We start from the raw sequence: 111,558 nt of genomic DNA, 5'->3' as shown, positions 1-111,558 counted from the left end.
CGACAGGCTCAGGGACCTCAGTTGCGCGGGCTCACGCGGGTCCCGGTCCCTTCGACAAGCTCAGGGACCTGTGCTGCGCGGCCTCGCGCGGGTCCCGGTCCCTTCGACAGGCTCAGGGACCTGCGCTGCGCGGGCTCACGCGGGTCCCGGTCCCTTCGACAAGCTCAGGGACCTGTGCTGCGCGGCCTCGCACGGGTCCCGGTCCCTTCGACAGGCTCAGGGACCTCAGTTGCGCGGGCTCACGCGGGTCCCGGTCCCTTCGACAAGCTCAGGGACCTGTGCTGCACGGGTCCCGGTCCCTTCGACAGGCTCAGGGACCTGCGCTGCGCGGCCTCGCCCGGGTCCCGGTCCCTTCGACAGGCTCAGGGACCTGTGCTGCGCGGGTCCCGGTTCCTTCGACAAGCTCAGGGACCTGTGCTGCACGGGTCTCGGTCCCTTCGACCAGCTCAGGGACCTGTGCACCCCGTGGGGTCAGAGCTGGGCGAGCACGTTCAGCCGCAGCTGCGCGATCACCGCGACGACGACGAACGCCACGATCGTCATGAGCGGCACCCACGCCATGAGGCGGTCGGCGACCTCGCGCACGCGCTCTCGCGGGATCACACCCTCGCGCAGCACGTGCAGCGTCACCACGAAGAACGACGGGATCACCACCGACCACGTCACCATGCACCACGGGCAGAGGGTCGCCAGCACGAACAGGCTCTGCGAGATCAGCCAGATGACGAAGCTGATCGCGAAGACGAAGCCCAGCCAGAACAGCACCCAGAACCACCGGGCGAAGCGGGCGCCGGCCAGCAGCGCCATGCCGACCACGATCGGAGCGATCCACGCGCCGAGGCCGATGATCGGGTTGGGGAAGCCGAACACGCTGCCCTGGGCCGACTGCAGGTTGGCCGAGCACTGCACGAGCACGCTGAAGTCGCAGGATGCCGCGGTGCCGGGGTTCTGCAGTTGGGCGAAGCGTTCCATCGTGAGCGAGAAGGCCGCCCACCACCCGACGACGCCCGCGAAGATCAGCCAGATCGCGACGACGACCGGACGACGGGGAGTGACGGTTTCGCTCATGGGGGCGATTCTTGCACCGCCCCGCTATGCAGTCGCTTTGAACGCGCCTGGCCGTCGCGACGCGCCCGCGAGACCGGCAGAAGGCTTCTCGTGGGCGAACGCGGCGGTTCGTGCGATAATGAAGGCTGATGTGACCGCGGCCGCGCCGCAGGAACATCACCCAGAAGACTTCGGGCGATGACCGCCCTTCGCAGCACGAGCCGCAGGCCGGCTGCAGACCGAGTGAGTTCGCGGCCCCGCCGGGTGCGGCGCCGCATGAGATTTCGTCGGGCGACGCGCGGTGTCGCCCGCCAGGGAGTACCTCCGCATGGCTGATGTGACCGACGATCAGAACCCCACCGACGACACGCCCCCCACGTCCGCGTCCGACGTGACTGCCCCCGATCTCGCGGCCCCTGCGGTCGACGAAGAAGAGGCCGCGGTTCAGGATGCCGAAGACGCGGCGTCGACCGACACCGAGGCCCCCGCGGTGCTCGACGAGGCCGCCGCGGCGTCCGAGGACGACGCGAGCGCGCCCGCCGAGGCTCCCTCCGACGAGGTGCCCGCCGAGGCCCCTGTCGACGAGGCCCCCGCCGAGGCCCCGGCTGACGAGGCTTCCGCTGCCGACACTCCGGTCGAGGCCCCCGCCGAGGCAGCGGCCGACGAGGCGACTCCGGCTGCCACAACCGAGCACACGGCACCCGAGGCCGACGCGACGGCCGAGGCGCCGGCATCCGCCCCCGAGCCCGAGGCAACCTCCGAGCCCCAGGCGGCCCCCGAGCCCACGGCCCCCGCCGAGCCCGAGAAGCCCGCGCGCCCGACCGCCGTCTCGCTCGGACTGCTCCCCGAGAACTTCGTCTCCGCCGTCTCGACGGCCCTGCACTTCTACGCCCCCGAGCTGCCGCCGCTTCCCGTGCGCGACGACTCGTGGGACCGCGACGACCGCGACGACGACGCCCCCGCTGAGCGCGGCTCCGCCAACGCGCGTCGCCGCAACCGCCGCCGCGGGGGAGTGGGCACCGGTTCCGACGAGGTCGTCGAGGCCCCGGCTCCGCCCGTGCGCCAGCGCGCGGTCGAGGTCATCACCGAGCCGCAGCGCATCAAGGGCTCCACGCGCCTCGAAGCCAAGAAGCAGCGTCGCCGCGACGGTCGCGAGGCCGGTCGCCGTCGCCCCGTCGTGACCGAGGCCGAGTTCCTCGCCCGCCGCGAGGCCGTCGACCGCGTCATGGTCGTGCGCTCCAAGGCCGGTCGCATCCAGATCGCCGTCCTCGAAGACAACGTGCTCGTCGAGCACTACGTCGCGCGCAACCAGGACGCCTCGCTCATCGGCAACGTGTACCTGGGCCGCGTGCAGAACGTGCTGCCGAGCATGGAGGCCGCGTTCGTCGACATCGGTCGCGGCCGCAACGCCGTGCTGTACTCCGGCGAGGTCGACTGGGACGGCGTCGAGACCAACAACCAGCCGCGTCGCATCGAGCTCGCCCTCAAGTCGGGCGACCGCGTGCTCGTGCAGGTCACCAAGGACCCCGTGGGTCACAAGGGTGCTCGCCTGACGAGCCAGATCTCGCTGCCCGGCCGCTACCTGGTCTACGTGCCCAACGGCACGATGAACGGCATCTCGCGCAAGCTCCCCGACACCGAGCGCGCGCGCCTGAAGAAGATCCTCAAGGAGGTGCTCCCCGAGTCGTCGGGCGTGATCGTGCGCACCGCCGCCGAGGGCGCCACCGAAGAGCAGCTGACCCTCGACGTCCAGCGCCTCACCGCGCAGTGGGAGCACGTCTCGAGCCAGATCAAGACCATCCAGGCTCCGGCCCTGCTGCACTCCGAGCCCGACCTCCTGGTCAAGATCGTCCGCGACGTCTTCAACGAGGACTTCACGCGCATGCTCATCCAGGGCGACGAGGCGCTGCAGACGATCTCGTCGTACCTCCAGGGCGTCGCCCCCGACCTGCTCGAGCGGGTCGAGAAGTACGAAGGCGAGCAGGACCCGTTCGACGCGTTCCGCGTGACCGAGCAGATCGAGAAGGCCCTCGACCGCAAGGTCTGGCTGCCCTCGGGCGGCTCGCTCGTGATCGACCGCACCGAGGCCATGACGGTCGTCGACGTCAACACCGGCAAGTTCGTCGGCTCGGGCGGAAACCTCGAAGAGACCGTCACCAAGAACAACCTCGAAGCGGCCGAAGAGATCGTGCGCCAGCTGCGCCTGCGCGACATCGGCGGCATCATCGTCGTCGACTTCATCGACATGGTGCTCGAGTCCAACCGCGACCTCGTGCTGCGCCGCCTCATCGAGTGCCTGAGCCGTGACCGCACGAAGCACCAGGTCGCCGAGGTCACCTCGCTCGGTCTGGTGCAGATGACCCGCAAGAAGCTCGGCCTCGGCCTTCTCGAGACCTTCAGCGAGGCGTGCGAGGTCTGCGCCGGCCGTGGCGTCGTCGTGCACCACGATCCCGTGGTCAAGCACCGTCCCGCGGGCTCGTCGTCCAACGGCGGCGGCAACGCCAACGGCGGTTCGTCGAACCGTCGCGGCCGCGGCGGCAACGGCCCCTCGAACGGCAACAACGGAAACGGCGGTGGCAACGCTCCGGCGCAGAACACCGGCGCAGCGGCGGCCCCGGCCGGCGGCACGCACACCATCACCGAGGGCGTGAAGTCGGCGCTGGCGCAGATCGCGGCATCCACGGTCAAGCCCACCCTCGACGATCCCGCCGTGGTCGAGGCGGCGGTCGTCGCGTCCGTCGAAGCCGTGCTCGAGGCGAAGAGCGATTCCGCCGCCGAGGCCCCGGCCCCGGCGCGCGAGAAGCGTCCGCGCAAGAAGCGCGAGCCCAAGGCTCCCCGCACCGAGAAGGACGCCCTGCTGGAGTCCGTGCTCGAGGCGCTTCCCGAGCCCAAGGCCCCCGGTCAGGGACGCTCGCGTCGTCGCGTGACCACCGCGGCCCTCACGGGTACGCCGGTCAACGCGCAGCCGACCACCGAGGCCTGAGCCCGCTTCTCCCGTGAGGGGTCGCTCTCCGTCGCCGAGCATCGCTCGGGCGAGGGCGAGCGGCCCCTCACGCGCAGGAGGAGGGGGACGGATGCCGAGGGGCCCGGCGGGCCGTCAGAACGCCGACAGTCGGCCGTCAGGCGCCGGGGCGGCGCTCTCGTGCCGTGATCCGCAGACCCGAGGCGCGCAGACGGCGCACGAGCTCCTTGCCGCCCACGTGCTCCGCGCCCGCGGCGACGAGGTCGGCGTGCCGCTCGTCGGGCACGTCGTAGTGGTCGAGGTCGAAGGCGCGGCGGGGAATGCCGGCGGCGGAGGCGAAGGCGTGCAGCTCGGCGAGATCGCTGTCGCTGACCAGGTGCGCCCACAGTCGACCGTGTGCGGGCCACTGCGGGTCGTCGATGAGGATCGCCATCCCGCGATCCTACGGTCGACACGCGGGCGGATGCTTTTGCCGGATGCCCTCCGGTGAGCTAAACTCGACCCTTGGTGCGTCGCGTCCGCTCTGTACGAGCGAGACCCCGCTGACTTTCGTCGGCCGGATCGCACCGAGACTTGGGTCATCAGACCCTCCCGACGTCATCAGACAACCGGAGCCCCGCGGCTCCCGAACGAAACAGGTGTGAAGTGGTTTACGCAGTTGTGCGCGCCGGCGGCCGCCAGGAGAAGGTCCAGGTCGGCACCATCGTCGTGCTCGACCGCCAGAAGGCGAAGATCGGCGAGAGCATCCAGCTGCCCGCCGTCCTGTTCGTCGACGGCGACGCGGTCACGACCGACGCCGACAAGCTCGCGAAGGTCTCGGTCACGGCCGAGGTGCTCGGCGAGGAGCGCGGTCCGAAGATCGTGATCCAGAAGTTCAAGAACAAGACCGGCTACAAGAAGCGCCAGGGCCACCGTCAGGACCTCACGCGCGTCAAGATCACCGGCATCAAGTAAGAGCCAGGAGACGCAGAGATGGCACACAAAAAGGGCGCAAGCTCCACCCGTAACGGTCGTGATTCCAACGCACAGCGCCTCGGCGTGAAGCGTTTCGGCGGCCAGGTCGTCCTCGCCGGCGAGATCATCGTCCGCCAGCGCGGCACGCACTTCCACCCCGGCGCCAACGTCGGCCGTGGTGGCGACGACACGCTGTTCGCTCTGGCCCCCGGTGCGGTCCAGTTCGGCGCGAAGGGCGGCCGCAAGGTCGTCAACATCGTCACCGCTGCAGCGGAGTAATCCACAGCGCTTCGGCGCTCCAGAGGGGGTGGGCTCAGCCCGCCCCCTCTTCTCGTTTTTCACGTCGGCATCGCCCGACCCTTCCCGGAAGGACCCGCCATGGTCACCTTCGTCGACCGCGTGACCCTGCACCTGCGTGCAGGAAAGGGCGGCAACGGCTGCGTCTCGGTGCGCCGTGAGAAGTTCAAGCCGCTGGCCGGTCCCGACGGAGGCAACGGCGGCAGCGGCGGCGACGTCGTTCTCGTCGCCGACCCGCAGACGACCACGCTGCTGTCGTACCACCACTCGCCGCACCGCTCCGCAGGCAACGGCGGATTCGGCATGGGCGATCACCGCTCGGGCGCCCTCGGTGAAGACCAGGAGCTGCCCGTTCCGCTGGGCACCGTCGTGAAAGACGTCGACGGCAACGTGCTCGTCGACATGATCGCCCCGGGTATGCGTTTCGTCGCCGCCCCGGGCGGCCTCGGCGGGCTCGGCAACGCGGCCCTGTCCTCTCCCAAGCGCAAGGCTCCCGGCTTCGCGCTGCTGGGCACCCCCGGCTACGAGGGCGACGTCGTCCTCGAGCTCAAGACCGTCGCCGACGTGGCCCTGGTCGGGTTCCCCTCGGCCGGCAAGTCGAGCCTCATCGCCGCCGTGTCGGCGGCGCGGCCCAAGATCGCCGACTACCCGTTCACCACGCTGCATCCCAACCTCGGTGTCGTGCAGGCCGGCGACGCGCGCTTCACGATCGCCGACGTGCCCGGCCTCATCGAGGGCGCGAGCGAGGGCAAGGGCCTCGGGCTGGAGTTCCTCCGCCACGTCGAGCGCTGCACGGCCCTCGTGCACGTGCTCGACTGCGCCACCCTCGACCCCGGCCGCGACCCGCTGAGCGATCTCGACATCATCCTCGCCGAGCTCGCCGCGTACCCCGTGCCCGAGGGCCAGGTACCCCTGCTCGAGCGCCCGCAGATCATCGCCCTCAACAAGGTCGACGTTCCCGAGGCGCACGAGCTCGCCGACTTCGTGCGCCCCGATCTCGAGGCCCGCGGCTTCCGCGTGTTCGAGATCTCGACTGTCAGTCGCTCGGGCCTGCGCGAACTGACCTTCGCCCTGGGCGAGCTCGTCGAGCAGCACCGCCTGGCCACGATCGCCGAGGCTCCCGCCGAGCGCGTCGTCATCCGCCCGCGCGGCGCCCAGAAGGACTTCGAGATCAAGGTCGAGGGCGGCACGTACGGCCCGGTGTACCGGATCCTCGGCGACAAGCCGGTCAAGTGGGTGCAGCAGACCGACTTCCAGAACGAAGAGGCCGTCGGCTACCTCGCCGATCGTCTCGCGCGCCTCGGCGTCGAAGACGGACTGTTCCGCGCCGGCGCGGTCGCGGGTGCGACCGTCGTCATCGGCCCCGGAGACGGCATCGTCTTCGACTGGGAGCCCACGCTCACCTCGGCCGCCGAGCTGATGACCGCTCCCCGCGGCACCGACCCGCGTCTGGTGCAGAACCCGCGTCGCACCTCGTCGGAGCGTCGCGAGCAGTACCACGAGCGCATGGATGCCAAGGCCGACGCCCGCGCCGAGCTCGAGGCCGAGCGCCGCGCGGCGCGTGCCGTGGGCATCACGCCCGACGGCGACTCGGCGGAGCTGCAGGAAGCGGCATCCGGTACCGAGGACGACCAGCGGTGACCGCGTCGACGCGCGCCGACATCCCCGGCGCCGCCCGCGTCGTGGTGAAGGTCGGTTCGTCGTCGATCAGCGGCGACGGTGCGCACCGCATCGACACGATCGTCGAGGCCCTCTCGCGCGCGCATGCGGCGGGGACCGAGGTCGTGCTCGTGTCGTCGGGTGCCATCGCCACCGCTCTGCCGCTGCTCGATCTGGGCGGGCGTCCGAACGACCTCGCCACGCAGCAGGCCGCCGCGGCGGTGGGGCAGAACGTGCTCATGTGGCGCTATCAGACCTCGCTCGATCGCTTCGGGCTCCTCGCCGGTCAGGTGCTGCTGACCGCGGGCGACCTCGAGAACGCCACCCACCGCTCCAACGCCCGTCGGGCCATGGAGCGTCTGCTGGGCCTCGGCATCCTCCCGATCGTCAACGAGAACGACACCGTCGCGACTCACGAGATCCGCTTCGGCGACAACGACCGCCTCGCGGCCCTCGTCGCCCAGCTGATCGGCGCCGACGCCCTGGTTCTGCTCAGCGACATCGAGACGCTCTTCACGCGTCCGCCGAGCGAAGCGGGCGCGCGTCCGATCGTCGACGTGGCCTGGGGCGACGACCTGTCGGACTTCGAGTTCGGCGCGGGCGTCGTCAACGGCGTGGGCACCGGGGGAGCGGCCACCAAGGCCTCCGCGGCCAAGCTCGCCTCCACCGCCGGCGTGGGAGTGCTGGTCACCAGCGCCGACCTCGTCGCCTCGGCCCTCGCGGGCGAGCAGGTGGGCACCTGGTTCGCCCCCAACCCCGACCCGGTGACCCTGGCAACGGGCCCCGTGGGCGCTGTGGGCGCGCCGGTACACTGAGCGCATGTCCGTGATCGCCGCTTCCGTCGACGAGCGCCTGCGTCTGGCGAAAGACGCCGCGCGCGAGATCGGGCTGCTCGACTCCGCACGCAAGAGCGCGGTGCTGCGCGCCGTCGCCGACGCCGTCGAGGCCGCGACCGACGAGATCGTCGCCGCGAACGCCGAAGACCTCGAGCGAGGGCGGGCGGATGCCATCGGCGAGGCCCTCCTCGACCGCCTGCGCCTCGACGCGGGGCGCGTAGCGGCCCTCGCCGCGGCGGTGCGCGACGTCGCCGACCTGCCCGACCCCGTCGGACGCGTGCTCGACACCCGCACCCTGCCCAACGGCCTCGCGCTGCAGAAGGTTGCGGTGCCGTTCGGCGTCGTCGGTTCGATCTACGAGGCGCGTCCCAACGTCACGGTCGACATCGCCTCCCTCGCCCTGCGCTCCGGCAACGCCGTCGTCTTGCGCGGCGGCTCGGCGGCCCAGGCCAGCAACGCCACCCTCGTGCGCGTCATGCGCGATGCGCTGAGCGCCCAGGGGGTCGATCCAGAGGCGATCCAGAGCGTCGACGATTTCGGCCGCGACGGCGCCCGCGCGCTGATGAACGCCCGCGGGCTCGTCGACGTGCTGGTGCCCCGCGGCAGCGCGGGTCTCATCGAGACCGTCGTGACCGAGTCGACCGTGCCGGTGATCGAGACCGGAGCCGGTGTCGTGCACATCGTCGTCGACGCCTCCGCGCGCGCCGACTGGGCGCGCGACATCGTGCTGAACGCCAAGACGCAGCGCCCGAGCGTGTGCAACGCCGTCGAGACGGTGCTCGTGCACCGCGACGCGGCCGACCGTCTGCTGCCCGAGCTCTTGGCATCCGTGATCGACGCCGGCGTCACCGTGCACGGCGACGAGACCACTCGCGCGACCGACTCGCGCGTCGTGCCGGCCAGCGACGACGACTGGGCGCGCGAATACGGAACCCTCGACCTCGCCGTGCGCGTCGTCGACGACCTCGACGAGGCCCTCGCCCACATCCGCCGCTACTCGACCCAGCACACCGAGTCGATCATCACCGACGACCAGAGCGCCGCCGATCGCTTCCTCGCCGAGGTCGACTCGGCCGTCGTGCTGGTGAACGCCTCGACGCGTTTCACCGACGGCGGGGAGTTCGGCTTCGGCGCCGAGGTCGGCATCTCGACCCAGAAACTCCATGCCCGCGGCCCCATGGGGCTCGCCGAACTGACGAGCACCAAGTGGCTCGGGCGCGGCGGCGGCCAGGTCCGCGCCTGACCGCCTAAAATGACAATGCGCTCTGCGCAGACACTTCGAACGGAGCACTGATGACTTTCGTGTCACTTCTCGCCCAGGTCGCCGAACAGGCCGGACACCACGAGGGCGGCAACGTGCAGGCCACGACCTTCTGGTACGGCGCCCTGGCCTTCGTGGTCTTCGTCTGCCTGAGCCTGGTCACCCTGTCGTACCGCAACGTGTCGAACCGTCACGCCCACAAGGCCGAGGCGTACACGAAGAAGCACGGCACGCCCACCCCCGAGGCGCACGGCCACTGAGGCCCGCTGTATGTCGGTGACGCGCGCCCCTCGGATCGGGGTCATGGGTGGGACGTTCGATCCCATCCATCACGGTCACCTGGTCGCCGCCAGCGAGGTCGCCCAGTCATTCGATCTCGATGAGGTCGTCTTCGTTCCCACGGGTCGCCCGTGGCAGAAAGACGACGTCACCGAGAGCGAGCACCGCTACCTCATGACGGTGATCGCGACGGCATCCAACCCGCAGTTCACCGTGAGCCGCGTCGACATCGACCGCGCCGGCCCGACGTACACGATCGACACGCTGCGCGACCTGCAAGACCAGCGGCCCGGTGCCGAGTTGTTCTTCATCACCGGCGCCGACGCGGTGGCCCAGATCCTGAGCTGGCGCAACCACCAGGAGCTGTGGGACCTCGCGCACTTCGTCGCCGTCTCGCGCCCCGGTCACGTGCTGACCACCGAGGGCCTCCCGTCGCAGAATGTGAGCCAGCTGGAGATTCCGGCGCTGTCGATCTCGTCCACCGACTGCCGCGCCCGTGTGCGCCGAGGACACCCCGTGTGGTACCTCGTGCCCGACGGCGTCGTGCAGTACATCGCGAAGCACCACCTCTACCGGAGCAAGCCATGAGCACGTCCGAGAACCCCGAGACCCCGCCCCTGACCCGTCGTCAGCTGCGTGAGCTCCGCCAGACCGGCGCGACGCCCATCATCGTCCCGCAGCCCGAGGGCGAGACCCCGGATGCCGCGGCCGTCGAGCCCGCGACCCCGACGACCCCCATCGACGAGGCGTCGACGCCGCACGAGGTCATCGATGCCGTGCCCGAGGGTGAGCAGTCGGCCGACGCCGCCCTCGCGGAGGAGGGTAACGTCGAAGAGGCGCCCGTCGAGGACGCGCCGGTCGAGGAAGCCCCGTCCGACGAGGCTCCGGCCGAGGAAGCACCCTCCGACGAGGCTCCGGCCGACCAGGCTCCGGCCGAGGAGGCCCCGGCCGACACCGCCGACGAGCCCGCGCCCGCCGTGGCCGCCCTCGACGAGCGTCCGGCCGCTGCGGCCTTCCCCCCGGCCTTCGGCTCGCCCTTCTCCGACGACGGCGCCGAGTTCGGCGTCTCGGGTCTCACCCGCCGCCAGGTGCGCGAGCAGGAGAAGATCCGTACGGCCGCCGTACCGATCATCAGCTCCGATCTCGAGCGGTCGCAGCCCGCGGCTCCGGCCCCGGCTCCCCGCGCCGACGATGCGCCGGTGCTCCCCGCGATCTTCCGCCCCTCCGCCCCCGAGACCGACGAGACGGCCGTCTCCGAGCCGCAGGGCGCCGCCTCCGTCGTCAATCCGGCGCTGGGCTCCGACCTGCTCGAGGGTGTGACGCCCGACGTCACCCTGCCCGCCTCGTTCGATCAGCTGATCACGCGCGGACCGGGCGGCACGGGCGCCGTCTCGACGCCCAATGCGCTGATCCTCTCGCAGACCCCGACCGGCGTGCCGCTGGTCGGCCCGATGACCGGCACCGGCGAGATCATGATCACCGGTTCGTTCGACCTTCCGGCGGGCCTCGGCTCGGTCGGGCACGCCCCCGGCACGACCGACGGCCATGACGCCGACGCCGTGCTTCTCGACGGCGAGCTTCCGCCCGCCTCGTCGCCCACGCCGATCGCCGCGAGTGCGGCCATCAGCACCGTCAAGCAACCCGGCGAGATCATTCGCCCCCCGGCGCCCGAGAAGGGGAGCAAGCTCCTCCTCGTGCTCGTCATCACGACGGGCATCCTCGCGCTGGGAGTGGTCGTGGCCCTCGGCCTCGCCATCACGACAGGAGTCTTCCGATGACAGCCACCGACAACGGCCGCGAGATGGCGCAGATCGCCGCCATCGCCGCCGACGCGAAGGGCGGCGACGACATCGTCGCGCTCGACGTGTCGGAGCCTCTTCCCCTCGTCGACATCTTCCTTCTCATCACCGGTCGCAACGAGCGCAACGTCGCCGCGATCGCCGACGAGATCGAAGAGAAGCTCCTCGAGTCGGGCCACAAGCGCCTGCGCCGCGAGGGCCGACAGGAGTCCCGCTGGGTGCTTCTCGACTTCGGCGACCTCGTCGTGCACGTCTTCCACGAGGAGGAGCGCGTGTACTACGGCCTCGAGCGCCTCTGGAAGGACTGCCCGGTCGTTCCGATCGAGCTGCCCACGCCGGCCAACGCCGCCGACTGAGCTGCGCGCCTTCGACGCCCTCTGCCCGCTCGGGCAGGGGGCGTTCTGGCGTGTGCCCGGGTCAGCCGTACCGTTCACGATAGCGCCGCTCCGCCGCCGGGTGCAGCGCGAGGGGCGCGGTGTCGATCAGGCTCGCCGGCGTCAGGTATTGGATGCCGAGGGCATCGGCGGGCACGAGCGCCGGGGCGTCGTCGATGAGCGCGTCAACGAGCGCGCGCACGAGGTCGTCGGCGAGGTCGCTGCGCGCGAGCAGCAGGTTGGCGACGCCGATCGTGGGGACAGCGCGCTTGGCGTCGTAGACACCCGCCGGAATCGTCGTCGCCGCGTACACCTCGGGGTACGCGCGGGCGAGACCGTCGAGGGCGGGGGTGGTGTCGATCACGGTGATCGGCACCCGGGTCGCGAGGTCGGCGATCTGCGGGGTGGGAACACCGCCCGACCAGAACAGCGCGTCAATCGTGCCGGCCGCGAGGTCGTCCACCGCTTCGCGGAACGTGCGCTCGACGACGCGGGGCGGCGTGGCCGAACCGGCCAGCCCCGACACCTCGAGCACACGACGCGCGGTGGCCGCCGCCCCCGATCCCGGTGCCCCGAGAGACACCGTCCGCCCCGCGAGGTCGTCGAGGTTCCGGATGCCGCCGTCGGCACGCACCACGCACTGCAGGTAGTTCTGGTAGACGCGCCCGATGGCCACGACGTCGGCGGCGGGATCCGCGGCCGCCGCGGAATCCACCAGCGACAGCGCGAGGTCGACGTGTCGCGCGGCGAGCAGAGCGAGGTTGTCGACGCTGCCCTCGGTGGGCAACGGTGAGATGCGCAGGCGGGTCGACGAGCTCGTGGCATCCGCCAGCAACTCTCCGAACTGCAGGTAGCTTCCGCCCGCTTCGCCGCAGCCCAGCACCAGGGGAGGGGCGGCGGTGGGGACGCACCCGGAGAGCACGGCCGTCGATCCGGCGAGCAGAGCCCACGCGAGCGCCTCACGGCGCGTCAGGGCCGTCATCGGTGCTCCCAGACGAGACGCGCCGCGAGACCGCCCGCAGCCGCCCGTGAGAGGTCGAGCCGGCCGCCCGCGGCGCGCATGAGCTGCGCCACGATCGCCAGACCCAGGCCGGTGCCCGGGCGCGAGGGCTGCGCGGTGCTCCTCCAGAAGCGCGTGCCCATGCGCTCGAGGTCGGCATCGGTCAGGCGCGTGCCCGAATCCTCCACGACGAGCTCGACCCCCGCGGCATCCGGAACGAAGTGCACCCACACCTCGGCACCGGCCCCGGCGTACTTCGCGGCGTTGTCGAGCAGCACGTCGACCATCTCCTCGAGATCCGCCTGCGCGCACGGGGCGGTCACGAGCGCGTCGTCGTCCGCGTGAAGGGTCAGCCCCGCGTCGGTGAGGCGCCGGCGGTGCCGGTCGGCGAGGCTCGCGGCCGACACCGTGCACTCGCGCACGACGCCGTCGTCGCGTGCGGCGTCGAATCCGTGGCTGCGCGCTGAGGCGCGGTGCTCGGCGTTCGCGAGGGTCAGCATACGCTCGACCGTGTGCTCGAGGCGGTCGAGGTCGTCGTCGACCGCGGAGAGGTCATCGGCGGCGTCGCCCTCGCGCGGAAGACCGTCGACGCGCAAACGGATCGCGGCGAGCGGCGTGCGCAGCTGGTGCGAGGCGTCGGCGACGAATCCGCGCTGTTGTTCAAGGCTGCTCTCGACCTCGGCCGTCATGGCGTCGAACGCCCGGCTCAGCCGGCGCAGCTCGGGCGGACCCATCGGGGGCAGGGGAGTGGGGTCGCGGTGGGCGGTGAGCGCGGCGACGGCGGAATCCAGCGCGCGCACGGGACGCAGGACCCATCGGGTCCACAGCAGCGAGGCGCCCATGAGCGCGGCCAGCAGCAGCAGGCCGATCACCCCGACGACCACCCACGCCCATGTCACCTCGGCCTTGGCCGCGGTCAGGTCGACCTCGAGCACGACCACGCCCGTCGACAGGTCGCCCGCCGCGATCACCGGCACGGCAACGAGCGCCGTAGAGGGCGCCCACGGGGTGACCCGCGGCAGGTCGAGCTGGGGGATCGCGCGCGCGGCGGCGCCGACGATGCCCGAGACGCGGTCGTCGGGCACGAGGGTCCCTGCCGCCGCGACCGGCACGCCGCGGTCGTCGAGCACCATCACCGACTCGCCGTACACCGCGTGGAAGCGATCCAGGTAGGTCTGCAGCGACGCGGCCTGGTTCTGCACGAGCGCCGTGCGCGCCCGCTGCACGACCTGGTCGAGCGCGGCGCTGCGTTGCAGCGACACCTGCTGCGTACGCGAGTCGGCGATGGACTGCGCCACCGGGATGAGCACCGCGATCACGGCGATGAGGCCGAACACCAGCAGCGGCAGGAGCACGCGAAGTCTCACGCGGCGTCCTCGAGGCGGTAGCCGAAGCCGCGGATGGTCGTGATCGTGACCTCGGGCACCTTCTGCCGCACCTGACCCAGATGCACGTCGAACGAGCGCGACGACGCCGCGTAGGCATCGCCCCAGACCTCGTCGAGGATGAGGCGGCGGCTCACCGCCTGTCCTGCCCGACGGGCGAGGGCGAGCAGGATGCCGAACTCGTTGGGCGTCAGCGCCACCTCGCGCCCACCGACCTGCACGCGGTGCGCATCCACGTCGATGTCGACGGGACCTGCCTGCACGCGCGTGGGCTCGTCGGGAGGGCTGTAGCGCCGCGTGACGGCGATGAGACGGGCGAGGAGCTCGTGCAGGCGAACGGGTTTGACGAGGTAGTCGTCGGCGCCGAGCGACAGCGCCCGCACCGTCGAGCGCTCATCTCCGCGGGCCGTCACCACGATCACGGGGATGGCGGTCACCTCGCGCAGCTGGCGCAGGGCGTCGAGGCCGTCCATGTCCTCGAGCCCGAGGTCGAGCAGCACGACGTGGGCGTCGCGGTGGCGCAGCAGCACGTCGCTGCCACGGGAGACGCGGGTGCACGTGTGACCCGCGCGCGTGAGCGCCGAGACCAGCGCTGCGGCGACGGAGCCGTCGTCCTCGGCTACGAGTACGTGCATCGCACCATCGTAGGCAGACGCACCCTCGGGCTGCGGTCGGGCGGGCCGGGTGGAATGTAAGGCGGATGTAAGGATTCCGGATGCCGCGTCGCCGGTCGACCACGATGGCGGAGACACCCCGCGACGCCGCCGGGATCGCGAGTCGGCGACGCAGGGTTCCAGAACCCTTCGACAGATCGGAACCACGATGTCAACGACGACAACGATCCCCACGAGCATGCGGCGGTCGATCTCGAACACGCTCAAAGGCTCCGCGGGCAACCTCGTGGAGTGGTACGACGTCTACGTCTACTCCGTGTTCGCGGTCTACTTCGAGTCGCAGTTCTTCAGCGCCGACGACAAGAACTCGACCATCTACGTGTGGGCGATCTTCGCCGTCACCTTCCTCATGCGACCGATCGGGTCGTGGTTCTTCGGACGCTTCGCCGACCGGCACGGACGCCGCCTGTCGCTGACGGTGTCGGTGTCGCTGATGGCCTTCTGCTCGCTCGTGATCGCCCTCGCACCGACGGCCCAGGCGATCGGCGCCGGCGCCGTCGTCATCCTCGTGTTCGCGCGTCTCGTTCAGGGCTTCGCCACCGGCGGTGAGTACGGCACGAGCGCGACCTACATGTCGGAGGCCGCGATGCCCGGTCGCCGCGGCTTCCTCTCGTCGTTCCACTACGTCACCCTCGTGGGCGGTCACGTGCTCGCCCAGACGACGCTGCTCGTGATGGTGCTGACCCTCGACGATCAGGCCATCACCGAGTGGGGCTGGCGCGTCGCCTTCGCGATCGGCGGCGTCGCGGCCGTGGCCGTCTTCTGGATGCGACGCACCATGGACGAGTCGCTCGAGAAGAGCGTCATCGCCGACACCAAGGCGGGCAAGACGCAGCAGTCGGGCTCGATGCGCGACCTGTTCGTCAACAACTGGCGTCCGCTGCTGCTGTGCTTCGCCGTGACCGCCGGTGGCACCGTCGCGTTCTACACGTACTCGGTGACCGGGCCCAACATCGTCAAGACGGCCTTCTCGGGCGGCGACGTCGTGACCGGAACCGTGATCAACCTGATCGCGCTGACGGCCCTCATGCTCATGCAGCCCCTCGGCGGGTGGCTGTCCGACAAGGTCGGACGCAAGCGCCTGCTGGTGTTCTTCGGCGTCGGCGGCGTGATCTACACGTGGTTCCTCATCACGATGCTGCCGCAGCAGACGAACGAGTTCGCGGCGTTCGCGATCCTGCTCGGCGGGTTCGTCATCCTCACCGGGTACACCTCGATCAACGCGCTCGTGAAGGCGCAGCTGTTCCCGACCCACGTGCGGGCGCTGGGCGTGGGCCTCGGCTACGCGCTGGCCAACTCGCTCTTCGGCGGCACCGCCCCGCTGCTGTACGCCGGAGCGCAGAGCACCTCTCAGGTGCCGCTGTTCATCGTCTACGTCACGGCGATCATCGCCGCCTCGCTGCTGGTGTACATCTTCGCCCTGCGCAACAAGGCGCCGAACTGGCTCGACGACGAATTGCTCATGCGCGAGACGCACGCAGCGAAGTCCCGCGAGACGGTGTCGTCCCGCTGACACGTCCCCGAGGGGCGCCTTCTCCGTCGAGGGGAGGCGCCCCTCGCCGTGCGCGTGCCCGGCGAGGCGGTTGTCGAGGGATGCCGCGGTGCCCCGCGCGCGGCGCAATCTCAGCGATCCGCACGATGTCGGTGGCATCCGGCGCCCTCGGGCTGAGGTTGTGCGGATCGCCGAGGTCGTGAGGAAAGGGGAGAGGGGCCCCGCGCGCGGCGCAAACTCAGCGATTCGCGCTTGGTCGGTGGCATCCGGTGCCCTCGGGCTGAGGTCGTGCGAATCACCGAAGTTGTGCGGCCTCGGACGGATGCCGCGGTGCCCCGTGCACGGCGTAACCTCAGCGATCCGCGCAATGTCGGTGGCATCCGGCGCCCTCAGGCTGAGGATGTGCGAATCGCCGAGGTCGTGCGGAAGGGGAGGGATGCCGTGACCTCGGCCGACCGGGAACGCACCGTGCGGGAACGAAGAAAGCCCCCGCCGAAGCGGGGGCTTTCTCTCTGGGTGGACCTGAGGGGACTCGAACCCCTGACCCCCTGCATGCCATGCAGGTGCGCTACCAGCTGCGCCACAGGCCCGTATTTTTTGTTTTCCGCCCCGTTTGAGGCAACTCCATGAGCTTACAACAGAGTTCGCGACGGCAGGAAATCCGCGCCGCCGGGCGTGTCGTCGACCCCCGTGACGGCCGTCAGGATGCGGCCGCGTAGGCGCTGTCCGCGCTCGCTCAGAGCACGCTGTCGCGAGACATACTGCGCCTTGCCCTCGGGCGTCTCGATCGCGACGGGCTCGTAGCCCCAGGCGGTCAGGTCGTAGGGCGAGGCCTCCATGTCGAGGGTGCGGATATCGCGGGCCAGCTCGAACGCATCGAGCAGCGCATCGCCGGGAACCAGCGGTCCGAGCTTGACCGCCCACTTGTAGAGGTCCATGCCGGCGTGCAGGCACCCGGGCTGCTCGCGCTGCGGTTGATCGTCGCGCGTGAGGGGCGATCGGTTCAACGGCACGGCCTCGGGCGTGAAGAACCGGAAGGCATCGAAGTGCGTGCAGCGCAGATCGTGCGCCTCCACCACGGCGTCGGTGCCCGCGCGGCCCAGGCGCAGGGGCACCGCGTGCCGCACCTCGTCGGCGCGATAGGCCATGGCCCATTCGTGCAGGCCGAAGCAGCCGAACTGGCCCGGGCGCTCGCGCGTGGCGCGTAGCAGGTTGACGATGCCGCGGTACATCGCCCCCTTCTCGTCGCGGAAGCGAGCGGCATCCACCCGCACGTCCGCGCCCTCGGCGCGGTACCAGCGCCACTCGGCGCGCTCGGGCGCCTGCTCGAGCGCGACGTCGGCGCCCGGATGCCAGCGCCGCAGGATTGCGGGCTTGTACGAGTAGTACGTGAAGAGGAAGTCCTCGACGGGGTGCTTCTCGGCACGGCTCGCGCGGGCGCGGTGCTCGGCGGTGAGAAGGTCGGCGCGCTCGGCGTGCGCGGTCGCGGCGGCGGTCCACTCCACCCGCGAGAGCGCCGGAGCCTCGAGCAGCAGCGTCACTCCACCGGTTCGATCAGCTCGGGGGAGTCGTTGCGCACGTTGCCGACCGCGGCCGACACGACGTGGTCGTCGAGTGTCTCGGCGACGTCGGGAGCGGCGTCGATCGCGGCGTCGAGGATGTCGCCCACGTTCTCGGTCGTCGGATCGAGCCAGAAGTCGGCGAAGTCGGGGTCCATGAACAGCGGCATGCGGTCGTGGATCGACCCGAGGCGCCCGATCGCGTCGCGCGTGAGGATCGTGCAGCTGAGCACCCAGCGGGCGGGGTCGTCGTCGGCGCGCGCGGGGTCTTTCCACCACTCGTACAGGCCGGCGAAGAACATCGGCGACCCGTCGGCGGGGTGGATGTAGTGCGGCGTCTTGCCGGCCTCGGTCGTCTTCCACTCGTAGTACCCGGATGCCGGGATGATCGCCCGTCGCTTGATCAGCGCGTTGCGGAACATGGGCTTGTCTTCGACCTCTTCGCTGCGCGCGTTGAACGCGCGAGCGCCGATCTTGACGTCTTTGGCCCACCCGGGGACGAGGCCCCAGCGCGCGACCTCGAGGCGCCGCACCGGGGGCTCGCTCTTGATCGAGTCGAGCACGATGCCGACCTGCGAGGTCGGGGCGATGTTGTAGGAGGGCTGGGGCAGCTCATCGGCCTCGACGTCGACGCGGAGCACCCCCACGAGCTCGCTGGCCACATTGGCTACGACGAATCGACCGCACATGCCTCCACCGTACGCGCCACCTCCGACATCGGGCCGCCCGCGCACGTCGGGCGGCCGCGCAGCCTCAGCGATCCGCACATCCTCAGCCGGAGGGCACCGAATGCCGCCGACATCGTGCGAATCGCTGAAGATACGCGGCGCGCCGGGGCCGCGGCATCCGGGGTCACGCGTCGCGCAGCCTCAGCGATCCGCACACCCTCAGCCAGAAGACACCGGATACCACCGACATCGCGCGAATCGCTGAAGATACGCGGCGCGGGGCCGCGGCATCCGGGATCACGCGTCGCGCAGCCTCAGCGATCCGCGCACCCTCAGCCGGAAGGCACCGGATGCCACCGACATTGCGCGAATCGCTGAACATACGCGAAGCGCCGGGCCGCGGCATCCGACATCAGGCGTCGCGCGAGATGACGCCCGTGTTCTGCAGGCGGTCCAGCAGGCCCGCGCCGTCGGACTCGCTCACCCACGGCACCTCGGCCGCGGAGTGATCGTCGACGACGGTGCGGCCACCGGCCAGCACGGCCTCGGCAGGCAGCAGCTTGCGGATCGCGACGGCCGCGACGTTGTCGGGGTGCTCGATCGCGAAGCCGGTGTAGATGGCGTCGTCGTGCTGACCGTCGTCGCCCACCAGCAGCCACTTCACCTGCGGGAACTCCGCGGCGAGGCGGCGCAGGTTCTGCTCCTTGTGGGCGCGTCCGCTGCGGAACCACCGGTCGTGCGTGGGGCCCCAGTCGGTCAGCAGGAACGATCCGGCCGGGAACAGGTGACGGCGCATGAAGCGCGTGAGGGTCGGGGCGACGTTCCACGCACCGGTGGAGAGGTAGATGATCGGGGTCCCGGGATGCTCCCGGGTCAGTCGCTCGAGCATCACGGCCATGCCGGGAACGGGCTGGCGCGCGTGCTCGTCGACCACGAAGGAGTTCCACGCCGCGAGCAGCGGGCGGGGGAGCAGGGTGACCATGACGGTGTCGTCGATGTCGCTGACCACGCCGAAGCGCACGTCGGAGCCGACGATGAACACGCGGGTCTCGGTGGGCTCGCTGCCCTCGACCGACATCGTGATGCTCTGCCACCCGGGCTTCAGCGTCGCGGGGAGCTTGGCGTCGATGACCCCGCCGCGATCGGCGGGGACGTTGTGCTCGACGCCGTCGATCGTCACGGTGACGTGCGCGAAGCCGACCGGAACGGCGGCGAAGCTGCGCCATCCGCGCAGGCTCTCGACGTCGCCGGTCGAGGTGCGGCGGGCCGGCGGGGCGATCAGCACGCGGCCGAGCACGCGCACCCATTCCTCGGTGCCGTACCCGGGGAAGCCCGTCACGCCGGGGCGCAGGCCCCGCGCGCGGGCGCGGCGTTCGCGCCACCGGTGGAACCGGCGCTCGAGTCGGGCGAACCAGAGCACTTTGGCGCGAGGAGAGCGAGGCATCGGCCTCAGTCTTTCACGTCACCGTCCGCAGGTTCGAGGGTGGCGCTCTCGTCGGCGAGGTGTCGGCGCTCGACGCGCTCCAGGATCTTCTTGCCCACGAACACCAGCACGAGGAACGCCGCGAGGATCCCCACGAAGATGTAGCCGGCGTAGTGGATCTGATCGCTCAGCTCGCGGTAGGTGCCGGCGGCGGTCGCCGCGATCGTGACGTAGAGCCCGGCCCAGACGATGCAGGCGGGGGTGGTCCAGGCGAGGAAGCGGCGGTAGCGGTAGCCGCTCATGCCGACCGTCAGCGGCACCAGCGAGTGCAGCACGGGCAGGAAGCGCGAGAGGAAGATGGCCGGACCGCCGCGACGGCGGAGGTAGCGGTCGGCGCGCTCCCAGTTGCGTTCGCCGAGCTTCTGACCGAGCTTCGACGCCCGAATGCGCGGGCCGAAGTAGCGGCCGAGCCAGAACCCGAGGCTCTCACCGGCCAGGGCGCCGATGACGATCGCGGCGGCGAGCACCACGCCTTCGACGGGCGAGGCGACCGCGGTGCCGGCGACGATCACCATCGTGTCGCCGGGGACGATCAGCCCGACGAGCACGCTCGTCTCGAGCATGACCGCGACACCGGCGAGGATCGTGCGCAGCACGGGATCGACGTTCTGGACGACGTCGAGGAGCCACGTGAGGATCTCGTTCACCTCCGTCAGCCTAGGGCCGCGGGCTCGCCCTAGCCTGGGAGCGTGCCAGAATCCGCCTTCCCGTTCGCCCTGCGCGACTGGGTCGATCCCGAAGCGGTGTTCCTGCACCTGTTCTCCACGGCTCCGCACGCGTTCTGGCTCGACGCCGGGGTCGACGCGAGCGCGGGCTGGAGCTGGATGGGCACGGGCGTTCCCGACGCGGCGGAGCAGCCCTTGAGGGCGGATGCCGCGGCATCCGGAACCGTCTCGCACGAAGCGGGGGCCTTCCGCGGCGGATGGGTCGGGTGGCGCTCGTACGAGGGCGACGACGCGTGGATGCGCGTGGATCGCCTGCTCGCGTTCGACCACGAGAACCGGCGCGTGTTCGCGATCGGCGACGAGACCCTGGCTGCGCGGGCCGCCGAGGCCCCACCGGCGGGTGCGGTGCCGACGGCGTCGGCTCGGGGCGCGGCATCCGCCCGCGTGACACCCGAGGGCTACGCCGAACGGATCGAGGCGTGCCGCGAGCGGATCCGCCTCGGCGACGCGTACCAGCTCTGCCTCACCACACGCTTCACCGTTCCCGGGCGCTTCGCAGCGCTCGAGGTGTTCCGCCGGCTGCGCCGCGCCTCGACCTCGCACCACGCGGGCTTCGTGCGCCGCGGCGCCACGGCGCTCGTGAGCGCCTCGCCCGAGCGGTTCGTCGAGGTGCGCGAGGGGCGCGTGCACACGCATCCGATCAAGGGCACGCGTCCGCGCTCAGCCGACGCCGCCGTCGACGCGGCCCTCGCGGAGGAATTGCGGGCGGATGCCAAGGAGCAGGCCGAGAACGTCATGATCGTCGACCTGATGCGCAACGACCTGTCGCGGGTGTGCGCCCCCTCGAGCGTGGGGGTCGACCGCCTGCTCGAAGTGGAGACGTACCCGCACGTGCACCAGCTCGTGAGCGAGGTGTCGGGTGAACTGCTGCCGGGCACGACCGTGGGTGGCCTGCTCGACGCGGTCTTCCCGGCCGGCAGCATGACCGGCGCCCCCAAACAGTCGGCGATGCAGATCCTCGCCGGCCTCGAAGCGGCCCCGCGCGAGGTGTACTCCGGTGCGTTCGGCTGGATCGGCGACGACGGGGCCGCGGATCTCGCGATGGTCATCCGCAGCGTCGTGGTCGAACCGGATGCCGCCTGGGTCGGCGCCGGAGGCGGCATCACGTGGCGCTCGGTCGCGGCATCCGAAGTCGCCGAGGTGGGCATCAAGGCCCGAGCCCCGCTGGCGGCCCTGGGAGCCGAGGTTCCGCCCGGGTGGTGACCCGCGGGTCCGATAGCCTGGAGGTTGGCCCCCGCGGCCTCCCGACCTTCACGATTGGCTTCACCCGTGTCTCAGAACACCGCACCAGACCCCCGCGAGGGGGGCTTCGACACCCACGCCATCCAGGCGAAGTGGCAGCAGGCTTGGGCCGAGAAAGACCCGTTCCGCGCCGGCGGCGACGACGACAAGCGCCCCCGCAAGTACGTGCTCGCGATGTTCCCCTACCCCTCGGGCGACCTGCACATGGGGCACGCCGAGAACTACCTCTACTCCGACATCGTGGCCCGCTTCTGGCGTCACCGCGGCTACAACGTGCTCAACCCCATCGGGTGGGACTCGTTCGGCCTGCCCGCCGAGAACGCCGCCATCAAGCGCGGCGCCGACCCGGTCGAGTGGACCTACGCGAACATCGCCCAGCAGAAGGAGAGCCTGAAGGACTACGGCGTCTCGTTCGACTGGAGCCGCGTGCTGCACACGAGCGACCCCGAGTACTACCGCTGGAACCAGTGGCTGTTCCAGAAGCTGTACGAGAAGGGCCTGGCCTACCGCAAGGACGCCCTCGTCAACTGGGACCCGGTCGATCAGACCGTGCTCGCGAACGAGCAGGTGCTGCCCGACGGCACGAGCGAGCGCAGCGGCGCGGTCGTGGTCAAGAAGAAGCTGACGCAGTGGTTCCTGCGCATCACCGACTACGCCGACCGCCTGCTCGACGACCTCAACCAGCTCGAGGGTTTCTGGCCGAGCAAGGTCATCCAGATGCAGCGCAACTGGATCGGCCGCTCCGTCGGCGCCGACATCGAGTTCGAGATCGAGGGCCGCGACGAGAAGATCACGGTCTTCTCCACGCGCCCCGACACCCTGCACGGCGCCACGTTCTTCGTCGTGGCCCCGGAGTCCGACCTGGCCGCCGAGCTCGCGGCATCCGCCGATCAGGGCGTGCGCGAGAGCTTCGAGGCCTACCTCGCCCAGGTGCAGCGCGCGACCGACATCGAGCGTCAGGCGACTGACCGCCCGAAGACCGGCGTGTTCCTCGGTCACTACGCGATCAACCCGGTCAACGGCGAGAAGCTGCCCATCTGGGCCGCCGACTACGTGCTGGCCGACTACGGTCACGGCGCGGTCATGGCCGTGCCCGCGCACGACCAGCGCGACCTCGACTTCGCCCGCGCGTTCGACCTGCCCGTCAAGGTCGTCGTCGACACCAACGCGCCCGTCACCGGCGCGATCCCGGTGATCGAGCTCGACGCCGACGGCGTGCCGATCGATCCGCTCGGCGACCTCGACGAGCTCGACCCGGTCAAGACCGGCATCGCGCTGACCGGTGAGGGACGCCTGATCAACTCCGGCACGCTGAACGGCCTGAGCAAGCGCCACGCGATCACCCGCATGATCGAAGAGCTCGAGGCGAAGGGCGTCGGCCGCGCGGCCAAGACCTACCGCCTGCGCGACTGGCTCATCTCGCGCCAGCGCTACTGGGGCACGCCCATCCCCATGCTGCACGGGGAGGACGGCTCGATCACGCCGGTCCCCGCCGACCAGCTGCCGGTCACGCTGCCCTCGGTCGAGGGTCTCGACCTGAAGCCCAAGGGCACCTCGCCCCTGGGCGCCGCCACCGAATGGGTGCAGGTCACCGACCCCGAGACGGGCCAGACGCTGCTGCGCGACCCCGACACGATGGACACCTTCGTCGACAGCTCGTGGTACTACCTGCGCTTCCTCTCGCCGAACAGCGAGACCGAGGCGTTCTCGGGCCGCGAGGCCTCGAAGTGGGGCCCGGTCGACTTCTACATCGGCGGCGTCGAGCACGCGATCCTGCACCTGCTGTACGCGCGCTTCATCACGAAGGCGCTGTTCGACATGGGCCTGGTGGAGTTCACCGAGCCCTTCTCGAGCCTGATCAACCAGGGCATGGTCATCCTCGACGGCACCAAGATGTCGAAGAGCAAGGGCAACCTCGTGCTGTTCCAGGAGGAGCTCGACGCCCACGGCGCCGACGCCCTGCGCGTGGCCCTGGCCTTCGCGGGTCCCGTGGAAGACGACAAGGACTGGAACGACGTCTCGACCACGGGTGCGGCGAAGTTCCTGGCCCGTGCGCTGCGCATCGCGCACGACGTCGACAGCGAGACCGACGTGGTCTGGGCCGAGGGCGACAAGACCCTCCGCCGCGTCACGCACCGCCTGCTGGCCGACGCCGCGAACCTCATCGAGCAGACGAAGTTCAACGTCGTCGTCGCGCGCCTGATGGAGCTGGTCAACGCCACCCGCAAGGCGATCGACGGCAAGCCCGGAGCGAGCGACCCCGCCGTGCGCGAGGCGGCCGAGGTCATCGCGATGACCCTCGACCTGTTCGCCCCGCACACCGCAGAGGAGATGTGGCAGACGCTCGGCTACACCGGCTTCGTGGGGCTCGCGACCTGGCGTCAGGCCGACCCGACGCTGCTGGTCGAAGACACCGTCACCGCCGTGGTGCAGATCGACGGAAAGGTGCGCGGCACGCTCGAGGTCTCGGCCAAGATCGGCGCCGACGAGCTCGAAGCGATGGCCCGCGCCGATGAGAAGGTGCTCCGCGCCCTCGGCGACCGCGAGATCGTGCGCGCTGTCGTGCGCCCGCCCAAGGTGGTCAGCTTCTCGACGAAGTAGGTTCTGATTCCGGATGCCACGTCCCCGACGCTCTGCGGAGTGCGGGGGACGTGGCATCCGGGGTTTTCGGGGGCGGGGCTCCTCCCCAGCGGCCGATCGCTCCGGGTTCTCCCCATCTGACCGAACTCGCCCCACGACGCCCTCCGGCCCCTCCCTACCGTGGCAGCGTGACGGACGAGACCGAGCCCGACGAGCGGTTGCGCGCGCGCACGCGCCTCGGGATCGGCGGGGTCATCGTGCTGGTGTTGCTCGCATTCGCCGTGACCATCGCGATCGGCATGTTCCGTGGAGCGACCGGAGCCGAGGTGGTCGCTCCCCAGCCGTCGTCGTCGGCGGCGTCGCTGCTGCCCGCGGAGGCCGGACTGTACGTCCACGTCGCCGGCGCGGTGCGCAAGCCGGGGCTCTACCGCCTCGACGCGGGAGACCGCGTGGCCGACGCGATCGCCCGCGCGGGCGGCTTCTCCGACGAGGCCGCACGTGACGGGGTGAACCTCGCCCGCCCGGTCGCCGACGGCGAGCAGATCGTGGTGCCCGTGATCGGGGCCGAGACCGCCGCGCCGACGGCGGGTGGCTCGGGCGGGGGTGCGGCCGGAGGCGTACTCGACCTCAACACTGCCACCCGCGATCAACTCGACACCCTCCCGCGCGTGGGGCCGGCGATCGCGGATCGCATCATCGCGTGGCGCGAGCAGAACGGACGCTTCACCAGCGTCGACGACCTGCTGTCGGTGCCGGGAATCGGGCAGAAGATGCTCGACGGCATCCGCGATCTGGTGCGCGTATGAGCGCGCGGAGAGCGGTGCGGGGGCGGGCGCTCCGCTCGGTCTCGGTGGCCGCCCTGACCTGGGTCGCCGCCGGGGTGGTGGTGGGCGTTCCGGATGCCGAGGTGCTCGCCCTCGTGCTCGCCTCAGGCGCGCTCGTCGCCACAGGCGTCTTCGTGTGGCGGCGGCGGGCCGTCGTCGGCGTGGTGGCCGTGGCCCTCGCCTGCGCCGGGGCGGCGGCGGGAGCCGTGGCATCCGTCGCGCCCGTGCGCGATCACGTCGCGGCCCTGCAGACCGAGGGCGGGCGGCAGCTCGAGCTCGACGTCACCGTCGCGGGACGCATCGACGGCACTCCCGACGGGGGAGCGTGGTTCGATGCGATCGCGGCAGAGGTGCGCGCGGGGCCGGTCTCGCTGAGCGGAGGCGTGCCCGTGCGCGTGATGGTCGACGCCGAGGGACGCGCAGCGCTCGCGGGCACGGGCATGGGGGGAGAGGTCGGCGTCGTCGGGCGCGGCATCGCGGCCGACCCCGCGGAACGGGCGGTGCTCGTGGTGCGCGCGAACGAGGTGCACGATGTGCGGCCTCCGGAAGGGCTATGGGCGTCCTTCGAGGGGCTGCGAGACGGGCTGGTCGCCTCGACGCGCGGACTCCCGCAGCCCGGCGCAGGACTGGTACCGGGTCTGGCCGTCGGTGACACCTCCAGCCTCGATCCGTCGACGGAGGCGGCCATGAACGCGGCATCGCTGTCGCACCTGACGGCCGTCTCGGGCGCGAACTGCGCGATCGTGGTGGGCGCGGCGTTCGCGTTGCTCGCACTCTGCGGTGCCTCGCGTGGAGTGCGCGTGGTCGGTGCAACCGTCGTGCTGGTCGCCTTCGTGGCCCTGGTCACCCCCGAACCGAGCGTCGTGCGGGCCGCGGCGATGGCCGTCGTCGCGATGCTCGCTCTGGCCCTCGGGCGGCCCGCGGTCGGCATCGCGGTGCTCTCGGCGGCCGTGACGGCGTTGCTCGTCATCGATCCGTGGCTCGCGCGTTCGCTCGGCTTCGCCTTGTCGGCGGGCGCCACCGCTGCCCTCCTGGTGCTCGCGCGGCCCCTCGCGGGCGGGTTGGAGCGGTGGATGCCGCGTGCCTTGGCTCTCGGACTCGCCGTGCCCACGTCGGCCCAACTCGTCTGCGGCCCGCTGATCGTGCTGATCGATCCGCACGTGCCACTGCTGGGGATCGCCGCGAACCTCGTGGCCGATCCGGCGGCCGCTCCGGCCACCATCGCGGGAGCACTGGCGTGCATCGCGCCCTTCACCTGGCTGCGCGATGGACTCACCGCTCTCGCGTGGATCCCCGCCGCATGGATCGCCGCGGTCGCCCACACAACGACCGCCGTCTCAGCGCAGAACCTGCCGTGGCCCGACGGTCTGCTCGGTGCCGCCCTGCTCGCCGCCGTGGGTGCGGCGGTGAGCATCGCGATCCTGCGACCGCGACGACTCCCGCGCCTCACGGCGCTGTCGTCGGCGGCGATGGCCGTGGTGGTCGGCCTGGTGCTCGGGCAGACCACCGTGCGCACCGTCGGCGGCCCGCTCACGGTGCCCAGCGCATGGCAGGTCGCGATGTGCGACGTCGGCCAAGGCGACGCGACGCTCTGGAGATCCGGCGAGGCGGTCGCCCTCGTCGACACCGGTCCGGAGCCCGCCGCGATGGATCGCTGCCTCACCACCTTCGGCATCGACCGGGTCGATCTGCTCGTGCTCACGCACTTCGACCTCGACCACGTCGGCGGCTCCGGGGCGCTGATCGGTCGAGCTGCGGTCGTCCTGCACGGCCCTCCGGGCGAAGCGGCGGATCAGCGGCTGCTCGAACGCTTCGCCGCGGCGGGCTCCCGCCTGCAATCCGCGTCGATCGGTCTGACGGGCACCATCGGCTCGACCCGGTGGCAGGCGCTCGGCCCTCCGCCCCGCGCCGAACCCGGTAACGACGCCAGCGTCACCCTCGACGTCGTCGGGCCGGGCTTCCCCCGCACCGCGCTGCTCGGCGACCTCGGCGAGCAGTCGCAGGCCGACCTCCGCCGGCGGCTCGCCGTGCCCCGCGTCGACGTGGTCAAGGTCTCGCACCACGGCAGCGCCGATCAGGATGCGGAGCTCTACCGCGAACTCCACCCGCGGGTCGGGCTCATCGGCGTGGGAGCGGACAACAGCTACGGACACCCGACCGCGAAGCTCCTCGGCATCCTGACCTCGATCGGAGCGACGGCGGGTCGGACGGATCAGGATGGCGCGCTGGCGGTGTGGCTCGACGCTGACGGGCGCCTGACGATGTGGCGGGAGAAGGCCCCGGCCGTCGTCCCTGCTGCGGCCATGCCGGTGCCCCGAGCGCGGGGTGGAGGCGCCCGGCGTCGGTCATCGTCGCCTCCGCCCGACGGCCGATGTCGGAGGCGGTCGGTAGGCTGGGGGAGTGACTCCGGCTCCCCGACGCTCCGCCCCCGCCAAGGCGAAGTCGGCCATTCCGCAGGTATCGTGGCGCAGTCCGCAGCCCGCACCGATCGTGCTCGTCTCGGGTCCCGAAGAGGTGTGCGCCGAGCGCGCGACGGCCGGCATCCGCGCAATGCTCAAGAGCGAAGACCCCAGCCTCGAGGTCACCGACATCCGCGCCGACGACTACACCGCGGGCACCCTGCTCTCCGTCACCTCCCCGTCGCTGTTCGGCGAGCCGCGGCTCGTGCGCGTCACCGGCGTCGAGAAGTGCAGCGACACCTTCCTCAGCGAAGCCGTCTCGTATCTCTCGCAGACGCAAGAGGGCGCGACCGTCGTGCTGCGCCACACCGGGGCGAGCGTGCGCGGGAAGAAGCTGCTCGACGGCATCCGCGCGGGCCAGGGCGGCGGCATCGAGATCGCGTGCCCCGCCGTCAAGCGCGACTCCGACCGGTTCGACTTCGCCGTCGGCGAGTTCAAGACCGCGGGCAAGCGCATCGCGCCGGTCGCCCTGCGCTCGCTCGTCTCGGCCTTCGCCGACGACCTCACCGAACTCGCCGCGGCGTGCCAGCAGCTCATCGCCGACGTCCCGGGCGACATCGACGAACGCATCGTCGAGCGGTACTACGGCGGTCGCGTCGAGACCTCGGCGTTCACCGTCGCCGACACCGCCATCGCCGGCCACTACGGGCCCGCACTGCTCGCGCTGCGTCACGCCCTGGCATCCGGAGCCGACCCCGTGCCGCTCGTCGCCGCCGTCGCGATGAAGCTGCGCACGATGGCCCGTGTCGCCGGCAGCCGCGAGTCGTCGTCGATGCTCGCTCAGCGACTCGGCATGAAGGACTGGCAGGTCGACCGCGCGCGGCGCGACCTCGTCGGCTGGACCGGCAACACCCTCGGCATGGCGATCCACGCCACCGCCCGCGCCGACGCCGAGGTCAAGGGCGCCTCGCGCGACGCCGTGTTCGCGCTCGAACGCATGATCACGATCATCGCCACCCGCGCGCCCTTCGGCGACTGATCGCGACGGCGGCCCGGCCCCGCCTCAGACGGTCCACGCCGGTCGACTGCCGGCCAGCGTCGGCGTGTCGATGAAAAGTCCCGCCGTCGGGCACAGCCGCGACCACCCCGGAAACGACGAAGCCCGCCCCGCGCAGTGCGGGACGGGCTGTCGAAAAGAGCTGCGGCTCAGAGAGCGGCGACCTGCTTCGCGATGGCCGACTTGCGGTTCGCGGCCTGGTTCTGGTGGATGACACCCTTGCTCACGGCCTTGTCGAGCTTCTTGCCGGCGGTGACGAGCGCCTTCTCGGCGGCCGCCTTGTCTCCGGCCAGCACGGCCTCGCGGGTGCGACGCACGTGCGTGCGCAGCTCGCTCTTGACGGCCTTGTTGCGCTCGCGCGCCTTCTCGTTGGTCTTGTTGCGCTTGATCTGCGACTTGATATTCGCCACGTCGACGGTCTTTCGTTTGAGTGAGTGTTGGAAGTGCCGGGCGAGCGGTAGAGGGGCGCTGCACCGGCGATCGTGGAGGTCGGGAAAAACCCCACACGCAAGCCAAGAAGCGAGTCTAACAGGTCGAGGCTTCGACCGTTGTGAGCGCCACGTTCAGCACGGCGTTGAAGACGCGCGGCCGCATCGCCGTCACGAGGTGGGTCGTGCGCGGGACGACGATGAGCTCGGCATCCGGAGCGATCGTGGTGAACAGCTTCTCGTTCATGCGCAGCTGGTCCCACTGCCCGTTGACGAACCAGAGCGGCACGTCGATCCGGCGCAGCGCCGTCAGAAGATCGAGCACCGACAGCGACGCGAGAGCGGTGTCTTGCGCGTCGAACGCGTAGCCGCCGGCTCCGAAATCCGGGCGCGTCTCGGCAGGGAGCGTGCGGTCGAGCACCCGATTGGTGAGGCCGAGGCCGCGGTCGGGCAGGCTGTCGAACCGTCGGGCGAGGAAACGGTAGGCGGCGAGTCCGATCCCGCGGGGGAGAGAGGTGCAGGATGCCGCCACGAAACCCGCGACCGGGGGAGCGTCCTGGCTCCCGGTGTAGGCGATCGACAGCAGACCGCCCATCGAGTGCCCGACGAGCAGCACGGGGCCGCGGGAGGCGGCATCCCGAACCGCCCGATCGATCGTCGCGAACGCCTCGTCGAGCGTGAACTCCTCGCCGCGGCGGGTTCCGTGCCCCGGCAGGTCGACGGCGGTGACGGGGGTGCCGCGTTCTTCCAGGTACGCGACCTGCGCGCGCCACATGGTCGCCGACGTGCGGATGCCGTGCACGAGCACGACCTGGACCGTCATGGCATCCACTGTAAAAGGCTCCGGATGCCGAGAGCCTGAGCGCTCGCGGACGGCGATGTCGGCGCACCACCGTAGAATCGACGGAACATGTCACCGCGCGCCCTGAAGCCCCTCGAGCCGTCTGCCACTCCGCCGGAGCAGATCCGCAACTTCTGCATCATCGCTCACATCGACCACGGCAAGTCGACGTTGGCCGACCGCATGCTGCAGATCACCGGCGTCGTCAGCGACCGCGATATGCGCGCGCAGTATCTCGACCGCATGGACATCGAGCGCGAACGCGGTATCACGATCAAGTCGCAGGCGGTGCGGATGCCGTGGTCCACCAGTGACGGCACGTTCGCCCTGAACATGATCGACACGCCCGGTCACGTCGACTTCACCTACGAGGTCAGCCGGTCGCTGGCGGCGTGCGAGGGAGCGATCCTGCTCGTCGACGCGGCTCAGGGCATCGAGGCGCAGACCCTCGCCAATCTCTACCTCGCGCTCGAGAACGATCTGACGATCATCCCGGTGCTGAACAAGATCGATCTTCCCGCCGCCGACCCCGACAAGTACGCCGCCGAGCTCGCCGGCCTCATCGGCGGCGACCCCGCCGACGTGCTGCGCGTCAGCGGCAAGACCGGCATGGGCGTCGAGGAGCTGCTCGACCTCATCGTCGAGAAGATCCCCGCCCCCGTCGGCACGGCCGACGCCCCGGCCCGCGCGATGATCTTCGACTCCGTGTACGACGCTTACCGCGGCGTCGTCACCTACGTCCGCATGATCGACGGGTCGTTGCAGCCGCGCGAGCGCCTGCAGATGATGTCGACGGGGGCGACGCACGAGGCCCTCGAGATCGGCGTCTCGAGCCCCGAGCCGGTTCCGACCAAGGGTCTCGGCGTGGGCGAGGTCGGCTACCTCATCACGGGCGTGAAAGACGTGCGCCAGTCGAAGGTCGGCGACACGATCACCACGCACCGCAAGCCCGCGACCGAAGCGCTGCCCGGGTACACCGACCCCAAGCCCATGGTCTTCTCGGGCATCTATCCGATCGACGGCAGCGACTACGCCGAGCTGCGCGAAGCGCTCGACAAGCTCAAGCTCTCCGACGCGTCGCTGCAGTACGAGCCCGAGACCTCGGTCGCCCTGGGCTTCGGTTTCCGCTGCGGCTTCCTCGGTCTGCTGCACCTCGAGATCATCACCGAGCGCCTGTCGCGCGAGTTCGACCTCGACCTCATCACCACCGCTCCCTCGGTGACCTACGAGGTCACCACCGACACCGGCGAGACGGTCTCGGTCACCAACCCCAGCGAATACCCCGACGGTCGCGTCGCCTCGGTGTCGGAGCCGATCGTCAAGGTCGGCATCCTGCTGCCCAAGGACTACGTCGGTACCGTGATGGAGCTCTGCCAGACGCGTCGCGGCACCCTGCTGGGCATGGAGTACCTCAGCGAAGACCGCGTGGAGCTCCGCTACCACATGCCCCTCGGCGAGATCGTGTTCGACTTCTTCGACCACCTCAAGAGCCGCACGCAGGGCTACGCGAGCCTCGATTACGAACCCGCCGGCCAGCAGACCGCCGACCTGGTCAAGGTCGACATCCTGCTGCAGGGCGACAAGGTCGACGCGTTCAGCTCGATCGTGCACCGCGAGAAGGCTTACGCCTACGGCACGCTCATGGCCGAGCGTCTGCGCAAGCTCATCCCGCGCCAGCAGTTCGAAGTGCCCATCCAGGCCGCGATCGGCGCGCGCATCATCGCGCGCGAGACGATCCGCGCGATCCGCAAGGACGTCCTCGCCAAGTGCTACGGCGGTGACATCACCCGAAAGCGCAAGCTCCTCGAAAAGCAGAAAGAGGGCAAGAAGCGCATGAAGATGGTGGGCCGTGTCGAGGTGCCGCAGGAGGCGTTCATCGCCGCCCTGTCGGGCGACGTCGAGACCAAGAAGTAACGCACCACACCGAGAGGGGTGAGCCATGCGCAGGCAGAGTTTCACCGATGACACGGTCGACTACGCAGCCGTCGGCGCCACCCAGGCGCACGACCTCATGCAGTACCCGCCCGAGCACTCCGTGCCGGCCGAGGACTCGTGGCGCATCGGCAGCGGCGAAGAGCGCTTCGCCGCCGCCGGCGAGCTGCTGCTGTCGTGGGCGCCGCTGCGCACCGGAGAACTGAGCATCACCGACGTGCGCCCCGCGGCCAACGCGGGGTACTCGGGGGTGGGTTTCGACGCTGACGGTGCCCCCGTGGCCCCCTCGAGCCTCGAGGCCGAGCAGCGCTTCGCCGCCGACGGCACCCCGTTCGTCAGCCCCGGCGCCGGAGTCCGTCTGCACGGCAAGGTCGACGGCCACCGCGCCGATGCCGAGCTGCGCGTGATCTCGGTCTTCGAAGAGCCCCGTCGTGTCGGCTTCATCCTCGGCACCGTCGGACACTCGATCGTCAGCGGCGAGGAGCTGTTCGCGGTCGAGTGGCGCGACAACGACGAGGTGTGGTTCGTCGTGCGCGCCTTCGACCGGCCCACGGCCCCGTCGTACCGCCTGTTCACGAGCCGCGTGCGCCGTCGGCGCAAGGCGCTGTTCGCTCGCTACCTGCGCGCGATCTCGCCGCTGTACTCGTCCTGATGGGCGGTCCGCTCCCGCTCGGAGACCCGGCCCCCGCCGACGGACGCCTGCCCGCCGACCTCGAGATCGACCCCACCGCCGACTTCGGTGTCTATCTGCACGTGCCGTTCTGCCGCGTGCGGTGCGGGTACTGCGACTTCAACACCTACAGCGCCAGTGAGTTGCGCGGCGCCCGGCAAGACGACTTCGCCGACACGCTGAACGCCGAGGTACGTCTGGCGGGGGCAGTGATGGATGCCGCGGGCGGTCGCCGCTCGGCATCCACCGTCTTCTTCGGGGGAGGCACGCCCACCCTGCTGCCGCCGGGGGATCTGGCGCGCATGCTCGACGCGGTGCGCGGGGAGTTCGGCATCCGCGACGACGCCGAGGTCACGGTCGAGGCCAACCCCGACACGGTCGACGACGCCATGGCGCGCACCCTCGCCGACGCCGGCGTGAACCGCCTGTCGATCGGCATGCAGTCGGCCCGGCCGCACGTGCTCGCCGCCCTCGACCGCACGCACGATCCCGCCAACGTGGCCACGGCCGTCGCCGCGGCCCGACGCGCGGGTCTCGACGTCTCGCTCGACCTCATCTACGGCGCGCCGGGGGAGTCGCTCGACGACTGGCGCGCCTCTCTCGAGGCGGCCACGGCCCTTGAACCCGACCACATCTCGGCCTACGCGCTGATCGTCGAGGACGGCACCAAGCTCGCTCGCCAGATCCGCTCCGGCGTGGTCGCTGAGCCCTCCGACGACCTGCAGGCCGACATGTACGAGCTCGCCGACGACCTGCTCGCCGCCGCCGGCTACGACTGGTACGAGGTGTCGAACTGGTCGCGCGGCGTCGAGCACCGCTCGCGCCACAACCTCGCGTACTGGCGGGGGACCGACTGGTGGGGCTTCGGGCCGGGCGCGCACAGCCACGTCGCGGGGCTGCGCTGGTGGAACGTCAAGCACCCCGCCGCCTACGCCCAACGCCTCGCCGCCGTCGAGTCGCCCGCGGCCGCGCGGGAGCGCCCCGACGAGACCGCGCGTCGGCTGGAGTCGGTGCTGCTGCGCAGCCGCATCCGCGAGGGTCTGGCGGTGTCGGAGATCCTCGGCGAGGGCCGCAAGAATGTCGCCGCGCTCATCGCCGACGGGTTGATCGAGGGGGCGGATGCCGTGCGCGGGCGCATCGTGCTGACCCGGCGCGGACGCCTGCTCGCCGACGCCGTGGTGCGGGCGCTCACGGTCTGAGCGTCGCGCGGGCGCTCCCGCGGCGGCCTCCGCGAGCCGCCCGGCGCAGTGTCGGGGCTATCCCGTAGAATTGGCACTCAAGAGACGCGAGTGCCAGACGGGAGGAGCATCGCATGGTGTCGGAACGTGGCCTTCAGGTGCTCCGCGCGATCGTGCAGGACTACGTCGACACGCGTGAGCCGGTCGGCAGCAAAGCCATCGTCGAGCGCCACGCCTTCGGGGTGTCGGCCGCGACGATCCGCAACGACATGGCCCTGCTCGAAGACGAAGACCTCATCGTCGCCCCGCACACCTCGTCGGGGCGCGTGCCCACCGACAAGGGCTACCGCGTGTTCGTCGACCACCTCGCCGAGCTCCGTCCGCTCTCGGGTGCACAGCGCAGCGCCATCACGTCGTTCCTCGACGAGGCCGGCGACCTCGACGACCTCCTCGCCCGCACGGTGCGCGCACTCACCCAACTGACCGGTCAGGTCGCGATCGTGCAGTACCCCTCGTTCGCGCGGGCCAACGTCTCGCACGTCGAGCTCGTCGCCCTCGGCGGCCCCCGCGTGCTGGTGATCCTCGTGACCGACACCGGCCGTGTCTCGCAGCGCATCTCGTTCGTGCCCGTCGAGCCGAGCGAGGCCGACGTCACCCAGCTGCGGGCCCGCGTGAGCGGTCTGCTGGTTGGCCGCAGCGTCGCCGACAGCTCCCAGCAGGTGGCCGCGGCCCTGGCCGACGGCCCCCGCCCCGGGGTCGTCGTCGACGCCCTCGCCGACGCCGTGCTGCGCGTGGTCGGCGAAGAACTCGAGGAGTTCCGGCAGGATCGCCTCGTCATGGCCGGTGCCGCGACGCTCGCCAAGCGCGAGCAGGACTTCCGCGGCAGCATCTACCCGCTGCTCGAGGCCATCGAAGAGCAGGTGACGCTGCTGCGCCTCATGAGCGAGATGGTCGCCGACGAGCAGGGCCTGTCGGCCAGCATCGGGCGGGAGAACGAGCCGTTCGGCCTCGTCGAGGCCTCGGTGCTCGCCAGCCGCTACGACGGCTCCAGCGGAGGCGCGCGCGTCGGACTCCTGGGTCCCATGCGCATGGACTACTCCTCGAACCTCGCGGCGGTCCGTGCCGTCGCGCACTATCTGACCCGGATGCTCGAAGACGACGACAGCTCTCGTTGACTTTCGAGAGATCGAGCACCCCAAAGAGAACAACCCCGCGTGAGCGGGCAGGAAGGCGATTGTGGCTGACCACTACGAGGTCCTGGGTGTCGAACGCGACGCCAGCCCCGAAGACATCAAGAAGGCGTACCGCCGTCTGGCGCGCCAGTTGCACCCCGACGTCAACCCGGGAGAAGACGCCTCCGAGCGCTTCAAGCTCGTCACGCACGCCTACGACGTGCTGAGCGACCCCGAGCAGCGCCGCCGCTACGACATGGGCGGCGACCAGAGCCCGTTCGGTGGCGGGGGAGCAGCCGGCTTCGGCGGCTTCAGCGACATCTTCGAGACGTTCTTCGGCGGCGCGCAAGCGGGCGGCGGCGGTCGCGGTCCCCGTCCGCGCTCGCGCCGGGAGCGCGGACAGGACGCCCTCGTGCGCGTCACGCTCCAGCTCGGCGACGTCGTCTTCGGCGCCCACCGCGACCTCGAGGTCGACACGGCGGTGCTGTGCGAGACCTGCAAGGGCGCGTGCACGCAGCCCGGCACGAGCGAGGTCACCTGCGACATCTGCCACGGCTCAGGTCACGTGCAGCGCACCGTGCGCAGCCTGCTCGGCAACGTCGTCACCAGCGCCCCCTGCACCGTGTGCCAGGGCCACGGCACGACGATCCCGTACCCCTGCGGAACGTGCCAGGGCCAGGGCCGCGTGCGCGCGCGCCGCACGGTCTCGGTCGACATCCCCGCCGGCGTCGAGTCGGGCCTGCGCCTGCAGCTGCCCGGTTCGGGTGAGGTCGGCCCCGCGGGCGGACCCAACGGCGACCTCTACCTCGAGATCACCGTCGAGGCTCACGAGGCGTTCAGCCGCGAGGGCGACGACCTCGTCGCAACCCTCGAGGTGTCGATGCCGGATGCCATCCTCGGAGCAAACGCGACGATCGAGTCCCTCGACGGAAGCGTCGACCTCGAAGTGCGCCCCGGCGTGCAGTCGGGCGACGTGCTGACTATCAAGGGCCGCGGAATCACCCCGCTGCGCGGCACCCAGCGCGGCGACCTCAAGGTCGGCGTGCACGTGGTGACGCCCACGCGCCTCGACAACCGCGACCGCGCCCTCATCGAGGAGTTCGCCAAGCGCACCAAGGCTCCCAAGCCGCGCCTGGCCGAGCACCAGCAGGGCATGTTCAGCAAGTTCCGCGACCGCTTCCGGCACTGACCGTGGCGCTGCACTTCGTCACCGACGAGGCGGGTGGCGCCCAGCCTGGCGACACCGTCGAGCTCACCGGATCCGAGGCGCACCACGCCGCCGCCGTGCGTCGCGTGCGCGTCGATGAGGCGGTGACGCTCGGCGACGGCCGCGGAGCCTGGCTGTCGGGCGTCGTCACCGCGGCGTCGCCGAAGCAGGTCGAGGTGCGGGTGACCGGCCGCGAGGTCGTACCCGCGCCGTCGCCGCGCTTCGTTCTCGTGCAGGCGCTGGCCAAGGGCGACCGCGACGAGCTCGCCGTGCAGGCGGCGACCGAGCTCGGCGTCGACGCGATCGTGCCGTGGCAGGCGTCGCGCAGCGTCTCGCGGTGGGATGCGAAGGCCGACAAGGGCCTCGCCCGCTGGCGCACGATCGTTCGCGAGGCGGCCAAGCAGGCGCACCGGGCGTGGATCCCCGAGGTCGAGACGGTGGCCCGCACGGCCGACCTCGTGCGTCTCGCCGAGACCTCGCTCGTGCTGGTGCTGGAGCCCTCGGCATCCGACCGTCTCACGTCCGTCGCGGCGGAAGCCTCCGACGGGCGCGACGTCGTGCTCGTGGTCGGCCCCGAGGGGGGCATCGCACCCGAGGAGCTTTCGGCATTGGCCGACGCCGGCGCTCGACTCGTGCGACTGGGCGACACGGTGCTGCGCACCTCGACCGCGGGTGCCGCGGCGATCTCGGTGCTCTCGGCGGCGCACGGGCGCTGGTGACCCGACCCTCCGCTCGCGATCTCGGCGGTTCGCGGTCCTCTCTCCGGTTCAGGGCGGATTCCGCATGTCGGGGCGTGAATTGTGCGCCCCGCAAAACAGATCCCGCCCCGAACCAGCGGTGTCGGCGCCCGGCTCTCTCATCTCCCGGTTTGGGGCGGATTCCGCATATCGGGGCGTGAATTCTGCGCCCCGAACGACGGAATCCGCCCCGAACCGCGCGAGGAAGCCACGCGCCGCGCATCGGCGCAACGGCCCCGCCTCGATGTCGGAGGCCCTCACTAGACTGGATGCCATGAGCGAACCGTCGATCTTCACGCGCATCCTGCAGGGCGAGATCCCCGCCGAGATCGTCGCCGAGACCGAGAACGCCTTCGCGATCCGCGACATCGCGCCGCAGGCGCCGGTGCACCTGCTGGTGATCCCCAAGACGCAGCAGTACCGCAACGTCGTCGAACTCGCCGCGGGAGACCCCGACCTGCTCACCGAGGTCATCGGCCTCGCGAACTCCGTCGCCGCGGAGCACTCCGACGGCGACTTCCGTCTGATCTTCAACACCGGCGAGGGCGCCGGTCAGACCGTCTTCCATGTGCACGCCCACGTCCTCGCGGGTGGCCTGAACGAAAAGAGCCTGGGTGGCTGATTCCCCCGAAGAAACCGTCTCCGACCGCATCGAGGTCGACGGCGTGGCCATGGTGCAACTGCTCGGCCCGCAGGACCGCCTGCTGCGCGTGGTCGAGAAGGAGCACCCCGACGTCGACGTGCACGTGCGCGGCAACGAGATCACGCTCTCGGGCACGCCCGACGCGGTACGCGCCGCCCGCGGCCTCGTCGACGAGCTGCTCAGCATGACCCGCTCGGGTCACGGCCTCGACCCGGCCGACGTGACCAGCTCGAACCGGATGCTGCGCTCCGACGGCGGACCCCGTCCGTCCGAGGTCATGGGCGAGGCGATCCTGTCGTCGCGCGGAAAGACCATCCGGCCCAAGACCGCGGGCCAGAAGGAGTACGTCGACGCGATCGACGAGAACACGATCGTGTTCGGCATCGGCCCCGCTGGTACCGGCAAGACCTATCTCGCGATGGCCAAGGCCGTGCAGGCGCTGCAGCGCAAAGAGGTCACGCGCATCATCCTCACGCGTCCCGCCGTCGAGGCGGGGGAGCGGCTCGGGTTCCTCCCCGGCACGCTCACCGACAAGATCGACCCCTACCTGCGGCCGCTCTACGACGCGCTGAACGAGATGATGGACCCCGAGATCGTCCCCAAGCTCATGGCGACGGGCACGATCGAGGTCGCACCGCTGGCCTACATGCGCGGGCGCACGCTGAACGACTCGTTCGTCGTGCTCGACGAGGCGCAGAACACCACGCCCGAGCAGATGAAGATGTTCCTCACGCGCCTCGGCTCCGGCACCCGCATGGTCGTCACCGGCGACATCACCCAGGTCGACCTGCCGCAGGGCGCGTCCGGTCTTCGTCTGGTGACGCGTGTGCTCGACGACATCGACGACATCCACTTCTCGCGCCTCACCAGCGACGACGTCGTGCGCCACAACCTCGTCGGGCGCATCGTCGACGCGTACAGCGAATACGACGAGAAGCGTCTGGCCGCTCGACGCGAGCGCGACGAGGCCTCCGAATTCGCCACCCGTGCGGAGCGACGCGGCCCCGGTGCCGCCGGTCCCCGCGATCACCTCCCGAGACGAAACCGCTCATGACGATCGAGATCAACAACGAATCCGACCACCAGGTCGACGAACAGGTGCTGCTGCGCCTCATGGAGTACAACCTTCAGGAGCTGCACGTCAGCCCCGACGCCGACGTGGCCATCGTGCTCGTCGACGAGGGCGCCATGGAGTCCCTCCACGTGCAGTGGATGGACGAGCCCGGCCCCACCGACGTGCTGAGCTTCCCGATGGACGAGCTGCGTCCGGGATCCGAAGACGCTCCGACCCCCGCGGGTCTGCTCGGCGACATCGTGCTGTGCCCGGCGGTGGCCGAGACGCAGGCCGTCGCCGCCAAGCACTCCACGCTCGACGAGCTGATCCTGCTCACCACGCACGGGCTGCTCCACCTGCTCGGATTCGACCACGCCGAGCCCGACGAAGAACGCGAGATGTTCGGCCTGCAGCGCGAACTGATCACCGGCTTCCAGGCCGTCGAGCGTCAACGCCGCGCATGACCGAAGCACTGCTGCTCGTCGCGGCACTGCTGCTGGTGGCCTTCGGCGGTCTCATGGCGGCCTCCGAGGCGGCGCTGGGCGTGACCTCGCGCACCGACCTGCTCGAGCTCGGCTCTTCGGGGCGCAACGCGCGCTCGCTGCGCCGCATCGCCGATGACCCCAGCGCGCACGTGACGGCGGTGGTCTTCATCCGCGTTCTCGCCGAGACGACGGCCGCGGTGCTCGTCACGGCCGCCTTCATGCTCATCTTCGACAACATCTGGCTCGCGGTGATCACCGCGGCCGTTCTCATGACGGGCATGTCGTTCGTCGCGGTCGGAGCGAGCCCCCGGTCGGTGGGTCGCCAGCACGCGCGCGGCCTGCTGCGCGGGGCGTCTCCGGTGATCCGCGGCATGCGCATTCTGCTCGGCCCGCTCGCCCACGGCCTCGTGGCGGTGGGCAACCGGGTGACCCCGGGCGTTCCGCACTCGACCTCGTTCGCGTCGGAGGAGCAGCTGCTCAGCATCATCGACGAGGCCACCGAGAACGAGCTCATCGAAGAAGACGATCGCGAGCTCATCCACTCGGTGTTCGACTTCACCGACACGTACGTGCGTGAGGTGATGGTGCCGCGCATCGACATGGTGAGCGTGGATGCCGCGGCCTCGTCCCGCGAGGCACTCGCACTGTTCCTCGAGAAGGGCGTGTCGCGCGTGCCCCTCACCGACGACGAGGCCGACGACGTCGTGGGCGTGCTGTACCTGAAAGACCTGGTGCAGTTCGGTTTCCGCGACGAGGCGGGGTGGCGCGACGCGCCGATCCGCCGCATCGCACGCCCCGCCGTGTTCGTGCCCGAGTCGATGAAGGCAGAGACCCTGCTGCAGCAGATGAAGAAAGACGCGGTGCACGTGTGCCTCGTCGTCGACGAATACGGCGGCGTCGCGGGCCTCGTGACCCTCGAAGACCTCATCGAAGAGCTCGTGGGCGAGATCGCCGACGAATACGACGCCCCCTCGACCGAGGTCGTGGAACTGCCCGACGGCCGCTATCGCGTGAATGCGCGTCTGGGCCTCGACGAGGTCGGCGACCTGTTCGGCCTCGAGCTCGACGACGAGGAGGTCGACTCGATCGGCGGTCTGCTGGGCAAGGCCCTCGGCCGCATCCCGCAGCCCGGAGCCACCGCCGAGCACGACGGCCTCATCATGACCGGTGGAGCCTCGCGCGGCCGCAACCGCGGAATCGCGACGGTGATCGTGGAGCGGGCTGAGACGATGGACGATGAAGACGCCGAGGCCGACGCCTCGTCGCGTGAGAGGAACGACAGATGACCGACACCCGATCCGGTTTCGTGACCTTCGTGGGCCGGCCGAACGTCGGCAAGTCCACGCTGACCAACGCCCTCGTGGGCGAGAAGGTCGCCATCACCAGCGAGAAGCCGCAGACGACCCGCCGCGCCATCCGCGGCATCGTCAACCGTCCGGGCGGCCAGCTCGTGGTGGTCGACACCCCTGGCATCCACCGTCCCCGCACCCTGCTGGGGCAGCGACTCAACGACCTCGTCGAGCAGGTGCTCGGCGACGTCGACGTGATCGCGTTCTGCGCCCCGGCGACCGAAAAGGTCGGCCCCGGCGATCGCCGCATCGCCGAGTCGCTCTCGGGCTACCCGCGTGCGAAGAAGGTCGCCCTGGTGACGAAGACCGATGCCGCGACGCGTGATCAGATCACCGAGCGCCTCGTCGAGGTCGACGCGTTGCGCGAGGACTGGGCGGCGGTCATCCCGCTCTCGGCCGTGACGAACGATCAGCTCGACGTGTTGAGCGACGAGCTCCTCGCGCTCATGCCCGTGGGCCCCGCCCTCTACGCCGACGACGTCACGACCGACGAGACGCTCGAAGACCGCATCGCCGAGATGATCCGCGAAGCCGCCCTGCACGGCGTGCGCGACGAGCTGCCGCACTCGATCGCGGTGACCGTCGACGACGTGGCCAAGCGCGAAGACAGCGACCTCACCGACGTGTGGGCCAACATCGTCGTCGAGCGCGACAGCCAGAAGGCGATCATCATCGGCAAGAAGGGCTCGCGCCTCGCCGATGTCGGAGCCCGCGCACGCGCCGGCATCGAGCCGCTCGTCGGCGGCCGCGTCTACCTCTCGCTCCACGTCCGCGTGGCCAAGGAGTGGCAGCGCGATCCGAAGCAGCTGGGGCGCCTCGGCTTCTGAGCGCTTCCGCAGGACATCCGACGCCGGGGGCTACGCTCAGCGGCGACGACCCGAAACGAAAGGCGTGACCATGGCGAAGAGGTGGACGGCTCCGGCTCCCGGGCCCATCGATCAGTGGAGCTTCGACGAGGTCGAGGTCGCGGCCCCCGGCTCGGGCGAGGTCACGATCCGCGTCCACGCGGCGGGCGTCAACCCGGCCGACGCGAAGCACGTCGCCTCGGCGCGTCCCGGCGCCGAGTTCCCCGTGCCGATCGGCTACGAGCTCTCGGGCGAGGTCACGGCCGTCGGCCCCGATGCCCTCGGCGGCTCCGGTGAGCTGACGGTCGGCGATGAGGTCGTCGCTTTCCGCGTGCAGGGCGCCTACGCGACCGACATCACGGTTCCGGCCCGCGACGTGTTCGCCAAGCCCGCGGCCCTCTCTCACCCCGAGGCGGCGAACCTCCTGCTCGCGGGCACCACCGCGGCCGAGATGATCCAGGTCACCCGCGTCACCGAGGGCGAGACGGTGCTGTTGCACGCCGCCTCCGGCGCGGTGGGTGTGAGCCTCCTGCAGCAGGCGCGCGAGCTCGGCGTCCGCGTGATCGGCACGGTGGGTCCGGATGCCGAGGACTCGGCCGAACGCGTCCGTCGCTACGGCGGCATCCCGGTGGCCTACGGTGACGGCCTGCGCGAGCGCGTCGAAGAGGCGGGCGAGGGCGCTCCGATCGCCGCCGCGTGGGACGCCGTGGGCACCGACGAGGCCATCGACGTCTCGCTCGCCCTCGTGGCGGAGCGCGACCGCATCGTGACGATCGTCGATCCCGAGCGCGCGAAGGCCGACGGGTTCCTCTGGATCGCCGGGGCACGGCCCGAGAGCGCCCGCTTTCGCGACATCGCGCGTGCGCGGGTGCTGGAGCTCGCGGCATCCGGAGCCCTCGAGGTGCCCGTCGCGCGCACCTACCCGCTCGACGAGGCCGTCGAGGCCGTGCGGTTCGTCATGGACGGCCACCCGGGCGGCAAGGTCGCCCTGCTGCCGTGAGCGCGTCGCCGTTCGTCCTCCCGCCGGCGCCCGAGACCCTCGAGGTGACCCGCGAGCGGGTGCGCCTGCGCCCGTTCGAAGAGCGCGACCTCGACGCCATGGCGACGTACCGCGGTGACGCCGAGGTGTGCCGCTACCTCCCGTTCCAGCCGCAGACCCCCGACGACATCCGGCACCGCAACGGCCATCTGATGGGCGGGACGAGTCTCGAGGGCGAGCGTGGCGGCGTGATGCTCGTGATCGAGCGCGTCGACGATGGCGCGGTGATCGGCGACCTCGTGCTCTTCCACCTCGACGCCGAGGCCGGGTCGGCCGAGGTGGGCTGGGTCGTCAGCCCCGCGGCATCCGGTCAGGGCCTGGCGACCGAAGCGGTGCGCGCGCTCATCGACACGGCCTTCGAGGTGTACGGCCTGCGCCGGCTCGTCGCACAGATCGACGCCGACAACCTCCGTTCCACGGCCCTCGCCGAGCGCCTCGGCATGCGACGCGAAGCGCACTTCGTCGAGAAGGAGTGGTTCAAGGGCCGCTGGAGCGACCTGCTCGTGTACGCCGTGCTCGACCACGAGTGGGCGGCCGCCCGACGGAGCGCCTCGTGAGGGACTGCTACGATCGCTGCATGCGCTTCGGTGGCCAGCTTCTTCTTAGTTGCCGCGACGAGTCCTCGATCTAAGGGCCTTCCTCGTCGCGGAGATCGTCGTCGGCCCCACCGAACGAATCTAAAGAAGCGACACATCATGAAGAACACCCAGAAGCCCACGTCCGCTCCGGTGCACAAGTACCGTCCCTTCCACGAGCAGATCCGGGTCGGCCTGCCCGATCGCACGTGGCCGTCCAAGCGCATCGAGGTCGCACCCCGCTGGTGCGCCGTCGACCTGCGCGACGGCAACCAGGCGCTGATCGACCCGATGAGCCCCGAGCGTAAGCGGGTCATGTTCGACCTGCTGGTCAAGATGGGCTACAAGGAGATCGAGGTCGGGTTCCCGAGCGCGAGCCAGACCGACTTCGACTTCGTCCGTCAGCTCATCGACGAGAACCTGATCCCCGACGACGTCACCATCCAGGTGCTGACGCAGGCGCGCGAGCACCTGATCGCCCGCACCTATGAGGCGATCGCCGGCGCCAAGCAGGCCATCGTGCACCTGTACAACTCCACGAGCGTGCTGCAGCGCGAGGTCGTGTTCCGCACCGACGAGCAGGGCATCGTCGACATCGCGCTCGAGGGCGCGCGCCTGTGCAAGAAGTACGAGGCGACGATTCCCCAGACCGAGGTCTACTACGAGTACTCGCCCGAGAGTTACACGGGAACCGAGCTCGAGTTCGCCCTGCGCATCTGCAACGAGGTGCTCGAGGTCTTCGAGCCGACCCCCGAGCGCAAGGTCATCCTGAACCTGCCCGCCACGGTCGAGATGGCCACTCCCAACGTCTACGCCGACTCGATCGAGTGGATGTCGCGTCACCTGAACCACCGCGAGAACGTCATCCTGTCGCTGCACCCGCACAACGATCGCGGCACCGCCGTGGCCGCCGCGGAGCTGGGCTACATGGCCGGGGCCGACCGCATCGAGGGCTGCCTGTTCGGCAACGGTGAGCGCACGGGCAACGTCGACCTGGTCGCCCTGGGCGTCAACCTGCTGACGCAGGGCATCGACCCGCAGATCGACTTCAGCGACATCGATCAGGTCAAGCGCACCGTCGAGTACTGCAACCAGCTGCCGGTTCCCGAGCGCAGCCCCTGGGCCGGCGACCTCGTCTTCACCGCTTTCAGCGGGTCGCACCAGGACGCCATCAAGAAGGGCTTCGAGGCGATGGAAGCCCGCGCGGCCGCCGAGGGCAAGACCGTCGACGAGATCGAGTGGGCGGTTCCGTACCTGCCGATCGACCCGAAAGACCTGGGCCGGTCGTACGAGGCCGTCATCCGCGTCAACTCGCAGTCGGGCAAGGGCGGCGTCGCCTACCTGCTGAAGGCCGACCACGCGATCGACCTGCCTCGCAAACTCCAGATCGAGTTCTCGGGTGTCGTGCAGGCCCGCACCGACGCCGAGGGCGGCGAGGTCTCGAGCGCGCAGATCTGGGACATCTTCAACGACGAGTACCTGCCCTCGACGGTCGACGACCAGCGCTGGGGCCGCTTCGAGCTGCTGTCGACGCGCTCGTCGAGCGACATGTCGGGCGACGTGCACCTCGACGTGTCGCTGCGCGACGGCGACACCACGCACCCGGCTTCGGCCGTTGGCAACGGTCCCGTCGCAGCCTTCCTCGAGATCGTGCGCGCGCAGGGGTTCGATGTGACTCTGTACGACTACGTCGAGCACGCTCTCAGCTCGGGCGGCGACGCGCAGGCGGCCGCCTATGTCGAGCTGCAGGTCGACGACCAGCGCCTGTGGGGCGTCGGCATCGACGGTGACATCTCGACCGCGTCGCTCAAGGCGATCGTGTCGGGCGTCAACCGCGCGATCCGCACCCGTCAGGACTCGGGCGCCCTGGCCGGCGTCTGACCCGCACCGAAAAGAAGACGACCGTGGCCTACGCCCACGGACACCACGAGAGCGTGCTGCGTTCCCACGCGGTACGCACCGTCGCCGACTCGGCGGCCTACCTGGTGTCTTCGTTGTCCGCCGGCACCCGCATCCTCGATGTGGGTGCCGGCCCCGGCTCCATCACCGTCGACCTCGCCGACCGGGTCTTCCCGGGAGAGGTCGTCGGGGTGGATGCCGCGTCCGACGTCGTCGAGGTGGCCCGCGCCGCCGCGGGGGAGCGCACGAACGTGACCTTCCGCACGGGTGACGCCTACGCCCTCGACGTGCCCGACGCCTCGTTCGACGTCGTGCACGCCCACCAGGTGCTGCAGCACCTCGAGCGGCCGGTCGACGCGCTGCGGGAGTTCCGCCGCGTCGCCGGGCCGGACGGCCTCGTCGCGGTGCGCGACGTCGACTACGGCGGGGTGATCTGGCATCCGCTCATCCCCGCCCTCGACGACTGGCTCGAGATTTATCACGGCGTGCACCGCGGGTCGTCGGGCGAGCCCGATGCGGGTCGGCGTCTCAAGGCGTGGGCGCGCGAGGCGGGCTTCACCCGCATCGAGGCGAGCGCGAGCGTGTGGGTGTTCGACACGCCCGAAAAGCGCGCGTGGTGGGGCGGCATGTGGGCCGACCGCGTGCTCGCCTCGGCGTTCGCCGGGCATGCGAAGCGGCTCGGTCTCGCCGACGACGCGCAGTTGCAGCGCATCTCGGACGCGTGGCGCGAGTGGGCCGCGCACCCCGACGGATGGATCCTGCTGCCGCACGGCGAGGTTCTCGCCCGCTGGTGACGCGAGGGGGCGTCGATGCGAGGATGAAACCGTGATCCGCGTCGACGCCCTCTACCGCTATCCCGTGAAGGGCTTCACGCCCGAGAAGCGCGACAGCCTCGTCATCCAGGACGACGGCCGCGTGCAGGGCGACCGCTCGCTCGTCTTCCGCTTCGCCGATGCCCTCGAGCCGGCGGATGCCACGTTCCCCAAGAGCCGCGGACTCGCGCTCATGACCTTCCCGACGCTGGCGCGCGTCGACCTCACCCTCGACGACGAGGCGCTGACGCTGCGGCTGCAGGTCGACGACATCGACGTCACCGCCGATCTCAGCGACGAGGGCCGTGCCCGACTCAGCGCGGCGATCACCGCCTACCTGCGCACGACGAGCGATGCGAAGCTGCTCGAGGCCGACGGCATCCTGCCCCTCGGTCTTCTCGGCGACGGCCGCATCGCACGCTTCCAGGACCGACCGCGCGGATTCATCTCGCTGCACGGCGCGGCCTCGGTCGAGGAGGTGGATGCCGCGGTGCCGGCGCCCGTCGACGACCGCCGCTTCCGCTCGAACATCGTCGTCGGCGGCACCGCGCCGTGGGCCGAGCTCGAGTGGCACGGCCGCGTGCGGATCGGCGAGGTGGAGTTCGAGGTGCAGAAGCCGATCGAGCGCTGCGCCGCGATCACCGCGAACCCCGACACGGGTGTGCGCGACGCCCGGCTGCTGCGGGTGCTGACGACGGAGTTCGGTCAGTCCGAGCCGACGCTGGGAATCCTGTTGCTGCCGGTCGCCGATGGGGGCACGATCCGGGTCGGCGACGAGGTCACGCCGCTCGGCTGACGCGCGCGGGGGTCAGAGCCCGGCTCACTCCGGCTCATCCATGCGGATGATCGGGATGCCGGTGGTCTCGACCGCGACCTTGCGGCGGTAGAGCTTGCGTTGCTCGGGCAGCGACAGGTCGAACAGCACGGCGAGCACGCGGATGACCGTCGTGACCGCCACGCCGATCACGGCGGCGACCGGCAGCGGCACGCCAAATGCGGCGACGGTCGCCAGCACCGCGCATCCGCCGCCGGCCGCCACGGCGTAGAGCGAGCCGACGTGCATGATGGCGACCGGCAGGCCCATGAGCACGTCGCGCAGCACGCTGCCCCCGGCCGCGGCGAGCACGCCGACGAACACCGCGGGCACGGCCGGCATGCCGAGGGCGAGCGCCTTCGAGGTGCCGAACGCGCCGAACAGCCCGATCACCACCGCGTCGAGCATGACGATCGCGCGGTTCAGGCGTTGGAAGATCCCCGACAGCAGCATGCCGACGATCGAGGCGAGCGTCGCGGTGATGAGGTACCAGTTGCTCTGCAGGGTCGCGGGGGTGAGCCCCAGCAGCAGGTCGCGGATGAGACCACCGCCCATTCCGAGCAGGATGCCGATGATCGCCACCCCGAGCAGGTCGAGGCGCCGCTGGCCCTGGAAGCCGGAGGCGAACAGCGCACCCTGCACACCGCCCAGGGCGACGGCGGTGAGATCCGCCCACAGCGGGATGACGAAGACGGACTCGTTCACGGTATCCATTCTCCGGGACGCGCGCGATCGGCGTGCGGAGGCGCGTGCGCGGCGATGGAGATACGCGGGTCACCGTGGTGCCCGCGGTGTGTAGCACCCGGGCCGCGTCGCCGTCCAGCGAGAGCGCGAGCAGCTGGGATGCGTTTTCATCGAGGGCAGGGGGCCGATTCAGTGCGCCCGGAACGTCGATGCGACCACGAGTCGCCGGGGGAGACTGCAGATGCACTGGGGGGGCGAATTCGAGCGTGGCGGTGGCCATGCTCATCGCGGGGGCCATCACCGCGATCGTGACGGCGATCATCCGACGTTCACCGTCGGCGGCGACGGCGCGGGCGACACGAGAGGGCGTGCTGTTCGTCGTGTCGACCCGGAGGTGGCAGCGCGTCCTGATCCGCACGGTCGGCATCGCGGTCATCGTGCTCGGCAGCATCCTGCTCCTGGCCGCGGCGGGGGTGAAGGATCCCGAGACGAGCATGGTCATCGCCGGGGCGGCGATGTTCGTCGGCGGCATCCTCTTCGTGTTCCTGGCGCGGGGGATGAAACGCATGCGACTGGAGGTCGCCCCCGACCTGGTGTGGTCGTTCGGTCTGGTGCGCGGACCGAACGCGGTGCCGGTGGCCGAGATCACGCGGTTGGAGCCCAACCCCGGCGACCGGTTCGGCGGCATCCTCGCGAAGACGGAGGGCACGACCCGATTCGGCGCGACCCGACTCATGCTGGGCTACCCTCAGCTGATCGACTTCCTGCAGCACACCCGCCCCGACCTGCCGATTCCCGACGGGTCGTGGCCCCTGCAGCAGAGAGCGGCGACCCCCCGCTGATCCAAGCGGCGCGCCACGGCGCTGCGCAGGCCGCTCACGGGTGGGCGGGCCGATAATGGACTGTGCCCACCTACCGCGACGAGGTCGTGGTCCTGCGTACCCACAAGCTCGGGGAGGCGGACCGCATCCTCACCCTGCTCAGTCGCCGCAACGGCAAGATCCGTGCGGTCGCGAAGGGCGTGCGCCGCACCTCGTCGAAGTTCGGGTCGCGTCTCGAGCCGTTCATGGTCGCCGACGTGCAGCTGTTCAAGGGACGCAACCTCGACATCGTGCAGCAGGCCGAGTCGCTGGGTTCGTACGGGGCCGAGATCGTGGCCGACTACGACGTGTACACGACCGCCAGCGCCATGGTCGAGACCGCCGATCGCCTGAACGAGGCCGAGGCGACGCCCCAGCAGTACCTGCTGCTGGTCGGTGGGCTGCGGTCACTGGCCCGCGGCGAGCACTCGGAGCGCAGCGTGCTCGACTCGTACCTGTTGCGCGCCATGGCCCTGTCGGGCTGGGCTCCCGGGCTCACCGAGTGCGCGCGCTGCGGCACCGTCGGCGACCACGACTACTTCCTCCCGCAGCTCGGCGGCGTCGTCTGCTCGACCTGCGCCCCGGCGGGCTCGCCGCGCGTCGCGCGCGACACGGTCGACATGCTCCGCGCCCTCATGGCGGGGGAATGGGACACCATCGACGCCGCCCCCGGACGCACGACGGCGGCGGCCTCGGGCCTCGTGGCCGCCTACGCGCAGTTCCACCTGGAGCGCGGCATCCGTTCCCTCTCGCACCTGGAGTCGCATCGATGACACCCAAGCCGTTCACGCACCGCGACGCCGTGCCGTACCGCCCCCTCGACTGGACGGGCGAGTACCCGCCGGCCTTTCCGAAGGGCGCGGTTCCCGAGCACGTCGCGATCGTGATGGACGGCAACGGTCGCTGGGCCAACCGCCAGGGACTCACCCGCGTCGAGGGCCACCGTGCGGGCGAGGCGGCTCTGCTCGACGTCGTCGCCGGCGCGATCCAGGCGGGCGTGAAGCACCTGTCGGTCTACGCCTTCTCCACCGAGAACTGGTCGCGCTCACCCGACGAGGTGCGCTTCCTGATGGGGTTCAACCGCGAGGTGCTGCACCGCCGCCGCGATCAGCTCAACGAGTGGGGTGTGCGCATCCGCTGGTCGGGCCGCAAGCCGCGCCTGTGGGGCTCGGTCATCAAGGAGCTGCAGCACGCCGAGCGCCTCACCGAGGGCAACTCGACACTCACGCTGACGATGTGCGTCAACTACGGCGGTCGGGTCGAGATCGTGGATGCCGTGCGCCGCATCGGCGACGACATCGCGTCGGGCAAGCTCAAGCCGTCGGCCGTGACCGAGAAGCTCATCCGCAAGAACCTGTACCAGCCCGACATGCCCGACGTCGACCTGTTCGTGCGCTCGAGCGGCGAGCAGCGCACCTCGAACTTCCTGCTGTGGGAGTCGGCGTACGCCGAGATGGTGTTCCTCGACACCCTCTGGCCCGATTTCCGCCGCACGCATCTGTGGGAAGCCATCGGGCACTACCAGTCGCGCGACCGCCGCTTCGGCGGGGCGGTCGACAAGCCGACGGCGTGACGCACTAGGGGGCGAGTTCCGCGCGCAGCGAGACTGCCGCCTCCATCGCGACCCGACGCATGGCCTCTCGCGTCTGCCCCCCGATGTGCGGGGTCACGACGACGTCGGCGCGACTGCGGAGCGGATGATCGGCGGGCATCGGCTCGACCTCCGAGACGTCGAGACCCGCACCGGCGACCTCGCCCGTCTCGAGCGCCGCCAACAGCGCACACTCGTCGACGACTCCACCGCGCGAGGTGTTGAGCACGACGGCGTGCGACCGCATCCGCCGGAACTGCGCGGTGGAGAGCAGGCCGCGCGTCGCCGGGACGAGCGGCACGTGCACGCTCACCGCATCGGACTGCTCCAGCAGCTCGTCGAGCGACCGCGGCTCGGCGCCTGCCGTCCGCACCTCTTCGTCGCTGAGACCCGGGTCGTACGCGAGAACGCGCATTGCGAACCCGCCCTGTCCGATCCGCGCCACGTGCCGCGCGATGCGTCCGAAGCCGATGAGACCCAGCGTCGACCCGCTGAGCTCACCCCCGATCAAATCGGCGCGATCTCCCCGACCGCTCACGGCGGCGCCGATGCCCCGCCGCACAGCCAGGAGCAAGGCGATGGCGTGCTCGGCGACCGAGAGCACGTTCGCCTCGGGGGTCGTCGTGATCCGGATGCCGTGTTCTCGAGCGAACGCCGTGTCCACGGTGTCGGTGCCGACGCCGTGGCGCGCCACGATGCGCAATCGCGGCATGCGGCTCAGCTGCGGCGCATCGAGGCGGGCCGTGCGCAGCAGAACCCCCTGCACGAGGGGAGCGACCGCGTCTTCGTCCGCGGGCTCAGCGCCCCAGCCGCGGCGCACGTCGGCCCACGTCTCGAGGTCGGCTACCGCGTCGGCGTGCACCTCGCGGGGGATCCACACGACCGGCCGGCCGGCACTGGTCTCAGCCACGGGGCGTCAGAGCGCGATTCGCGGCTCGGCGTTCGGCTTCGCCGCGCACGAGCTCGTCGGCGGCGGCGGTGACCTCGGCGATGCGCTCGCGCGGGACGACCGCGACTCCGTCGGCGTCGCCGACGACCCAGTCGCCCGGCGCCACGGGCACGCCGCCGAGCGCGACCGTCTCGCCCAGCCGGTAGGGACCGGTCTTCCAGGGCCCGGCGGGGGTCACGGACCGCGCGAACACGGGAACGCCCACCTCCCGCAGTTCGACGGCATCGCGGGCGGCGCCGTCGAGCACGATGCCGGCCACCCCGAGCGCCTTCGCCTTCTCGGCGACGAGCTCTCCGATCAGGGCCCGCGTGTCGTCGGAGCCACCGTCGACCACGAGGATCTCACCGGCGCGGATGACCTCGAACGCCGCGTGCACTCCCTTGTTGTCACCGGGTCGGGTGAGGACGGTGGCCGCGGGGCCCGAGACGACCGCACCCGCCCACAGCGGCGAGATGCCGCGCGCGATCCCGAAGCGCTCCATCGCATCGCCGATCGTGGCGGCAGCGTAGGCGCCGGGCGGGGGATACTCCGCGGTTTCGGAAAGAGTGCTCATCGTCGGGCGGTCCTCTCGTCGGGGTGGATTCAGTCGAGTGCGGGTGGCAGACCGGTGTGCTGCAGATCGGATGCCGCGGCCTCGAGCGCCTCGAGGAACACGCTCACGCGCTCCTCGGTGAAGCGCGCCGTGGGTCCGCCGAGACCCAGCACCACCGCGGGTCGACGGTCGTCGCCGTCGCGCACGATCACGGCGACGCCGCTGTTGCCGGGTTCGCGCGCCCCGTGCGAGACGGCGTGACGGTCGCGGGCGGCCTCGGTCACGGCCTTACGGAACGCCGCGGCCTCGACACCGGAGAGCTGGTCGACCGGGGCGGATGCGAGCACCTGCTCCGCGGCATCCGGACCGCTCGCGGCGACCAGCAGAGTCGACGAGGCGCCGACCAGGAGAGGCATCTCGTCGCCGACCTGCACGACGTGGCGGAGCGAGTAGGGGCTCGGCGACTGCGCGACGGCGACGCGGCGCATGCCGCTGCGCACGTAGAGACTCGCGGTCTCACCGGTCTCCTGCGCGAGGCGCGTCATGCGCTCCGCGGTCTCTTCGGGAACGGCCCACGCCGCCTCGGCGAACGCAGCGAGACGGATCAGGCGTGCGCCGACGGTGATGCGGCCGTCGGCCGCGTGTCGCAGCATGCGCTCCCCGACGAGGGTGTCGATCATCCGCAGCACGGTGGTGCGGGGGAGGGCGCTGTCGCGCACGATCTCGGCGACCGAGAGCATCGGTCGATCGGCGGTGAAGCTCTGCAGCACCTGGAACGCCCGGGTCACGGCGCGGACGCCGCCACCCTCGGCGACGGACGTCTCGCCGCTCTCGTTGCTCGCCGACATCGTCATCCCTCTCGCGTCGCACCGGTTGCGCCCGCTCTGAGATCGAGTGTACCGTCAGGTGGACATCGGAGTCCACTAGATGGACACCCCAGTCTCCACCAGATCACGAAGGAGTGACGACGTGAGAACCAGACGCGTCCTATGGAACGCGCTCGGGATCGCTGCCACCGCCGCCCTCGTCGGCGTGGCCGCGGTGAACGCCAGCGGCTCGACCGCGGGTGCCGATCCACGGACCAAACTGACCATCATGGCCCCGGCTGCGCCCGGCGGCGGGTGGGATCTCGCTTCCCGCGAATCGCAGCAGGTCCTGCGCTCGACCTCGGTCGTCAACAACGTGCAGGTGGTGAACGTGCCCGGAGCCGGCGGCACGATCGGCCTCGGCCAGTTCGTGCAGCTCGGCGCCGATCCGACGAACCTCATGATGACCGGCACCGTCATGGAGGGCGCGATCACCGCGAACGGTTCGGCCGCAAGCCTCGCCGACACCACCCCGATCGCGCGGCTCGCGGAGGACTACATCGTCTTCATCGTCCCCGCGGATTCGCCCTTCCAGACGCTCGACGACTTCGTGCGGGCCTGGCGCGAGAACCCCCACGGTCAGGCCGTCGGCGGCGGTGGCATCGGCGGCACCGACCACCTGCTCACCGGCCTCACGGCGAAGGCCGCGGGCATCGACCCGGCCGAGCTCAACTACGTCTCGTACGCCGGTGGCGGCGAGGTGCTCACCGCCCTCCTGTCGAACACGGTCGCGGTCGGCGTGAGCGGATACAACGACTTCAGCGACCAGATCGAAGCGGGCCGCCTGCGTGCGCTGGCCGTCTCGGCCGCGGAGCCGGTGCCGGGCATCGACATCCCGACCTTCATCGAGCAGGGCGTCGACGTCAACCTGCCGAACTGGCGCGGGCTGGTCGCCCCTCCCGGCATCACCGACGACCAACGCGACGAACTCGTCGCCATCGTCGAGCAGATGGCCTCGACTCCCGAATGGGAAGAGGTGCTGGAGCGCAATCGCTGGCGCGACGCGCTGCTGACCGGCACCGAGTTCGCGACCTTCATCGAAGAAGACCAAGCGCGCGTCGACGCCATCATCGAGGAGCTGGGCCTGTGAGCGGCGTCATCCCCACCGTCCCGCGCACGCATCGCGCCCGCGCCTCCGACGGGTTCTGGCGCCGTCGCACCGGACTCGTCGTCCCCGCGATCATGCTGCTGGTGGGCATCGGCCTCGTCGTCGGCACGCTCACCATGACCGTGCCGGCGAACACGGCTCCTCCGGGTCCGCAGCTGTTCCCCGCCATCGTCGCCGCCGCGGTGATCGTGCTGGCCGTGCTCCTCGCCCTCGACGTGATCCGCCGGCCCGAGCCGGTCGAGGTCGCCGACGCCGCAGCGCAGGAGAACGACGTCGACATCGACGACGAGGCGCTCATCGCAGCCGTGGAGGGGCGTGAGCCGGAGGCGCCCACGGTGCGTCCGCGCAGCAACCTGTGGGCTCTGGCCGGCGCCGTCGGCACCGTCATCGTGTTCATCGCGGCCCTCACCCCGCTCGGATGGCTGCTCTCGGGCGCCTTCCTGTTCTGGGGCATCGCCCGATCGCTCGGCAGCCGCCGCCCGATCTTCGACATCTTCCTCTCCCTGGCGATCTCCGCCATCGTGCAGATCGCCTTCTCGGGTGGTCTCGGACTCAACCTGCCGCCTGGAATCCTGGAGGGCCTCTTCTGATGGATGCGCTGGTCAACCTGGGGGAGGGCTTCGCCGTCGTCCTCACCCCCATCAACATGCTGTGGGTGCTCATCGGCGCCGTCCTCGGCACCGCGGTCGGCGTCCTGCCGGGCCTCGGCTCGGCGATGGCGGTCGCGCTGCTGCTGCCCGTCACGTTCTCGCTCGACCCGATCGGCGCGTTCATCATGTTCGCCGGAGTGCTGTTCGGTGGGCTCTTCGGAGACTCCATCGCCGGCATCCTGATGAACACCCCCGGCAACAGCACCGCGATCGCGGGCTCCATCGAGGGTCATCGCATGGCCAAGAGCGGACGCGCCGCGCAGGCCCTCGCGACCTCTGCGATCGGTGCCTTCATCGGCGGCATCATCGCCTCGATCCTCGTGGTGTTCTTCGCCCCGCGTCTCGCCGAGCTGGCAACGCTCTTCGGCCCCGCCGAGTACCTCGCCCTCGCCGTCTTCGCCTTCGTGGCGATCTCGGCCGTCGTCACCGACTCAGTGGTGCGGGGCCTCGCGGCCCTGGCGATCGGCCTCGCGATCTCGGTCGTGGGCATCGACGGAGCGTCGGGCGCATCACGCTTCACGTTCGGCCTTCCGGAGCTGTTCGACGGCATCGACATCGTGGTGATCACGGTCGGCCTCCTCGCTCTCGGCGAGGTCTTCAGCGTCGCCGGACGCCGCGGCACCCCCGACGACACGAAGCTGCTCGCCTCGAGCGGGCGCCTGTGGTTGTCGTTCCGCGAGCTCCGCCAGGCGCTGCCCGCGTGGCTGCGCGGCACGGCGATCGGCGTGCCCTTCGGCATCATCCCCGTCGGCGGCTCCGAGGTGCCGACCTTCCTGGCCTACGGCACGGAGCGCAAGCTCGACGCTCGCCGCAAGAAGCCCATGTTCGGCCGCGGAGCCATCCAGGGCGTCGCCGGCCCCGAGGCCGCCGGAAACGCCACGGCCGGTACCGCCATGGGCGCCCTCCTCGCCCTCGGCCTGCCCACCTCGGCGACGGCCGCCATCCTCCTGGCGGCGTTCCGTCAGTACGGTCTGCAGCCGGGACCGCTGCTGTTCGAGCGGGCGCCCGATCTGGTCTGGGCGCTGCTGGCGAGCTTCTTCGTCGGCATGGTCGTGCTGCTCATCCTGAACCTGCCGTTCGCACCCCTGTGGGCGAAGCTGCTGAAGGTGCCCAAGCACTACCTCTACGCCGGGATCACGGTGTTCGCGATGCTGGGCGTGTACGCCACGAGCAGCAAGATCCTCGACCTCGTGCTCGTCCTCGTCGTGGGTCTGCTCGGTTTCCTGATGCGCCGCTACGGTCTGCCGGTCGCCCCGATGCTCATCGCGATCATCCTCGGGCCGCTGGCCGAGACCGAGTACCGCCGCGCCATGGCGGTCAGCGAGGGCGACGCCGGCATCCTGGTGTCGAGTCCCATCTCGATCACGCTGTACGCGGTGCTCGCCCTGGCCATCGTGGGGGTCGTCTTCACGAGGGTGCGCGCGGCGCGGAAGCAGAGGGTCGCCGCATGACGGATGCCACGGCGTCGGGGCCCCTGGCGGGAGTGACCGTCCTCGACCTGACGAACGTGCTGGCGGGCCCCTACGCGGCCTACCAGTTGGCGCTGATGGGCGCCGACGTCATCAAGGTGGAGACCCCCGACGGCGGCGACCTGGCCCGCCGCCTCGGGACGTCGGCCGAGCTGAACGCCCAGCTGCTGGGCATCTCGTTCCTGGCGCAGAACGCGCAGAAGCGATCGATCACGCTCGACCTGAAGACGCCCGGCGGCGCCGAAGCCCTCCGTCGGTTGGTGGCGACGGCCGACGTGCTCGTCGAGAACTTCCGTCCCGGCGTGCTCGAGCGGCTGGGGTTCGGGTGGGATGCCCTGCGCGCACTGAACTCCCGCCTCATCCTGTGCCAGGTGTCGGGATTCGGCCAGACCGGCCCCATGCGTACGAAGCCGGCGTACGACCAGATCATCCAGGGGTACTCGGGGATGATGAGCGTGACCGGCACCGACGAGACGGGGCCGTTGCGCGCGGGCTTCCCGCTCGCCGACACGATCGGCGGGCTCGCGGCGGCGTTCGCGATCTCGAGCGCGCTCGCCGGGCGCGCCCGTACCGGAGTGGGCGCGGTGATCGATGTCTCGATGCTCGAAACCGCGGTCACCGCGATGGGCTGGGTGGTGTCGAACCTGCTCGTCGACGGTCACGAGCCGCGCCCGCTGGGCAACGACAACGGAACGGCCGCCCCCTCGGGGGCCTTCGCGACCGGTGACGGCATGCTCAACATCGCCGCCAACAAGCAGGAGCAGTTCGAGGTGCTGTGCACCCTTGTCGATCGGCCCGACCTCGTCGCCGACGAGCGCTTCGCCGAACGCGAGAGCCGCAAGGCGCATCGGGCAGCACTGACCGCCGAGCTCGAAGCGGCGCTGGCGGCACGGTCTGCCACGGAGTGGGAAGACGTGCTGAGCTCGGCGGGGGTGCCCGCAGCGGCCGTCCTCCGCGTCGACGAGATGCTCCGCAGTCCCCAGATCCGCGAGCGCGGACTCGTTCACGAGCTGCCCTTCCCGGGCGGCGGCGACGAACCGCTGCGCGTCCTGGGCAACGGCATCCGGATCGACGGGGTTCCTTCCGCGCCCGTCACCGCCCCGCCTCTGCTCGGCGAGCACACCGACGAGATCCTGGCTGCCCTCGGCTACACCGCCGACGAGGTCGCCGCCCTGCACGAGGAAGGCGCCGTATGAGCGACGATCAGCTGGCCCCCGTCACCGCGTGGTGGGCGACCGCCATCACCCGCATCCAGCCGGGGGAGATCGCCTTCCGCGGTCGACCCGTGCAGGATCTCATCCGCACAGCGGGGTTCGTCGAGACCATCTGGTTGATGGTCACCGGCGAGGATCTCGACCCGAAGCGCGGACGCCTGCTCGAGGCGACGCTCGTGGCCAGCGTCGATCATGGGCCCCAGGCGCCGTCGATCGCGAGCGCACGGATGGCAGCCACCTGCGGCGTCGGCATCAACTCGGCCATGGCGAACGGCATCAACGTGCTCGGCGACACCCACGGCGGTGCCGGTCAGCAGTGCGTCGCGATGCTCAACCGCATGGTCCGGGCGCACGTCGACGAGGGGCGCCGCCTCGACGACCTCGCCGCCGAAGAGCTCGCGCAGCACCGCGCGCGAAAAGCGTTCGTCCCCGGGTTCGGGCATCGCTTCCATCCGGTCGATCCGCGCCGCGATCCGCTCCTCGCCCTCGTGGAGGACGCCGTGGCATCCGGGGCCGTCTCCGGCGACCACCTGCGCGCGGGTCTCGCGATCGAGAAGGCGCTGTCGTCGCGCCGTGTGCCGATGAACATCGACGGCATCTCGGCGATCGTGTACGGCGAGCTCGGCGTCGAGCCCGAGCTCGCGCGAGGACTCTTCGTGCTGGCGCGATCCGTCGGCATCCTCGCCCACGCGTGGGAGGAGACCGGGTCGGGCCGACGCATCAAAGGCCCCCTGCCTCCTCCGCTGCTCGCCGACTACACCGGTCCCGCGGTGCCGTAGCGTCTCGGCATCCGGAGCGCGAGAATATTCGGAGGCACCGATGGATGCCGTTGACGGAATAGATCAATGATCCGAGAGGTTGCACGCGATATGACGGATGCCATCAAGATCGACGTGTGGAGTGACATCGCCTGCCCCTGGTGCTACATCGGCAAGCGGAACCTCGAGAACGGCCTGGCCGCCACGGCCGCCGACGACGACGCTCCGGTCGTCGAGATCGAGTACCACTCGTACGAGCTCTCGCCTGACACCCCCGAGGACTTCGACGGGGGAGAGGTCGACTACCTCTCGCAGCACAAGGGCATCTCGCCCGAGTCCGCGCGCGAGATGCTCGACCGCGTCACCGGCGTCGCCGCCGATGCCGGGCTCGCGTACCGCTTCGACATCCTCAAGCACACCAACACCGTGAAGGCGCACGAATTGCTGCACTTCGCGAAGGAGAACGGCAAGCAGCTCGAGCTCGCCGAGGTGCTCATGTCGGCGTACTTCCTCGAGGGCAAGCACGTGGGTCGCGACGACGACCTCATCGCCCTCGCCGTCGAGGTCGGTCTCGACGAGGCCGAGGCCCGCGAAGCCCTCTCGTCGCAGCGCTTCCGCGCCGCCGTGCGCGCCGACCAGGAGCAGGCCCGCCAGTTCGGAATCACCGGCGTCCCCTTCTTCGTCATCGACGGAAAGTACGGCGTGAGCGGCGCGCAGCCGGTCGAGGCCTTCAGCCAGATCGCCCGCCAGGTGTGGAGCGAGCGTCGCGAGGTCGCCGAGACCGCCGACGCGTGACCCCTTCTGCACAACCGGTGCCCGTTCCCGATCCGTTCGGGGGCGGGCACCCGTGCGTGCGACCGTCTGGGAGAATGGAACTGTGAATACGGCATTGGCTCCGGCGCGGACGCTCCGCATCGGCAACATCGAACTCGACGCTCCCGTCGTGCTCGCTCCCATGGCCGGCATCACGAACACGGCGTTCCGACGCCTGTGTCGCGAATACGGTGCCGGTCTGTACGTGAGCGAGATGATCACGACGCGCGCGCTCGTCGAACGCAACGACACCACGATGCGGCTCATCCGCCACCACGAGTCCGAGACCCCGCGCTCGATCCAGCTCTACGGCGTCGACCCGGCCACCGTCGAGGCGGCCGTGCAGATGATCGTGGCCGAAGACCACGCCGACCACATCGACCTCAACTTCGGCTGCCCCGTACCCAAGGTCACGCGTCGCGGCGGGGGAGCGGCCCTGCCGTGGAAGACCTCGCTGTTCCGCGAGATCGTCGAGCGCGCGGTGAAGGCGGCGGGCGACAAGCCGCTGACCATCAAGATGCGCAAGGGCATCGATGCCGACCACCTCACCTACCTCGAGGCCGGGCGCATCGCCGAGGGCGCGGGGGTCTCCTCCATCGCGCTGCACGCCCGCACGGCATCCGAGTTCTACTCCGGCCAGGCCGACTGGGCGGCGATCACGAAGCTGAAAGAGACGGTCACGAGCGTTCCCGTGCTGGGCAACGGCGACATCTGGTCGGCCGACGACGCCGTGCGCATGATGGACGAGACCGGCTGCGACGGTGTCGTCGTCGGTCGCGGCTGCCTCGGTCGTCCGTGGCTCTTCGGCGACCTGGCGCGCGCGCTGGGTGGCCCGGGAGCCGCCCACGGCGAGCCCGTCGACGCCACGCTCGGTTTCGTCGCGAAGGCCTTCCGCCGCCACGCCGAGCTGCTCGTGGAGTTCTTCGAAGACGAGGGGCGCGGATGCCGTGACATCCGCAAGCACGTCGCGTGGTACTTCAAGGGCTACCCCGTCGGCGGCGAGCTGCGCGCGAGCCTCGCGACCGCGTCGACCCTCGACGAGATCGACGAGCTGCTGGCCACGATGGAGCTCGACGCCCCGTACCCGGGCGCCGCGGCCGAGGGGCAGCGCGGTCGCGCCGGCACGCCCAAGCGCCCGGCCCTGCCCGACGGCTGGCTCGACTCCCGCGAGATCGGCCACGATGCCGGTCGCGCCCTCGCCGACGCGGAGTTGCACCACAGTGGCGGTTGAGGCGTCGCCGACGGTCGCCCGACCGCTCGGCTACGACGACGTCGACGCGGCGCGCTTCCACGTCGAGAACCACCGCTCCCAGCGCGACGACTTCGCGCGAGACCGCGCCCGCGTGCTGCACTCCGCGGCGCTGCGGCGCCTCGCCGCGAAGACCCAGGTGCTGAGCCCCGCGAGCCCCGCCGACTTCGCCCGCAACCGCCTCACGCACTCGCTCGAGGTCGCGCAGGTGGGTCGCGAGCTCGCGACGGCGCTGCAGCTGTCGCCCGACGTCGTCGACACGGCGTGCCTGAGCCACGACCTGGGTCACCCGCCCTTCGGCCACAACGGCGAACGCGCGCTCAACGAGTGGGCCGAGAACATCGGCGGCTTCGAGGGCAACGCGCAGACCCTGCGCATCCTCACGCGCCTCGAGCCGAAGTCGTTCGGCGCCGACGGCGAGCCGTACGGCCTCAACCTCACGCGCGCGAGCCTCGACGCCACGTGCAAGTACCCCTGGACGGTCGACGAGCCCGTGCCCGACCCGGGCGGTCGCCTGAAGTTCGGCGTGTACCCCGACGACGAGCCGGTGTTCCACTGGATGCGCGGCGGCGCCCCCGCCCGCCAGCGCTGCATCGAGGCAGAGGTCATGGACCTCTCCGACGACATCGCCTATTCGGTGCACGACTTCGAAGACGCGATGGTCAACCGCTACGTCGACCCCGCCCGCCTCGCGTCGCGCGTCGGTCGCGAGGGGCTGCTCGACGCGATCCAGCGCTGGGTCGGCTACGACTTCGTGCGCGACGACCTCGCCGCGGGCCTCGAGCGCCTCATGGCCATGCCCGAGTGGATCACGTCGTTCGACGGCACGCGCCCCGCCCTCGCGCGGCTGAAGAACCTCACCTCCGACCTCATCGGCCGCTTCGCCCGCGCCGCCACCGCGGCCACGCGCGAGGCCTACCCCGCCGACGAGCTCACCCGCTACCGCGCCCACGTCATCGTGCCAGCCGAGGTCGAGGTCGAGATGGCGGTGCTCAAGGGCATCATCGGTGCGACAGTCGTGTCGATCGACGGCCGCAAGGTGCTGTACCGCGAGCAGCGCCACGTGCTCAAGCGCCTGGCATCCGCCCTGTGGGAAAACCCCGGCGCGCTCGACGCCCTGCACGCCCCCGACTTCGCCGCGGCCACCGACGACGCCGCGCGCCGGCGGGTCGTGGTCGACCAGGTCGCGAGCCTCACCGACCAGCTCGCGATCGCGTGGCACGGCCGACTCGTCGGAGAAGTGGATGCCGCTGAGCTCGGCGTCTGGGCTCCCGGCGCCCGCGCGGCCCGAGGAGCGGATGCCTGATGCCCCGCATCCGCCAGTCCGACGTCGACGAGGTCAAGGCGCGGGTCAACATCGCCGACGTCGTCGGTGAGCGCGTCGCGCTGAAGTCGGCCGGCGTCGGGTCGATGAAGGGCCTGTGCCCCTTCCACGACGAGCGGAGCCCGAGCTTCCACGTGCGCCCGCAGGTCGGGTACTACCACTGCTTCGGCTGCGGCGAATCGGGCGACGTCTACTCGTTCCTGCGGGCGATGGACCACGTCTCGTTCACCGAGGCCGTCGAGCGCATGGCCGCGCGCGTCGGCTTCACGCTGCACTACGAAGACGGTGGGCCCGCGCCCGAGACGACCGGCCGCTCGCGCCTGTACGCCGCGAACGCCGCGGCGGCGGAGTACTTCCGCGCCCAGCTCATGACGCCCGAGGCCGACACGGGCCGCCGCTTCCTCGGCGATCGCGGCTTCGACGCCGGTGCCGCCGCCCACTTCGGTGTGGGCTACGCCCCCAAGGGCTGGTCGCACCTCATGGATAACCTACTGGCCGAGAAGTTCACCCGCGACGAGCTGCTGCAGGCGGGGCTCGTGTCCCAGGGGCAGCGCGGCGTCTACGACCGCTTCCGCGGGCGCCTCGTCTGGCCCATCCGCGACATCACCGGACAGGTCATCGGCTTCGGGGCGCGCAAGCTGTACGACGACGACCAGGGCCCGAAGTACCTCAACACCCCCGAGACGCCGATCTACAAGAAGGCGCAGGTGCTCTACGGCCTCGACCTGGCCAAGCGCGACATCTCGCGCTCGCACCGGGTCGTCGTGGTCGAGGGTTACACCGACGTCATGGCGTGCCACCTCGCGGGCATCACCACGGCGATCGCCTCGTGCGGCACCGCCTTCGGCAGCGACCACATCACCGTGCTCCGGCGGGTGATGGGCGATGACAGCTCGTCGGGCGAGGTCGTCTTCACCTTCGATCCGGATGCCGCCGGGCAGAAGGCGGCGCTGCGCGCCTTCGCCGACGAGAAGCGGTTCGCCGCGCAGACGTACGTCGCCGTCGCCCCCGAGGGCCTCGACCCGTGCGACCTGCGCCTGCAGCGCGGCGACGGAGCCGTGCGCGCGCTGATGGACAACAAGGCGCCGATGTTCGAGTTCGTCATCGATCAGCGCCTCAAAGACTTCGACCTCTCCAGCGTCGAGGGTCGGGCCGGCGCCCTGCGCGCGGCGGCGCCGATCGTGGCCGACATCCGTGACCCCGCGCTCCGCCCGGGCTACGTACGCGTGCTCGCGCGCCGCCTCGGTCTCGACATGCCCGAGGTGCAGTCGGCCGTCGAGCGCGCGGCCCGGGGCGCCGACCGTGCCGAGAAGCGCGACGCGCAGCGAGGCGGAGAGACCGCCGCCCCCGTCGCGGTGTCGGTGACCATGGCCTCGTTGCCCAACACGCGTGACGTCGCGCTCGAGCGGGGTGCCATGATGGCCTTCCTGCAGTACGGGCACCGCATCGAGCCCGACCTGTTCCTCCGCGCCCTACAGACGCCGTTCGGGCACCCGGCTCTCGAGGCCGTGCGCGCAGCGCTGGCATCCACCGACCTCTCCCAACCCGGCTGGGCGGTCACCGCGGTCGAGGCCGTGCGCGAGCCGTTCCGCACGCTCGCCGTCGAGCTGCTCACGGCCGCGTTCCCCGCGCGCACCGAAGAGGGTGCGGTCGTGGCGGCCAACGACCTCGCGCGGGGCGTGCTGCTGCGCGAGATCGAGCGGCAGAAGGCCGAGCTGGTGCGCGGAATCCAGCGCGTCGCGCCGGGTTCCGAAGAGGGACGCAACCTCGGCCTGCAGCTGCGGGAGCTCGACGCCGACCGGCAGCGCCTGATCGCATCCTGACGCGGAACCGCGAACGACCCGCGGGCGCAACGGCTGGCATCCGCCCCCTCCGTGGGCAAGGATGAAGGAATGCCCCGGCACCTCGACACCGACGTCGCCCTCCGCGCCGACGACCTCTCCCTCGCGCGAAGCGGGGTGCGCGTGATCGACGGGATCACCTTCACCCTCCCCGCCGCCGACACCCTGATCGTGCAGGGGGCCACGGGTTCGGGCAAGACCTCGCTGGTCTCGCTGCTGGCCGGTCACCCCGACGACGGACTGACCGTGGTCGGGGGCGACGCGCGAGTGCACGGCATCTCCGCACGGCGTCCCGGTCGGGCGCGACGCGAGTGGATCTTTCACACCGGCTACCTGCCGCAGGGCGCCGGCGCAGCGCTCCCCTCGAGACTGACCGTGCAAGACGTCATCGCCGAGCCGATCACCAGCCGCGACCGCAAGGTCAACACGCGTGCCCTCGCGGTGCGCGTGGCGACGCTGCTCGACGAGATGGAGCTTCCGCTGGGCACGGCACCGAAGTATCCGTACGAGCTCAGCGCGGGCATGCGCCAGCGCGTGGCGCTCGCTCGCGCCCTGGTGCTCGAGCCGCGCCTGTTCGTCGCCGACGACCTGTACGCCAACCTCGACCTCGAGGTGCGCGCAGCCGCCCGCGCCTCGATCACGCGCCGCCGTGACGAGCGCGGGATGGCCTCGCTGATCGTCACGAACGACGCCGATGCGCCGAAGGATCTGGATGCCGATGTGCTCGTGCTGCACGCCGGTCACGCCATCGGCCTAGGCCATGGCGACGAAGCGCTGCAGTGGACTCCCGACGGCACGCCCGAGCGACGGATTTCGGCGGGCTGATTTTTCCGTCACCCTCGCGTGCTGTTAGTATCGTGGGGTTGCCCGCCGCGAGGTGAGCATGATCCTCGGTAGCTCAATTGGCAGAGCAATCGGCTGTTAACCGATAGGTTCTTGGTTCGAGTCCAAGCCGGGGAGCCACGAACGAAAGCCCGACGCACACGCGTCGGGCTTTCGTGTTTTCTGCATGGCGCGGCAGCGCGGGATCAGATGCTCGGGTCGCGGTCCTCGGGATCGGCGCGGCTTTCGTCGAGGTCGTCCGTGCGTCGGGCTTCCGCCTCGACGGGATCGGCCTCCATATCGGGCACGATCGACGTGTCGTGTCGGTCGGTGTGCTGGGCGGCGGGGTCGGGGACGGGGAGTCGGCCAGGATCGCTCATGCCGCCATCCCACCCCTCCCGCCACGCTTCGTCATCACGGTTGACAGACAGCGGTCGAGTCGCACTTCTGCGGCGGCCCCACGAACGAACGCGATTCGCGCGCGTGAACGCGAGTACCACCGGTGTGGGCGCGTCGATCGCGTTCATGAGTGGACGAGCGCTCCGCGCGTCCACGCGTGGCTACCCGTCAGACCCCCGTCACCGGCAGATCCTGGTCGCTGCGCGGCGGGTGCGCGACGAGCTCGCGCGCCTGGGCGGCGTCGACGTGCTGGGGGAAGAGCGACCGCGAGAACTTGCCCTTCGGGTCTTCCGGGGCGCGGGGGAGGGCGATCTGAGCGCCGTCGAGGGCGGCGAGGGTCGCACGGCGCTGCTCGTCGCTCATCGCGAGGTCGCCGCGGCGGCGCAGAAGCAGGGGCGCGCGGAGCTTCTCGGGCCCCTCGAGCACGAGGAACAGCGACCGTGGGCCGCCGATGAACGTCGACGATGCCTGCAGACGGGCGGCGGTGAAGCTCGACCAGGGCACCTCGCGCGAGCCCGTGCGCACGAGGCCGGCGCCGACGTCGACCGAGACCTCGGGCAGCAGCCGCGCGACCCACATGCCCGCGCCGATCACGGCCGCGACGAGAGCGAGCACCACGATCACGAGACCGAGGGTGCTGGCGCGCGCGATCAACAGCAGGATCGACGTCATCTGCCACACCGCCACGACCGACAGGGCGAGGCCGGGGAGCGCGAACAGCAGGATCGTGCCCCGGTCGCGGGGCGTCACGAGCACCCACCCGGTGGGCGCGGCATCCGGCTGCGTGTCGGGGGCATCGTCTTCGACCCGCGCCGCCACGCGTCGCGAAGAGAACAGGCCGATCACCCCCAGCACCAGCACGAGCACCCCGATGACCGATGCGCGGAGCGTTCCGTCGTCGGTGGGGAACACCACGGCGACGGCGATCAGGCCGACGCCGAGAACGAGACAGATGATCCCCTGCAGGCGCGTCATGCGGCGCAGACGTTCGCGGTCGCGCGTGCGGTCGACGGGGGTCCATCCCGGGGCGGGCTCGGGCTCCCACGATCGGCGTCCGAGCCAGACGGCTGCGAGGGCGACGGCGGCGACGCACAGCGCGAGGCCGAGCGCGCTCACGACGCTGATCACACCGCCTGCGGGGAGGAAGACGACGGATGCCACACCCCCGGCCAGAGCGAGAACGAGAAGGACCGCTCCCGAGACGCGTGGCGACGGCATCGGCCGAGGGTCAGTTCTTGCCGGCGCCGGTCGCGCCCTTGCCGTTAGCGCCCTTGCCGTTCGACGAGCCCGGTCCGGTGCCGTTCTCCGACCCGTTGGCCTTCTCGCCGGGCGTGCCCTTGCCGTTCGACGACCCGTTGCCGTTGGACGAGCCGGGGCCCGTGCCGTTCGGCGAGGCGTTCTTCGCCGGCGGATCGGTCTGCTTCGCGGGCGTCTCGGGTTCGGCGATCTGCAGGGGAGTGTCGTCGGCGGGGGCCGGGGGCACGACCGCGGTCTCGTTCGGCGAGGTCTGGACGCTGCGAGACGACCCGCCACTGCTCTCTTCGGGTACGTTCACCGCGGGCTGCACGGCCGTGGTCCCCGCGGGCGCGGGGTCGACGGCCGGCGCGACCGACTCGCTCACCGTCGGCACGGGTGCGGGCGGGCCCACGGTGGTCGTGTCGCCCGCCGCCTGCAGAGAGAACCCGAGCAGCGGGAGTCCGATCACGACGACGACTCCGGCCGCGGCGCCGACCCACATCCAGCGGCGACGCAACGCGTCGTGGGAAGCGGCGGCAGAGGCGGGCATGAGTCGCGCGCGACGCCGACGCCCCACGGCATCCGTCGTGCTCGAGGCTGCGACCGGCACGGCCCACGGTGCCGTCTCGTCGAGCGAGTCCGAAGCCGGGTCGGACGCGGGTCGCTCGGCCGTAGTGGCGCGGGCCGCGACCGGCACGGCCCAGGGGGCGGTCTCGGCCAGCGCCGGATCCAGAGCAGCCGCGCCGGTGGACGCCAGAGGCGCGGATGCCGTCGGGGGAGAGCTCATGAGGGTGGCGGCGCGCTCGGCCACGGTGCGCGCATCGGGTCGCTCCGCGGCATCCGGTGCCGTCATCGCGGCCAGCAGCGACCGCCACTCGTAGCCGAGGTGGCCGGGGATGGTGGGCTGTCGAGCCAGACGAGCGAGGAGGGTCTCCTGCAGCGATCCGCCGCCGAACGGGTGCAGACGCGTGAGTGCCTCGATCGTCATGAGACCGAGGGCGTAGATGTCGGAGGCCGGCTGCGGCGTTTCGCCGCGCACCTGCTCGGGGGCGAGGTACGCGGCGGTGCCGATGATCGTTCCGGGGGTGGTGAGGCGGGTCGCGTCAAGCAGGTGAGCGACGCCGAAATCGGCGAGCACGGCCTCGTGGGATCGCGGACCCTGCTGCATCGGACGCAGGAGCACGTTCGAGGGCTTCACGTCGCGGTGAACGATTCCGGCGTGGTGCACGGCTCCGAGGGCCGTGGCGAGATCGTGGAGGTAGCCGGCGACCTCGGCGGGCGGGATCTCGGCCTCTTCGATGCGCCGCTGCAGGGAAGGGCCGGTGATGAGCTCCATGACGAGGTACACCTGGTCGTCGCCCGACAGGCGCGCGTCGTAGAGGGTGACCAGCGAGGGGTGGTCGAGAGCCGCGAGCACGCGGGCCTCCGACATGCGGCGCAGCGGGTCGGGCTCGGCGCTGGGATCGGTGAAGAAGACCTTGATCGCCACGTCGCGGCGCAGCACCTCGTCGCGCGCACGGAACACGCGACCCATGCCACCCGCTCCGATGCGTTCGGTCAGCACGTATCGCGCCGCCAAGACGTCGCCCACGTGGAGCATCGAGGGATCGGGGGCGTGGCTCATCGGGTCCTTCACGGGCGGCGTGCCGCCGGGTGGGCGAGAACGAGAATCGAGTTTCCCGTCGATCCGGACATTACGGGTGCCGCGGCTTCGGCGATCGGGGGTGGAGATTATTCGCGACGCGAACCATAATTGTGGTCCCTCGTCGTCGCCCCGGTCGGTTCCTACGACCCCGACTCCGACGACCACGTGGCGCGAGCCCCACTGTCGCCCACCTGCACGACGTTGACGGTGGTCGCGACGGCGACGACGATCGCCACGACGGCGATCACGACGGTGATGACGCGCGTGCGGGTCGAGCGCGCGTCGGTCGAGCGGGAGGCGGAGGCCCGGCGGCGGTTGCGGAAGAAGAACCACGCCCACTGGCCCGCGGCCACGACGAACAGACCGACAGCCCACGGCAGCAGCTGGTCGCCGAGTTCGGTGTGCTGCTGAAGGGCGGCCGACGACTCGACCTGCCGTTCGAGCGCCTCACCGGCCTCCTTCGCCAGTGGGACGAACGCGAGGGCGACGGCCGCGACGATCGGGGTCAGAATGCCGAGCTTGCGACGAGCAGCGGGCCACACGCTGCCGATGACGACCATGAGCGCCGCGAGGGGGATGAGGACCACCACGGCGTGAACCAACAGGGGATGGGCGGGAAGGCCCGCGATCTGCCACATCGCCACATCGAACCACCGTTGCGGATCGCGGCCGGGGGCTTGCGCGAAAGCGGGGTTTCGTGGTGCCCGATCTGGCTGACGTGGGAGCGGTTCCACTAAGCTTTCTCCGGCCGCGGGACGCCGGCTCGAAAGGACCCGACGTGACCGCCACCGCTTCGCCCGTGCGCCGCGATCTGCAGGGACTGCGCGCCGTCGCGGTCCTCGCCGTGGTGGCCGCGCACCTGACGGGGTGGCCGCGCGGCGGTTTCGTCGGCGTCGACGTGTTCTTCGTGCTCTCGGGCTTCTTCCTCACCGGGATCCTGCTGCGCGACCTCGCTCGCGACGGCGTCGTGCGGCTGGGGGCCTTCTTCGCGCGGCGGATCGCCCGCCTTCTGCCGGCCGCCCTCCTCGTGCTGGCCGCGGTCTGCGGGGCCTCGGCGCTCGTGTTCTCGCCGTCGCGGACCGAGAGCGTCTTCGGTGACGCGCTCGCGGCTCTGGGTCTCTCGTCGAACTGGCGCTTCGGGCTCGAGGGGCGCGACTACTTCGCCACGGTCGACGTATCGCCCCTCCAGCACTTCTGGTCGCTGTCGGTCGAGGAGCAGTTCTCGCTGGGGTGGCCGCTGCTGGTGATGGTCGCCGTCGTCGCGCTCCCGGTGGCCGCCCGTCGCGCCGCGGGCGGCCGGATCGCCGTCGGTGTGCTGTCGCTCGCCGTGGTGGCCGGGTCGGCGGCCGTGGCGATCGCGCAGACCCCTGCCGACGCGAGCCTGGCCTACTTCTCGACTCTCACGCGCGCCGGCGAACTCGCGGTGGGTGCGGCGCTGGCCGCGGCGGTCCCGCTCCTCGCCCGGGTGCCGCGCGCGGTGGGGGGCTTCGCGGGATGGGTCGGGCTCGGCGTCATCGCGTGCTCGTTCGTCGTGATCGACCCCGACTCGTCGTTCCCGGCGCCGTGGGCGGCGCTCCCGGTGGCGGGCGCGGCGCTCGTCATCGCCGGAGGGATCGGCGGCGACGCGCGGCAGCGTCACCTCTTCGTGCTCTCCAACCCTGTCGCGGTCGCGATCGGCGACGTGTCGTACTCGCTCTACCTCTGGCACCTGCCGCTGATCGTGTTCGCCGGAGTCCTCCTCGCGCCGGGCCCCGCCGCCACGGCCATCACCGCGTTGGCGATCGTCGTCATGAGCGTCGCCAGCTTCCTCGGCGTCGAGCAGCCGCTGCATCGCGCGCCGTGGCGTCGCGCGCCGCAGGGCCCGGCGGTGGTGGAGACGATTCCGGATGCCGCGCCCCCGGTCATCCGCGAGCCCGCGGCCGCGCCGCGTCGGTCCGCCCTCGCGTCCCGGCCGGCGGGCTGGGTCCCGGGTCAGCGCTACTACCCCGGCTCCCGGGGGTCGGCGATCGCGAGCGTCGACGAGGCCGTGCCCGCGGCGGTCGTGGCGGATGCCGTGCCGAACTCGACGGCATCCGCCCCCGCCTCGTCACCGGCCGAGGTCGCCGAGCGTGTCGCGCAGCCCGCTCCCGCGCGGGACTGGGCGTCATGGCGCGCGCGCTTCGCCCCGCGGGTCGCCCTCGCCGGCGCCACCCTCGCGATCGGCGCGGGAGCGACCGTGCTCGCGGTCTTCGTCGCCTACGGCGCCCCGACCCTGCCGGGCCTTCCCGGCCTCCCGGGCATCGGCGTGGTCGCGGCGCCGACCGCAGAAGACCCCGCCGACACCGCGGCCGAGGCGAGCGATGCCCTGGCGTCGCTGCAGGCCGAGCTCGCGTCGGCCGCGACCGCGACGACGTGGCCCGACCTGCATCCCTCGCTCGACGAGGCGATGCGCGCGTCGTCGAGCGACAACCGCGCCCACGACTGCTTCACCCCCGACGGCGTCCCCACTGCCGACCGCTGCACGTGGGGGAGTGCCGACGCTCCGCACCACCTCTACCTCGTGGGCGACTCGAGCGCGATGGCCTACGCCCCGGCCTTCGCCAAGCTGGCCGAGGATTCGGGGGGCACGTGGCGCGTGACGGCGGCGGGGCTCTACGGATGCCGCTTCACCGACGTGCTCGTCGAGAGCCGCGACCCTGCGGTGATGGCCGTGTGCGCGCAGCGCAAGGCCGACGTCGCGGCGATGATCGCGGCCGCCCCCGCCGACCTGCTGGTCGTCTCGAACGCCTTCACCATGGGGCGGACGGTCGACGGACGCGATCTGGGCGCCGATGCGCTGGCATCCGCCGTCTCGAACGAGGTCAGCGGATGGGCCCCGCCCGGTCGCACCGTGTACCTCGCGCCCCCGCCGCACGGGCTCGATCTCGGGCGCTGCTATTCGCCGTTGTCGGGCCCCTTCACCTGCCTGTCGGCCGTCGACGACGTGTGGACGCAGATGGAGAACGCCACCGAATCCCGCGCCGCCGCGACCGGCGACGCGGCGATCAGCGCCCTGCCCTTCACCTGCTCCGGCGGCGTGTGCCCGGCCTTCGCGGGGGACACTCCGGTGCGGTACGACGACACGCACATCACCCCCGCCTTTGCCGAGCGGCTCACGCCGATCCTGCGCGGCGAGCTGCTCGCGCGCGGCCTGTACTGACGGGCCGCGGCCCGGCCGAAGCGATTCGCTGCGAGGGTGGGGGAGTGACCTCTTACCCAGATCCCCGCACGTACGACCTCGACGCCCTGCGCGAGCGGGTGGTCGACGACCGTCGCGGCGAGGTCGACGACAGCATTCCGCAGCTCGCCGAAGCCGACCCCGCGCTCTGTGCGATCGCGCTCGCCCTGCCCGACGGTGACGTGCGGTCCACCGCGCAGGCGCGCGAAGCGTTCAGCGTGCAATCGGCGGTCAAGCCGTTCCTCTTCGCCCTCGCCCTGCTCGACACCGACGGTGCGGCGCTCGAGCGCGTCGGCATCGAGCCGACGGGGGAGTCGTTCGACGCGATCACGCTCGAGAGCGGCACCGGTCGACCGCCGAACCCGATGGTCAACGCCGGCGCCCTGCTCACCGCGTCTCTCGTCGACGGCGACGACCCCGAGGCGCGCAGCGCGCGGATCGCCCGGGGCCTCGCCGCCTTCGCCGGACGCGACCTCGAGGTCGACGACGACGTCGCGCACGCCGAACATCTGCTCGGCGACCGCAATCACGCGCTCGCTCACCTCATGCGCGCCGAGGGGACGCTCGACGCCACCGCCGACGACGCCGTGGCCGTGTACGCCCGTGCGTGCGCGACGCTGGTCGACGCCGAGACCCTCGCCGTCATGGGCGCGACGCTCGCGTTCGGGGGAGTCAACCCGCGCACGGGCCAACGCGTCGTACCCGAGGGGGTCGCGCGCGACGTCGTGTCGGTCATGGCGACGTGCGGCGTCTACGACGGCTCGGGGCGGTGGATGCGCGCGGTCGGGATCCCGGCCAAATCGAGCGTGTCCGGCGCGATCGTGCTCTCCGCCCCCGGCCGGCTGGGCGCCGCCGTGGTCAGCCCGCCGCTCGACGCCCAGGGCACGAGCGTGCGCGGCCGTCTGGTGAGCGAAGCACTCAGCGACGACCTCGCCCTGCACGCCTTCGCGTCGTGAGTCCGGGCCCGCGACGGGCCGACGCACGAAGACGACGCCACCCACCCCGCGCGTGTGAGAACATCGGCGATGGCGTGCCGCACCGGCATCCGCGAAGGAGATCTTCATGCACACGGCCGCTCGTCGCCGCGCCTCGCGCACCGTGACCATCGGAGTGGTGGCCGCTCTTGCCGCGAGCCTCACCGGGTGCGGACAGGGCTCCAACGTGTCGGAGGACTACGCGCAGATCTGCCGCGACAACTCCACTGAGAAGCGCCTACCCGACGACGACTGCAACAACCACGGCGGCAGCGCCGGCTGGTACTACTACGCGCTCGGCTCGAGCAACCGGACGGTTCCCGCGGTGGGTCAGACCGCGACGGGTGGTACCGACACCCTACCTTCCGGCAAGACGGCGGCCCGCGGCATCTCGAGCGAGGGCGCGAGCGTATCGCGCGGCGGCTTCGGCGGCTCGGGCTCCGACGGAAGCCACGGCGGCTGATGCGCCGCATCGAGCTCGACCCGCGCCCCGACTGGCAGCGCACGATCAAGCAGTCCGGCCTCATCTACTCGCGCTCCGTGCGCGACGACGGCTCCGCGGTCGAGTACTGGAACGACGGCGCCGCCTACGTCTTCACCCTGCCCGAGGTCGAGCAGCTCGAGCGCGAGACCGAAGAGCTGCACCGCATGAGTCGCGAGGCCGCGCGCTACCTCGCGACGGGAGCCCTAGGACACCTCGGTCTCACCCCGCAGGCGTTCGAGTTCGCCCAGTGGTCGCTCGAACAGGACGAACCCGACGTCTACGCCCGCTTCGACCTCGCCTACACCGGCGACGGCAGCCCCGCGAAGATGCTCGAGTACAACGCCGACACCCCCACCGGACTCATCGAGGCCTCGGTCACGCAGTGGTTCTGGCTGCAGGACCGCCTGCGCACCGGAGTCCTGCCCGCCGACACCGACCAGTGGAACGGCCTGCACGAGGCCCTCGTCGAACGCTGGCGCACCCTGCTGCACCGCTCGCTCAGCGAGGGCGAGGGCGGGCGCCTGTTCGTGGCCCACTCCGACGCCGACATCTACGGCGAAGACTGGGACACCGTCGCCTACATGCGCGACCTCGCCGGCGAGGCCGGGTGGGAGCACACCGGCATCGAGATGAAGGACATCGGCTGGCACCACGGCGCCCGCCAGTTCGTCGGCGTGCCCGAGCCCTGGGGTTCCTCGCGCAGTATCCAGGCTCTCCCCGGAGACGAACCGGGCACGCAGTACCCCGTGATCCGCAACCTTTTCAAGCTCTACCCGTGGGAAGACGTCGTCTCGGGCGACGACCGCGTCGTGGGCGATCAGGAGTTCGGTGCGCTGCTCATCGCCGGGCGCGGGCTGTTCGGCCGGTGGTACGAGCCCGCGTGGAAGATGTTCCTCTCGAACAAGCTCCTGCTCGTCGCCCTCTGGCGGCTCTACCCCGACCACCCGAACCTGCTGCCCGCCTACGCCGACGGCCCGAACGGTCTGACCGACTTCGTGGTCAAACCTGTCTTCGGGCGCGAGGGAGACGGCATCCGGGTCCATCGCGCCGACGGCAGCGTCACCTCGAACGGGCAGGAGTACCGCCGCGAAGGCCTCGGCCGCGAACGCGTGTGGCAGCAGTACCACGAGCTCCCCGACTTCCCGGGCGCGAACGGCAGCAACCACCCCGTGCTCGGATCGTGGGTGGTGAACGACGAGAGCTACGGCGTCGGCATCCGCGAATCCGACGGGCCGATCACCGACTACTTCTGCCGCTTCGTGCCCAACGTGATCGAAGGCTGACGGGCGAGGTTCCGGATGCCGGCTCCCGGCCCGTCACCGCGCGCGAGCGCTCACGCCTCGATGTCGTCGACGCCCGGGGTCCACGACGCGCCGGGCTTGCCCCACTTGCGCTTCTTGGCGATCTTGGCCACCACCCGCGCGTCGTCGTCGTCGAGACGGTCGACGTACAGGACGCCGTCGAGGTGGTCGAACTCGTGCTGCAGGATGCGCGCACGCCACCCCGACACCTCGACGCGCACCGCGTTGCCCTCGAGATCGGTGCCCGTCATGAGCGCCGCCTCCGAGCGGCGCAGCGGGAAGCGCTCGCCGGGGAACGACAGGCACCCCTCGCTTTCGTCGTCGGGGTCGGGGTAACCGGGCTCGAGCGGGCGGATCCACAGCTCGGGGTTGATCACCACTCCGCGCCAGGGCTGCCCCTCGTCGTCTTCGTACGTGTACGTGAAGATGCGCAGGCCCACCCCCACCTGAGGAGCGGCGAGACCGACGCCGGGAGCGGCGTCCATCGTCTCGAACATGTCGGCGACGAGCTGACGCACCTCATCGGTGATCGCGTCGACGCGGGAAGCGGGAGCGTGCAGCACGGGATCGCCCATGATGCGGATCGGGAGTACGGCCACGTCACCAGCCTATCCAGCGGGCGTGCGGCTATCGTCGGAGGGTGAATCCGCTCGATGCATCTCTCAGCGACGGAATCGACCAACTTGTCGGCGTCTTCCGCGACCCGCGCATCCTCCTGGGAATCCCGCTGGCGCTGCTCGGCGCGGTCTTCATGTCGTTCGGCGCCCAGTACCAGCACCGCGGCGTGCAGAAGGTCGAGCGCCTCTCGGGCGGCAAGACCACCGGCGGCCTGTCGCGCGCACAGCTCACCTCGCTGCTGACCCGCCCGTCGTGGATGGCGGGAACGGTCATGCTCGGCCTGGCGATCATCTGCCAGCTGTCCGCCCTGTCGGTCGCCCCGCTGATCCTCGTGCAGCCGCTCGGGGCCATCGCGCTCGTCATCACCACGGTGCTGAACGCCCGCGTCTCGCATCACAAGCCGACCAGGCAGTCGCTCATCGCGATCGCGCTCTGCGTCGGCGGCATCCTCGTCTTCGTCACGATTGCGGCGTTCTTCGCCACCGAGCACGTCGTCACCGAGCGCGAACTGCTGATCATCCTCGGCATCCTGGCCGTGGTCGTCGTGGTGTTCGGCATCTTCTGGGTGCTCGTGCGCCGCCGCGCCCAGGCGCTGTTCTACATCATGGCCGCGGGCGTCATCTACGGCTTCGTGGCCACGCTCGCCAAGGTCGTCATCAGCCGCGCCCAGGCCGGCAACTTCGAGTGGCTCACGCTGCTGTGCCTCGTCGCGCTGCTGGCCGCCGTCGCCGTCGGCGCCTACTTCGTGCAGACCGCCTACTCGGTCGGGCCGCCCGACCTCGTGATCGCCGGCCTCACGGTGATCGACCCGATCGTCGCGGTTCTCATCGGCCTGCTCGTGCTGGGCGAGGCCTCGTCGGCTCCCGCGTGGGCGCTCATCGGCTTCGTCATCGCCGGCGCGATCGCCACGTGGGGCGTCATCCAGCTCACCAAGCACCACCCGCAGATCACCTCCGACGGCAAGCCCGCCACCCCCCGCGTGCACTGACGGGTCGTCACGTGCCCGGGCGTGAGGGTCGTCGCCCCGCAGCCCTCGCGCGCGGGTACTTCGCGCTGCAGGCCGCGGGAGGCGCCGCCTGGTGGGTCGCCGTGTTCACCGTGCCGTTCGTGCGCGAGGCGACTCTGGGCGACCTCGACCCGGTGATCGTGGCCGCCCTCGACATCCCGCTCTTCGTCGTGGCATCCGCCCTCGTCGTCGTGCTGTCCGCCCGCGCCGCGCGGGGGGCCGCCGGCGTGACGACCCTGTGGACGCTGCTGGTGACGGTCTCGCTCGCGCTGTACGCGACGGTCACGACCCTGGCCGGATGGGGCGTGATCATCATGATCGCCGCGAGCGCCGGGTCGGTGTGCGCCTGGATGCTGCTCGCTCTCGGGCGCATCCCGACCGAGTGGCTGCTCATCGGGCCGTTCGCGTTCCGCCGCGCTCCCTCCCGCCGTTCGCCGGTGGTGCACATCGTGACAACCGTCGGGCAGATCGTTGTCTTCTGGGGACTGTTCCTCGTGGTCTTCCCGCTGATCATCACGACGCTCGAGCAGCGCTGGATGCTGGCCCTGCCCGCGCCCGGGGGCGTGAGGGTCGTCGGCGTCGTGCTCGTGGTCGCCGCGAGCGTCGTGGGGCTGTGGTCGGCCGCATCCCTCACGACGAAGGGCGACGGAACGCCCCTGCCTTCGGCCGCCACCAACCGCCTGGTGATCGCGGGACCGTACCTGCTCGTGCGAAATCCCATGGCGGTCGCGGGCATCGCGCAGGGCGTCGGCGTGGGCCTGATCCTCGGCTCGTGGATGGTCGTCGTGTACGCCCTGGCCGGCTCGCTCGTGTGGAACTACGCGATCCGCCCGCACGAAGAGGCCGATCTGATCGCGACCTTCGGCGACGACTACGTCGCGTACCAGCGCGCGGTGCGGTGCTGGGTGCCGCGATTCACCACCCGCTGAACGCGTCGCGTCGTTCGATGGCGCCCGACGGATGCCGGTAGGCTCGACGGCGCTGGGGGCGGTGGCCAAGCTGGTCAAGGCAGCGGGCTCATAACCCGACGATCGTGGGTTCAAGTCCCACCCGCCCTACCGACGCCCTCCCTCAGGTCCTCCTGAGCGGAGGGCTCTCCCTTTCCCGCCGGGCTTCGCGTCGGCGGGCTGCGGCCGGATGTCGGAGGTCGTCGCTACCTTCATCCGCGTGGCGGAACGAGTGCAGGCCTGGTGGGCGCGACGGCAGTGGTCGAAGGGGGTCGACGTGCCCTACGCGGTGGGGTCGTACCGCGAGTCGTGGGCGGCGTTCCCCGCGCTGATGCGGCAGTACCACCCCGACCTCAACGCCGGCATCGCGCTCAGCCAGGTGCCGCCCGCCGCCGACGTGCTGTTGCTGTGGCAGTGCGACGCGGGGCACCGGTTCGCCGCGACCCCCAGCGAGCAGCGCCTGCGGCCCGGCCTCGAGCGGCGGCGCAGCGCGTGGTGCCCCGAGTGCAGCGAGCAGGCGAATCCGACGCGCACCGCGGCGCTGCCCATGCGCGACTCCGTCACTGCGCCCGCCGTCACCGCGAACGCCGTGTTGCGCCCGCGCCGTGCCCGGCAGGCACCGCCCGTGTGCGACAAGACGCCGTCCCTTCCCGTCGGCGAGGCCTTCGTCTCCCCGTGTGCGCCGAAGCCCGCGTCGGCCGTCGAAGACCGACTCCGCGCCGACGTGTACGAGCGGCTCGCCCTCACCCCGGGTCTCAACGCCGTGCGGGTGGCGCGACCGTTCTTCCAGCACCTCGAGGTGTGGCCCGACCTGGTGTTCCCCGAGCTGCGCATCGCGGTCGAATACGACTCGATCGGCCGGCACGGCCTCGAACACGTCGGAAAGCGCGAGCAGGCCGACCGCCGCAAAGACCGAGCCCTGCGATCCGCGGGGTGGGAGGTCGTGCGGTTGCGCACCGGCAAGCTCGAACCGCTCGGCCCCCACGACCTGCAGCTCGCGACCTGGAACCGCGGGGCGCTCGATCGGCTGGTCGAGGCGTTCCGCGGCATCCGGGGATCACTCCTCGTCGACGCCTACGTGCGATGAGGTGCGGTGACGGCCGGAGCCGCGATCCCACTCCAGCGAGCGGAACTGCAGGTAGGTGCAGAGGCGAGCGGCGTCGAGCACCACCGAGGCCAGCCCGCCGAGCTGAAGCGCGCTCATGGTCACGTCGTAGTCGCGCGAGGGGATCGTCAGCTCCCACAGCGGATCGTCGAAGCCGCGCGGCTGCATGTAGACCGACAGAGCCGAGCCCTTCGGCCGCATGATCACGAGGCCGGTGTCGGTGTCGTCTTCCGCGTCCTGTGGAGCGACGTCGATGCGGGCACCGTTGAGCGTCGACGTCTGCATGTAGTCGTCGACCCACGACTGGAGGAGTTCCCGGCTGCGCCGCGGGGGGAAGCCGGCATCTGTGCTCACCGGCCCATCATCGCATTCTTGTCGGCTGCGGCCGGGGGCGTCGGTTTGACGTCGTGACGGAACGGGGCGCTCCCGTGCGCCGGGGCGGTAGCGGGACGCAGACTGCACGGATCGCGCCCGGAGGGTCCGTGCGACCGGGGGAGCGGGTGCCCTCCCGGCCCCGCTTCGGGTCCGGGGCCAGGAGGGGCGGACGAATCGTCGTCCGCATCGCCAGGTTAGGGGCCGGATCGGCCGTCTTGAGCGACCGGGGCGAATCTTCGGCTCACCTTGCGGGGGCCGACGCCCGGTCGGCCGGGGAGCGCAGGCCGTTGCGGAGATCTTGAGGGTCCTGTGCGCGCCGCGTCCCGAGCGATTCCCCTCCGATCAGGTCGATTCGCGCGTGTGCAGCACCGGCAGCACGTACGTGCGCTGCACCGGCCGGCTCGCCCCCTCGGTCAAGCGCCCGACAATCGTCTCGACCGCCAGACGCCCGACGTGCTGCTTCGAGGGTCGCAGGGCCGTGATCGGCGGTTCGGCGCTCTCGGCGACCTCGTCGTCGTAGGCGAGGATCGCGAGGTCCTCCGGAACGTGCCAGCCGTGATCGCGCGCGTATTGCTGCACGAGCACCGCCTGCGGGTCGGAGTGCACGAGCAGCGCCGTGGTCCCGGTCGCGCGGCACTGCGCGAGCAGGTCGGCCACGACCTCCTCGCGGGCGGTGCCGTCGAGCGCGTCGAGCGAGGCGTCTACGTCGACCGGGCACTCGAGTCCGAGTTCGGCGATTGAGCGCTCCCACCCGCGCCGCAGCTGCGACGAGGTGGGCGATCCCGCCGAGGTGAGGATTCCGACGCGGGTGTGTCCCCGCGTCGCGAGGTGGTCGGCCGCGAGCGACCCGCCGAAGACGTGATCGGTCGTGACCCATTCGAGCTTGGTGAGGGCGAGGGCGGATGCCGCTCGGCGTTCGGCGAGCACGACGGGAAGCGGAAGCGACTCGAGCCAGTACAGGAACGCCCTCCCGTCGGCGCCGGTGGTCTCGGGCGCGACGATCAGGCCGTGGAGGCTCCCCGAGTCGACGAGCGAGGCGATCTGCCGTCGCTGGTCGGCGACCGAGTAGCTCGCGCCGCGGAGCACGAGCTGCACGCCGAGCTCTGTGGCGGCGGCGCGGGCACCGACGATGATGTGCGGCCAGTAGTAGGTGAGCGAGGGGGTGACCATGCCGACCCGGAAGCGGATGGGCGCCGACGTCCGCGCGTCGACGGGAACGCTGGTGTCGAGCCGGCTGCGCAGCGTCGCCCCGCCGTGCACGCGCGTCAGGAGCCCGCGGTCGGCGAGGTGGCCGATGTCGCGTCGGATCGTCAGCTCGGCGACGCCGAGGTCGCGGGCGAGGTCGGCGACCCGAACCGATCCGGTGCGCCGCAGCTCGTCGAGGATGCGTTCGCGGCGCGACAGCCCGAAGGGCGGAGAACCTGCGCTCATGATCGGACAGCGTAAGCCGATGTACGTATCGATTCAAGAATGATCGATCGTGTTCGTTTCGCTTCCGTTCGACGCCGAGGGTGACCGACGATGTGGGCGGGCACACGGGCGTGCCCCCGCGGCGATCGGAACGGACCGACGCCGCGCCCCCGTCGAAGGAGACTCCCCATGGTCACGGCACCGATCCCCCCGGTTCGACCTCATCCCCGTCGTACAGGCCGCGTGGCGGCGGCGGCGGCGCTCGTCACGGCGACGATGGTCGGCGCGCTTCTCGTTCCGACCGCGGCGCAGGCGGCGGGGGCCGATCCGGTCACCGTGACGGTGCGCGGCACCGACGTGGCCGCGGCCGCGAAGAACGTCAACGGTCTGACCTTCAAGGGCTTCGGCGTGCTCAGCGCGAACTCCACGAGCGCCCTGCTGCTGGACTACAAGTCGCAGCATCCCGAGAAGTACTGGGAGCTCATCGAGACGCTGTTCGGCGGGGACTTCCCGATCATGAACACGATCAAGATCGAGATGGGCAACGACCGCAACACCTCGACCGGGCCGAACGCCTCGACGATGCGTTCGCGCGACGAGTACCCCAACGTGCTCCGCGAGCCCGGATTCCAGCTCGCCGCGGATGCCAAGACCGTCGCGCACGGCCCGGTGCACGTCAGCATTCTCCGCTGGAACCGCCCGACGTGGGTGACCAATCACCAGGACCAATACGTCTGGTTCAAGAACACCACCCTGGCCGCGTACCGGCAGTTCGGCTACATGATCGACTCGATCAACCCCGACGCGAACGAGACCTCCAACCCCGACCTGCAGCTGTACAAGGACTTCTCGGGGTGGCTGCGCAACGACACGAAGGGCTACGAGGGCGCCACCGCGGACGACCCGAACAACGGCTTCGCCTCGGCGACCGAGCGCGACCTCTACACCTCGATCCGCACGATCGCCGGCGACACCGTCGGCACTCCGCCGGTCGCCCTGGGCGACGGGATGACCGGCAGCGACTCTTCTCTGCGTGACGCCGTCGACATCGTCGGGTTCCACTACAGCAGCGCCGACGATCGCAACGGCAACATGAAGAAGATCGCCGAGCAGCTCGACCGCGAGGTGTGGAACTCCGAGGGCCAGTCGACGTTCTCGAACTCCGCCGACCGCCCGAACAACACCAACAGCAACGAGCAGGGCGGGGTGGGCACCTCGATGGGCGGCCCCGGCAGCGCGCTCGAGATGGGCAACTGGGTCACCACGGGCTTCTCGGCGTCGCGCCGCACGCTCAACATCTTCCAACCCGCGATCGGGTCGTTCTACGACGGCTTCCAGTACTCCTCGAAAGAGCTCGTGAACGCGCGCGAGCCGTGGTCGGGCTGGATCTCGTACGACGGTGGACTCGCGGTGCTCGAGCAGTTCACGCAGTTCGCGAAGCTCGGGTGGGAGAACTCCGACAACGCCGCCGGCATCTGGCGGGCGATCCCGCAGGCCTCGGGCAGCGAGCTCGGCACGGGCAACCCGCCCAGCGGCGCCCGGTCGGGTGGGGCGTCGTACACGACCCTCGCCGCCCCCGACGGTGCGGACTTCTCCACCGTCATCGTGAACGACAGCTCGTTCACCAAGACCTACCGCGTCGCCGTCGACGGGATGCCGCTGGGTGACGACAAGACGCTCGAGGTGTGGGAGACGCGCGCGGCCGACGCGGGGCAGGCGGCGGATGCCAACTACGTCCGTCCCCTCGCCGAGATGGCGCCCGCCGCCGACGGAAGCTACACGGTCACCGTGAAGCCGTGGTCGACGGTGACGGCCACCACGCTCGATCACGCGGAGACGCGTGCCGGGGTGGTCTCGCCCCGCGAGGGCTTCGGACGCACCGCCCCCGCGACGACGGAGTACACCGCACCCGACGGCGGCCGCGACGTGCTCGACACCGATTCCACCGGCGACGTCAACGGCGCGACCGACGACGGCTACCTGTACGCCGACGACTTCGATTACCGCGGCACAGGCGACGTGCAGGGCTACGACCCCGACACGCGCACCCTCGTCGACAGCGGCGAGGGGTATCTCTCCAGCAGGGGAGCGGCCGACAAGCCGTCTGGCACCCCGAGCGTGCAGGCCGAGGATCAGGGCGCGACCCCGCGCTACACCAACGACACGAACGGCGCGTTCGAATCGGTCGCGACTTCCGACGCCGCGCATGGACGCGTGCTGCGCCAGCAGATCGGTTCGGGCATGGCCGGCGGCGCCTGGAACGGCGGCGACCCCAAGACGACCATCGGCGACGCCCGCTGGGCGAACTACGTGGTCGGCGCCGACGTGATGTTCGAGGCCGACGGGGCGCAGTACGCCACCATCGGCGCGCGCGAGCAGGGCGGCACCGCGAACGGTCAGGCCGTCTCGGCCGCCGAACTGCGCGTCGAGCCCACCGGGGCGTGGTCTCTCCAGCGCTACGGCACGGTGCTCTCCACCGGCAACGCCTCGACGACGGCGGGTGTCGACTTCCGCACCGGCGCCGGCGTGTGGAACCGCATCGCCGTGAAGGTCGCGGGCGATGTGTACACCGCGCAGATCAACGGGGTCGACGTGGCTTCGTACACGGATGCCGCGTCCCAAGCGACCGGACGCATCCAGCTCGGGTCGAGCTTCACCTTCGTGCGCTTCGACAACCTCACCGTCGAGACGGTGCCCGGCTACACGCCGTATTACACCCAGATCATCGACGGCATGCACCAGACCAGCTGGAGCGACACCTCGGCATCCGTCCTGCGCTTCGACGACGGGTGGAGCCACGTCAACGGCCAGGGCATGTTCGAGTGGCAGCGCACCGCCTCGAAGAGCACCCGGCAGGGCGCCACGATGGCCTACACGTTCGAGGGAACCGGGCTCGACATCATCGGCACCAACTCGGGTGCTCCGACCCTCGACGTGATCGTCGACGGCGAGCAGCTCGTGGCCGCGGCGCCGACGCTGGCCGCGGGCAGCGAACGCACCGCGTACATGCTGCGGGGGCTGCGCAACGGCACCCACACGGTCGAGGTGCGCACCGCCACTGCCGACGCGCTGAACGTCGACGCGGTGGGAGTCGTCACGGCCAACGCCGACGCGAGCACGGTCGACACCACGGCCCTGGCGGCTCGCGTGGACACGGCATCCGCCCTCGACGAAGCCGAGTACAGCGTCGACTCGTGGGCGCGACTGCGGTCGACGCGCGACGCCGCTCGCGACGCGGTCGCCGATCCGGGCGCGTCCGGGCTCGACGCCGAGGGCGCCCGCGCTCTGGAGGCGCGTCTGGCGGCAGCCGTCGATCAGCTCACCCCGCGCGACGTCAGCGACGACGTGAAAGACGTCGGAACCGTCTCGATGACCCTCCCAGGTCGGACCCTCCCCGCGACGGTCTCGCTCGAAGGCGCGGATGCCGCTGTCACCTGGACCGCGGGTTCGGTGACCGCGGCGGGCTCCGCTGCCGAGCTGAGCTCGTTCACGGCGACAGGACGCACCACCGAGAAGACCGCGGCGGGCGTGTACCAGCGCCTCACGGCGACGGTGCTGACCCTCCCGGCCGATCTGACGTACTTCATCGATTCCGGTTCGTCGGGTGCGACCGCCGGCTCGGCATTCGCCACCGCGAAGGCGGCGTTCCCCGACCTGCGCAACGACAGCGCCGACCAGAAGTGGGACGGCAGCAGCACGGCCGCGACCTGGGGCTACGCGACCTCCGCGACGACCGTCGCGGCCGGTTCACCCACGGATTGGGGCACCTCGTACGTCGGCGCCGACTTCACCAAGCCGATCGTCTACAGCCTCACCCTGCCCGCCGGCTCGTACAACATCGTCGCCGTGCAGGCTCCGCGGACCGGTCTGACGACCAACGTCTACAGCAAGGTGCGGGCACCCGGGGCCGCCGAGACCACGCAGTCCGCGGTCTCGAACGGCTCCGCGACCCCTGTCGCGCAGCGGGTGAACGTGTCGGCCGACGGAGTGGTGCGTCTGGAGTTCGGCACCACGGGTACCTCGGGCTACAACGCCCGTCTCGCCCTCGTCTACGTGCAGGCGCTTCCCCGCGATCTGGGCGTGGTCGGCACGCTGAAGGCCGACGACGAGCTGCCCGCGACGGTCTCGGTCGACGGCGTCGACACGGCCGTGACCTGGGACGCCGACTCGGCCGCCCAGAAGCGCACCGAGCTGCGCAAGCTCGTGCTCACCGGTCGCTTCACCGAGGGCGGTCAGAAGGTCGTCGCCGCCTACGAGGTGATCCCCGCGGGGCTCGTGTACTACATCGACTCCGGAACCGGCTCGACCCCCTCGCCGCAGTTCACCGCGGTCCAGAAGGCCGTACCGACGCTGCGCAACGACAAAGTCGATCAGGTCTCGACCTCCGCCGACCAGTGGGGATACGTCGCCGACGGCATGAAGGTGAAGGGCTCGACCGACATCACCGACAAGTTCTCGACCGGCCTCTATCAGGACACCACGCGGCTCACCTACCGTCTGCCGCTGCCCGCGGGGCAGTACACGCTGACCGGCGGGTTCACCGAGTGGTGGGGTCTGAACCGCACGATGAACCACACCGTGTCGGTCGGCGGAATCGAGCTCGCCAAGGGCAACGTGCCGCTGACCGGGGTGAGCGGACCGCTCACGAGCGACCTCACCTTCACCCTCACCGAGGCGGCGACCGTCGACTACGTCATCACCAACGAGGGCGCGGGCAGTGAGAAGCCCGTCATCTCGTGGCTCGCCGTGAAGGACACGACCCGGGCGACGGCGCCGCAGAACGTCTCCGCGGCCGCGGCATCCGACACGTCGATCACCGTCTCGTGGGAGGCCCCGGCACAGACGGGTGCCGAGCTGTCGGGCTACCGGGTCTACGAGGCCGGCGGCACCGAGCCCGTGTGCGAGGTCGCCGAGACCACCTGCACGCTGTCCGACCTCGCGCCGGGGTCGACCCACGCCTTCGAGGTGGTGGCCGCCAACGCCGTCGGCGAGGGCGACCGCTCGGCCGCGACACCGACGATCATCCTGCCTGAGGTCCCCTCGAACGACGGGGCCACCGCCGCACCCGGCACGGGCGTGCTCTCGTCGAACGACGGCTGGGACACGGGCCTGAAAGACGGCACGTTCCAGCTGACGATGAACCTGTGGTGGGGCTCGAACGGCTCGCTGTTCACGCTGTACCGCGACGGCGAGCTCGTCGCGACCATGCCCCTGTCGATGGCGACGCCCAACGCGCAGAAGAGCGTCGTCGAGATCGCCGGGCTCGGCAACGGCACGTACCAGTTCACGGGTGAGCTGGTGAACTCGAAGGGGACGACGGCGACCAAGCCGCTCACGGTGAAGGTGACGGATGCCGCCCCCGGCAAGCCCGTGCTCTCGTCCGACAACAGCGACCGCGACGGGGCGTACTCCCTGACGGCCAATCTGTGGTGGGGCACGAACGCCACCTCGTACCGCCTGCTCGAGAACGACGTCGAGATCGCGTCGGGTGCGCTCGCCGCGGCGACGCCCGCCTCGCAGAAAGTGGTCGTGCCCGTCACCGGCCGCGCGATCGGCACGTACACGTACACGATCGAGTTCGCGAACGCCGGGGGAGCGACCACGAGCGCTCCGCTGAAGGTGGTCGTCGCGAAGTAGCGCGACACGCGATCGCCCCGCGGGTGCCTGCTGAGGCTCCCGCGGGGCGATCTGCGCGTATCGGGGTGCGTCCTGTGACGCCCTAGACGCAGGGTTACGAGCCGTGCGCCTCCTCCGACACCGGCTGCCACTCGCGCCACGTCTTCAGGCGCGACTCGTAGTCGCGCTCGGCGATGCCGAGGGGCGCCTTGCCGAAGAAGATGCGCAGCGGCGGGTTCTCGGCATCCACCACTTTCAGAATGGCGGCACGCGTGGCCTCGGGCTTTCCGGGATCGGCGGCTGACGGACGCTTGGAAGCCTGCTCGCGCACCGCCGCGTACGCCTCGATCTCGTCGCTGCGCTTGGCCGACGGACCCGACCAGTCGGTGGAGTATCCGCCGGGCTCGATGAGGGTGACGTGGATGCCGAAGTCGGCGACCTCCTGCGAGAGCGACTGCGACAGTCCCTCGAGGGCCCACTTCGACGCGTGGTACGCGCCGACGGTCGGGAACGCGCTGATCCCGCCGATGCTCGACACCTGGATGATGTGGCCCGAGCCCTGCGCGCGCATGATCGGCAGAGCGGCCTGGGTGACCCACAGGGCGCCGAAGAAGTTCGTCTCGAGCTGCGCGCGCACCTCGTCTTCGGTGAGCTCCTCGACCATGCCGAAGTGGCCGAACCCGGCGTTATTGACGACCACGTCGAGCGCGCCGAACTTCTCGTGCGCCTTCCGGATCGCGTCGATGCCGGCCGCGCGGTCGGTGACGTCGAGCTGCAGCGCGAGGAACGCGTCGGGGTAGGCGTCGACGAGCTCCTGCACGTCGTCGAGGTTGCGGGCCGTTCCCGCGACGTTGTCGCCGCGCTCCAGGGCCGCCTCGGCCCATTCGCGGCCGAAGCCCTTGGATGCGCCGGTGATGAACCAGGTCTTGCTCATGAGTGTCCTCCGAAGAGATGAGGGGGGGTGAACGCGAGCGACGCTACGCCGCGTTCTTCAGCCCTCGTGACGGCTTGACACTCCGCCGCGGGCGGTCGCGCTCCCGCTCTCGACGGCTCGGGGCGGAATCCTCACCTCGGGGCGTGAAAATCACGCCCCGAACGGAGGATTCCGCCCCAAAACCTCTTATTGAGCGGCCACCGCCGCGACCTCGCCCGGCCCGGGCAGGATCTCGCGCAGCAGGTCGTCGACCGTCACCACGCCGAGCAGACGCTCATCGTCGACGACCGTGGCCAGCTGCACGCGACCGCGGCGCATGCGCGCGAGGGCGTCGTACGCGGATGCCGTGGGTTCGAGCACCAGCGGTTCGCGGGCGATCTCGAGGGCCGGGGTCGACGGGTCGACGGCCAGGGTGTCGCGCACGTGCGCGACGCGCGAGCTCGCGCCCGCCCCGACCAGAATGCGCAGGTGCGTCGACGAGGCGGCGACGGCCTGGATGTCGGCCGCCGTGGCATCCGCCGAGACGGCCGTGGGGGAGCGGTCGGTGCGCACGATGTCGCCGACGGTGAGCGTGCCCAGGGCGATCGCCTGCGCGATCGGCTCGGAGTACTGCTTCTCGAGCGTTCCGGCCTGTCGCGAGTGCGCGACGAGCTCGCGGATCGTGTCGGCGTCTTGTCCACCGGCGGCGGCCTTGTCGACCGGCTCGACACCCGAGGCCTTCACGAGCCGGTTCGCGATGTGGTTGATCCACAGCAGGAACGGGCGCAGCGGCCAGGTGAGGGCACGGGCCAGGATGCCGGTGGCCTTCGCCGCCGTCTCGGGGTGGGCGATCGCCCACGACTTCGGCGCCATCTCGCCGATGACGAGGTGAAGGAAGGTGACCACGATCAGCGCGAGCATGAACGCGATGATGTCGGCCAGCACGTAGGGCAGGCCCCACGCCTCGAACACGGGCGCGAGTGCGTAGTCGATGGCCGGCTTGGTGATGGCACCGAGCAGGAAGGTACAGGCCGTGATGCCGAGCTGCGCGAACGCGAGCATGACGGTCAGCTCGTTCACTCCGCGCAGGGCGGCGCGGGCCGAGGCGCTGGTCGCGGCTTCCTCTTCGAGGCGGTGGCGACGGGCGGCGAGCAGGGCGAACTCGACGATGACGAAGAAGGCGCTCGCGATGATGAGCGCGGTGGTGATGAGGGCCACGGTCCAACCGTTCATCGGGTCACCTCCTCATCGCGGGTCGGCTCTCCGACCGCGTCACGATCCACCTCGTGCAGCTGCACCCGCAGTTGCGAGGGCACGTGCCGGTCGACGGCGACCACCTCGACGGCGAGCCAGCGGTCGATGTCGAGGCCCTGGATGGTCTCGCCGGCCCGCTCGGGCAGGTCGATGCGCACGACGCTGCCCACGGCGGGGAGGTCGCCGTGCGCGTCGATCACGAGCCCGGCCACGGTCTCGATGTCGCTCTCGGCGAGGTCGTGCCCGATGAGGCGCTCGAGCTCGTCGAGGTGCAGGTCGCCCGGAACGCTCCAGGCGTCGTCGCCGACGGACGAGACCTCGCTCACCTCGGCGTCGTGCTCGTCGGAGAGCTCGCCGATGACCTCCTCGGTCAGGTCTTCGATGGTCAGAATGCCGTCGAAGTTGCCGTATTCGTCGACCACGCACGCGAGTTCGTTGCGCGAGCGTCGCATGCGGTCGAGGGCCACCGGCAGCTGCATCGAGGTGGGGATGACGACGGCGGTGCGCATGACGGATGCCACGGGGGCGTCGTCGGCGGGCTGCTCACGCAACAGGTCGATGAGCTCGACCACGCCGACGGGGGAGTCCTCGTCGCCGATCACGGGGTAGCGGGTGTGGCCCGTGGCCATCAGCGCGCGCACCTCGCCGACGGTCGTGTCGGGGGTGACCGAGTCGACCTGGGAGCGCGGCACCATGGCGTGCTCGACGTCGCGCTGGGGGAAGTCGAGAATGCGGTCGATGATCATCGACAGGTCGTCGGGCAGGTCGCCGCTCTGGCGCGACTCCTCGATGATCGCCTCGAGGTCGCGCGCGGTGGCGCTCTCGTCGACGTCTTCGAGCGGCTCGATGCGCAGCAGGCGCAGCAGCGCGTTGGCCGCCAGATCGAACACCGTGATCAACCAGCCGAACATCAGCAGGTAGATGCGGGTGGGCACCGCAAGGGCCCGGGCCAGGGGCTCGGGGTTCGCGATGGCGAGGTTCTTGGGGTACAGCTCGCCGAAGATCATCGTCACCACCGTCGCCAGTAGCAGCGCACCGACGGTGCCGATGAGCACCGAGACGGTCGGGTCGACGCCCACCCCGCCCAGCAGCGTGCCGATCGACTGACCGATGAGGGGTTCGGCGACGTATCCGATCAACAGGCCGGTCACGGTGATTCCCAATTGGGCGCCCGAGAGCATGAACGACGTGCGCTTGGTGATCGCCAGAACGCGCTTCGCCTGCGCGTCGCCCTTTTCCGCTCTCGCGGTCAGACGCGAGCGGTCGACGGACATGTAGGCGAATTCCTGCGCGACGAAGAATCCGCAGGCGACGATGATCGCCAAGGTCACGATGATCCCCAACAGAAGCGTCAGGGCCGCAGCCAGCATCAGATCTCACCCCCTCTCCGGAAGAGGGGGCTCGAAGATCGGCCCTCCTGGTCGGTGGAGGTGCGGTGAGGGCTCACGGGGTTGTCTCTCTCGTGGGTCGGTGATCACTGATCCCTTCGACTTTATCGAGCGACGCGAAGCCGATTCTGAGGATTCACCTCGATGATGGAGAAAGGGATACACCGTAAGTCCAGATCGGTGCCACAATGATGAGGCCCCCATTGCTGCGCTTCCCGGCGCGGTCCCCCCGCAACACAGGTGCGATTCGTCGCGCCGGAAAAGGACCAGTAATGGGACGCCTCATTTACCGCGACCGTGCCGCGTTCGACATCGACGACCGCATCCTCGCCCACCTCCGCATCGTCGTGATGAACAAGCTGCGACGCAACGAGGGATTCATGCTCCAGCTGCCCGTCAATGAGGGCGTGCGGCAGGCGAGTCTGTGGATCCACGCCTCGAACGCCCTCGTCATGCAGTTCTACGGCGGTCGCGAGCCCGTGATCGATCGCGCTCTCGTCGACCAGATGATGCACGACGCCAGCGGCGCCGACGGCCTCACGCTCACCGCGGCGGGCATCGCCCCGCAGACCGCACCCGTGCGTCAGCCCGTGGGTCGAACGGCGCGCTGACGCTCAGGCGAGCGGGAGCACGACCTCGAATCGGGCTCCCGTCGCCGCCGGTACGCATCTGACGTCGCCGCCGTGTGCGCGGGCGATTCCGCGCGCGATCGGCAGCCCGAGTCCGACTCCGGCCGCCGACGTGCGCGAGGAGTCGAGCCGCACCATGCGGTCGAAGATGCGATCGCGCTGATCCGCGGGCACCCCGGGTCCGTCGTCGCTCACGGCGACCTCGGCGACGTGATCCCGGATGCCGAGCTCCAGCGTCAGCGCACCGGTGCCGCCCGTCGCCCGTGCGGCGTTCTCGACGAGGTTCGACAGCACCTGCGTGAGGCGGTCCACGTCGACATGGGCGGGGACAGCGGCATCCGGGATCCGCAGGTCCACCCGCAGCGAGGGATGCACGAGCGGGATCAGTTCGGCTTCGGTGCGCACGACCTGACGAAGGTCGACGTCGACCCGTTCGAGTTCGAGCCCGCGGTCGACGCGGGCCATCGTGAGCAGGTCGTCGACCAGGCGCGACGCGCGCGCGGCCTCGCGCGCCACCTGCGTCGCGAGCACCTCGCGCTCGGGCCCGTCGAGGTCGGCGCGCACGAGCGTGTCGGCCGCGGCCCGGATGCCGGCGACCGGCGTGCGCAGCTCGTGCGCCGCGTCGGAGAGGAAGGCGCGCAGCCGCGCCTCGGCCTCGCGTGCGGTCTGCTCGGCACCCACGACGTCGTCGAGCATGTCGTCGAGCGCGGTCGCCACGCGCCCGATCTCGGTCTCGGGGCGCGTCGGCCGCAGACGCCGCTCGCGCTCTCCCGCCCCGATCGCCCGCGCGACGTCGGACACCCGGTCGAGAGGTCGCAGACTCCGGCGCACTACGATCGTGACGGCGCCCGCGGCGATCACGAGCACGCCCACCGAGGCGATCGCGAGGATCCAGCGCACCTGCGCGAGCGTGTCGCCGACGCCGACCGCCGACGCCGTGAGCGTGAGGGTCGAGCCGTCGCTCAAGGTCGACTGCAGCGTCACCAGCTGGTCGTCGCCCGAGAGGGCGGAGGCGGTGACGGTCACGTCGCTCGAGGCGCTCGGCTGCGGCTGCGACCGCTCGCCGGGACTCCCGCCGGGGCCGCCGCCCGGGCGCGGAGGACCGTCGCGCAACTGCTCGGGGCTCGGTCCCGCCACGACCGAGTCTCCGCCGGCGCTGTCGATACGCACCGCGAGTCCTTGGTCCGACAACCGCTCGGCGAGGTCGGTGTCGTCGACGACCCCCACGAGAGAAGCGGCCGCGGCAGCCCGGTCGCGCAAACGGTCTTCGATCTGGCCGCGCAGGCGCGCCCCGAGGGCCACGTCGACGACCACCGCGAGCACGACCAGCAGCACCGCGACCAGCGCGAGCACCGCGACGATCGTGCGGCGCCGCAGCGATCCGGTGCGCAGGGGAGAGCCCTCGCGGCCGACGGCGGCGCTCACGCGGCACTCAGTCGGTAGCCGAGGCCGCGAACGGTGTGGATCAGGCGCGGACCGTGCTGCTCCATCTTGCGACGCAGAGCGCTCAGGTGCACCTCGACGAGATTGGGGTCGTAGTCGTCGAATCCCCACACCTGCGTGAGGATCTGCGCCTTCGACAGCGTGCGACCGCGACTGTCGGCGAACAGGTGCAGCAGGCGGAACTCCGTGGCCGTCAGATCGAGCAACGATCCCGCTCGATGGGCCGTCGCGGCATCCGGATCCACGACGAGATCGCCCACCGCGATCGTCTGGGGCAGCCGCCCGCGACGGCGCAGCACCGCCCCCGTCCGCGCGACCAGCTCGGCCATGGTGAACGGCTTGACGACGTAGTCGTCCACTCCCTCGGCGAATCCGCGCAGGCGGTCGTCGACCTCGTCGCGCGCCGTCAGCATGATGACGGCGGTATCACCCGCGGTGTGGATGACGGGCAGCAACCGGATGCCGCTGGGCCCCGGCATCATCCAGTCGAGCACCACGAGGTCGGGGCGAAAGGCGGCCAACCGCTCCGAGAGATCGAGGCCGTCGGGCGCGGCGTCGACGACGTAGCCGTCGGCGCGGAGGGCGACCGTGACGGCGGTGCGGATCGTCTCGTCGTCGTCGAGGACGAGCACGCGGGCAGGAGCGGACATCCGCCCGACGCTACGGCCCGGCGCTGAACGGGCGTTATGGCTTGCGTATGCGATGCCCCGACCCTCACCGACTTCAGGTTCGCTTCAGTCCCGCCGCGAAATGTGGAACTCGAGCCGGTGAACGCCACCGGCGGAGAGCGAGAACCATGAACGACGACAACCCCACCCAGCCGTTGCCGCGGTTCGACGAGGCCCCCGAGCCCCGCCGCCGCTCGTGGCGTCGCCCCGCGCTGATCGCGGGCGCGGTCATCGTCGCCGCGGGTCTGACGGGCGGTTCAGCCGCCCTCGCCGCGCAGACGAACACGCCGCTGACGCTGGCGACCTCGGCACCGAGCGCCGACGGCGGATCCACCGGACCCGGCGCTGCGACCCCGGGCACGGGCACCCCCACGCCCGGCTCGAGCGCCACCCCCGGCGCCACGCCCAGCGACGCGCCCACCGGAGCCCCCGCCGACGGCACGGCCCCGGCCGCCCCGACCGCCCCCGCCGACGGGTCCGGCCCGGGCGAGTGCGGCCCCGGCGGCCCCGCGGGTCCCGGCCACGGCCCCGGTGCCCCCGGCGCCGAGAAGCCGACCCCGCCGGCCGACGGCACCGCTCCGACCCCGCCCGCCGACGGCGAGAAGCCCACGCCTCCCGCCCCGCCGGCAGACGGCTCGGCACCCACCCCGCCCGCGGACGGCTCGGCACCCACGCCTCCGGCCGACGGCACCGCCCCCGCCCAGCCCGGCAGCTGAGCGCCACCGCGCTGGCCGACGCGCCGCACCTTCATGTGCAGCGCGCGGTCAGCGCGGTGCGGCACGATCGGAGGGTGGCGAACACTCGTACGCGGCCGAGCCGACCTCGTCGTCCGCCCGTCCGGCGGCGTCGCCCCACCGCTCGTGCCCGGCAGCTGCGTCGCCGTCGCATCGCCTTCGGCATCGTCGCGGCCGTTCTGGTCTCTCTCGTCGTGCTAGCCGTCATTCCGCTGGTCTCCCTCACCAGCGCGTGGACGACGGCGTGGAACACCGAGCAGCGTCGTCAGGCGATCGACTTGTCGAGCTTCGACCCGGGCACTCTGATCAGCGACGAGGCCTTCTACGACGGCGATGCCATGACCGCCGACGAGATCCAGAGCTTCCTCGACGACCAGGTGGGGGAGTGCGGCAACGATTCGTGCCTGTCGGTGTTGCGCACGGATCTCCCCGCTCGAGGTCCGGTCGTGTCGGATGCCACGGGCCAGACCGTCTGCGACGGCTACGACGGCGGCTCGCTCACGGCGGCCGAGATCATCGACCGCATCCAGCGCGCGTGCGGGATCTCGGCGAAGGTGATCCTCGTCACGTTGCAGAAGGAGCAGAGTCTCGTCGCCGGACGCGTTGCGCGCTCACCTTCGGCCGAGCAGCTCGGCGCGGCCATGGGCGCCCGCTGCCCCGACGACGCGGCGTGCGACCCGGGCATCGCGGGCTTCGCCCAGCAGGTCGCGCAAGGCACCACCGACCTCAAGTCGTACAGCGCCTCGGACTTCATGCGTCAGCCCGGCACCCATTACCTCGCGTATTCGCCCGATCCCGCGTGCGGGGGCTCCGACGTCGCGATCGCCAACGAGGCCACGGCGGCGCTGTACAACTACACGCCCTACCAGCCGAATCCCGCGGCCCTCGCGGCACGGTGGGGCACCGGAGACGAGTGCTCGTCGTACGGCAACCGCAACTTCGCGCTGTACTGGGCGCTCTGGTTCGGCTGAGCACCCAATCCCGTCGAACCCAGGTCCCTGAGCCTGTCGAAGGGACCGGAAGTCGCGCGAGGCCTCCCCTCTCAGAACCCAGGTCCCTGAGCCTGCCGAAGGGACCGGAAGCCGCGCAGTCCCGCCCCACGCCGAACCCAGGTCCCTGAGCCTGTCGAAGGGACCGGAAGCCGGGCGGGGCCTCCCCACGCCGAACCCAGGTCCCTGAGCCTGTCGAAGGGACCGGATGCCGCGCGGTCCTTCCCCGCGCCGAACCCAGGTCCCCGAGCCCGTCGAACGTCCCGAACCCCCCGCGCCCGACGCACATCGGAATCACAGTGTTGTGATTTCGTTATGAGCGGGCGATAATGGCCGGGACAACCGAACAATCGCCACACTCCATCACAGGTCGTAGGGGAAGACGTACCTGACGAAGGAGAGACCATGGCGATCACGTCTTCGCGCGGAGTGATCCTGATCCACTCCGCGCCCCGCGCGTTGTGCCCCCACCTCGAGTGGGCGGTAGGACGCGCCCTCGGCCGTGCCGTCAACTTCGACTGGGCCGAACAGCCCGTGCTGACGGGCAGCCGCCGCGCGGAGTTCTACTGGGAGGGCCCGGTGGGCTCCGGTGCGGCTCTCGCCAGCGCCATCCGCGGCTGGGAGCACCTGCGGTTCGAGGTGAGTGAAGATCCCACGCCCCGCAGCGACGGTGGCCGCTGGATGCACACGCCGGGTCTCGGCATCCACTTCGCTCAGACCGATGCGGCCGGCAACGTCGTCATCGGCGAAGACCGGGTGCGCTACGCCATGGAGGTCGCCGCGGGCGATGCGTTCGAGCTGCAGCGCGAGCTCGACGTCGCGCTCGGTTCGGCCTGGGACGAAGAACTCGAACCTTTCCGGCACGCCGGTGACGACCAGCAGATCGTCTGGCTCCACAAAGTGGGCTGAACGCGTCTGCCTCATGCGTCGGACGGGGGAGGCGCCACTACCGGAGGCCGGTGTTCACACCCGGCACCGGGACCGCGTATCCCTCGCCTGACATGCAGAACGCCCCCTGGCATCCCCGATCGCAGTCGGGGGGATGCCAGGGGGCGTTCTCGTACGGTCAGACCGAAGCGATCGCGACGACGGCGTTGTGACCGCCGAAGCCGAACGAGTTGCTGATGGCCAGCTGGTCGCCGGCACCGAGCTCAACGGGCGAGCCCGAGAGCGCGAAGGGAACGTCCGGGTCCTGCTCGGTCAGGTTGATGGTGGGGGGCGCGACGCGGTTCTGCAGGGCGAGCACCGTGAAGATGGCCTCGAGAGCGCCCGTGCCACCCAGCAGGTGGCCGGTCGACGCCTTGGTCGCCGAGACGGGGATCTCGTCGACGCGGTCGCCGAACACCGCGCGCAAGGCCTTGTACTCGTTCGGGTCACCGACGGGGGTCGAGGTGGCGTGGGCGTTGATGTGGGTGACGTCGTCGACCGACGCGCCCGCCATCTCGAGCGCCAGGTGGACGGCGCGCGCGGCGCCGTGCCCCTCGGGGTCGTTCGCGGTGATGTGGTACGAGTCGGCGGTGACGCCACCGCCCACGATCGAGGCGTAGATCTTGGCACCGCGGGCCTTGGCGTGCTCCTCGGTCTCGAGGATCAGCACGCCCGCGCCTTCGCCCATGACGAAGCCGTCACGGTCGACGCTGGCGGGCCGCGACGCGGTCTCGGGCGAGTCGTTGCGCTTCGACAGGGCCTGCATCGAGGCGAACGACGCGATGGTGATCGGGTGGATGGCCGATTCGGTACCGCCGGCGATGACCACGTCGGCGAGGCCGTCGCGGATGTGCTGCACGGCGTTGACGATCGACTCGGTGCTCGAGGCGCACGCCGACGCCACGGTGCGCGCGAAGGCGCGGGCGTTGAAGTGCAGCGAGAGGTTTCCGGCCGCCGCATTCGGCATGAGCATGGGCACCGTCATCGGCATGACGCGACGCGGGCCCTTCTCGCGCAGAGTGTCCCACGCGTCGAGCAGCGTCCAGACGCCGCCGATACCGGTGGCGAAGTCGACGCCGAGGCGGTCGGGGTCGATGTCGGGGGAGCCGGCGTCTTCCCAGGCTTCTTTGGCCGCGACCATGGCGAGCTGCGACGAGGGATCGAGCCGCTTGGCGACGGGTCGCTCGAGCACGGTCTCGGGACGCACGAGCGCCTCGGCGGCGAAGGTGACGGGCAGGTTGTACTGCTCGACCCACTCGTGCTCGAGGGAACGGGCGCCGGAGGTTCCGGCGAGCAGGGCGGACCAGCTCTCGGGTGCCGTTCCGCCGATGGGCGAGGTGGCTCCGATGCCGGTGACGACGATGCGGGGTGTGCTCATGAGCGAAAAATCCTTGGTGCGGCCGACAGGTCGTGACCGGTGGGGGCCGGAGCCCCCACCGGGAGGTGTCAGGACTGGTTCGACGTGATGAAGGTCACGGCGTCGCCGACGGTCTTGAGGTTCTTGACCTCGTCGTCGGGAATGGTGACGCCGAACTTCTCCTCGGCGTTGACGACGATCGTCATCATCGAGATGGAGTCGATGTCGAGGTCGTCGGTGAACGACTTCTCGAGGGCGACCTCGTCGGCCGAGATGCCGGTCTCGTCGGTGATGAGCTCGGCAAGGCCCGCGAGAACCTCGTCGTTGGTGAATGCCATGATGTCTCCTGTTTCTTGGGGGCGGGCCTGTCAGGCCCCGATCAGTCTAGGGTTCGACGCCGACGCGTCAGGGGAGGACGACGACCTGCGCGCCGAACACGAGTCCGGCGCCGAAGCCGATCTGCAGCGCGAGGCCGCCGCTGAGCTCGGGGTGCTCCTCGAGTAGGCGGTGGGTGGCGAGCGGGATGGATGCCGCCGAGGTGTTGCCCGTGGTCTCGATGTCGCGACCGATCACGACGGTTTCGGGCAGGCCCAGCTGCTTGGCGAACTCGTCGATGATGCGCATGTTCGCCTGGTGCGGCACGAAGGCGGCGAGGTCGCCGGGTTCGATGCCGGCGGCCTCGATCGCCTGACGCGCGACCTTGACCATCTCCCAGACGGCCCAGCGGAAGACCGTGGGGCCCTCCTGGCGCAGGGTCGGCCACGGGGCGAGGCCGTCGCGGAAGTCGGTGAGCGTGGCGTTCATGCCCACGGCATCCGCCTTCGATCCGTCGGAGCCCCAGATGGTGGGACCGATGCCGGGCGTCTCGCTCGGACCGACCACGACCGCACCCGCGCCGTCGCCGAGGAGGAACGAGATGCTGCGGTCGGTGGGGTCGACGACGTCGCTGAGCTTTTCGGCGCCGACGACCACGACGTGCGTCGCCAGGCCGGCCCGCACGAGGGCGTCGGCCTGGCCCACGCCGTAGGCGAAGCCCGCGCACGCGGCGTTGAGGTCGTAGGCCGCGGCCGGGTTCGCCCCGATGCGGTCGGCGACGATCGCCGAGGCCGACGGCGTCTGCTTGGGGTTGCTGATGGTCGCCACGATCACGGCGTCGATGTCCTCGGGCGCGACGCCCGACTTCTCGACGGCTTCGCGCGCGGCCTCGGTCGCGAGGTCGATGGCATCCGTGTCTTTGTTCGCGCGCACGCGCGTGACGATGCCGGTGCGCTGGCGGATCCACTCGTCGCTGGAGTCGATGGGCCCCACGAGGTCGTCGTTGGGCACGAAGTTCTCTCCGCGCGCGGCGCCGTAGGCGTAGATGCGCGTGTGGGCGGCTCCCTGCAGCTGACGGAGGGTGGGGGTGCTCATGCCTGGTCTTCTTTCAGGAGTGAGACGGCCGCGTCGAGGTCGTCGGGGGACTTGACTGCCACGGTGGGGGTGCCGCGCAGTGCTCGCTTCGCGAGGCCCGTGAGGGCGCCGGCGGGCGAGAGTTCGATGATGCCGGTCACGCCCTGCTCGGCGAACGAGGCCATGCAGCGGTCCCAGCGCACGGGAGACGAGACCTGGGCGACCACGAGGTCGAGCGCGCGACGGCCCTCGGTCACGACGGAGCCGTCGGAGTTGGTCCACAGCGTCGTTGCGGGGTCGGACACCTGCACGTCGGCGGCGGCGGCGCGCAGCGTCTCGACGGCGGGCTCCATGAAGCGGGTGTGGAAGGCGCCGGCGACCTGCAGGGGGATCACACGGGTTCCTTGCGGCGCCTCGGCAGCGAGCTCGGCGAGGGCGGGCAACTCGCCCGCGGCCACGATCTGTCCGCCGCCGTTGTAGTTGGCGGGGGTGAGTCCGAGCGCGTCGAGGCGCTCGAGTACGGCGGTCTCGTCTCCGCCGACCACCGCGCTCATGCCGGTCTCGACGGCGGCGGCGGCCTCGGCCATCGCACGGCCGCGGAGTCCGACCAGGCGCAGCGCGTCCTCGTCGGAGAGCACTCCGGATGCCGCCAGCGCGGCGATCTCGCCGACCGAGTGCCCCGCGACGCCGGCGACGGCGGCCGTGGAGCGGTCGTTCAGCGCAGACCACGACAGCAGGCTCGCGGCGACGATCAGCGGCTGGGCGACGGCGGTGTCGCGGATCTGATCGGCATCCCACTCGGTGCCGGCGGCGACGAGGTCGACGCCCGCCTGCTCCGAGAAGGCCTCGAGGCGCTCGCGCGCTCCATCGAGTTCGAGCCACGAAGTCAGGAAGCCGGGGGTCTGCGAGCCCTGTCCCGGGAAGACGGCAATGATCACGTTTCCATCCTGCCAACGATCGGGCCCGCGCTTATGGAGATATCGACACAGATATGCGGCGTGTCTTTGTGCGCGCCGTGCATCAGCGGGCGCATTCCGCGTTCGGTGTCCAGGACATGCCGGGCGTCGCCGACCGGAAACGGCGCGTCGTGGACACTCGACGGATGCCACGCCTCAGCGCGAAGCGGACGGTCGCCGACTGGCGAGCCCGCGACGCCGCGTGGCGTCGGTGCCGATCGAGCCGAGGATCAGCGCGGTCTGCAGGATGAGCGCTTCGCGCGGCCCCGTGGCATCCCACCCGATGACCTCCGACACGCGCTTGAGGCGGTACCGCACCGTGTTCGGGTGCACGTACAGCTCGCGCGCGGTCGCCTCGAGCGAGCGCCCGTTGTCGAGGTAGCTCCACAGCGTCGCCACGAGATCGGCGCTGTGCGCCTGCAGCGGCCGATACACGCGGTCGACGAGCGTCTGCTTGGCGACGGCGTCGCCGGCGAGGGCGCGCTCGGGCAGCAGATCGTCGGCTTCGACCGGGCGCGGGGCGTGTCTCCAGGCGCGGGCCACGGCGAATCCGGCGAGGGCCGCGCGGGCGCTCTGGCCCGCGTCGACGAGGGCAGGAACCGGGGGGCCCAGCACCAGATGACCCGACCCGAAACCGGGTTCGAGGCGCTTGGCGATCTCGGGGAAGGGGAGTTCGACGCCGTCCTCGCCACTGCTGCGGGCGGGCAGATCGGCGCGGCCGACCACGAGCACGAGACGCGAGCCCTGCACCCCGATGAGCACGTCGACGCCGAGCTTGCGCGCGGTGCGGCGCACCTGGTCGACGTCGAGTTGCGGGGGAGTGGTGCCCACCAGCACCGCGACTTCGCCGTGCCCATGCCAGCCGAGCGCGGCGATGCGGCTGGGGAGCTCGTCGTCGGCCTCGCCGGTGAGGATCGAGTCGACCACCAGCGCTTCGAGCCGCGCGTCCCACAGGCCGCGGGCCTCGGCGGCGCGCGCATACACGTCGGCGGCGGCGAAGGCGACCTCGCGCGAGTACGACAGCATCGCCTCGCGCACCTTCTCGCTGCGGCCGGCGACGCGCTCCTCCATCACCTCGACGGTGACGCGCACGAGCTGCAGGGTCTGGGTGAGGCTGACGCTGCGCAGCAGCTCACGAGGAGCCGCGGCGAAGATGTCGGCGGCGATGGCCGGAGTGGATGCCGGCTCCTCGAACCACTGCAGAAACGAGGTGATGCCCGCCTGGGCGACGAGCCCGACCGCCGAACGCCGGGCGGGAGGCATCTCGGCGTACCAGGGCAGCGTCTCTTCGAGGCGCTGGATCGTCGCCGTCGCGAGGTCGCCCGAGATGCGGCGGAGCCAGGTGAGGGTGTCGGCCTTCTCCTGTGCGGCGGCCGCGATCGCGCCCGCAGACCGGTCGGGCCCGGCCCCGCCCGTGGAGGCGGAGCCGGACCCGTCGGTGGTGCTCGTCACGCGCTCAGGCCTCGCCACCCGCGTTGCCGCTGGTGCCGGCGTTGACGTCGTGCAGGCGGTACTTCTCGATGGCCTGACCCACGACCGCGCGGTCGACCTTGCCCTCTTCGGCCAGCGCCTGCAGGGCGCGGACGGCGAGCGAGGGGCCGTCGATCTTGAAGAAGCGACGGGCCGCGGCACGGGTGTCCGAGAAGCCGAAGCCGTCGGCGCCGAGGGTCCAGTAGTTCTGCGGAACCCACTGGCGGATCTGATCCTGCACCGCGTGCATCCAGTCGCTGACGGCGACGACGGGGCCGTCGGCTTCCTTCAGCTTGTCGGTGAGGTAGGCCACGCGGGGCTCTTCCTCGGGGTGCAGGAAGTTGTGCTCGTCGGCGGCGAGACCGTCGCGGCGCAGCTCGCTCCACGAGGTGACCGACCAGACGTCGGCCGTCACTCCCCAGTCGTCCTTCAGCAGGCGCTGGGCCTCGAACGCCCACGGCACACCGACGCCCGAGGCGAGCAGCTGCGTGCGGGGGCCATCGCCCTCACCGGAGGAGATGTGGTGGATGCCGCGGACGATGCCGTCGACGTCGACCCCTTCGGGCTCGGCCGGCTGCACGTACGGCTCGTTGTAGACCGTCATGTAGTACATGACGTTGGGGTCGGGGTGGTTGCCGCCGTACATGCGCTCGATGCCCGAGCGGACGATGTGCGAGATCTCGTAGCCGTAGGCCGGGTCGTACGACACCGTCGCCGGGTTCGTCGAAGCGAGCAGCTGCGAGTGACCGTCGGCGTGCTGCAGGCCCTCACCGGTCAGGGTGGTGCGACCGGCCGTGGCGCCGATGATGAAGCCGCGTGCCATCTGGTCGCCGGCCGCCCACTGGGCGTCGCCCGTGCGCTGGAAGCCGAACATCGAGTAGAAGACGTAGACCGGGATCAGCGGCTCGCCGTGGGTCGAGTACGCCGTGCCCGCCGCGGTGAACGCCGCGAGGGCGCCCGCCTCGTTGATGCCGACGTGGATGATCTGGCCCTGCGGGCTCTCCTTGTACGCCAGCAGCAGCTCGCGGTCGACGGAGGTGTAGTGCTGGCCCTTGGGGTTGTAGATCTTCGCCGTCGGGAAGTACGCGTCCATACCGAACGTGCGCGCCTCGTCGGGGATGATCGGCACGATGCGGTGACCGAAGTCCTTCACCCGCAGCAGGTCTTTCAGCAGTCGCACGAACGCCATGGTGGTGGCGATCTCCTGCGTGCCGGAGCCCTTCTTCGGCAGCGCGTAGGCGGCGTCGCCCGGCAGCTCGAGGCCGACGTGCGTGGTGCGACGCTCGGGCAGGAACCCGCCGAGCGAGCGACGACGCTCGAGCATGTACTTGATCGTCTCGTCCTGCTCACCGGGGTTGTAGTACGGCGGCTGGTACGGGTTCTCGTCGAGCTGCGCGTCGGTGACGGGGATGTCCATCGCGTCGCGGAAGGCCTTGAGGTCGTCGAGCGTCAGCTTCTTCATCTGGTGGGTCGCGTTGCGGCCCTCGAAGTGCGGTCCGAGGCCGTAGCCCTTGATCGTCTTCGCCAGGATGACGGTGGGCTGGCCCTTGTGCTCCTTGGCCGCCTTGAACGCCGCGAACACCTTGCGGTAGTCATGGCCACCGCGCTTGAGGCCCCAGACCTGCTCGTCGGTGTAGTCCTTGACGAGCTCGAGGGCGCGGGGGTCGCGACCGAAGAAGTTCTCGCGCACGTAGGCGCCGTTCTCGGCCTTGTAGGTCTGGTAGTCGCCGTCGGGGGTGCTGTTCATGAGGTTGAGCAGCGCGCCCTCGGTGTCGCGGGCGAGCAGGTCGTCCCACTCGCGGCCCCAGACGACCTTGATGACGTTCCAGCCGGCACCGCGGAAGAAGCTCTCGAGCTCCTGGATGATCTTGCCGTTACCGCGGACCGGGCCGTCGAGGCGCTGGAGGTTGCAGTTGACGATGAAGGTCAGGTTGTCGAGGCCTTCGTTCGCCGCGACCTGCAGCTGTCCGCGGCTTTCGACCTCGTCCATCTCGCCGTCGCCGAGGTAGGCCCAGACGTGCGAGTCGCTGACGTCCTTGATGCCGCGGTTCGACAGGTACTTGTTCGACATCGCCTGGTAGATCGCGTTGATCGGACCGAGGCCCATCGACACGGTCGGGAACTGCCAGAACTCCGGCATGAGGCGCGGGTGCGGGTACGACGGGATGCCGTGGGGCGCCTGCGACTTCTCCTGACGGAAACCGTCGAGCTGCGCCTCGGTGAGGCGACCCTCGAGGTAGGCGCGGGCGTAGGCGCCGGGGGAGGCGTGGCCCTGGATGAAGATCTGGTCTCCGCCCGACGGGTCGTCGAGGCCGCGGAAGAAGTGGTTGAAGCCCACTTCGTACAGCGCTGCCGACGAGGCGTAGGTGGAGATGTGGCCGCCGACACCGATGCCGGGGCGCTGGGCGCGGTGCACGGTGACCGCGGCGTTCCAGCGGATCCACTTGCGGTAGCGGCGCTCGAGCTCCTCGTCACCGGGGAACTCGGGCTCGTTCTTCTGCGAGATCGTGTTGATGTAGTCGGTGGTCGGAACCATCGGCACGTTCAGGTGCAGTTCTTTCGAGCCCTTCAGCAGGCTCAGCATGATCTCGCGAGCGCGAGCCGGACCCTTCGCCTGGACCAGCTGGCGCAGGGATTCCTGCCACTCCCCGGTCTCTTCCGGGTCGCTGTCCTGCGGCCCCTGCGAATACGGATCCTGGTCGTGAACAGTCACGGAAGACCTTTCGTCGTCTGGCAGGTCATGCCAGAGAATCGCCATACGAGTGCGGCAACCCTTGTTCGCTCCGCACAATCAACCAGCGTCCAGCCTAGCGAGTCGCGACGACATCGGCTGCGCGCGGCGCTGGCGGGCCCGCCTCGGGTCACCGTGACGGTTCGACGTCGAGACGACGCGCCCTGTGCCAAGACATAGAGCGGCGGATGCCGTGTGCCGACGCGCCCGCCCGGTGCGGACGGTCGACCGGTCTAGCCTGAGCGCGTGAGCACGCACGAAGGGTTCCGCACGAGGCCCGAACACCGCTGGCCGGTCTTGATCGCCCTCGGCGTGGGCACGGGGCTCTACGCGGTGCTGCCGAGCGAGGCCAGCGGCATCCTGCGCTATGTCGTGGTGGTCGTCGGCATCCTGTGCGCGATTCCGATGGTCGTGACGAACCCTTCGCGTCTGACCCGCGACTCGCGCATCGGCCGCGTGTTCGCGATCGCGTTCACGGTGATCCTGCTGGTCGCCAACCAGATTGCGTTCTTCCTGCTGGTGAACCAGCTGCTGCAGGGGCAGGGGAGCGGCGCGTCGACGCTGCTCGGGGCGGCGCAGGTGTGGGCGATCAACGTCATCGGCTACGCCGTCGTCTATTGGGAGATGGACCGCGGCGGTCCCATCGCCCGCCGCCGCGACGCGCGCGCCGAGCTCCCGCCCGCCGACTTCCAGTTCCCCCAGGACTCCGACCGCGACGCGGTGAGCGAGGTGGCGCGCCGCTCGTCCGACACCGAGGACTGGGCGCCCGGCTACGTCGACTACCTGTACTTCTCGGCATCCAACGCCATGGCCTTCAGCCCCACCGACGTCATGCCGCTGTCGAGCAGGGCGAAGCTGTTCATGATGGTGCAGGCGGTGTCGGGCTTCATCCTGCTGGCGCTGGTCATCGCGCGCAGCGTGAACATCCTGAACTAGCGCGACGCCGTCAGCCAGGCTCCGTCTGACAGCAACTCCTGTAGCTCGTTGACGAGGCGCGCCGCGTGAAAGCCGTCGGCCACGGCGTGGTGCACCTGCAGGGCGAGCGGTATCAGCACGCGGTCGCCGCGCTCGACGTATTTGCCGAGAGTGAAGATCGGCGCCAGGTGCGACGACCCGTTCTCGATGTTCAGAGTGAAGCCGGTGAAGCTCGTCCACGGGACGCTCGAGACGTCGAAGGTGTTGAGGGGCGGCTCACCCTGCGGGAAGAAGTCGAGGCTGTCGGCGTATTCCGCGATCGTCTGCTCCGCGCTCTCGTGGAATGCGGCGAAATCGGAAAGATACGGAACCCACAGACACGCGAAGGTCTCCCGGGCGGGGTGGAAGACGGTGAAGGCGGGGTGCACGCGATCCCAGACGGCGGGCGCGCCGGCTTCGTCCAGCCGCATGCGGAACTCGTCCCGCCGGTTCACGATCGACGCGATCGCCCAGATCTGCGCGATGTAGGTGCGACGGCCCGACGCGCGCACGGCCGCCACGAAGTCGGTGACGTCGATCTCGACGGTCAGCGCGTAGGTGCACGGCGACGTCCGCAGGTAGTGCTCGAAGTGCTGACGCCGGGGCCACCTCTCGAGGTCGATCGGGATGAGCTGGTCCATCCGCCCATGATCCCAGGATGGGAACGGAGGGCGCGGCTCGAAGGGGTGGGCCCTGCCGGGATCGAACCGACGACATCCACGGTGTAAACGTGGCGCTCTACCAGCTGAGCTAAAGGCCCTGGTGCCTCGAGTCTAGCCCGGTAGACGCCGCACTCCTGGGGCGTGGTGTCCGGATGCCGTGACCCCACCGACCCCGCCGCGGAGCGATGCGGGCGTCGGCACGCGCGTACCGCGGATGTCGGAGGCCCGGGGTAGCGTGGGGGACGTGAATGCCGATCCCGCCGACCAGCGCAAACTGCTCGACCTCGCCGACCTCGACGCGCGTATCCACCGTGACGAGAAGGTCGCCGGCAACCCGCCTCAGGCCGTGCGCGTGCGCGAGCTCATCGCGCAGCGGGCGAGCCTCACCCAAGAGCTGACGACGCGTGCCAACGCCCGCGACGACATCAACGCCGAGCTGAAGCGCCTCGAGTCCGACGTCGCCGTGGTCGATGCCCGCATCGCGCGCGACACCGAGCGTCTCGCCGCGTCGTCGAACCCCAAGCAGGCTCAGGGCTTCGAGAGCGAGCTGACCTCGCTCAAGCGCCGCAAGGGCGACCTCGAAGACATGGAGATCGCGCTCATGGAGCGCCTCGAGGCAGCGGATGCCGCTGTCGCCGAGCAAGAGGCAGTGATCGCCGACACCAACGCGCAGGGCGCTCAGCTCAGCGCCGAGGCGAAGACCACCGTCACTGACGCGAGCACACGCCTCGACGGCGCGCGCCGTGACCGTGACGCCGTGGCCGCCTCGATCCCCGCCGACCTGCTCGGGCTCTACGAGCGTCTCGCGTCGCGCGGTAACGGCGCCGGCCTCCTGCGCGGCGGCGCGTGCGAAGCGTGCCGCATGGTGCTCCCGCCGAGCGATCTCGCCGTCGTCCGCCGCGCGCAGACCGACGAGGTCGTGTTCTGCCCCGAGTGCGGCGCGATCCTCGTCCGCACCGAAGAGTCCCGATGACCCGAGACGGCCGTGGCCTCTGACACGGTCGTCGTCGCTCGCGCGGCATCCGGGTCACTCGTCCTGATCGACCTCGACGCCGACGCGACCCCGGTCCGCTCCGTCGAAGTCGACGACCTCGTTACGGCCGTCCACGAGCGCGAGCAGGCGGGCGACGTCCGCTGGGTCTGGCCCGACACCGCGTCCGCCTACCCGCCGTTGCTCGATGCCGGCGTGCGCGTCGCGCGCGCGTGGGACCTGCGGCTCGTGCACGCGATCCTGCGCGACGCCGTCGCGGTCACCGACGACGCCGGACTCCGCCGCGCGACCGCCTGGGACGCGGCCTCCAGCGAACCCGACGCGGGCGACGCCCTCTTCGACCTGGGGGAGTCGGCATCCGGGGTCCCCGAATCCGCCGACGAGGCCGTCGCCGAATACCGACGTCAGCACTCCGCCCTCGCCGCCTCAGCGACCCCCGGCGCGCTGCGGCTGCTGGCCGCCGCCGAGTCCGCCGGTGCGCTCATCGCCGTCGAACTGCACACCGCGGGCGTGCCGTGGAGCATCGAGGCGCACGAACGCCTACTCGAGGCCGAGCTCGGGCCGCGGCGCGGCGGCGGGCTCCCGGAACGCATCGAGCAGACGGCCGCCGTCGTCCGCGACGCCCTGGGCGACCCGCGGGCCTCTCTCGACTCGCAGCCGCGTCTGCTGCGCTCCCTGCACCGCGCCGGCCTGCTCGTGCAGTCGACGAGTCGGTGGGAACTGTCGGAGCACGATCACCCCGCCGTCGCCCCGCTCATCGCCTACAAGAAGCAGATGCGCCTCTACACCGCGAACGGCTGGGCATGGCTGGCCGAATGGGTGCGCGACGGTCGCTTCCGCCCCGTCTACGTGCCGGCCGGCGTCGTCACCGGGCGGTGGGCGTCCTCGGGCGGGGGCGCCCTGCAGATCCCGCGCGCGCTGCGCACCGCGGTGCGCGCCGACCCCGGCTGGACGCTCGTGACCGCCGACGTGGCCCAGCTCGAGCCCCGCGTGCTCGCCGCGATGGCGCGCGACACGGCCTTGGCCGAGGCGGCCGCCGGGCGCGACCTGTACGCGGGCATCGTCGACCGCGGAGCCGTGGCGAGCCGCGCCGAGGCGAAACTCGCGATGCTCGGGGCGATGTACGGCGCCACGACCGGCGAGAGCGGCCGACTGCTCCCGCGGCTGCGACGTACCTTCCCGCGCGCGATGCAACTCGTCGACGACGCCGCACGCACCGGCGAAGAGGGCGGCGTCGTGCACACGTGGCTCGGCCGCACCTCGCCGGCGGCGGGGGAGTCGTGGCGCGCCCTGCAGTCGCTGGCGAGCGAGTCGGCGGCATCCGGGATCGACGAGAACCGCGCCCGCCGTTCCGCGCGCGATCGCGGACGCTTCACCCGCAACTTCGTCGTGCAGGGCACCGCCGCCGAGTGGGCCCTGGCCTGGCTGGCCGACCTGCGGGGGCGCCTGGCGGCGTTCCCCGAGACGGATGCCGATGCCCCGGCCGCGGCATCCGGTGCGGTGTTCGCGCGACGACCGCACCTGGCGTTCTTCCTGCACGACGAGATCGTCGTGCACACCCCGATCGAGCACGCGGATGCCGTCGCCGAGGCGGTGCGCGAAGCCGCAGCCGCCGCCGGGCGTCTGCTGTTCGGCACGTTCCCCATCGACTTCCCGCTCGACCTGCGCATCGGCGCGACCGCGGAGAAGGGCTGAGGACGCTCACCGGTAGACTGGCCGATGCGAATGGGTCGGCTGGACGGTCGCGTCACGGGTTCGCCCGTGCCGAGGAACGTCCGGGCTCCACAGGGCAGGACGGTGGGTAACGCCCACCCGGAGCAATCCGCGAGACAGTGCCACAGAGAGCAGACCGCCCCACGGTCCCTGAGCTTGTCGAAGGGCCGCGGGGTAAGGGTGAAAGGGTGGTGTAAGAGACCACCGGGGTCGTGGTGACACGACCCGCGAGGTAAACCTCGTCCGGAGCAAGGCCAGACAGGGGATGACGACGCGGCTCGCCGAGTCCCCGGGTAGGCCGCTGGAGCGGCACGGCAACGTGTCGCCGAGAGAGATGACCGTCCACGGGGTTCCTGAGCTTGTCGAAGGAACCCCCGGACAGAACCCGGCGTACAGGCCGGCCCATTCGCCCCCGCACACGACGACGGCCCCGCCCGCTCCCTCGAGCGATGCGGGGCCGTCGTGGCGATCGGCGGGTTACGCCCCCGGACCCGAGTTGTATCCGCCTGCCGGCGGCGCCATGCCCCCACCCGGAATGCCGCGACGCGCGCGCTCTTCGTCGGCGCGCAGGATGCCGTTCTTCACCGCGGTCCGCATGATCAGGTACGAGACCCAGATCGCGAGCGCGAGGATCGCGATGTAGACGATGAACCCGATGATCAGAACCCCGATGCCGAGTCCTGCGGCCGCGCCGCTGTAGTCGTTGCTCACGATGATTCCCCCTCTGTGTCGTGCGCGTGGATGACGCTGACACTAAGGGGCGGCAGGGGAGGGGCGCATCAGGTTTGACCCGCGCAGCGCGATTCGGTACGGATGCGCGCAGCGTCCACCACCCATCGAGTGTCGGACATATGTTCTACACTCGAACTCGGCCGGGGAAGGGGTCCGGCGCATGGGTTCGACGAGGGTCAGCGATGAGATGGTCGCTCGGGTACTGGCATCCATCGCCCCCTGCACGCTTCAGCCCGAGACCTGGGGCGCGCGCCCCATCGAGTGGTACGCCGACAAGCGCCCGGTGTGGGCGTGGGTCACGTGGCCGAACCGCGCCGCCACCCGCGAACCCGCGTGGGCGACGGGCGGCAACGACCGCGTCGTGATGCTCGAGGTGCCGTGCGAGGGCGGGCACTGGGCGCCGGTCGTCTGGCGCAATGCCGTCAGCGTGCGTCAGGTCGCCGCCGCCTGAAGACGTTTCCGGATGCCGTGTCCTCAGCTCGGGTCGGCCTTCGGTGCCACCGCCGGCAGCGCCTCGGGCACCGGCACGGCGAGCGACGCGGCGCCGATGATGCCCGCATTGTTGCGGTGCTTCGCCGGCAGGATCGGGGCGCGCAGCTTGAGCAGGGGCAGGAAGTGCTCCGAGTGCTTCGACACGCCGCCGCCGACGACGATGAGGTCGGGGCTGAAGAGGAACTCGACGTAGTCGTAGTACCACTGCAGGCGCTTCGCCCACTTCTCCCACGACAGCTCTTCGCGCTCCAGCGCGGAGTACGCGGCGAAGTGCTCGGCGTCTCTCTTGTGGCCGGCGCGCTGCAGGTGACCGAGCTCGCTATTGGGCACGAGCACGCCGTCGTAGATCATGGCCGAGCCGATGCCCGTGCCGAGGGTCGTGAGGATCACGAGGCCGTCCACGCCCTTGGCCGCGCCGTAGCGCACCTCGGCGATACCGGCGACGTCGGCGTCGTTGGCGAAGTGGATGTCACGCGAGAGGCCGTGCTCGAAGAACTTCTCGGCCTCGAAGCCGATCCACGACTTCGACACGTTCGCGGCCGAGAGCGTCTGGCCGTTCTTCACGATCGCGGGGAACGCCACGCCCAGGGGCAGGTCGTCGGGGGCCTCGAGGGTCTCGAGCACCTGCCTCACCGCGGCCAGCACGTCGGCCGGCTCCGCACCCTCCGGCGTCGCGACCTTCACCCGGTCGCTGACGAGCTCCCCGGCATCCAGATCCACGATTCCGGCCTTGATGCCGGTTCCGCCGATGTCCACTCCGACCGCGCGAGATGCATTCGTTGCCATACCCCTCAGCCTAGCCAGCCGGACGGTCGGGATCAGTAGGATCGGGGGAGCACCGGCGGTTCGCGCCGAGGGGCGCGACCCATGTGAGGAGCCATCGTGAGCGACGAGAACAAGCAGTACTGGTACAACCTCGAGACCGGCGAGGTCGAGCAGGGGTTCGAGTCTCCGGCGGTCGATCGTGCCGGCCCCTTCGCCACCGCCGAAGAGGCCGCTCAGGCTCCGGAGCTGCTGAAGAAGCGTTCGCAGCAGTGGGCCGAAGAAGAGGCCCGCGACGACTGGGGCTCCGGCTCCGCCCGCTGAACGCCCACCGAAACGAGGGATGACGATGGACAAGCAGCGCGATTTCGTCTTGCGCACGATCGAGGAGCGCGGCGTCAAGTTCGTGCGCCTGTGGTTCACCGACGTGGTCGGCACGCTCAAGTCGGTGGCGATCGCCCCGGCCGAGGTCGAGGGTGCCTTCACCGAGGGACTGGGCTTCGACGGCTCGGCGATCGAGGGGCTGACGCGGTCGTACGAGTCCGACCTGCTCGCGCACCCCGACCCCACGACCTTCCAGATCCTGCCGTGGCGCGGGGAGATCGACCCGACCGCGCGCATGTTCTGCGACATCACGACGCCCGACGGGCAGCCGGCGGTCGCCGATCCGCGGCACGTGCTCAAGCGCACGCTCGCCAAGGCCGCCGATGCCGGGTTCACGTTCTACACGCACCCCGAGATCGAGTTCTACCTGCTGAAGTCGTCGCAGCTGGGTCCCGACGGACGCCCGCAGCCCGTCGACTCGGCCGGCTACTTCGACAACGTCCCCGGCGGAACGGCGCACGACTTCCGTCGCCGGTCGGTGCGCATGCTCGAAGACCTCGGCATCTCGGTCGAGTTCAGCCACCACGAGGGCGGCCCGGGCCAGAACGAGATCGACCTGCGGTATGCCGACGCGCTGACCACGGCCGACAACATCATGACCTTCCGCACCGTCGTGAAAGAGGTCGCGATCGAGCAGGGCGTCTACGCGACGTTCATGCCGAAGCCCATCAGCGGTCAGCCGGGCAGCGGCATGCACACGCACCTGTCGCTGTTCGAGGGCGACATGAACGCCTTTTACGAAGAGGGCGGCCAGTACCAGCTGTCGAAGGTCGGGCGTCACTTCATCGCGGGCCTGCTGCGTCACGCCAACGAGATCTCGGCCGTGACCAACCAGTTCGTGAACTCCTACAAGCGACTGTGGGGCGGCGACGAGGCTCCGAGCTTCATCTGCTGGGGCCACAACAACCGCTCGGCTCTCGTGCGCGTGCCGCTGTACAAGCCCAACAAGGGGCAGTCGACGCGGGTCGAGTACCGCGCGCTCGACTCCGCCGCCAACCCCTACCTGTCGTACGCGCTCATGCTCGCGGCCGGCCTCAAGGGCATCGAAGAGGAGTACGAGCTCCCCGCCGAGGCCGAAGACAACGTGTGGTCGCTGAGCGACTCGGAGCGCCGCGCCCTCGGCTACGCGCCCCTTCCGGCGAGCCTCGACCACGCCCTCGAGTACCTCGAGGAGTCGGAGCTGGTCGCCGAGACGCTCGGCGAGACGGTCTTCAAGTACGTGCTGCTGAACAAGCGTCGCGAGTGGCAGCAGTACCGCGCTCAGGTGACGCCGTTCGAGCTGGCCAGCAACCTCGAGGCGCTCTGACGGAGGGTCCATGACCTCGGGCGATCGGTCGACCGCGCTCACCGCGCTCGCCCGCACCGGCTTCTCGCGGCTCGCCGAAGCAGATTCCCTGCTCGGCGAGCTCGAGGAGCAGCTCGGTGTGGAGCGGGCGGATGCCATGGCGCTCGCGCAGCGTGTGGCCGACCCCGATCGGGCGGTGCTGGCGATCCTGCAGGTCGCCCGGCGCGACAGGGAGGCCGTTCGCGCCGTCTCAACCGACGCCGGCGCGTGGCGTGCCCTGTGGGATCTGGTGGGCGCGTCCGACGGGTTCGCGGAGTTCTACCTGCGTCACCCCGACGAGCTGGTGCACCTCTCGGGTGCCGGGCTCACCGTGCCCGACGAGCAGACGATGCGCGCCGAGCTTCTGGCATCCGTGCACGATGTCGACGGGTTCGCGGAAAACGCGACGGATGCCGCGTGGGTGGCGCTGCGCGTGCGCTATCGGCGCTTGCTGGCCCGCATCGCGGCGTACGACCTCGGCCAAGACGACCCGGCCGGCGCGATCAGCGTCGTGTCGTCGGCCCTCGCCGACCTCGCGGGGGCGGCCCTGGAGGCGTCGCTCAGTGTCGCGCGTGCGCGGGTGAGCGGCGCGGGGCCCGGCGCGTTCCCGCGCGAGCAGGTCGAAGCAACGCGCTTCGCGATCATCGCGATGGGTAAGACCGGCGCGCGCGAGCTCAACTACGTCAGCGACGTCGACGTGATCTTCGTCGGCGGTTCGGCCGACGAAGAGGTGGTGTCCGAAGCCCGTGCCATCGATATCGGTACACGCCTCGCCGTGCAGACGATGCGCGGCATCTCCGGCGCCGAGATCGAGCCTCCGCTCTGGGAGGTCGACGCGAACCTGCGCCCCGAGGGCAAGCAGGGCGCCCTGGTGCGCAGCCTCGCCTCGCACGAGCAGTACTACGCGCGCTGGGCGAAGAGCTGGGAGTTCCAGGCACTGCTGAAGGCCCGGGCGATCGCGGGCGATGCGACGCTCGGCGCCGAGTACGTCTCCGCGATGCAGCCCCTGGTGTGGCACAGCGCGGAGCGCGAGAACTTCGTCGAGGGCGTCCAGCGCATGCGCGAGCGCGTCACCGACAACATCCCCGCGGCCGAGGTCAACCGTCAGTTGAAGCTCGGGCCCGGCGGCATCCGCGACGTCGAGTTCACCGTGCAGCTGCTGCAGCTCGTGCACGGCTTGACCGATGAACGCATCCGACAACGCGGCACGCTCGAAGCCCTCGACGCGCTGGTCGCCGAGGGGTACATCGGCCGCACCGAGGCCGAGGCCTTCGGCCGCGACTACCGCCTGCTCCGCCTGCTCGAGCACCGTCTGCAGCTGCGCGGCCTGCGCCGCACGGCGCTGCTGCCTGAAAAAGACGACGACCTGCGGGTGCTCGCGCGTGCGTCGCGGCTGGCCGACTCGGCATCCGGAGTGCAGGCCGTGTGGGAGGGCATCAAGCGCGAGGTGCGCGACATCCACGTGCGCCTGTTCTACCGCCCGCTGCTGTCGGCGGTGGCCGCCCTTCCCGAGGGCGAGCGCACGTTGTCGACCGCGCAGGCCCGCGATCGCCTCGCCGCGATCGGCTTCCGCGACCCGGCCGGCGCTCTGCGCCACATCGCCGCCCTCACCAGCGGACTGAGCCGCAAGTCGACCATCCAGCGGCACCTCATGCCGATCATGATCCGGTGGTTCGCCGACGGGGTCGATCCCGACTACGGGTTGCTGGTCTTCCGTCGCATCAGCGAGCGCCTCGGCAACACCCCGTGGTTCCTGCGGATGCTGCGCGACTCCGCCGGGGCGGCCGAGAGCCTCACGCGGGTGCTCTCGGGCTCGCGCTACATCGGCGAGCTGATGGAGTGGATCCCCGAGTCGGTCGCGTGGCTCGACGACGACGCGCTGTTGCGCCCGCGCTCGGGCAAAGCGCTCGAAGAAGAGGCGCGCGCGATCCAGACGCGCTGGCAGAACATCGACGACGCAATGCGGTCGGTACGTGCGCTGCGACGTCGCGAGATGCTCCGCGTCGCGATGGCGGCGGTGCTGGGCACGGTGTCGCTCGAAGAGCTGTCGGATGCGCTCAGCACGATCACCGAGGTCACGATCCAGGCGACCCTGCGGGCCGTCCGGCGCGTGGTGGTGCCCCCGGAAGACGACGACCTCGACTTCGCGATCATCGCGATGGGGCGCTTCGGCGGTCGCGAGCTCGGCTTCGGGTCGGATGCCGACGTGATGTACGTCTACCGGGCGAACGGCGTCGACCCGCAGCGCGCGAGCCAGTTGGCCCTCAAGATCGTCGCGGGCGTGCGCGAGCAGTCGGAAGACCACCGTCTGCCGCTCGATCTCGATGCCGAGCTCCGACCCGAGGGTCGCAGCGGCCCCCTGGCGCGCTCGCTCGACGCATACGCCGAGTACTACCGGCGCTGGTCGCTGTCGTGGGAGGCCCAGGCACTGCTGCGGGCGCGCGGTGTCGCCGGAAGCGTGAAGCTGATCACCGCGTTCATGGAGCTGGCCGACGAGGTGCGCTACCCGGTCACCGCCGACCAGAACGGGCTGCGCGAGATCCGCCGCATCAAGGCCCGGGTCGAGAACGAACGACTGCCGCAGGGCGCCGACCCCGCGCGTCACCTCAAGCTCGGCCCGGGGTCGCTGAGCGACGTCGAGTGGCTCGTGCAGTTGTTGCAGCTGCAGCACGCGCGCGCGGTTCCGGGCATGCGCACGACCTCGACGCTCGACGCGCTGAGCGCGGCGGCCGACGCGGGCATCATCGAGCACGACGCCGCCGACAAGCTCGCCGCGGCCTGGCACCTGGCCAGTCGCCTGCGCTCGGCGAACACCCTTCTTTCGGGCCAGACGAGCGACGTGCTGCCGGTCGACCGCGGAAAGCTCGACGGCATCGGCCGCATTCTGGAGTACGCGCCGCGCTCGGCGACGCAGGTCGAAGAGGACTACCTCGGCGCCACCCGCCGGGCACGCCGCGTGTTCGACAAGCTCTTCTACGGGTGAGATCGGCCGATGCCGCATGCGTGGCATCCGCCGACCTCGACCTCACTTCATCAGACGCTCGCGCACCTCGCGCCGCAGGACCTTGCCGATCAACGAGCGGGGCAGGTCGTCGACCACGATGACCCGCCGCGGCACCTTGTAGGCGGCCAGGCGCGTCTTGCAGAAGTCGCGGATCGCTTCGGGCTCGAGCTGCACGCCGTCGCGCAGCACGATGGCGGCTGCGACGTCTTCTCCGCCCTGCGACTTCGGCAGCGCGACCACAGCGGCACCGGCGATGTCGGGGTGCGAGGTGAGCACGTCTTCGACCTCGCTCGGCGAGACGTTGAAGCCACCCGTGATGATGATCTCTTTCAAGCGGTCCACGATGGTGACGAAGCCGTCGGTCGAGACGGTCGCGATGTCGCCCGTGCGCAGCCATCCGCCCCGCAACAGGGT

The 111,558-nt window shown here is 70.8% G+C and carries 101 protein-coding genes, 4 tRNA genes, 1 other RNA gene and 1 pseudogene (1 of these 107 only partly in view); 67 read left to right on the top strand and 40 right to left on the bottom strand.

Going from position 1 to position 111,558, the window contains the following annotated elements; translation table 11 throughout:
• Positions 1–471: 471 nt before the first annotated feature.
• Positions 472–1,068 (bottom strand): vitamin K epoxide reductase family protein, encoded by a 597-nt coding sequence (locus FS769_RS12210; protein WP_144833751.1) that lies wholly within the window; start codon positions 1,066–1,068, stop codon positions 472–474.
• 307 nt (positions 1,069–1,375) lie between these two features.
• Between FS769_RS12210 and FS769_RS12205 the strand changes: the two genes are divergently transcribed.
• Entirely contained in the window at positions 1,376–4,030 is a 2,655-nt protein-coding gene (locus FS769_RS12205; protein WP_144833749.1) for an Rne/Rng family ribonuclease, read from the top strand.
• Between the two features lie 136 nt (positions 4,031–4,166).
• Here the strand turns inward: FS769_RS12205 and FS769_RS12200 are convergent, their stop codons facing one another.
• Complete coding sequence (locus tag FS769_RS12200) at positions 4,167–4,442, bottom strand: DUF4031 domain-containing protein (protein ID WP_144833747.1); 276 nt, start codon at positions 4,440–4,442, stop codon at positions 4,167–4,169.
• A 212-nt stretch (positions 4,443–4,654) separates the two neighbouring features.
• Here FS769_RS12200 and rplU point away from each other — a divergent pair, with 212 nt between their 5' ends.
• From rplU to rsfS, 9 genes are all read left to right on the top strand, one after another.
• Positions 4,655–4,963, top strand: coding sequence for a 50S ribosomal protein L21 (rplU, locus tag FS769_RS12195; RefSeq protein ID WP_138172328.1), 309 nt, complete (start codon positions 4,655–4,657; stop codon positions 4,961–4,963).
• A gap of 18 nt (positions 4,964–4,981) precedes the next feature.
• Complete coding sequence (rpmA, locus tag FS769_RS12190; RefSeq protein WP_055836932.1) at positions 4,982–5,242, top strand: 50S ribosomal protein L27; 261 nt, start codon at positions 4,982–4,984, stop codon at positions 5,240–5,242.
• 99 nt (positions 5,243–5,341) lie between these two features.
• Positions 5,342–6,901: a GTPase ObgE gene (obgE, locus tag FS769_RS12185; RefSeq protein WP_144833745.1), complete on the top strand. Its 1,560-nt coding sequence runs from the start codon at positions 5,342–5,344 to the stop codon at positions 6,899–6,901.
• Positions 6,898–7,734 (top strand): glutamate 5-kinase, encoded by an 837-nt coding sequence (gene proB, locus FS769_RS12180; RefSeq protein ID WP_144833743.1) that lies wholly within the window; start codon positions 6,898–6,900, stop codon positions 7,732–7,734. Before obgE ends, proB begins: the two co-directional genes overlap by 4 nt.
• Positions 7,735–7,738: 4 nt before the next feature.
• On the top strand, positions 7,739–8,998 hold the full coding sequence (locus tag FS769_RS12175; protein ID WP_144833741.1) for a glutamate-5-semialdehyde dehydrogenase: 1,260 nt from the start codon (positions 7,739–7,741) through the stop codon (positions 8,996–8,998).
• 50 nt (positions 8,999–9,048) lie between these two features.
• Positions 9,049–9,276, top strand: coding sequence for a hypothetical protein (locus FS769_RS12170; RefSeq protein WP_144833739.1), 228 nt, complete (start codon positions 9,049–9,051; stop codon positions 9,274–9,276).
• Between the two features lie 10 nt (positions 9,277–9,286).
• Positions 9,287–9,883: a nicotinate-nucleotide adenylyltransferase gene (gene nadD / locus FS769_RS12165; RefSeq protein ID WP_144833737.1), complete on the top strand. Its 597-nt coding sequence runs from the start codon at positions 9,287–9,289 to the stop codon at positions 9,881–9,883.
• The gene (locus tag FS769_RS16870; protein ID WP_186325535.1) at positions 9,880–11,073 is read left to right on the top strand and encodes a hypothetical protein; all 1,194 of its coding nucleotides are present in this window, start codon (positions 9,880–9,882) and stop codon (positions 11,071–11,073) included. Before nadD ends, FS769_RS16870 begins: the two co-directional genes overlap by 4 nt.
• Positions 11,070–11,450: a ribosome silencing factor gene (gene rsfS, locus FS769_RS12155; protein ID WP_144833735.1), complete on the top strand. Its 381-nt coding sequence runs from the start codon at positions 11,070–11,072 to the stop codon at positions 11,448–11,450. Before FS769_RS16870 ends, rsfS begins: the two co-directional genes overlap by 4 nt.
• 61 nt (positions 11,451–11,511) lie before the next feature.
• Here the strand turns inward: rsfS and FS769_RS12150 are convergent, their stop codons facing one another.
• From FS769_RS12150 to FS769_RS12140, 3 genes are read right to left on the bottom strand one after another with little or no spacing between them, the layout of a single operon-like run.
• Positions 11,512–12,450, bottom strand: coding sequence for a TAXI family TRAP transporter solute-binding subunit (locus FS769_RS12150; protein WP_144833733.1), 939 nt, complete (start codon positions 12,448–12,450; stop codon positions 11,512–11,514).
• Positions 12,447–13,835 carry a HAMP domain-containing sensor histidine kinase gene (locus FS769_RS12145; RefSeq protein WP_144833731.1) on the bottom strand — a complete coding sequence of 463 codons (1,389 nt, stop codon included), beginning with the start codon at positions 13,833–13,835 and terminating at the stop codon, positions 12,447–12,449. The genes FS769_RS12150 and FS769_RS12145 overlap by 4 nt, the downstream gene beginning before the upstream one ends.
• Entirely contained in the window at positions 13,832–14,488 is a 657-nt protein-coding gene (locus FS769_RS12140) for a response regulator transcription factor (protein ID WP_144833729.1), read from the bottom strand. Before FS769_RS12140 ends, FS769_RS12145 begins: the two co-directional genes overlap by 4 nt.
• A 187-nt stretch (positions 14,489–14,675) precedes the next feature.
• Between FS769_RS12140 and FS769_RS12135 the strand changes: the two genes are divergently transcribed.
• A complete protein-coding gene (locus FS769_RS12135; protein ID WP_144833727.1) occupies positions 14,676–16,040 on the top strand; it encodes an MFS transporter in 1,365 nt (454 codons plus the stop codon).
• A 496-nt stretch (positions 16,041–16,536) separates the two neighbouring features.
• Here FS769_RS12135 and FS769_RS12130 read toward each other — a convergent pair.
• The 5 genes from FS769_RS12130 to FS769_RS12110 form a co-directional block, all read right to left on the bottom strand.
• A tRNA-Ala gene (locus tag FS769_RS12130) sits at positions 16,537–16,609 on the bottom strand.
• A 42-nt stretch (positions 16,610–16,651) separates the two neighbouring features.
• The gene (locus tag FS769_RS12125; protein ID WP_262346213.1) at positions 16,652–17,560 is read right to left on the bottom strand and encodes a 3-methyladenine DNA glycosylase; all 909 of its coding nucleotides are present in this window, start codon (positions 17,558–17,560) and stop codon (positions 16,652–16,654) included.
• Complete coding sequence (locus tag FS769_RS12120; RefSeq protein ID WP_144833725.1) at positions 17,557–18,267, bottom strand: SOS response-associated peptidase; 711 nt, start codon at positions 18,265–18,267, stop codon at positions 17,557–17,559. Before FS769_RS12120 ends, FS769_RS12125 begins: the two co-directional genes overlap by 4 nt.
• A gap of 391 nt (positions 18,268–18,658) precedes the next feature.
• Positions 18,659–19,690, bottom strand: a complete 1,032-nt coding sequence (locus FS769_RS12115; RefSeq protein ID WP_144833723.1) for an App1 family protein — start codon at positions 19,688–19,690, stop codon at positions 18,659–18,661.
• Positions 19,691–19,695: 5 nt separating this feature from the next.
• Positions 19,696–20,376, bottom strand: a complete 681-nt coding sequence (locus FS769_RS12110) for a DedA family protein (protein WP_144833721.1) — start codon at positions 20,374–20,376, stop codon at positions 19,696–19,698.
• A 42-nt stretch (positions 20,377–20,418) separates the two neighbouring features.
• On the opposite strand from FS769_RS12110, the gene FS769_RS12105 reads away from it, so the two are divergent.
• The 3 genes from FS769_RS12105 to FS769_RS12095 all read left to right on the top strand — a co-directional run bounded on the left by FS769_RS12105 (position 20,419) and on the right by FS769_RS12095 (position 25,082).
• Positions 20,419–21,657 (top strand): anthranilate synthase component I family protein, encoded by a 1,239-nt coding sequence (locus tag FS769_RS12105; protein WP_186325534.1) that lies wholly within the window; start codon positions 20,419–20,421, stop codon positions 21,655–21,657.
• Positions 21,658–21,723: 66 nt separating this feature from the next.
• Positions 21,724–24,297 (top strand): leucine--tRNA ligase, encoded by a 2,574-nt coding sequence (leuS, locus tag FS769_RS12100; protein WP_144833719.1) that lies wholly within the window; start codon positions 21,724–21,726, stop codon positions 24,295–24,297.
• Between the two features lie 167 nt (positions 24,298–24,464).
• Positions 24,465–25,082: a helix-hairpin-helix domain-containing protein gene (locus tag FS769_RS12095; RefSeq protein ID WP_230704695.1), complete on the top strand. Its 618-nt coding sequence runs from the start codon at positions 24,465–24,467 to the stop codon at positions 25,080–25,082.
• Between the two features lie 122 nt (positions 25,083–25,204).
• Here the strand turns inward: FS769_RS12095 and FS769_RS17105 are convergent, their stop codons facing one another.
• Positions 25,205–25,630: a hypothetical protein gene (locus FS769_RS17105; RefSeq protein WP_260979752.1), complete on the bottom strand. Its 426-nt coding sequence runs from the start codon at positions 25,628–25,630 to the stop codon at positions 25,205–25,207.
• Between FS769_RS17105 and FS769_RS17100 the strand changes: the two are divergent.
• Positions 25,541–26,851 (top strand): annotated as a pseudogene (locus FS769_RS17100) (ComEC/Rec2 family competence protein); the annotation flags it as partial. The gene FS769_RS17105 and the pseudogene FS769_RS17100 overlap by 90 nt on opposite strands.
• 649 nt (positions 26,852–27,500) lie before the next feature.
• Positions 27,501–28,538, top strand: a complete 1,038-nt coding sequence (gene holA, locus FS769_RS12085) for a DNA polymerase III subunit delta (RefSeq protein WP_144833717.1) — start codon at positions 27,501–27,503, stop codon at positions 28,536–28,538.
• Positions 28,539–28,705: 167 nt separating this feature from the next.
• Here the strand turns inward: holA and rpsT are convergent, their stop codons facing one another.
• Together rpsT and FS769_RS12075 are read right to left on the bottom strand one after the other, a co-directional pair.
• On the bottom strand, positions 28,706–28,966 hold the full coding sequence (gene rpsT / locus FS769_RS12080; protein ID WP_144833715.1) for a 30S ribosomal protein S20: 261 nt from the start codon (positions 28,964–28,966) through the stop codon (positions 28,706–28,708).
• A gap of 115 nt (positions 28,967–29,081) precedes the next feature.
• A complete protein-coding gene (locus FS769_RS12075; protein WP_144833713.1) occupies positions 29,082–29,807 on the bottom strand; it encodes an alpha/beta fold hydrolase in 726 nt (241 codons plus the stop codon).
• A gap of 87 nt (positions 29,808–29,894) precedes the next feature.
• Between FS769_RS12075 and lepA the strand changes: the two genes are divergently transcribed.
• From lepA to FS769_RS11995, 16 genes are all read left to right on the top strand, one after another.
• Positions 29,895–31,739, top strand: coding sequence for a translation elongation factor 4 (gene lepA, locus FS769_RS12070; protein ID WP_144833711.1), 1,845 nt, complete (start codon positions 29,895–29,897; stop codon positions 31,737–31,739).
• A 25-nt stretch (positions 31,740–31,764) separates the two neighbouring features.
• The gene (locus FS769_RS12065; RefSeq protein ID WP_144833709.1) at positions 31,765–32,409 is read left to right on the top strand and encodes a DUF1990 family protein; all 645 of its coding nucleotides are present in this window, start codon (positions 31,765–31,767) and stop codon (positions 32,407–32,409) included.
• Positions 32,409–33,626, top strand: a complete 1,218-nt coding sequence (gene hemW / locus FS769_RS12060) for a radical SAM family heme chaperone HemW (protein ID WP_144833706.1) — start codon at positions 32,409–32,411, stop codon at positions 33,624–33,626. Before FS769_RS12065 ends, hemW begins: the two co-directional genes overlap by 1 nt.
• 113 nt (positions 33,627–33,739) lie before the next feature.
• Positions 33,740–34,780: a heat-inducible transcriptional repressor HrcA gene (gene hrcA / locus FS769_RS12055; RefSeq protein WP_144833705.1), complete on the top strand. Its 1,041-nt coding sequence runs from the start codon at positions 33,740–33,742 to the stop codon at positions 34,778–34,780.
• 61 nt (positions 34,781–34,841) lie between these two features.
• Positions 34,842–35,966 (top strand): molecular chaperone DnaJ, encoded by a 1,125-nt coding sequence (dnaJ, locus tag FS769_RS12050; protein ID WP_144833702.1) that lies wholly within the window; start codon positions 34,842–34,844, stop codon positions 35,964–35,966.
• Positions 35,967–35,968: 2 nt separating this feature from the next.
• Positions 35,969–36,703 (top strand): 16S rRNA (uracil(1498)-N(3))-methyltransferase, encoded by a 735-nt coding sequence (locus FS769_RS12045; RefSeq protein ID WP_144833700.1) that lies wholly within the window; start codon positions 35,969–35,971, stop codon positions 36,701–36,703.
• Between the two features lie 292 nt (positions 36,704–36,995).
• A complete protein-coding gene (locus FS769_RS12040; protein WP_056232343.1) occupies positions 36,996–37,343 on the top strand; it encodes an HIT domain-containing protein in 348 nt (115 codons plus the stop codon).
• Positions 37,344–37,392: 49 nt separating this feature from the next.
• Positions 37,393–38,418 carry a PhoH family protein gene (locus tag FS769_RS12035; RefSeq protein WP_260979754.1) on the top strand — a complete coding sequence of 342 codons (1,026 nt, stop codon included), beginning with the start codon at positions 37,393–37,395 and terminating at the stop codon, positions 38,416–38,418.
• Positions 38,415–38,882 (top strand): rRNA maturation RNase YbeY, encoded by a 468-nt coding sequence (gene ybeY, locus FS769_RS12030; protein ID WP_144833696.1) that lies wholly within the window; start codon positions 38,415–38,417, stop codon positions 38,880–38,882. Before FS769_RS12035 ends, ybeY begins: the two co-directional genes overlap by 4 nt.
• Positions 38,879–40,189 carry a hemolysin family protein gene (locus tag FS769_RS12025; protein ID WP_144833694.1) on the top strand — a complete coding sequence of 437 codons (1,311 nt, stop codon included), beginning with the start codon at positions 38,879–38,881 and terminating at the stop codon, positions 40,187–40,189. The genes ybeY and FS769_RS12025 overlap by 4 nt, the downstream gene beginning before the upstream one ends.
• Complete coding sequence (era, locus tag FS769_RS12020; RefSeq protein ID WP_144833692.1) at positions 40,186–41,079, top strand: GTPase Era; 894 nt, start codon at positions 40,186–40,188, stop codon at positions 41,077–41,079. Before FS769_RS12025 ends, era begins: the two co-directional genes overlap by 4 nt.
• Before the next feature lie 70 nt (positions 41,080–41,149).
• On the top strand, positions 41,150–42,097 hold the full coding sequence (locus FS769_RS12015) for an NADP-dependent oxidoreductase (protein ID WP_144833690.1): 948 nt from the start codon (positions 41,150–41,152) through the stop codon (positions 42,095–42,097).
• Positions 42,094–42,693 (top strand): GNAT family N-acetyltransferase, encoded by a 600-nt coding sequence (locus FS769_RS12010; RefSeq protein WP_222121701.1) that lies wholly within the window; start codon positions 42,094–42,096, stop codon positions 42,691–42,693. The genes FS769_RS12015 and FS769_RS12010 overlap by 4 nt, the downstream gene beginning before the upstream one ends.
• Before the next feature lie 138 nt (positions 42,694–42,831).
• On the top strand, positions 42,832–44,592 hold the full coding sequence (gene leuA / locus FS769_RS12005) for a 2-isopropylmalate synthase (protein WP_144833688.1): 1,761 nt from the start codon (positions 42,832–42,834) through the stop codon (positions 44,590–44,592).
• Between the two features lie 23 nt (positions 44,593–44,615).
• Positions 44,616–45,404 (top strand): methyltransferase domain-containing protein, encoded by a 789-nt coding sequence (locus FS769_RS12000; protein WP_144833686.1) that lies wholly within the window; start codon positions 44,616–44,618, stop codon positions 45,402–45,404.
• 31 nt (positions 45,405–45,435) lie between these two features.
• A complete protein-coding gene (locus FS769_RS11995; protein ID WP_144833684.1) occupies positions 45,436–46,218 on the top strand; it encodes an MOSC domain-containing protein in 783 nt (260 codons plus the stop codon).
• Positions 46,219–46,242: 24 nt separating this feature from the next.
• Here FS769_RS11995 and FS769_RS11990 read toward each other — a convergent pair whose 3' ends face one another.
• Positions 46,243–46,941, bottom strand: coding sequence for a trimeric intracellular cation channel family protein (locus FS769_RS11990; protein WP_144833682.1), 699 nt, complete (start codon positions 46,939–46,941; stop codon positions 46,243–46,245).
• A gap of 245 nt (positions 46,942–47,186) precedes the next feature.
• On the opposite strand from FS769_RS11990, the gene FS769_RS11985 reads away from it, so the two are divergent.
• The 3 genes from FS769_RS11985 (at position 47,187) to FS769_RS11975 (ending at position 49,353) form a co-directional block, all read left to right on the top strand.
• Positions 47,187–47,762 (top strand): hypothetical protein, encoded by a 576-nt coding sequence (locus tag FS769_RS11985; protein WP_144833680.1) that lies wholly within the window; start codon positions 47,187–47,189, stop codon positions 47,760–47,762.
• A gap of 62 nt (positions 47,763–47,824) precedes the next feature.
• Positions 47,825–48,553, top strand: a complete 729-nt coding sequence (recO, locus tag FS769_RS11980; RefSeq protein ID WP_144833678.1) for a DNA repair protein RecO — start codon at positions 47,825–47,827, stop codon at positions 48,551–48,553.
• On the top strand, positions 48,550–49,353 hold the full coding sequence (locus tag FS769_RS11975; protein WP_144785182.1) for an isoprenyl transferase: 804 nt from the start codon (positions 48,550–48,552) through the stop codon (positions 49,351–49,353). Before recO ends, FS769_RS11975 begins: the two co-directional genes overlap by 4 nt.
• Positions 49,354–49,357: 4 nt before the next feature.
• Here FS769_RS11975 and FS769_RS11970 read toward each other — a convergent pair whose 3' ends face one another.
• From FS769_RS11970 to FS769_RS11960, 3 genes are read right to left on the bottom strand one after another with little or no spacing between them, the layout of a single operon-like run.
• Positions 49,358–50,281, bottom strand: coding sequence for a hydroxyacid dehydrogenase (locus tag FS769_RS11970; protein ID WP_222123933.1), 924 nt, complete (start codon positions 50,279–50,281; stop codon positions 49,358–49,360).
• A complete protein-coding gene (locus tag FS769_RS11965) occupies positions 50,274–50,873 on the bottom strand; it encodes an RraA family protein (RefSeq protein ID WP_144833677.1) in 600 nt (199 codons plus the stop codon). The genes FS769_RS11970 and FS769_RS11965 overlap by 8 nt, the downstream gene beginning before the upstream one ends.
• A gap of 29 nt (positions 50,874–50,902) precedes the next feature.
• The gene (locus FS769_RS11960; protein ID WP_222123932.1) at positions 50,903–51,700 is read right to left on the bottom strand and encodes an IclR family transcriptional regulator; all 798 of its coding nucleotides are present in this window, start codon (positions 51,698–51,700) and stop codon (positions 50,903–50,905) included.
• Positions 51,701–51,821: 121 nt separating this feature from the next.
• Between FS769_RS11960 and FS769_RS11955 the strand changes: the two genes are divergently transcribed.
• The 11 genes from FS769_RS11955 (at position 51,822) to FS769_RS11905 (ending at position 63,107) form a co-directional block, all read left to right on the top strand.
• The gene (locus FS769_RS11955) at positions 51,822–52,808 is read left to right on the top strand and encodes a tripartite tricarboxylate transporter substrate binding protein (RefSeq protein WP_230704688.1); all 987 of its coding nucleotides are present in this window, start codon (positions 51,822–51,824) and stop codon (positions 52,806–52,808) included.
• Positions 52,805–53,416 carry a tripartite tricarboxylate transporter TctB family protein gene (locus tag FS769_RS11950; protein ID WP_186325538.1) on the top strand — a complete coding sequence of 204 codons (612 nt, stop codon included), beginning with the start codon at positions 52,805–52,807 and terminating at the stop codon, positions 53,414–53,416. Before FS769_RS11955 ends, FS769_RS11950 begins: the two co-directional genes overlap by 4 nt.
• The gene (locus tag FS769_RS11945; RefSeq protein ID WP_144833671.1) at positions 53,416–54,927 is read left to right on the top strand and encodes a tripartite tricarboxylate transporter permease; all 1,512 of its coding nucleotides are present in this window, start codon (positions 53,416–53,418) and stop codon (positions 54,925–54,927) included. The genes FS769_RS11950 and FS769_RS11945 overlap by 1 nt, the downstream gene beginning before the upstream one ends.
• Positions 54,924–56,141: a CaiB/BaiF CoA-transferase family protein gene (locus tag FS769_RS11940; RefSeq protein ID WP_144833669.1), complete on the top strand. Its 1,218-nt coding sequence runs from the start codon at positions 54,924–54,926 to the stop codon at positions 56,139–56,141. Before FS769_RS11945 ends, FS769_RS11940 begins: the two co-directional genes overlap by 4 nt.
• Positions 56,138–56,938, top strand: a complete 801-nt coding sequence (locus FS769_RS11935; protein ID WP_144833667.1) for a citryl-CoA lyase — start codon at positions 56,138–56,140, stop codon at positions 56,936–56,938. Before FS769_RS11940 ends, FS769_RS11935 begins: the two co-directional genes overlap by 4 nt.
• 90 nt (positions 56,939–57,028) lie before the next feature.
• Positions 57,029–57,712, top strand: coding sequence for a DsbA family protein (locus FS769_RS11930; RefSeq protein WP_144833665.1), 684 nt, complete (start codon positions 57,029–57,031; stop codon positions 57,710–57,712).
• An 82-nt stretch (positions 57,713–57,794) separates the two neighbouring features.
• The gene (gene dusB, locus FS769_RS11925) at positions 57,795–58,961 is read left to right on the top strand and encodes a tRNA dihydrouridine synthase DusB (protein ID WP_144833663.1); all 1,167 of its coding nucleotides are present in this window, start codon (positions 57,795–57,797) and stop codon (positions 58,959–58,961) included.
• Positions 58,951–60,285 carry a deoxyguanosinetriphosphate triphosphohydrolase gene (locus tag FS769_RS11920; RefSeq protein ID WP_144833661.1) on the top strand — a complete coding sequence of 445 codons (1,335 nt, stop codon included), beginning with the start codon at positions 58,951–58,953 and terminating at the stop codon, positions 60,283–60,285. The genes dusB and FS769_RS11920 overlap by 11 nt, the downstream gene beginning before the upstream one ends.
• Complete coding sequence (gene dnaG / locus FS769_RS11915) at positions 60,285–62,126, top strand: DNA primase (RefSeq protein ID WP_144833659.1); 1,842 nt, start codon at positions 60,285–60,287, stop codon at positions 62,124–62,126. Before FS769_RS11920 ends, dnaG begins: the two co-directional genes overlap by 1 nt.
• 69 nt (positions 62,127–62,195) lie before the next feature.
• Entirely contained in the window at positions 62,196–62,969 is a 774-nt protein-coding gene (locus tag FS769_RS11910; RefSeq protein ID WP_144833657.1) for an ATP-binding cassette domain-containing protein, read from the top strand.
• A gap of 62 nt (positions 62,970–63,031) precedes the next feature.
• Positions 63,032–63,107, top strand: a tRNA-Asn gene (locus tag FS769_RS11905).
• Positions 63,108–63,172: 65 nt separating this feature from the next.
• Here FS769_RS11905 and FS769_RS16865 read toward each other — a convergent pair.
• The 4 genes from FS769_RS16865 to FS769_RS11890 form a co-directional block, all read right to left on the bottom strand.
• Positions 63,173–63,346 carry a hypothetical protein gene (locus tag FS769_RS16865; protein WP_186325533.1) on the bottom strand — a complete coding sequence of 58 codons (174 nt, stop codon included), beginning with the start codon at positions 63,344–63,346 and terminating at the stop codon, positions 63,173–63,175.
• A 187-nt stretch (positions 63,347–63,533) separates the two neighbouring features.
• Complete coding sequence (locus FS769_RS11900; RefSeq protein ID WP_144833655.1) at positions 63,534–64,583, bottom strand: hypothetical protein; 1,050 nt, start codon at positions 64,581–64,583, stop codon at positions 63,534–63,536.
• Between the two features lie 10 nt (positions 64,584–64,593).
• Positions 64,594–66,225: a serine/threonine-protein kinase gene (locus FS769_RS11895; RefSeq protein ID WP_144833653.1), complete on the bottom strand. Its 1,632-nt coding sequence runs from the start codon at positions 66,223–66,225 to the stop codon at positions 64,594–64,596.
• Positions 66,226–66,386: 161 nt separating this feature from the next.
• Positions 66,387–66,884: a DUF2231 domain-containing protein gene (locus tag FS769_RS11890; RefSeq protein ID WP_144833651.1), complete on the bottom strand. Its 498-nt coding sequence runs from the start codon at positions 66,882–66,884 to the stop codon at positions 66,387–66,389.
• A gap of 140 nt (positions 66,885–67,024) precedes the next feature.
• Here FS769_RS11890 and FS769_RS11885 point away from each other — a divergent pair, with 140 nt between their 5' ends.
• From FS769_RS11885 to FS769_RS11870, 4 genes are all read left to right on the top strand, one after another.
• On the top strand, positions 67,025–69,424 hold the full coding sequence (locus FS769_RS11885; RefSeq protein ID WP_144833650.1) for an acyltransferase: 2,400 nt from the start codon (positions 67,025–67,027) through the stop codon (positions 69,422–69,424).
• A gap of 44 nt (positions 69,425–69,468) precedes the next feature.
• Positions 69,469–70,398: a glutaminase A gene (glsA, locus tag FS769_RS11880; RefSeq protein ID WP_144833648.1), complete on the top strand. Its 930-nt coding sequence runs from the start codon at positions 69,469–69,471 to the stop codon at positions 70,396–70,398.
• A gap of 106 nt (positions 70,399–70,504) precedes the next feature.
• The gene (locus FS769_RS11875; RefSeq protein WP_144833646.1) at positions 70,505–70,879 is read left to right on the top strand and encodes a tRNA-dihydrouridine synthase; all 375 of its coding nucleotides are present in this window, start codon (positions 70,505–70,507) and stop codon (positions 70,877–70,879) included.
• Positions 70,879–72,183, top strand: coding sequence for a glutathionylspermidine synthase family protein (locus FS769_RS11870; RefSeq protein WP_144833644.1), 1,305 nt, complete (start codon positions 70,879–70,881; stop codon positions 72,181–72,183). The genes FS769_RS11875 and FS769_RS11870 overlap by 1 nt, the downstream gene beginning before the upstream one ends.
• Before the next feature lie 50 nt (positions 72,184–72,233).
• Here the strand turns inward: FS769_RS11870 and def are convergent, their stop codons facing one another.
• Positions 72,234–72,800 carry a peptide deformylase gene (def, locus tag FS769_RS11865; protein WP_144833642.1) on the bottom strand — a complete coding sequence of 189 codons (567 nt, stop codon included), beginning with the start codon at positions 72,798–72,800 and terminating at the stop codon, positions 72,234–72,236.
• Between the two features lie 41 nt (positions 72,801–72,841).
• Between def and FS769_RS11860 the strand changes: the two genes are divergently transcribed.
• The 4 genes from FS769_RS11860 to FS769_RS11845 all read left to right on the top strand — a co-directional run bounded on the left by FS769_RS11860 (position 72,842) and on the right by FS769_RS11845 (position 75,859).
• Positions 72,842–73,807, top strand: a complete 966-nt coding sequence (locus FS769_RS11860) for a DMT family transporter (RefSeq protein ID WP_186325532.1) — start codon at positions 72,842–72,844, stop codon at positions 73,805–73,807.
• Positions 73,808–73,818: 11 nt separating this feature from the next.
• Positions 73,819–74,754 (top strand): isoprenylcysteine carboxylmethyltransferase family protein, encoded by a 936-nt coding sequence (locus tag FS769_RS11855; protein WP_260979751.1) that lies wholly within the window; start codon positions 73,819–73,821, stop codon positions 74,752–74,754.
• Positions 74,755–74,809: 55 nt separating this feature from the next.
• Positions 74,810–74,883: transfer RNA gene (locus tag FS769_RS11850), tRNA-Ile, on the top strand.
• 109 nt (positions 74,884–74,992) lie between these two features.
• Positions 74,993–75,859: a zinc-ribbon domain-containing protein gene (locus FS769_RS11845; protein ID WP_144833640.1), complete on the top strand. Its 867-nt coding sequence runs from the start codon at positions 74,993–74,995 to the stop codon at positions 75,857–75,859.
• Here FS769_RS11845 and FS769_RS11840 read toward each other — a convergent pair.
• Entirely contained in the window at positions 75,830–76,231 is a 402-nt protein-coding gene (locus FS769_RS11840) for a hypothetical protein (protein ID WP_144833638.1), read from the bottom strand. The genes FS769_RS11845 and FS769_RS11840 overlap by 30 nt on opposite strands.
• A gap of 363 nt (positions 76,232–76,594) precedes the next feature.
• Positions 76,595–77,683 carry a substrate-binding domain-containing protein gene (locus FS769_RS11835; protein ID WP_144833636.1) on the bottom strand — a complete coding sequence of 363 codons (1,089 nt, stop codon included), beginning with the start codon at positions 77,681–77,683 and terminating at the stop codon, positions 76,595–76,597.
• A gap of 168 nt (positions 77,684–77,851) precedes the next feature.
• Between FS769_RS11835 and FS769_RS11830 the strand changes: the two genes are divergently transcribed.
• Positions 77,852–83,299, top strand: a complete 5,448-nt coding sequence (locus FS769_RS11830; protein ID WP_186325531.1) for a fibronectin type III domain-containing protein — start codon at positions 77,852–77,854, stop codon at positions 83,297–83,299.
• A 94-nt stretch (positions 83,300–83,393) separates the two neighbouring features.
• On the opposite strand, the gene FS769_RS11825 is transcribed toward FS769_RS11830, so the two are convergent.
• The 3 genes from FS769_RS11825 to FS769_RS11815 form a co-directional block, all read right to left on the bottom strand.
• A complete protein-coding gene (locus FS769_RS11825) occupies positions 83,394–84,212 on the bottom strand; it encodes an SDR family oxidoreductase (protein WP_144833632.1) in 819 nt (272 codons plus the stop codon).
• Between the two features lie 186 nt (positions 84,213–84,398).
• Positions 84,399–85,424, bottom strand: a complete 1,026-nt coding sequence (locus FS769_RS11820; RefSeq protein WP_144833629.1) for a CNNM domain-containing protein — start codon at positions 85,422–85,424, stop codon at positions 84,399–84,401.
• Positions 85,421–86,815 (bottom strand): hemolysin family protein, encoded by a 1,395-nt coding sequence (locus tag FS769_RS11815; RefSeq protein ID WP_144833627.1) that lies wholly within the window; start codon positions 86,813–86,815, stop codon positions 85,421–85,423. The genes FS769_RS11820 and FS769_RS11815 overlap by 4 nt, the downstream gene beginning before the upstream one ends.
• 290 nt (positions 86,816–87,105) lie before the next feature.
• Here FS769_RS11815 and FS769_RS11810 point away from each other — a divergent pair, with 290 nt between their 5' ends.
• The gene (locus tag FS769_RS11810) at positions 87,106–87,444 is read left to right on the top strand and encodes an ATP-dependent DNA ligase (protein WP_144833625.1); all 339 of its coding nucleotides are present in this window, start codon (positions 87,106–87,108) and stop codon (positions 87,442–87,444) included.
• Positions 87,445–87,447: 3 nt separating this feature from the next.
• Here the strand turns inward: FS769_RS11810 and FS769_RS11805 are convergent, their stop codons facing one another.
• Together FS769_RS11805 and FS769_RS11800 are read right to left on the bottom strand one after the other, a co-directional pair.
• Positions 87,448–88,887: a HAMP domain-containing sensor histidine kinase gene (locus FS769_RS11805; RefSeq protein WP_186325530.1), complete on the bottom strand. Its 1,440-nt coding sequence runs from the start codon at positions 88,885–88,887 to the stop codon at positions 87,448–87,450.
• Positions 88,884–89,555 (bottom strand): response regulator transcription factor, encoded by a 672-nt coding sequence (locus FS769_RS11800; RefSeq protein ID WP_144833623.1) that lies wholly within the window; start codon positions 89,553–89,555, stop codon positions 88,884–88,886. Before FS769_RS11800 ends, FS769_RS11805 begins: the two co-directional genes overlap by 4 nt.
• 146 nt (positions 89,556–89,701) lie before the next feature.
• Here FS769_RS11800 and FS769_RS11795 point away from each other — a divergent pair, with 146 nt between their 5' ends.
• From FS769_RS11795 to FS769_RS11785, 3 genes are all read left to right on the top strand, one after another.
• Entirely contained in the window at positions 89,702–90,289 is a 588-nt protein-coding gene (locus FS769_RS11795; RefSeq protein ID WP_144833622.1) for a hypothetical protein, read from the top strand.
• Between the two features lie 74 nt (positions 90,290–90,363).
• On the top strand, positions 90,364–91,278 hold the full coding sequence (locus tag FS769_RS11790; RefSeq protein WP_144833620.1) for a hemagglutinin: 915 nt from the start codon (positions 90,364–90,366) through the stop codon (positions 91,276–91,278).
• Positions 91,279–91,701: 423 nt separating this feature from the next.
• The gene (locus FS769_RS11785; RefSeq protein WP_144833619.1) at positions 91,702–92,205 is read left to right on the top strand and encodes a DUF3145 domain-containing protein; all 504 of its coding nucleotides are present in this window, start codon (positions 91,702–91,704) and stop codon (positions 92,203–92,205) included.
• 157 nt (positions 92,206–92,362) lie between these two features.
• On the opposite strand, the gene FS769_RS11780 is transcribed toward FS769_RS11785, so the two are convergent.
• From FS769_RS11780 to aceE, 6 genes are all read right to left on the bottom strand, one after another.
• Positions 92,363–93,601: a beta-ketoacyl synthase gene (locus FS769_RS11780; RefSeq protein WP_144833617.1), complete on the bottom strand. Its 1,239-nt coding sequence runs from the start codon at positions 93,599–93,601 to the stop codon at positions 92,363–92,365.
• 68 nt (positions 93,602–93,669) lie between these two features.
• Positions 93,670–93,918, bottom strand: a complete 249-nt coding sequence (locus FS769_RS11775; protein WP_022880558.1) for an acyl carrier protein — start codon at positions 93,916–93,918, stop codon at positions 93,670–93,672.
• Positions 93,919–93,985: 67 nt separating this feature from the next.
• Positions 93,986–94,990: a beta-ketoacyl-ACP synthase III gene (locus FS769_RS11770; RefSeq protein ID WP_144833615.1), complete on the bottom strand. Its 1,005-nt coding sequence runs from the start codon at positions 94,988–94,990 to the stop codon at positions 93,986–93,988.
• The gene (locus tag FS769_RS11765) at positions 94,987–95,907 is read right to left on the bottom strand and encodes an ACP S-malonyltransferase (protein WP_144833613.1); all 921 of its coding nucleotides are present in this window, start codon (positions 95,905–95,907) and stop codon (positions 94,987–94,989) included. The genes FS769_RS11770 and FS769_RS11765 overlap by 4 nt, the downstream gene beginning before the upstream one ends.
• 174 nt (positions 95,908–96,081) lie before the next feature.
• Positions 96,082–97,305, bottom strand: coding sequence for a CdaR family transcriptional regulator (locus FS769_RS11760; RefSeq protein WP_144833794.1), 1,224 nt, complete (start codon positions 97,303–97,305; stop codon positions 96,082–96,084).
• 76 nt (positions 97,306–97,381) lie between these two features.
• On the bottom strand, positions 97,382–100,108 hold the full coding sequence (gene aceE, locus FS769_RS11755; protein WP_144785112.1) for a pyruvate dehydrogenase (acetyl-transferring), homodimeric type: 2,727 nt from the start codon (positions 100,106–100,108) through the stop codon (positions 97,382–97,384).
• Between the two features lie 264 nt (positions 100,109–100,372).
• On the opposite strand from aceE, the gene FS769_RS11750 reads away from it, so the two are divergent.
• Positions 100,373–101,062 carry a DUF1345 domain-containing protein gene (locus FS769_RS11750; RefSeq protein ID WP_144833611.1) on the top strand — a complete coding sequence of 230 codons (690 nt, stop codon included), beginning with the start codon at positions 100,373–100,375 and terminating at the stop codon, positions 101,060–101,062.
• Here the strand turns inward: FS769_RS11750 and catA are convergent.
• Both catA and FS769_RS11740 read right to left on the bottom strand, forming a co-directional pair.
• Entirely contained in the window at positions 101,059–101,721 is a 663-nt protein-coding gene (gene catA, locus FS769_RS11745; RefSeq protein WP_144833609.1) for a type A chloramphenicol O-acetyltransferase, read from the bottom strand. The two genes, FS769_RS11750 and catA, sit on opposite strands and share 4 nt — an antisense overlap.
• A gap of 46 nt (positions 101,722–101,767) precedes the next feature.
• Positions 101,768–101,840, bottom strand: a tRNA-Val gene (locus tag FS769_RS11740).
• A gap of 146 nt (positions 101,841–101,986) precedes the next feature.
• Between FS769_RS11740 and FS769_RS11735 the strand changes: the two genes are divergently transcribed.
• From FS769_RS11735 to rnpB, 3 genes are all read left to right on the top strand, one after another.
• Positions 101,987–102,715: a zinc ribbon domain-containing protein gene (locus FS769_RS11735; RefSeq protein WP_230704662.1), complete on the top strand. Its 729-nt coding sequence runs from the start codon at positions 101,987–101,989 to the stop codon at positions 102,713–102,715.
• Positions 102,716–102,727: 12 nt separating this feature from the next.
• Positions 102,728–104,428, top strand: a complete 1,701-nt coding sequence (locus tag FS769_RS11730; RefSeq protein ID WP_144833605.1) for a bifunctional 3'-5' exonuclease/DNA polymerase — start codon at positions 102,728–102,730, stop codon at positions 104,426–104,428.
• Positions 104,429–104,459: 31 nt separating this feature from the next.
• Positions 104,460–104,855: RNase P RNA component class A (gene rnpB, locus FS769_RS11725), an RNA gene on the top strand.
• A gap of 68 nt (positions 104,856–104,923) precedes the next feature.
• Here the strand turns inward: rnpB and FS769_RS11720 are convergent.
• A complete protein-coding gene (locus FS769_RS11720; RefSeq protein WP_144833603.1) occupies positions 104,924–105,157 on the bottom strand; it encodes a hypothetical protein in 234 nt (77 codons plus the stop codon).
• Between the two features lie 181 nt (positions 105,158–105,338).
• Here FS769_RS11720 and FS769_RS11715 point away from each other — a divergent pair, with 181 nt between their 5' ends.
• On the top strand, positions 105,339–105,629 hold the full coding sequence (locus tag FS769_RS11715; protein ID WP_144785099.1) for a hypothetical protein: 291 nt from the start codon (positions 105,339–105,341) through the stop codon (positions 105,627–105,629).
• Positions 105,630–105,652: 23 nt separating this feature from the next.
• Here the strand turns inward: FS769_RS11715 and ppgK are convergent, their stop codons facing one another.
• Positions 105,653–106,456, bottom strand: coding sequence for a polyphosphate--glucose phosphotransferase (ppgK, locus tag FS769_RS11710; RefSeq protein ID WP_144833601.1), 804 nt, complete (start codon positions 106,454–106,456; stop codon positions 105,653–105,655).
• A 96-nt stretch (positions 106,457–106,552) separates the two neighbouring features.
• Between ppgK and FS769_RS11705 the strand changes: the two genes are divergently transcribed.
• Genes FS769_RS11705 through FS769_RS11695 form a run of 3 tightly spaced genes read left to right on the top strand, consistent with a single transcriptional unit; the run spans position 106,553 to position 111,123 of the window.
• Positions 106,553–106,756 carry an SPOR domain-containing protein gene (locus FS769_RS11705; RefSeq protein ID WP_186325528.1) on the top strand — a complete coding sequence of 68 codons (204 nt, stop codon included), beginning with the start codon at positions 106,553–106,555 and terminating at the stop codon, positions 106,754–106,756.
• 25 nt (positions 106,757–106,781) lie between these two features.
• Entirely contained in the window at positions 106,782–108,122 is a 1,341-nt protein-coding gene (gene glnA, locus FS769_RS11700) for a type I glutamate--ammonia ligase (RefSeq protein WP_144833792.1), read from the top strand.
• 10 nt (positions 108,123–108,132) lie between these two features.
• On the top strand, positions 108,133–111,123 hold the full coding sequence (locus FS769_RS11695) for a bifunctional [glutamine synthetase] adenylyltransferase/[glutamine synthetase]-adenylyl-L-tyrosine phosphorylase (protein ID WP_144833597.1): 2,991 nt from the start codon (positions 108,133–108,135) through the stop codon (positions 111,121–111,123).
• 42 nt (positions 111,124–111,165) lie between these two features.
• On the opposite strand, the gene FS769_RS11690 is transcribed toward FS769_RS11695, so the two are convergent.
• Positions 111,166–111,558, bottom strand: the final stretch of a protein-coding gene (locus tag FS769_RS11690; protein ID WP_144833595.1) for a long-chain-fatty-acid--CoA ligase. 1,302 nt of this gene lie beyond the right edge of the window; 393 of the gene's 1,695 nt are visible here — the last part of the coding sequence; the start codon falls outside the window, past its right edge; it ends in the stop codon at positions 111,166–111,168.

This window comes from Microbacterium sp. BH-3-3-3 (assembly GCF_007679045.1).
GTDB classification, from domain to species: domain Bacteria; phylum Actinomycetota; class Actinomycetes; order Actinomycetales; family Microbacteriaceae; genus Microbacterium; species Microbacterium algihabitans.
This window is presented reverse-complemented; position numbering and strand designations above follow the sequence as displayed.

What these genes read in the sequence shown, in the direction of transcription:
- FS769_RS12210 (WP_144833751.1), bottom strand. Translation starts at nt 1,068, where the DNA reads ATGAGCGAAACCGTCACTCCCCGTCGTCCGGTCGTCGTCGCGATCTGG.
- FS769_RS12205 (WP_144833749.1), top strand. Translation starts at nt 1,376, where the DNA reads ATGGCTGATGTGACCGACGATCAGAACCCCACCGACGACACGCCCCCC.
- FS769_RS12200 (WP_144833747.1), bottom strand. Translation starts at nt 4,442, where the DNA reads ATGGCGATCCTCATCGACGACCCGCAGTGGCCCGCACACGGTCGACTG.
- rpmA (WP_055836932.1), top strand. Translation starts at nt 4,982, where the DNA reads ATGGCACACAAAAAGGGCGCAAGCTCCACCCGTAACGGTCGTGATTCC.
- obgE (WP_144833745.1), top strand. Translation starts at nt 5,342, where the DNA reads ATGGTCACCTTCGTCGACCGCGTGACCCTGCACCTGCGTGCAGGAAAG.
- FS769_RS12175 (WP_144833741.1), top strand. Translation starts at nt 7,739, where the DNA reads ATGTCCGTGATCGCCGCTTCCGTCGACGAGCGCCTGCGTCTGGCGAAA.
- FS769_RS12170 (WP_144833739.1), top strand. Translation starts at nt 9,049, where the DNA reads ATGACTTTCGTGTCACTTCTCGCCCAGGTCGCCGAACAGGCCGGACAC.
- nadD (WP_144833737.1), top strand. Translation starts at nt 9,287, where the DNA reads ATGTCGGTGACGCGCGCCCCTCGGATCGGGGTCATGGGTGGGACGTTC.
- FS769_RS16870 (WP_186325535.1), top strand. Translation starts at nt 9,880, where the DNA reads ATGAGCACGTCCGAGAACCCCGAGACCCCGCCCCTGACCCGTCGTCAG.
- rsfS (WP_144833735.1), top strand. Translation starts at nt 11,070, where the DNA reads ATGACAGCCACCGACAACGGCCGCGAGATGGCGCAGATCGCCGCCATC.
- FS769_RS12150 (WP_144833733.1), bottom strand. Translation starts at nt 12,450, where the DNA reads ATGACGGCCCTGACGCGCCGTGAGGCGCTCGCGTGGGCTCTGCTCGCC.
- FS769_RS12140 (WP_144833729.1), bottom strand. Translation starts at nt 14,488, where the DNA reads ATGCACGTACTCGTAGCCGAGGACGACGGCTCCGTCGCCGCAGCGCTG.
- FS769_RS12135 (WP_144833727.1), top strand. Translation starts at nt 14,676, where the DNA reads ATGTCAACGACGACAACGATCCCCACGAGCATGCGGCGGTCGATCTCG.
- FS769_RS12120 (WP_144833725.1), bottom strand. Translation starts at nt 18,267, where the DNA reads ATGTGCGGTCGATTCGTCGTAGCCAATGTGGCCAGCGAGCTCGTGGGG.
- FS769_RS12115 (WP_144833723.1), bottom strand. Translation starts at nt 19,690, where the DNA reads ATGCCTCGCTCTCCTCGCGCCAAAGTGCTCTGGTTCGCCCGACTCGAG.
- FS769_RS12075 (WP_144833713.1), bottom strand. Translation starts at nt 29,807, where the DNA reads ATGACGGTCCAGGTCGTGCTCGTGCACGGCATCCGCACGTCGGCGACC.
- lepA (WP_144833711.1), top strand. Translation starts at nt 29,895, where the DNA reads ATGTCACCGCGCGCCCTGAAGCCCCTCGAGCCGTCTGCCACTCCGCCG.
- FS769_RS12065 (WP_144833709.1), top strand. Translation starts at nt 31,765, where the DNA reads ATGCGCAGGCAGAGTTTCACCGATGACACGGTCGACTACGCAGCCGTC.
- hemW (WP_144833706.1), top strand. Translation starts at nt 32,409, where the DNA reads ATGGGCGGTCCGCTCCCGCTCGGAGACCCGGCCCCCGCCGACGGACGC.
- hrcA (WP_144833705.1), top strand. Translation starts at nt 33,740, where the DNA reads ATGGTGTCGGAACGTGGCCTTCAGGTGCTCCGCGCGATCGTGCAGGAC.
- FS769_RS12040 (WP_056232343.1), top strand. Translation starts at nt 36,996, where the DNA reads ATGAGCGAACCGTCGATCTTCACGCGCATCCTGCAGGGCGAGATCCCC.
- FS769_RS12035 (WP_260979754.1), top strand. Translation starts at nt 37,393, where the DNA reads ATGGTGCAACTGCTCGGCCCGCAGGACCGCCTGCTGCGCGTGGTCGAG.
- ybeY (WP_144833696.1), top strand. Translation starts at nt 38,415, where the DNA reads ATGACGATCGAGATCAACAACGAATCCGACCACCAGGTCGACGAACAG.
- FS769_RS12025 (WP_144833694.1), top strand. Translation starts at nt 38,879, where the DNA reads ATGACCGAAGCACTGCTGCTCGTCGCGGCACTGCTGCTGGTGGCCTTC.
- era (WP_144833692.1), top strand. Translation starts at nt 40,186, where the DNA reads ATGACCGACACCCGATCCGGTTTCGTGACCTTCGTGGGCCGGCCGAAC.
- FS769_RS12015 (WP_144833690.1), top strand. Translation starts at nt 41,150, where the DNA reads ATGGCGAAGAGGTGGACGGCTCCGGCTCCCGGGCCCATCGATCAGTGG.
- leuA (WP_144833688.1), top strand. Translation starts at nt 42,832, where the DNA reads ATGAAGAACACCCAGAAGCCCACGTCCGCTCCGGTGCACAAGTACCGT.
- FS769_RS11975 (WP_144785182.1), top strand. Translation starts at nt 48,550, where the DNA reads ATGACACCCAAGCCGTTCACGCACCGCGACGCCGTGCCGTACCGCCCC.
- FS769_RS11965 (WP_144833677.1), bottom strand. Translation starts at nt 50,873, where the DNA reads ATGAGCACTCTTTCCGAAACCGCGGAGTATCCCCCGCCCGGCGCCTAC.
- FS769_RS11960 (WP_222123932.1), bottom strand. Translation starts at nt 51,700, where the DNA reads ATGTCGGCGAGCAACGAGAGCGGCGAGACGTCCGTCGCCGAGGGTGGC.
- FS769_RS11945 (WP_144833671.1), top strand. Translation starts at nt 53,416, where the DNA reads ATGGATGCGCTGGTCAACCTGGGGGAGGGCTTCGCCGTCGTCCTCACC.
- FS769_RS11940 (WP_144833669.1), top strand. Translation starts at nt 54,924, where the DNA reads ATGACGGATGCCACGGCGTCGGGGCCCCTGGCGGGAGTGACCGTCCTC.
- FS769_RS11935 (WP_144833667.1), top strand. Translation starts at nt 56,138, where the DNA reads ATGAGCGACGATCAGCTGGCCCCCGTCACCGCGTGGTGGGCGACCGCC.
- FS769_RS11930 (WP_144833665.1), top strand. Translation starts at nt 57,029, where the DNA reads ATGACGGATGCCATCAAGATCGACGTGTGGAGTGACATCGCCTGCCCC.
- dnaG (WP_144833659.1), top strand. Translation starts at nt 60,285, where the DNA reads ATGCCCCGCATCCGCCAGTCCGACGTCGACGAGGTCAAGGCGCGGGTC.
- FS769_RS11910 (WP_144833657.1), top strand. Translation starts at nt 62,196, where the DNA reads ATGCCCCGGCACCTCGACACCGACGTCGCCCTCCGCGCCGACGACCTC.
- FS769_RS16865 (WP_186325533.1), bottom strand. Translation starts at nt 63,346, where the DNA reads ATGAGCGATCCTGGCCGACTCCCCGTCCCCGACCCCGCCGCCCAGCAC.
- FS769_RS11900 (WP_144833655.1), bottom strand. Translation starts at nt 64,583, where the DNA reads ATGCCGTCGCCACGCGTCTCGGGAGCGGTCCTTCTCGTTCTCGCTCTG.
- FS769_RS11895 (WP_144833653.1), bottom strand. Translation starts at nt 66,225, where the DNA reads ATGAGCCACGCCCCCGATCCCTCGATGCTCCACGTGGGCGACGTCTTG.
- FS769_RS11890 (WP_144833651.1), bottom strand. Translation starts at nt 66,884, where the DNA reads ATGTGGCAGATCGCGGGCCTTCCCGCCCATCCCCTGTTGGTTCACGCC.
- FS769_RS11875 (WP_144833646.1), top strand. Translation starts at nt 70,505, where the DNA reads ATGCACACGGCCGCTCGTCGCCGCGCCTCGCGCACCGTGACCATCGGA.
- FS769_RS11870 (WP_144833644.1), top strand. Translation starts at nt 70,879, where the DNA reads ATGCGCCGCATCGAGCTCGACCCGCGCCCCGACTGGCAGCGCACGATC.
- FS769_RS11835 (WP_144833636.1), bottom strand. Translation starts at nt 77,683, where the DNA reads ATGAGCGCAGGTTCTCCGCCCTTCGGGCTGTCGCGCCGCGAACGCATC.
- FS769_RS11830 (WP_186325531.1), top strand. Translation starts at nt 77,852, where the DNA reads ATGGTCACGGCACCGATCCCCCCGGTTCGACCTCATCCCCGTCGTACA.
- FS769_RS11825 (WP_144833632.1), bottom strand. Translation starts at nt 84,212, where the DNA reads ATGAGCAAGACCTGGTTCATCACCGGCGCATCCAAGGGCTTCGGCCGC.
- FS769_RS11820 (WP_144833629.1), bottom strand. Translation starts at nt 85,424, where the DNA reads ATGAACGGTTGGACCGTGGCCCTCATCACCACCGCGCTCATCATCGCG.
- FS769_RS11815 (WP_144833627.1), bottom strand. Translation starts at nt 86,815, where the DNA reads ATGCTGGCTGCGGCCCTGACGCTTCTGTTGGGGATCATCGTGACCTTG.
- FS769_RS11810 (WP_144833625.1), top strand. Translation starts at nt 87,106, where the DNA reads ATGGGACGCCTCATTTACCGCGACCGTGCCGCGTTCGACATCGACGAC.
- FS769_RS11800 (WP_144833623.1), bottom strand. Translation starts at nt 89,555, where the DNA reads ATGTCCGCTCCTGCCCGCGTGCTCGTCCTCGACGACGACGAGACGATC.
- FS769_RS11795 (WP_144833622.1), top strand. Translation starts at nt 89,702, where the DNA reads ATGAACGACGACAACCCCACCCAGCCGTTGCCGCGGTTCGACGAGGCC.
- FS769_RS11785 (WP_144833619.1), top strand. Translation starts at nt 91,702, where the DNA reads ATGGCGATCACGTCTTCGCGCGGAGTGATCCTGATCCACTCCGCGCCC.
- FS769_RS11780 (WP_144833617.1), bottom strand. Translation starts at nt 93,601, where the DNA reads ATGAGCACACCCCGCATCGTCGTCACCGGCATCGGAGCCACCTCGCCC.
- FS769_RS11775 (WP_022880558.1), bottom strand. Translation starts at nt 93,918, where the DNA reads ATGGCATTCACCAACGACGAGGTTCTCGCGGGCCTTGCCGAGCTCATC.
- FS769_RS11770 (WP_144833615.1), bottom strand. Translation starts at nt 94,990, where the DNA reads ATGAGCACCCCCACCCTCCGTCAGCTGCAGGGAGCCGCCCACACGCGC.
- catA (WP_144833609.1), bottom strand. Translation starts at nt 101,721, where the DNA reads ATGGACCAGCTCATCCCGATCGACCTCGAGAGGTGGCCCCGGCGTCAG.
- FS769_RS11715 (WP_144785099.1), top strand. Translation starts at nt 105,339, where the DNA reads ATGGGTTCGACGAGGGTCAGCGATGAGATGGTCGCTCGGGTACTGGCA.
- ppgK (WP_144833601.1), bottom strand. Translation starts at nt 106,456, where the DNA reads ATGGCAACGAATGCATCTCGCGCGGTCGGAGTGGACATCGGCGGAACC.
- glnA (WP_144833792.1), top strand. Translation starts at nt 106,782, where the DNA reads ATGGACAAGCAGCGCGATTTCGTCTTGCGCACGATCGAGGAGCGCGGC.
- FS769_RS11695 (WP_144833597.1), top strand. Translation starts at nt 108,133, where the DNA reads ATGACCTCGGGCGATCGGTCGACCGCGCTCACCGCGCTCGCCCGCACC.